Here is a 91567-nt window from a genome sequence, read left to right on the forward strand (position 1 = left end):
CGTAAAGCACGGCGGCCGGCAGGCTGACGTCTTCCGCGAGCAGGTTCCACTCGAGGCGGCCCGCGTCGCCGAGCGGCACGCTCGCGCTCGGCAGATTGCCGAGGCCCTTGCCGAACGGATCGATCGTCGCTTCCTGATAGTTTGTAACTTTCATGTCATCCCGCTCCATCATCACTATGCATTGCACTGAAGTTGACACGCAGATGGTACAGAAAGTAGCATCTGCGCGGTGATGTTATTTAGTAACATCGAGCTTCGCACCCTTTTCCGCAGATGAATACGCCCGCCAATCCGTCCGCTCCGCACGCGGCCGAGCCCTATCCGGCATCGGCCGCCCCGCCGGTCCTCGACATCGTCGCGCGGATCGCCGAATGCGCGCCCGAGCTGCGCGAAGCCGAGCGCAAGGTCGCCGCGTTCATCCTCGCCGATCTGGCGCGCGCCGCACATGCGAGCATCGGCGCGCTCGCGCGCGACGCGGAGGTCAGCGTCGCGACGGTCACGCGTTTCGCGAAGGCCGTCGGCTGCCGCGACGTGCGCGAACTGAAGGTGCTGGTCGCGCAGGCGGCGGCCGTCGGCCAGCGCTTTCTCGTGCCGTCCGACGACGCGCCGGCCGACGATACGAGCCCCGCGTCGATGGTCTACGACGAGATCCGCGTGGCGCTCGCGCACAACCACCAGTTGCTGCGCAATACGTCGTTCGAGGAAGCGGCCGACCTGCTCGCCGGCGCGAAGATGACCTATGTGTACGGGCAGGGCGGCGGCTCGACCGCGCTCGCCGACGAGCTGCGTTTCCGGCTCGTGCGCTTCGGCCGGCCGGTCGCGAGCTACCAGGACAGCCTGCTGCAGCGGATGGTGGCCGCGACGCTGTCGCGCGACACCGTCGTCGTCGCGCTGTCGGTGAGCGGGCGCGTGCCCGAGCTGCTCGAGAGCTGCCGGCTCGCGAAGCGCTACGGCGCGAAGCTGATCGCGATCACCGCGCCGGCCTCGCCGCTCGCGAAGCTGGCCGACCACCTGATCCCGGTCGTAGCGTTCGAAACCGATTTCATTTACAAGCCGTCGACATCGCGCTACGCGATGATGATGGCGATCGACGTGCTCGTCACCGGAGTCGCGTTGCGGCTCGGCGATGCGGGCCGGGAATCGCTGCGTCGCATCAAGCACGCGCTCGATGCGCACCGCGGCGGCGGAGACCGTCAACCGGTAGGAGACTGACCATGCATTCGCATCCCGAAGCCGCCGATACGCTGATCGTCGGCGCGCAGCTTTACGACGGTACCGGCGCGCCGCCCGTCACGCGCGACGTCGCGATCCGCAACGGCGTGATCGCGGCGATCGGCAACCTGTCGAACTGGCTCGCCGAGACCGTCGTCGATGCGAACGGCCGTGCGCTCGCGCCGGGCTTCGTCGACGTGCACACGCACGACGACACGCACGTGATCCGCGCGCCGCAGATGGTGCCGAAGATCTCGCAGGGCGTGACGACCGTGATCGTCGGCAACTGCGGGATCAGCGCGTCGCCGGTGACGCTCGCGGGCGATCCGCCCGATCCGATGAACCTGCTCGGCGAGCGCGGCGCGTTCCAGTACCCGACCTTCGCCGACTACGTCGCGGCCGTGAACGACGCGCGTCCGGCCGTGAACGTCGCGGCGCTCGTCGGCCATACGGCGCTGCGCAACAACCAGATGGACCGCCTCGACCGCGCGGCGACCGACGGCGAGATCGCCGGGATGCGCGCGCAGCTCGAGGAGGCGCTCGCGAACGGCGCGCTCGGCCTGTCGTCGGGCCTCGCGTACGGCTCCGCGTTCGCGGCGCCGACCGAAGAGGTGATGGCGCTCGCCGAGCCGCTCGCGAACGCCGGCGCGTTGTACACGACGCACATGCGCACTGAATTCGACGCGATTCTCGACGCGATGGAAGAGGCGTACCAGGTCGGCCGCCATGCGCGCGTGCCGGTCGTGATCTCGCACCTGAAGTGCGCGGGCCCGTCGAACTGGGGGCGCAGCACCGAAGTGCTCGCGTCGCTCGAAGGCGCGCGCCGCTACCAGCCGGTCGGCTGCGACTGCTATCCGTACAGCCGCAGCTCGTCGACGCTCGACCTGAAGCAGGTGACGGGCGACATCGACATCACGATCACCTGGTCGGAGCCGCACCCGGAAGTGGCGGGCAAGCTGCTGAAGGCGATCGCGGCCGACTGGGGCGTGACCGAGCAGGAAGCCGCGCAGCGCATCCGCCCGGCGGGCGCCGTGTACCACAACATGTCCGAGGAGGACGTGCGCCGGATCCTGTCGCACCCGGCGACGATGGTGGGCTCCGACGGCCTGCCGAACGATCCGCTGCCGCACCCGCGGCTGTGGGGCGCGTTTCCGCGCGTACTCGGCCACTACGTGCGCGACACGAACCTGCTGCCGCTCGAGGAGGCGATCCGCAAGATGACGTCGCTGTCCGCGCGCCGCTACGGCATCGCGCGGCGCGGCGAGGTGCATGTGGGCTACCACGCCGACCTCGTGCTGTTCGATCCGGCGCGCGTGATCGACGCCGCGACGTTCGAGAAGCCGCAGCAGCCCGCGCACGGAATCGACGCCGTGTGGGTGAACGGCGTGCTGACCTGCGAAAACGGCCAGCCGACCGGCGAGCGCGCCGGCGGCTTCGTCGCACGCGGCGAGCGTGTGCCGGCGAGTGCCGACGCCGCGTTCTGAACGCGGTTGTCGTTCCGATCTGCCGCGCGCGCCGTCGTCGGTGCGCGCATCCGCAACCGTGCGTTGCATGGGACCGGCGCCGGCGCTGAAGCGTCGAGGCGGTCGACAAACAAGGAGTGAAACGATGAAGCGATATGGCGTAGGCGAAGCGAAGGGGACGGGCGGCCAGGTGATGCCGTTCGCACGCGCGGTCGAGGCCGACGGCTGGCTGTACGTGTCGGGCCAGACGCCGATGGTGAACGGCGAGGTCGTCGAAGGCGGGATCGTCACGCAGTCGAAGCAGACGATCGAGAACGTGATCGCGATCCTGAAGGAAGCCGGCTACGGCCTCGAGCACGTCGTGCGCTGCGGCGTGTGGCTCGACGACGCACGCGATTTCGCGTCGTTCAACAAGGTGTTCGTGTCGTACTTCGGCGAGCATCCGCCGGCACGCGCGTGCGTGCAGTCGAGCATGGTCATCGACTGCAAGGTCGAGGTCGACTGCATCGCGTACAAGGCACCGGCGAAGTAACGCCGCAACGGCGAGCCGCTCCAGAACGGGCCCGGCGCATTCACGTGCTTCCCGCGCAATGAAAAACAGCCCGGCCGGTTGATTCCGGTCGGGCTGTTGTATTTGGGGTGGCGGCCGCGCGTCGCCGGCGGCAAAAGGCAAGCTGCGGCGGCCACCCGCCGCCGTCACTGCCGCGCGTTGCGCGCGTTGTCCGGCATCGGCTGGTTGTAGTTCGTGCGGAACGGGTTGATGTCGAGCCCGCCGCGGCGCGTATAGCGCGCATACACCGCGAGCTTCACCGGTTTGCACGCGTGCAGGATGTCGAGGAAGATCCGCTCGACGCACTGCTCGTGAAAGCCCGTATGGTTGCGGAACGAGATGATGTAGCGCAGCAGGCCCGCGTGGTCGATCTGCGGCCCGACGTAGTGAATCTGCACGCTGCCCCAGTCGGGCTGGCCGGTGACCGGGCAGTTCGAGCGCAGCAGGTCGGACACGAGCGTCTCCTCGACCGGCGCTTCGTCGACGGCCGCCGACAGCAGCGACGGATCGGGTTCGTACACGTCGGTGTCGAGGTCGAGCCGGTCGAGCGACAGCCCGTCGAGTTCGTCCATTTCGAGCTTGCCGAAATCGTGCGGCGACACGAGCTGCACGGCGACGCTCGCCCCGCACGCGGCCGACACGTCGCGCTTCAGCGTGTCGCGCACCGCGTCGATCGAGTCGAATTTCGTCTGCGCGAACGAGCCGAGATACAGCTTGAACGACTTCGATTCGACGATGTTCGGCGATTCGGCCGGCACGTAGAAGGTCGCAACCGCAATCTGCGGCTTGCCGCGCGCGTTGAGCCAGGACAGCTCGTATGCGTTCCAGATGTCGGTGCCGAAGAACGGCAGCGCCGACGCGATGCCGAGCTGCTCGCGCGCGCCGGCGCGCGGGATCGGGAACAGCAGCGACGCGTCGTACTGGGCCGCGTAGACGGTGGCCTTGCCGAGCGGGGAATGTTCGGGATTCATGCGTGACGCCTTTACGACAGGAAGAGGCGGTAAGCCGGATTGGCGCTCTCCTCGACATACGGATAGCCGAGTGCCGCGAGGAAGCGTTCGAATTCGGCGCGATCGGCCTGCGGCACCTGCAGCCCGACGAGGATCGAGCTGTAGTCCGCGCCCTGGTTGCGGTAATGGAACAGGCTGATGTTCCAGTCCGGCGCCATCGACGACAGGAACTTCATCAGCGCGCCCGGCCGTTCCGGGAACTCGAAGCGGAACAGGCGCTCGTCGAGCGCGAGCGGCGAACGGCCGCCGACCATGTAGCGGATGTGTTCCTTCGACAGCTCGTCGTGCGTCAGGTCGACGGACTTGAAGCCGTGCGATTCGAAGTTCGCGGCGATCTCGGCCGATTCGCCGCGGCGCTTGATCTGCACGCCGACGAAGATGTGCGCGGCCTGCGCATCGGCGATCCGGTAGTTGAACTCGGTGACGTTGCGATCGCCGACGAGCGAGCAGAACCGCTTGAAGCTGCCGCGTTCCTCGGGGATCGTGACCGCGAACACGGCTTCGCGCGCCTCACCCACTTCCGCGCGCTCGGCGACGAAGCGCATCCGGTCGAAGTTCATGTTCGCGCCGGACGTGACCGCGACGAGCGTCTGGTTCTCGATGCCTTCGCGTTCCGCGTAGAGCTTCGCGCCCGCGACCGCGAGCGCGCCGGACGGCTCGAGCACGCTGCGCGTGTCCTGGAAGACGTCCTTGATCGCCGCGCACAGCGCGTCGGTGTTCACCGTCAGGACGCCGTCGAGGTATTCGCTGCAGAGCCGGAAGGTTTCCTCGCCGACCAGCTTCACGGCGGTACCGTCCGCGAACAGGCCGACCTCGCTCAGCTCGACGCGCTTGCCCGCGTCGAGCGACTGCGCCATCGCGCACGAATCCTCGGCCTGCACGCCGATCACCTTGATCTCCGGTCGCACCGCCTTCACGTAGGCCGCGACGCCGGACGCGAGCCCGCCGCCGCCGATCGGCACGAAGATCGCGTGGATCGGGCCCTGGTGCTGGCGCAGGATCTCCATCGCGATCGTGCCCTGGCCGGCGATCACGTACGGATCGTCGAACGGATGGACGAACGTGAGGCCGCGCTCCTCTTGCACCTTGACCGCGTATGCGTATGCGTCGCTGTACGACTCCCCGGCCTGGATCACCTCGACGCTCGGGCCGCCGTGCGCGCGCACCGCATCGACCTTCACCTGCGGCGTCGTGACGGGCACGACGATCACGGCCTTGACGCCCATCCGGGCCGCCGAGAACGCGACACCCTGCGCGTGGTTGCCGGCCGATGCCGTAATCACGCCGCGCGCGAGCGCGTCCGCCGGAATGTGCGCCATCTTGTTGTACGCGCCGCGCAGCTTGAACGAGAACACCGGCTGGTTGTCCTCGCGCTTGAGGTAGACGGCGTTGCGCAGCCGGGCGGACAGGTTGCGGGCGGATTCGAGTTCCGTCTCGATCGCGACGTCGTAGACGCGCGCGGTGAGGATTTTCTTCAGGTAATCGTGGGATGCCATGGGCGCTCGCGTGCAGTGCGGTAGCAGACGGTAAAGGATCAATGATAGCGCCAAGGGTCCGCCTGTACGCAAGCGGCATGCCGGGCGCACGCTCGCGGGGCCGTGCGGACGGTGCATCGGCGACGTTGCGCGGCCTCTTTTACCGGCTTAACCGCATGGTTACCGACCGGACGGACGGCGAATGGTCGCGTGAAATCGCGCCGAGCCAGGCCTGGCGCGGCTCGCGGCGATAGCCCCACGACCTGTCCGACGTGTCACGCGTGGCCCGATCATGGGTTAGAATTCCGTTTTGAATCAAGGATTCGGAAGATGCAGAGGCACCCTCGGATCGCACCGTTGAAGCCGACGCCGCGCGCAGCCAGCCCCGCGGCGGAACGGCATGCGCGCCGCGCGCGATCGTGCTGATGATCGAGTGCCGCCAGGCCCTGTCGCCGGCCAGGAGGGGCGAATCTCCGCCCGCTCCGGCCCCATGAAGGACAGCCGCGCGCCTGGTAACAGAACAGATTTCCCCAAGATTGCGCCCACGCGCTTGCCGACGCCCGTGCACGGTGTATCGGCCCTCCGAGTCGTCCGAACATGAACGCACCACAAGTTTTCGATCCGCATGGCGCGGCAGCCGCCGTCGCCGCCGACCCCGCGCCCCGGTTGCGCGAGATTCCCTACAACTACACGTCCTTCTCGGATCGCGAGATCGTGATCCGCCTGCTCGGCGAAGAGGCGTGGTCGGTGCTCGACGAGCTGCGCGCCGAGCGCCGTACGGGCCGCTCGGCACGGATGCTGTATGAAGTGCTCGGCGACATCTGGGTCGTGCGCCGCAACCCGTACCTGCAGGACGACCTGCTCGACAACCCGAAGCGCCGCGCGCTGCTGATCGAGGCGCTGAACCACCGGCTGACCGAAATCGGCAAGCGCCGCAGCGCGGATCTCACCGAGCACCGCGACGACGCGGGCCGCGAACGCGCATCGCGCGTCGAGATGCTCGAAACCGCCGCGCAGCGCGCGGTCAACGAGTTCGCCGACGAATTCGAGAAGATGGCCGACCTGCGCCGCCGCGCGACCAAGGCGCTCGGCCGCTGCACGCAGAAGGACAACATCCGTTTCGACGGACTGTCGCGCGTGTCGCACGTGACCGACGCGACCGACTGGCGGGTCGAATACCCGTTCGTCGTGCTCACCCCCGATACCGAAGCCGAGATCGCCGGCCTCATCAAGGCCTGCTTCGAGCTCGGCCTGACCGTGATCCCGCGCGGCGGCGGCACCGGCTACACGGGCGGCGCGGTGCCGCTCACGCCGTTCTCCGCGGTGATCAACACCGAGAAGCTCGAGCAGCTCGGCGCGGTCGAGCTGACCGAGCTGCCGGGCGTCGCGCACAAGGTGCCGACGATCTTCTCCGGCGCGGGCGTCGTCACGCGCCGCGTGACGGAAGCCGCGGAAGCGGCCGGCTACGTGTTCGCGGTCGATCCGACCTCGCTCGACGCATCGTGCATCGGCGGCAACGTCGCGATGAACGCGGGCGGCAAGAAGGCCGTGCTGTGGGGCACCGCGCTCGACAACCTGGCCTGGTGGCGGATGGTCGACCCGGACGGCAACTGGCTCGAAGTCACGCGCCACGAGCACAACCAGGGCAAGATCCACGACATCGCGGTCGCGCGTTTCGAGCTGAAGTGGTTCGACGGCGCATATGCGCCGGGCGAGAAGCTGCTGAAGAGCGAGATGCTCGAGATCGAGGGCCGCCGGTTCCGCAAGGAAGGCCTCGGCAAGGACGTGACCGACAAGTTCCTGGCCGGCCTGCCGGGCGTGCAGAAGGAAGGCTGCGACGGGCTCATCACGTCCGCGCGCTGGGTGCTGCACAAGATGCCCGCGCACACCCGCACCGTCTGCCTGGAATTCTTCGGCCAGGCGCGCGAGGCGATCCCGAGCATCGTCGAGATCAAGGACTACCTGTTCGAGACGTCGAAGCAGGGCGGCGCGATCCTCGCGGGCCTCGAGCACCTCGACGAGCGCTACCTGCGCGCGGTCGGCTACGCGACCAAGAGCAAGCGCAACGCATTTCCCAAGATGGTGCTGATCGGCGACATCGTCGGCGATGACGCCGACGCGGTCGCGCACGCGACGTCCGAAGTGATCCGGATGGCGAACGGCAAGAGCGGCGAAGGCTTCGTCGCGATCAGTGCGGAGGCGCGCAAGCGCTTCTGGCTCGACCGCAGCCGCACGGCCGCGATCGCGAAGCACACGAACGCGTTCAAGATCAACGAAGACGTCGTCATCCCGTTGAACCGGATGGGCGAGTACACCGACGGCATCGAGCGGATCAACATCGAGCTGTCGCTGAAGAACAAGCTGCAACTGGTCGACGCGCTGGAAGCGTTTTTCCGCGGCGGCAACCTGCCGCTCGGCAAGACCGACGACGCGAACGAGATCCCGAGCGCCGAACTGCTCGAGGATCGCGTCCAGCAGGCACTGGAGCTGCTCAAGCGCGTGCGCGCGCGCTGGGAGTTCGTGCGCGACCGCCTCGACCAGCCGCTGCGCGAGGCGCAGCACTACCTCGTGCAACTCGGTTACGAGGCGCTGGCCGAGAAGTTCGCGGACCGCGCGGACGAGCAGCCGGGCGCGACCGTGTTCCACGTCACGCAGGACCGCACGGTGCGCATCTCGTGGAAGCAGGAGATCCGCGCGGAGCTGCGCGCGATCTTCAACGGCGGCGCGTTCAAGCAGATCCTCGACGAAGCGCAGGCGATCCACAAGCAGGTGCTGCGCGGCCGCGTGTTCGTCGCGCTGCACATGCACGCGGGCGACGGCAACGTCCACACCAACCTGCCGGTCAACTCCGACAACTACGAGATGCTGCAGGACGCCCACGCGGCGGTCGCGCGCATCATGACGCTCGCGCGTTCGCTCGACGGCGTGATTTCCGGCGAGCACGGCATCGGCATCACGAAGCTCGAGTTCCTGACCGACGACGAGATCGCCGAATTCCGCGCGTACAAGCAGCGCGTCGACCCGAACGGCCGTTTCAACAAGGGCAAGCTGCTCGAAGGCGCCGATCTGCGCAACGCCTATACACCGAGCTTCGGGCTGATGGGGTACGAGTCGCTGATCATGAAGCAGTCCGACATCGGCGCGATCGCCGATTCGGTGAAGGACTGCCTGCGCTGCGGCAAGTGCAAGCCGGTGTGCGCGACGCACGTGCCGCGCGCAAACCTGCTGTACAGCCCGCGTAACAAGATCCTCGCGACGTCGCTGCTGGTCGAGGCGTTCCTGTATGAGGAACAGACGCGCCGCGGCGTGTCGATCAAGCACTGGGACGAGTTCAACGACGTGGCCGACCACTGCACGGTATGCCACAAGTGCGCGACGCCGTGCCCGGTGAAGATCGATTTCGGCGACGTCACGATGAACATGCGCAACCTGTTGCGCAAGATGGGCAAGAAGAAATTCAACGCCGGCAATGCGGCGGGCATGTTCTTCCTGAACGCGACCAACCCGCAGACGATCAACGCCGCGCGCAGCGTGATGATGGGCGTCGGCTACAAGGTGCAGCGCTTCGCGAACGACATGCTGAAGAACGTCGTGAAGAAGCAGACGCAGCACCCGCCGGCGACGGTGGGCAAGCCGCCCGTCGTCGAGCAGGTGATCCACTTCGTCAACAAGAAGATGCCGGGCAACCTGCCGAAGAAGACGGCACGCGCGCTGCTCGACATCGAGGACAACAAGATCGTGCCGATCATCCGCAACCCGAAGTCGACGACCGTCGATTCGGAAGCGGTGTTCTACTTCCCGGGCTGCGGCTCCGAGCGTTTGTTCTCGCAAGTCGGCCTCGCGACGCAGGCGATGCTGTGGGAGGCGGGCGTGCAGACCGTGCTGCCGCCGGGCTACCTGTGCTGCGGCTATCCGCAGCGCGGCTCGGGCCAGTACGACAAGGCCGAGAAGATCGTCACCGACAACCGCGTGCTGTTCCACCGGGTCGCGAACACGCTGAACTACCTCGATATCAAGACGGTGGTCGTGTCGTGCGGCACCTGCTACGACCAGCTCGCCGGCTATGAATTCGACAAGATCTTCCCGGGCTGCCGGATCATCGACATCCACGAGTTCCTGCTCGAGAAGGGGATGAAGCTCGACGGCGTGACGGGCACGCGCTACATGTATCACGACCCGTGCCATACGCCGATCAAGACGATGGATCCGGTGAAGCTCGTCAACGAGCTGATGGGCGCGGAGAAGGACGGCTACAAGATCGAGAAGAACGACCGCTGCTGCGGTGAGTCGGGCACGCTGGCGGTCACGCGGCCGGATATCTCCACGCAGGTGCGTTTCCGCAAGGAAGAGGAGATCCGCAAGGGCGCCGCGAAGCTGCGTGCGATTCCCGTGGTGGCCGGCGCTGCGTCGGCGCCGGCCGCCGCGGCCGCGAACGGCCCGGACGTGAAGATCCTGACGAGCTGCCCGTCGTGCCTGCAGGGCCTGTCGCGCTACGGCGAGGATGCGAACCTCGAAGCCGACTACATCGTGGTCGAAATCGCGCGCCAGGTGCTCGGCGAGAACTGGATGGCTGATTATGTCGCACGCGCGAACAATGGCGGGATCGAGCGCGTGCTGGTCTAATGCGGGCATGACGACCGCCCGACCGGGCTGGGGATGAGCGGGCGCCGGCGCGGCAATGCCGGCGCCCGTCCACATGGGAGCGACGATGGAATGCGTGTTTTGCCGTGAAGACGGCGGCGAGGTGCTCTGGCAGGACGATGCGCTGCGCGTCGTCCTCGCGACGGGCGAGCACGAGTATCCGGGCTTCTGCCGGGTGATCTGGGGCACGCACGTAGCGGAATTCTCCGATCTCGGCGAGCCCGAGCGGGCCCACCTGATGCGCGTGGTCTACGCGGTCGAGCGGGCCGTGCGCCGCGTGATGCAGCCGAACAAGGTGAATCTCGCGAGCCTCGGCAACATGGTGCCGCACGTGCACTGGCACGTGATCCCGCGCTTTTCCAACGACGCCCACTTCCCGCAGCCCGTCTGGGCGCCGCGCCAGCGCAGCGTGTCCGAGGCGCTGCTGCGCACGCGCGCGGCGCAGGCCTCGCTGCTGCACAATGCGGTGCGCGAGGAAATTCAACGCATGACCGATTCGAGGCAGCCATGAGCGGTTTGACTTCCACGACGCCGATTCCGTCCGGCGTCGTCGTGCACGCGGTATCGCGCGTGCTCGAATTGCAGTACCCGAACGGTGAAAGCTACCGGATTCCGTTCGAGCTGATGCGCGTGTATTCGCCGTCGGCCGAGGTGCGCGGCCACGGGCCCGGCCAGGAGACGCTGCAGACCGGCAAGCGCGAGGTGACGATCACCGCGCTCGAGGGCGTTGGCAACTACGCGCTGCAGCCGACGTTTTCCGACGGCCATTCGACCGGCATCTACTCGTGGGACCTGCTGTACGAGCTGGCCACGCAGCAGGACGCGCTGTGGCGCGACTATTTCGACAAACTGAAGGCGGCGGGCGTCGAGCGCGACGCCCCGATGCAGGCGGCCTCCGCGTCGCACGGCCACTGCCACTGAAATTCGACGGCGCCCGCTCGGCGCCGTCTTGCCATTTACTGAGGATCAACGCGATGAGCAAAACCCACTTCGGCTTCGAAAGCGTCGAGGAAAACGAAAAAGCGAAGAAAGTGGCGGGTGTGTTCCATTCGGTCGCGAGCAACTACGATCTGATGAACGACCTGATGTCGGCGGGCATGCACCGCGCGTGGAAGGCGTTCACGATCGCGCAGGCGAACGTGCGTCCCGGCTTCAAGGTGCTCGACATCGCGGCCGGCACCGGCGACCTGACCAAGGCGTTCGCGAAGGCAGCCGGGCCGACGGGCGAGGTCTGGCACACGGACATCAACGAATCGATGCTGCGCGTCGGTCGCGACCGGCTGCTCGACAAGGGCATCGTGACGCCGTCGCTGCTGTGCGACGCGGAGAAAATCCCCTTTCCGGACAACTACTTCGATCTGGTCACGGTCGCGTTCGGGCTGCGCAACATGACGCACAAGGATGCCGCGCTGGCGGAGATGCGTCGCGTGACGAAGCCGGGCGGCCGCGTGATGGTGCTGGAATTCTCGAAAGTCTGGGATCCGCTGAAAAAGGCGTACGATCTGTATTCTTTCAAAGTATTACCGTGGCTTGGCGACAAGTTCGCGAAAGATGCTGAAAGTTACCGGTATCTTGCTGAATCTATCCGGATGCACCCCGATCAGGACACGCTGAAGACGATGATGGAACAAGCGGGCCTCGATGCCGTCAAATATTACAATTTGTCAGGTGGCGTGGTAGCTTTACACATGGGAGCCAAGTACTAAGGGGCTCTTCCCATACATTTGTCTTACATCTGGAGAAGCTGATGTCCGAAACGCGTTCGTTGTTCAACCGTAGCAAGCCGTCGAAGCCGTGGGCTCGACGAGTCGGCACACTGCTGATGGTCGGCCTGCTCACGGCCGGCACGTTCGCATCGCTCGACGCTGAAGCCAAGCGCATGGGCGGCGGGCGCAGCATCGGCCGCCAGAATTCCACCGTCACGCAGCGTCAGGCCACGCCGCCTGCGCAGCAGCCGATGCAGCAGGCCGCGCCGTCGCAGGCGCAGCGTGCGAACCCGGCCGCGCCCGCGCCGGCCGCGCAGCCCAACCGCTCGCGCTGGCTCGGGCCGATCGCCGGCCTCGCGGCCGGTCTCGGCATCGCGGCGCTGCTGTCGCACTTCGGCCTGGGCGGCGCATTCGCGAGCATGATGGCGAACGTCATCGTGATCGCGCTGCTCGCGATGGTCGGCATCTGGCTGATCCGCAAGTTCATGAACCGCCGTCGTCCGCAGGAGCCGGCATACTCGGTCGGCGGCTCGGCGTCGTCGTCGGGCGGCTACTCGCAGAGCCCGTCGTTCCAGCAGGGCGGCACCGGCAGCAACTATGCGGGTAGCGGCAGCAGCTACGCGAACGAAGCGCAAGGCGTGTTCGGCGGCGGTGCCGCGGGCGCAGGTGCGGCAGCGGCGGCGGCAGCACCGCTCCAGGTGCCGGCCGGCTTCGACACCGAAGCGTTCCTGCGCAGCTCGAAGGTTTATTTCGTGCGCCTGCAGGCTGCGTGGGACCAGGGCAACCTGGCCGACATCCGCGAGTTCACGACGCCCGAAATGTTCGCCGAGATCAAGATCGACCTCGATTCGCGCGGCAACGAGTCGAACCAGACCGACGTCGTGCAGCTCGACGCGGAACTGGTCGCGATCGAGGATCGCGGCATCGAGCAGTCGGCGAGCGTGCGTTTCCACGGGCTGATCCGCGAATCGGCGAATGCGTCGGCCGCGCCGTTCGACGAGGTGTGGAACCTGTCGAAGTCGGGCAGTCAGGGCTGGCTGCTCGCGGGCATCCAGCAGATCAACACGCACTGAGCGTGTCCGGCGGCCACGCCGCCGGACACCCGGGCAACGGCCGCCGCACTGCGACCGCTTGCCGCCCGGGTGTGCGGTCAGGCACGGCCTGCCGACGATCCGACGTTACAATAGAAACCCGCGTGGGCGCCCGGCCTGCGCGGGTTTTTTCTTTCCCAGCCCGATGACCTTTGCCGCCAAGCCTTTTGCTGCTGCTGTCAATCACCTGCTCGCCCGCGAATCGTGGGCGCGCGACCGCCTGATTCCGTATGCGGGCAAGACTGCCCGGATCGACGTGCCTCCCGTTACGCTCACGCTGCTGGTGCAGCCCGACGGCTATCTGTCGGCCGTCGACGCGCACGATGCGCAACAGGTCGACGTGTCGATCGCGCTCGCGGGCGACACGGTCGCCGCGTTCCTGCAGGGCGGCCAGGCGGCCGTGATGAAGCACGTGAAGATCGAGGGCGATGCGGAGTTCGCGACACAGATCGCGAAGCTGGCCGAGCACCTGCGCTGGGAACCTGAAGAAGATCTCGCGAAGCTGGTCGGCGACGCGGCGGCATACCGGATCGCGACGGTCGTGCGCGACGCCGGTGCGCGCGCGCGACGTACCGGCCGCAACGTGCTCGATTCCGTTGCCGAATACTGGCTCGACGAGAACCCGCAAGTCGTCCGGCGCGCGTCGCTCGGCGGCTTCGACGCCGAACTGGCGCGCGCACGCGATGCGCTCGCGCGGGTCGAAAAGCGGGTCGAGCGACTCGAACAAAAAATCGGCGCGCGCACGGGTTCCGGCCCGCGCGGCGCGCACTGAGGGCCGCAGGGCATGCGCATTTTCCGTTTCATCAAGATTGTCTACACCGTCATCCGCTTTGGTCTCGACGAAGTGATGCTGTCCCGGATCGACGACCGGCGCGTGAAGCTGCTGCTGCGGATCACGACGATCGGTCGCCGTTATTCCGATCCGCCGGCGGTGCGGCTGCGCCATGCGCTCGAAAGCCTCGGCCCGATCTTCGTCAAGTTCGGCCAGGTGCTGTCGACGCGCCGCGACCTGCTGTCGGTCGATTTCGCGAACGAACTCGCGAAGCTGCAGGATCAGGTGCCGCCGTTCGATTCGGCGGTCGCGATCGGGATCATCGAGAAGTCGCTCGGTGCGCCGGTCGACGAGCTGTTCGACGAATTCGAGCGCGAACCGGTCGCGAGCGCGTCGATCGCGCAGGTGCATTTCGCGAAGCTCAAGCAGGGCCAGCACGCGGGCAAGGCCGTCGCCGTCAAGGTGCTGCGCCCGAACATGCTGTCCGTGATCGATTCCGACCTCGCGCTGATGCGCGACATCGCGATCTGGACCGAGCGCATGTGGGCCGACGGCCGGCGCCTGAAGCCGCGCGAGGTCGTTGCCGAGTTCGACAAGTACCTGCACGACGAACTCGACCTGATGCGCGAGGCCGCCAACGGCAGCCAGCTGCGCCGCAACTTCGCGGGCCTCGACCTGCTGCTCGTGCCCGAGATGTTCTGGGATTTCTCGACGTCGCAGGTGCTCGTGATGGAGCGCATGACCGGCGTGCCGATCAGCCAGGTCGAGACGCTGCGTTCGGCCGGTGTCGACATCAAGAAGCTTGCGCGCGAAGGCGTCGAGATCTTCTTCACGCAGGTGTTCCGCGACGGCTTCTTCCATGCGGACATGCACCCGGGCAACATCCAGGTGAGCCTCGATCCGAACACCTTCGGCCGCTACGTCGCGCTCGATTTCGGGATCGTCGGCGCGCTGTCCGATTTCGACAAGAACTACCTCGCGCAGAACTTCCTGGCGTTCTTCAAGCGCGACTACCACCGCGTCGCGACGCTCCATCTCGAATCGGGCTGGGTGCCGCCCGAGACGCGCGTCGAGGAGCTCGAAAGCGCGATCCGAGCGGTGTGCGAGCCGTATTTCGATCGCGCGCTGAAGGACATCTCGCTCGGTCAGGTGCTGATGCGCCTGTTCTCGACGTCGCGCCGCTTCAACGTCGAGATCCAGCCGCAGCTCGTGCTGCTGCAGAAGACGATGCTGAACGTCGAGGGGCTCGGCCGCTCGCTCGACCCCGAGCTCGACCTGTGGAAGACCGCGAAGCCGTACCTCGAGCGCTGGATGACCGAGCAGATCGGCCTGCGCGGCTGGTACGAGCGTTTCAAGGTCGAAGCGCCGCAATGGAGCAAGACGCTGCCGCAACTGCCGCGCCTGATCCATCATGCGATGGCGGCGCGCCACGACGCGCCGCGCGCGGCGAGCGAGGACCTGATGCGCCAGATTCTCGTCGAGCAGAAGCGGACGAACCGGCTGCTGCAGGCGTTGCTGATCTTCGGTCTCGCCGTCGGCGTCGGGGCGCTCGTCGCGCGCGTGCTGCTCGCGCTCGCGTACGGCACATGACCGAAAGGAGCAGGGCGATGTCCGATCCGAAGCAACCGGCCACACCGGCAGCCGCCGATTTCACGACGCGCGATCCCGGCAACGCATCGTTCTGGGACGAACGTTTCGCGCGTGGCGTGACGCCGTGGGAATTCGGTGGCGTGCCCGACGGGTTTCGCGTGTTCGCGCACCGGCTCGATCCGTGCGCGGTTCTGATTCCAGGCTGCGGCAGTGCGCAGGAGGCCGGGTGGCTCGCGCAGGCCGGCTGGCCCGTGCGTGCGATCGATTTCTCCGCGCAGGCAGTGGCAGTTGCGAAAGCGCAGCTCGGTGCGCACGCGGAAGTCGTCGAGCAGGCCGATTTCTTTTCGTACCGGCCGCCGTTCGACGTGCAGTGGGTGTACGAGCGCGCGTTCCTGTGCGCGCTGCCGCCGGCCATGCGCGCCGGCTACGCGGCACGCATGGCCGAGCTGCTGCCCGTGGACGGATTGCTGGCGGGTTATTTCTTCCTGATGGCGAAACCGAAGGGGCCGCCGTTCGGAATCGAGCGTGCCGAACTCGATGCGCTGCTCACGCCGCACTTCGAACTGATCGAGGATTTGCCCGTGACCGATTCGCTGCCCGTGTTCGAAGGTCACGAGCGCTGGCTGACGTGGCGCCGCCGCTGATGCGCGGGTGTCGCGGCCATTGCCGGAGCGCGGCGGGGTTTCAGCTATAATTCAAGGTTTTGCAAGCCGTTTCCAGTTTCCGCGGGAAAAATATCATGCCGATCTACGCCTATCGATGCGAAGCGTGTGGCTTCGCGAAGGACGTGCTCCAGAAGATGAGCGATGCGCCGCTGTCGCAGTGTCCGGAATGCGGGAAGGATGCATTTCGCAAGCAGGTCACTGCGGCGGGCTTCCAGCTGAAGGGTTCGGGTTGGTATGTCACCGATTTCCGCGGCGGTTCGGGCGGCACCAGCGCGCCGGCGACGGCGTCGGGCGACGCAGCGCCGGCCGCACCGGCGGAAGCCGCGCCCGCCGCGGCCGCGCCGGCGGCATCGAGCAGTTCCGAAAGCACGACGACGAGCGCTGCGCCTGCCCCGGCAGCCGCGCCCGCCGCCAGCAGTTGACCGTCGCGGCCCGGCCGGGCTGCGACCAACCCGCGCCGCCGGCGCGGTTCATTGACGGCAGATGATGAAAAAGACGACCCTGAAATCGGTGTTTCTGACCGGCCTGCTGGTTCTCGTCCCGCTCGCGATCACGCTGTGGGTGCTCGGTCTCATCATCGGCACGATGGACCAGACACTGCTGCTGCTGCCCGAATCGTGGCAGCCCGAGCGGATGCTCGGCTTCCACTTGCCGGGGATCGGCGCGGTGCTGACGCTCGCGTTCATCTTCGTCGTCGGGCTGGCTACGCAGAACTTCATCGGCCAGAAGCTCGTCACGGGGTGGAACGCCGTGGTGCGTCACATCCCGGTCGTCGGGCCGATCTACACGAGCGTCAAGCAGGTGTCGGACACGCTGCTGTCGAGCAGCGGCAATGCGTTCCGCAAGGCGCTGCTGATCGAATACCCGCGCCGCGGCTCGTATACGATCGCGTTTCTGACCGGCACGCCGGGCGGCGACGTGCTCAATCATCTGACGGAAGAATACGTGAGCGTCTATATTCCGACGACGCCGAACCCGACGTCGGGCTTCTTCCTGATGCTGCCGAAGAGCGAAGTCATCGAACTCGACATGTCGGTCGATGCCGCGCTCAAGTACATCGTCTCGATGGGCGTGGTGGCGCCCCCGGCGCCGGTTCCGGCGCCTGCGCGCCGCCCCGTCGAGCCGCCGCTGTAAGTAAAGAATCATCGCCCGGGCCGCGCGTTGCGGCACCCGTTGATCAAACCGAACGAAAGCAAACATCATGTCGATGCGTACTGAATACTGCGGTCTCGTGACCGAACACCTGCTGGGCCAAACCGTGTCGCTGTGCGGCTGGGTGCAGCGCCGCCGCGATCACGGCGGTGTGATCTTCATCGACCTGCGCGATCGTGAAGGCCTCGTGCAGGTGGTGTGCGACCCGGATCGCGCGGAAATGTTCGCGACCGCCGAAGGCGTGCGCAACGAGTTCTGCGTGCAGATCAAGGGCCTCGTGCGCAACCGTCCGGACGGTACGGTCAACGCCGGCCTGAAGAGCGGCAAGATCGAAGTGCTGTGTCACGAACTGAACGTGCTGAACGCGTCGGTCACGCCGCCGTTCCAGCTCGACGACGACAACCTGTCGGAAACGACGCGCCTCACGCACCGCGTGCTCGACCTGCGCCGCCCGCAGATGCAGCACAACCTGCGCCTGCGCTACCGCGTCGCGATCGAAGCGCGCAAGTACCTCGACGAGCAGGGCTTCATCGACATCGAAACGCCGATGCTGACGAAGAGCACGCCGGAAGGCGCACGCGACTACCTCGTGCCGTCGCGCGTGAACGCGGGCCAGTTCTTCGCGCTGCCGCAGTCGCCGCAGCTGTTCAAGCAGCTGCTGATGGTCGCGAACTTCGACCGTTACTACCAGATCACCAAGTGCTTCCGCGACGAAGACCTCCGTGCTGACCGTCAGCCGGAATTCACGCAGATCGACTGCGAAACGTCGTTCCTCGGCGAGCAGGAAATCCGTGACCTGTTCGAAGACATGATCCGTCACATCTTCAAGACGACGATCGACGTCGAACTCGACGCGAAATTCCCGGTGATGCCGTACTCGGAAGCGATGGCGCGTTTCGGTTCGGACAAGCCGGACCTGCGCGTGCAGCTCGAATTCACCGAGCTGACCGACGCGATGAAGGACGTCGACTTCAAGGTGTTCAGCACGCCGGCCAACGCGAAGGACGGCCGTGTCGCGGCGCTGCGCGTGCCGAAGGGCGGCGAGCTGTCGCGCGGCGACATCGACGGCTACACCGAATTCGTGCGCATCTACGGCGCGAAGGGCCTCGCATGGATCAAGGTCAACGAGAAGGCGAAGGGCCGTGACGGCCTGCAGAGCCCGATCGTCAAGAACCTGCACGACGCGTCGATCGCGGCGATCCTCGAGCGCACCGGCGCTGAAGACGGCGACATCATCTTCTTCGCGGCCGACCGCGCGAAGGTCGTCAACGACAGCCTCGGCGCGCTGCGCCTGAAGATCGGCCATTCGGAATTCGGCAAGGCGAACGGTCTGGTCCAGGCCGGCTGGAAGCCGCTGTGGGTCGTCGACTTCCCGATGTTCGAATACGACGACGAAGATGCGCGCTACGTCGCTGCGCATCACCCGTTCACGAGCCCGAAGGACGAGCACCTCGAGTACCTCGAGACCGACCCGGGCCGCTGCCTCGCGAAGGCCTACGACATGGTGCTGAACGGCTGGGAAATCGGTGGCGGCTCGGTGCGTATCTATCAGGAGGAAGTGCAGAGCAAGGTGTTCCGCGCGCTGAAGATCGGCGCGGAAGAGGCTCAACTCAAGTTCGGCTTCCTGCTGGATGCACTGCAGTACGGCGCGCCGCCGCACGGCGGTATCGCGTTCGGTCTCGACCGCATCGTCACGATGATGGCCGGCGCCGATTCGATCCGCGACGTGATCGCGTTCCCGAAGACGCAACGTGCGCAGGATCTGCTCACGCAGGCACCGAGCCCGGTCGACGAGCGTCAGCTGCGCGAACTGCACATCCGCCTGCGTCAGCCGGAACAGCCGAAGGCGTAACGCGCTTCGCATCCCATCGTGTGTGCGTTCGCGCGCACACGACGCTCATGAAAAAGGCGCAGCGATGCGCCTTTTTCGTTTTTTGCGGTACAGTCGCAGCACTTGCCGCCCGTTCCGAGCCTGTGCCCGGCGCGCGGCCCCGTGCTGCATGAAACAAAGATGACGAAGCCGCCGAAAATCCCCGAATCCGTTCTTGTTGTGATCTACACGCCCGACCTCGATGTGCTCGTGATCAAGCGTGCCGACCAGCCCGATTTCTGGCAATCGGTGACCGGCTCGAAGGACGCGCTCGACGAGCCGCTCGCGGTCACCGCCGCGCGCGAAGTGGCCGAGGAAACCGGCATCGCGATCGGCACCGCGGATGTGCCGGCCAGCGCGCTCGTCGACTGGCGCCACCGGATCGAGTACACGATCTATCCGCAATACCTGCACCGCTATGCACCGGGCGTCACGCGCAACACCGAACACTGGTTCGGCCTGTGCGTGCCGCATCGCGTCGACGTGACGCTGTCGCCGCGCGAGCACGTCGACCATGCGTGGCTGCCGTTCCGCGAGGCGGCCGCGCGCTGCTTCTCGCCGTCGAATGCCGAGGCGATCCTGCAATTGCCCGCGCGCGTGGCACTCTCGCGCGCGCCGCACGGCTCGTCCGCATGACGGCGGAAGCCCGCAAGCGCTTCGCGCAATTGCGGCAGATGTTCCTGCAGGAACGCGGTTCCGCGTCGCGGCTCGCCTTTACGTCGGGCAACACCGTGCGGCTGTGCGAGGGCGGCGGCGCATTCTTCCGGGCGCTGATCGAGCGGATCGATGCCGCCCGCGAGCAGGTGATGCTCGAAACCTACATCTTCTGCGACGACGCGGCCGGCCGGCCGGTGTCGGACGCGCTGATCCGCGCGGCGCAGCGCGGCGTGCGCGTGCGCGTGATCACCGACGGCATCGGCACCGCGCGCCTGCCGCTGTTCGACACGTGGGTGGTGGCCGGCGTCGAGCACTGCATCTACAACCGTTTCCTGTTCGGCCGCTTCGGCTTCTCGCGCACGCATCGCAAGCTCGCGGTGATCGATCACGCGGTTGCATTCTGCGGCGGCATCAATATCGTCGACGACTACGCGCAGGGCGGCACGACGCTGCCGTTTCCGCGCTGGGATTTCGCGGTCGAGATGGCGGGGCCCGCAGTGTCGGACGTGCGCGCCGCGTTCGAATTGCAGTGGCACCGGATCATGTTCGGCCACAAGCCGTATGCGCAATATGCAGCCGGGCTGCATGGCGGGGAAGCGTTCCCCGACATGTTCCGGCGCTGGATGCGCAGCCATCGCTGGATCAAGGCCGGCGCGCTGCGGGTCGTGACGGAGCCGAGCGTCGCGTTCGTCGCGCGCGACAACGTCGTGAACCGTCGCGCGATCGAGAAGGCGTATCTCGCGGCGATCGGCCAGGCACGCCAGCGGATCCTGCTGGCCAATCCTTACTTCATGCCGGGGCGCAAGCTGCGCCGTGCGCTGGCGGGCGCCGCGCGGCGCGGCGTCGACGTGCGGATCCTGATCGGCCGCAAGGAATTCGCGGCACTCGATACGGCCGTGCCGTTCCTGTATCACGCGCTGCTGCGCGCGGGCGTGCGCGTGGCCGAGTACGACAAGACGATGCTGCACGGCAAGGTGGCCGTGATCGACGACAACTGGGCGACGGTCGGTTCGTCGAATCTGGACGCGCTGAGCCTGATGTTGAACAATGAGGCGAATGTCGTGCTGGTGCGCTACGATGCTGTCACGAACGAACTGCGCGACGCGATCGCGGCCGCGTTTGCCGACGGCCGGGAAATCGACCCCGCCCGATTCGCCGCGCGCCCGCGCATCGAGCGCATGCTGAACTGGCTCGCCTATACGGCGTATCGTGTCGTGATGAAGGCGCTGACGGTCGGTGGTTACGACTGACGCAGACTAAGCGTTCGCTTCAAAAATCTGTCCGCACGTTCGTGCGGAAAAGCCGCTCCGGTCCCGCCGGAATCGCGCAAAATAGCGGCTCGGTTAGACACCGGTTTCTAATAATTTCCTTGTTTCGCGAGCGGCCGCACTCAATAATAGTACGGCCGTTCGATTTTATTCGAACCCCCGAACGGTTACAGAAATAGCTATGCGAAAAGGCGAACAGACGCGTGCCGCGATACTTGAAGCTGCTTTGGACCTCGCCAGCCGTGACGGGCTGGAGGGGCTGACGATCGGCCTGCTGGCCGAGCGCATGCAGATGAGCAAGAGCGGCGTGTTCGCGCACTTCGGATCGCGCGAGGACCTGCAGGTCGAGGTCGTCCGCGAGTATCACCATCGTTTCGAAAACGAGGTGTTCTTTCCGAGCCTGCGCGAACCGCGAGGCTTGCCGCGCCTTCGGGCGATGCTGGCCCGCTGGACGGAGAAGCGCATCCAGGAGGTGACGACCGGATGCATCTACATCAGCGGGGCCGTCGAGTACGACGACCGGCCTGACAGCCCCGTGCGCGAGCAGTTGATCGCGAGCGTGACGGCCTGGCGTGCCGCGATGCTGCGGGCCATTTCGCAGGCGAAGGAAGAAGGCCATCTGCGTGCGGATACCGATCCGGACCTGATGCTCTTCGAGTTGTACAGCTTCACGCTCGGCCTGCATCACGACGCACGTTTCCTGCATTCGCCGGATGCCGTGCGCCTCACGTGGGCCGCGCTGGAAAAGACGATTGTTTCGTATCAGAGCGAGAGCCGTTAGCGGCGCGTGATCCGCCCGCCAGGAGCTCGAGCCGTTTTGCCCACCTTTGGAGAGAGTCATGGGACAGTACGCCGCGCCGCTGCGCGACATGCAATTCGTGTTGCACGAGCTTCTGAACGTCGAAGCCGAAGTCAAGCAAATGCCCAAGCATGCGGACCTCGACGCCGACACGATCAACCAGGTCCTCGAGGAAGCGGGCAAGTTCTGCTCCGAGGTACTGTTCCCGCTGAACCAGGTCGGCGACCGCGAAGGCTGCACGTATGAAGGCGACGGCGTCGTGAAGACCCCGACCGGCTTCAAGGAGGCCTACCAGCAATACGTCGAGGCCGGCTGGCCGGCGCTCGGCTGCGATCCGGACTACGGCGGCCAGGGCCTGCCCGCGTTCGTGAACAACGCGCTCTACGAAATGCTGAACTCGGCGAACCAGGCATGGACGATGTATCCGGGCCTGTCGCACGGCGCGTACGAATGCCTGCACGCGCACGGCGCGCCGGAACTCCAGAAGCAATACCTGCCGAAGCTCGTGTCGGGCGAATGGACGGGCACGATGTGCCTGACCGAGCCGCACTGCGGCACCGACCTCGGCATCCTGCGCACCAAGGCCGAACCGAACGGCGACGGCTCGTACTCGATCAGCGGCACGAAGATCTTCATCTCGAGCGGCGAGCACGACATGTCGAAGAACATCATCCACCTCGTGCTCGCGCGCCTGCCGGACGCGCCGCAGGGCACGAAGGGGATCTCGCTGTTCATCGTGCCGAAGTTCATTCCGGACGCGTCGGGCGAGCCGGGCGAGCGCAACGGCATCAAGTGCGGCTCGATCGAGCACAAGATGGGCATCCACGGCAACTCGACGTGCGTGATGAACCTCGACGGCGCGAAGGGCTGGATGGTCGGCGAGCCGAACAAGGGCTTGAACGCGATGTTCGTGATGATGAATGCCGCGCGTCTCGGCGTCGGCATGCAGGGCCTCGGCCTCACGGAAGTCGCGTACCAGAACTCGCTCACGTACGCGAAGGAACGCCTGCAGATGCGTTCGCTGACGGGCCCGAAGGCACCGGACAAGCCGGCCGACCCGATCATCGTGCATCCGGACGTGCGTCGCATGCTGCTCACGCAGAAGGCCTATGCTGAAGGCGCGCGCGCGTTCACGTACTGGTCCGCGCTGCAGATCGACAAGGAACTGTCGCACGCCGACGAAGCGGTGCGCAAGGAAGCGGCCGATCTCGTCGCGCTGCTCACGCCGATCATCAAGGCGTTCCTGACCGACAACGCGTTCGAGTCGACCAACCACGCGATGCAGATCTACGGCGGCCACGGCTTCATCTCCGAGTGGGGCATGGAGCAGTACGTGCGCGACGCGCGGATCAACATGATCTACGAAGGCACGAACTCGATCCAGTCGCTCGACCTGCTGGGCCGCAAGGTGCTCGGCGACATGGGCGCGAAGCTGAAGAAGTTCGGCAAGCTCGTGACGGAATTCGCGGAAGCCGAAGGCGTGAAACCGGAAATGGCCGAGTTCATCAACCCGCTCGCCGACATCGGCGACAAGGTGCAGAAGCTGACGATGGAAATCGGCATGAAGGCGATGCAGAACCCCGACGAAGTCGGTGCCGCCGCCGTGCCGTACCTGCGCACCGTCGGCCACCTGGTGTTCTCGTACTTCTGGGCGCGCATGGCACGCCTCGCCCTCGACAAGGAAGCGTCGGGCGATCCGTTCTACAAGTCGAAGCTCGCGACGGCACGCTTCTACTTCGCGCGCCTGCTGCCCGAGACGGCGTCGACGATCCGCGCCGCACGCGCCGGTTCGAAGACGCTGATGGAAGTCGACGAATCGCTGTTCTGATGCGAGTCCGGGCAGGGCGCGAGGCGCGCCGCCCGGATGCATCGGTTCCTGGTACTCACTTCTCCGTGCAGCCCCAACCTCCGCGCTGCACGACACTATCCGGAGACATCCCGTGAGCAATTTCCTGATTCGCAAGGTCGCCGTGCTGGGCGCCGGCGTGATGGGCGCGCAGATCGCCGCGCACCTCATCAACGCGCGCGTGCCGGTGCTGCTGTTCGACCTGCCGGCCAAGGAAGGCCCGAAAAACGCGATCGCGCTGAAGGCGATCGAGAACCTGAAGAAGCTGTCGCCCGCGCCGTTCGGCGTGAAGGACGACGCGAAATACCTCGAAGCCGCGAACTACGAAGACGACATCGCGAAGCTCGCCGAGTGCGACGTCGTGATCGAAGCGATCGCCGAGCGGATGGACTGGAAGCACGACCTGTACAAGAAGGTCGCGCCGCACATCGCGCCGAACGCGATCTTCGCGACCAACACGTCGGGCCTGTCGATCACGAAGCTGTCCGAAGGTTTCTCGGACGAGCTGAAGTCGCGCTTCTGCGGCGTGCACTTCTTCAACCCGCCGCGCTACATGCACCTCGTCGAGCTGATCCCGACCGCGCATACGCGTCCGGAGATCCTCGACCAGCTCGAAACCTTCCTGACGAGCATCGTCGGCAAGGGCGTCGTGCGCGCGAAGGACACGCCGAACTTCATCGCGAACCGCGTCGGCATCTTTTCGATCCTCGCGGTGATCACCGAGGCCGCGAAGTTCGGCCTGCGCTTCGACGAAGTCGACGACCTGACGGGCAGCCGCCTCGGCCGCGCGAAATCGGCGACGTTCCGCACTGCGGACGTGGTCGGCCTCGACACGATGGCGCACGTGATCAAGACGATGCAGGACAACCTCGCCGACGATCCGTTCTTCCCGGTCTACCAGACGCCCGCCGTGCTCGCCGAACTGGTGAAGCAGGGCGCGCTCGGCCAGAAGACGGGCGGCGGTTTCTACAAGAAGGAAGGCAAGGCGATCAAGGTGCTCGACGCGAAGACGGGCACCTATGTCGACTCGGGCGCGAAGGCTGACGAAACCGTCGGCCGCATCTTGAAGCGCCCGCCGGCGGAACGCCTGAAGTTGCTGCGCGAGACGGACCATCCGCACGCGCAGTTCCTGTGGTCGATCTTCCGCGACGTGTTCCACTACATCGGCGTGCATCTCGAATCGATCGCCGACAACGCGCGCGACGTCGACCTCGCGATCCGCTGGGGCTTCGGCTGGAACGAAGGCCCGTTCGAAGGCTGGCAGGCCGCCGGCTGGAAGCAGGTCGCCGAGTGGGTGCAGGAAGACATCGCGGCCGGCAAGGCGCTCGCGAACGTGCCGCTGCCGTCGTGGGTGCTCGAAGGCGCGGTTGCCGAGAAGGGCGGCGTGCACACGGCCGAAGGCTCGTGGGCTCCGGCTGCGAAGCGCTTCGTGCCGCGTTCGGACCTCGCGGTCTACGCCAAGCAGGTATTCCGCGCGCCGCTGCTCGGCGAAGCGGGCGCCGATCCGAAGACGTACGGCAAGACGCTGTTCGAGACCGACGCGGTGCGCGCATGGGTCGACGATCGTGCGGGTGAAGACGACGTCGTGATCGTGTCGTTCAAGTCGAAGATGAACACGATCGGACCGAGCGTGATCGACGGCCTCGTGCAGGCGATCGAACTCGCGGAGAAAGACTACAAGGGCGTGGTGATCTGGCAGCCGACGTCGCTGAAGCTCGGCACGCCGGGCGGCCCGTTCTCGGCCGGCGCGAACCTCGAAGAGGCGATGCCCGCGTTCATGATGGGCGGCGCGAAGGGTATCGAGCCGTTCGTGAAGAAGTTCCAGGAAGGCATGCTGCGCGTGAAGTACGCGAACGTGCCGGTCGTCACGGCCGTGTCGGGCATCGCGCTCGGCGGCGGGTGCGAGCTGATGCTGCACAGTGCGAAGCGCGTCGTCCACGTCGAGAGCTACATCGGCCTCGTCGAAGTGGGTGTCGGCCTCGTGCCGGCGGGCGGTGGCCTGAAGGAAGCGGCGCTGCGCGCAGCGGACGCTGCGACGGCCGCGAACGCGACCACCGACATCCTGAAGTTCGTCACGAAGTCGTTCGAGAACGCGGCGATGGCGAAGGTCTCGGCCTCCGCGCACGATGCACGTGCGATGGGCTACGTGAAGCCGTCCGACACGATCGTCTTCAACGTGTTCGAACTGCTCGACACCGCGAAGAAGGAAGCGCGTGCGCTGGCCGCCACCGGCTACCGCGCACCGCTGCGTGCGAAGGACGTGCCGGTCGCTGGCCGCTCGGCGATCGCGACGATCAAGGCATCGCTCGTCAACATGCGTGACGGCCGCTTCATCAGCGACCACGACTACCTGATCGCGAGCCGCATCGCCGAAGCCGTGTGCGGCGGCGACGTCGAAGCCGGCAGCCTCGTCGACGAGCAGTGGCTGCTCGCGCTGGAGCGCCGCGCGTTCGTCGAACTGCTCGGCACGCAGAAGACGCAGGAACGGATCATGGGCATGTTGCAGACCGGCAAGCCGGTGCGTAACTGAGCGAGCGATAAGGCAAGGAGTCTCAAATGAGCAAACAATTGCAAGACGCATACATCGTCGCCGCCAGCCGCACGCCGATCGGCAAGGCTCCGCGCGGTGTCTTCAAGAACACGCGCCCGGACGAGCTGCTGGTCCACGCGATCAAGTCGGCGGTTGCGCAGGTGCCGGGCTTCGACACGAAGCTGATCGAGGACGCGATCATCGGCTGCGCGATTCCGGAAGCCGAACAGGGCCTGAACGTCGCGCGGATGGGCGCGCTGCTCGCGGGCCTGCCGCAGACGGTCGGCGGCGTGACGGTCAACCGCTTCTGCGCGTCGGGCATCACGGCGCTCGCGATGGCGGCCGACCGCATCCGCGTCGGCGAATCGGACGCGATCTTCGCGGGCGGCTGTGAATCGATGAGCATGGTGCCGATGATGGGCAACAAGCCGTCGATGTCGCCGCACATCTTCGATCGCAATGAAGACTTCGGCATCGCATACGGGATGGGCCTGACGGCCGAGCGCGTCGCCGAGCAGTGGAAGGTGAGCCGCGAAGACCAGGACGCGTTCTCGGTCGAATCGCACCGCAAGGCGCTTGCCGCGCAGCAGGCCGGCGAGTTCAACGACGAGATCGCCGCGTACACGATCACCGAGCGTTTCCCGAACCTCGCAACCGGCGAAGTCGACGTGAAGACGCGCGAGATCAAGCTCGACGAAGGTCCGCGCGCGGATACGTCGCTCGAAGGCCTCGCGAAGCTGCGCACGGTATTCGCGAACAAGGGCTCGGTCACGGCCGGCAACAGCTCGCAGACGTCGGACGGCGCGGGTGCGCTGCTCGTCGTGTCGGAGAAGGTGCTGAAGGAGTTCAACCTGACGCCGCTCGCGCGCTTCGTGAGCTTCGCGGTGCGTGGCGTGCCGCCGGAAATCATGGGTATCGGCCCGAAGGAAGCGATTCCGGCCGCGCTGAAGGCGGCCGGCCTGAAGCAGGACGATCTCGACTGGATCGAGCTGAACGAAGCGTTCGCCGCGCAATCGCTGGCGGTGATGCGCGATCTCGGCCTCGACCCGTCGAAGGTCAACCCGATGGGCGGCGCGATCGCACTCGGCCACCCGCTCGGCGCGACCGGCGCGATCCGCGCGGCGACCGTCGTGCACGGCCTGCGCCGCCGTAACCTGAAGTACGGGATGGTCACGATGTGCGTCGGCACCGGCATGGGTGCCGCGGGCATCATCGAACGCCTGTAAGCAGGACACGACGCAAAGCGACGACGGTGCGCGGGCCACAAGCTTGCGCACCGTTTTTTCGTTCCGGTAGAGGAAAGTCAAAGGAGACGGTTGTGGCTGAAATTCAAGTGGAACGCGCCGAAGGCGTGATGACGATCACGATCTCGCGCCCGGCGAAGAAGAACGCGCTGACGGCGGCGATGTACCAGACGATGGCCGATGCGCTCGCCGACGCGCAGGAAGACAAGGCGATCCGCGTGATCCTGCTGCGCGGCAGCGACGGCAATTTCACCGCGGGGAACGATCTCGAGGATTTCATGAAGGCGCCGCCGAAGGACGACACCGCTCCGGTGTTCCAGTTCCTTGCGCGGATCAGCACCGCGAGCAAGCCGATCGTGGCCGCCGTGCCGGGCCTCGCGATCGGCGTCGGCGTGACGATGCTGCTGCACTGCGATCTGGTGTACGCAGCCGACACCGCGACGTTCTCGCTGCCGTTCGCGCAGCTCGGCCTGTGCCCGGAAGCTGCGTCGAGCGTGCTGCTGCCGCGCCTGGCCGGCCATCAGGTCGCCGCCGAGAAGCTGCTGCTCGGCGAGGCGTTCGACGCGCTGGAAGCGCACCGGATCGGCATCGTCAACCGCGTGCTGCCGGCGGCCGAGCTCGACGCGTTCGCGGCGAAGCAGGCGGCGAAGCTCGCGGCGCTGCCTGCGGCGTCGCTGCGCGTGACGAAGGCGCTGCTGAAGGATACGGGCGGTGTGGCGACGTCCGCGCGGATGGCCGAGGAGGCGGGCCACTTCGCCGCGATGCTGCGCGCGCCCGAAGCGCGCGAGGCGATGACGGCGTTCTTCGAGAAGCGCAAGCCGGATTTCCGTCAGTTCGACTGACGGAGCAGGCCGTGCCGGCGATGGCTCGCCGGCGCGCCGCCGCGAACGCGATCAGGCCGTGCCGTAGTCGACGTGGCCGGTTTCGCGGCAGAAGCTGACGAGCCGCAAGCCGGCCGCTTTTGCGATTTCGATCGCGAGCGACGACGGCGCGGAGATCGTCGCCACCATCGGGATGCCGACCCGTGCGGCCTTGCGCACGAGCTCGTAGCTCGCGCGGCTCGACAGGAACACAAAGCCGTCGGTCGCGTCGGCGCGCGACAGCACGAGCGAGCCGATCAGCTTGTCGAGCGCGTTGTGGCGGCCGACGTCCTCGAACGCCATCCGGATCGCGCCTGTTGCGTCGCACCACGCGGCCGCGTGCAGGCCGCCCGTGAGCCGCGTGAGCGCCTGATGCGCCGGCAGCGCCTGCGCCGCGCGCGTCAGCGCGTCGGGGGCGAGGCGCGCGAGAAAGCCTGTATCGGGCACGCGTTCGGGCGCGAGGTCGAGCAGGTCGATGCTTTCGATCCCGCATACGCCGCAGCCGGTGCGCCCCGCGAGCGCGCGGCGCCGGTCCTTCAGCGCGGCGAACGCCTGCTGGACGACCTCCAGGTGGACTTCCGCATGCGGCAGCGGGGAGTCGGCGTGCAGGATCACCTCGATGTCCTTGATGTCGCTGCCGCGCGCGACGATCCCTTCCGAGATCGCGAAACCGACCGCGAATGCTTCGAGGTCGCACGGCGTACACATCATCACCGCGTGCGAGATGCCGTTGAAGACGAGGGCGACGGGCCATTCCTGGCCCACGTAGTCGTGCGCGGTCTCGACGGCGCCGCCGCGCGTGCGGCGCACGGACAGTTCGATCGCGCCGCGCGGTTCGTCGCGCATTTCACCGGATTCGGTCGGATTCACGAGCACTCCCGTTGATTCGGCGCGCGGGCGGCGGCATTCGTATCCGCCGCCCGCGCGCAGAGGTTCTAAAATACCCCAGGCAAGCCGGCCGCGCCGGCATCCGCCACATCAGGTAACGATCATGGGACTCAGCGACGCTCCACTGCTATTCGCCTTCGAACACGAATCGTCGGAAAACTTCACGTACATCCCGATGATCGTGCGTTTCAATCTCGACCGTTTCGGTCTGCGGATTTCGCTCGAGCAGTGGCAACTGCTGCCGCTCGAGGACCGCAAGCTGCTCGCACGCTTTCCGGCCGACGACGACACCGCGATCGAGCCCAACTTCGATCACGCGCTGTTCGAAATGCTGCGTACGCACGCGGATCTGGAGCCCTCGTGGTTCCAGCCGGACGAGCAGCCGGCCTGGCGTGCCACCGACATCGTGCCGGAGTCGCTCGTGCAGCAGAGCGCGCTGGCCGGGCTGACGGCGCCCGGGCTCGCGCAGTGGCAGCGGCTTGCGCCGTTCCAGCGCTACGTGCTGGTGAAGCTGTCGCGCAAGCCGAAGCTGAACCACGATTTCCTGCCCGCGATGCGGGAGTTCGGGCTGACGGCCACGCACTGAGGTGGCCGCAGCCGGGTGGAGGGCGAGCGCCGCTCGGCGCTCGTCCGTCAGAGCGGCGGCAGTTGCCGCGGCTTGCGGTCGGGGCCGGTCGCGACGTAGGTGAGCGTCGCTTCGGTGACCTTCACGATTTCACCCATCAGGCGCATGCGCTGCGCGTACACCTCGACGTCGACCGTGATCGACGTGTTGCCGGTGCGCATGATGGTCGCGTAGAAGCTCAGCAGATCGCCGACGAACACCGGCTGCTTGAACACGAACGAGTTGACCGCGACCGTCGCGACGCGACCGTTCGCGCGCTGGCTCGCGGGGATCGAGCCGGCGATGTCGACCTGCGACATGATCCAGCCGCCGAACACGTCGCCGTGGACGTTCGCGTCGTGCGGTTGCGGGACGACGCGCAGCGCGGGCTGTTTTTGCGGGAGTTCGAGGGTCGAATCGGTCATGGCGGGGGCTTTCATCCTGTAAGAAACATACCGCCGCGCGCAGGCCGGCCGGCGAGGGCGCCGGCAGCGGCGCGAAGCGGCTTCTGCGACAATACAACGTTCGCAAATTGTACGAGAAAGTGAGCGAGCCGGCCGCCGATCACGCGCCCGGCACCGCCGCCGATCCTTCCCCTCATGCGCCGATTTCCTGCTTCCGGCGAGCCCGCGCCGGCTTCGACCGGGCCCCGCAACGACTGGCAGACCATCCGGTCGCTGCTGCCGTACCTGACCACCTACAAATGGCGCGTCGCGCTCGCGCTCGGCTGCCTGATCGGCGCGAAGGTCGCGAACCTCGGCGTGCCGGTCGTGATGAAGCGCATCGTCGACCACCTGTCCTACGTCCAGCAGATCACCGCGCTCGGCCGCGCCGAACAGTCGGCCGGCATCGTGCTCGCGGGCGGCGTCGGGTTGCTGGTCGTCGCCTATGCGCTCGTGCGGCTGTCGACGTCGCTGTTCACCGAGCTGCGCGAGATCCTGTTCTCGAAGGTCACCGAGAGCGCGGTGCGCCAGCTCGCGCTGCAGGTGTTCCGGCACCTGCACGGGCTGTCGCTGCGGTTCCATCTCGAACGCCAGACGGGCGGCATGTCGCGCGACATCGAGCGCGGCACGCGCGGCATCCAGCAACTGATCTCGTATTCGCTGTACAGCATCCTGCCGACGCTCGTCGAGGTCGGGCTCGTGCTCGGCTTCTTCGTGGTCAAGTACGAGGCCTATTACGCGTACGTGACGTTCGCGGCGCTGGTCACGTACATCGTGTTCACGGTGAAGGTCACCAACTGGCGTACGCATTTCCGCCGCACGATGAACGAACTCGATTCGCGCGCGAACTCACGGGCGATCGATTCGTTGATCAACTACGAGACGGTCAAGTATTTCGGCAACGAGGAGTGGGAGGCGCAGCGCTACGACGAGAATCTCAAGCGCTACCGGAAGGCCGCGATCCGCTCGCAGAATTCGCTGTCGGTGCTGAACTTCGGCCAGCAGGCGATCATCGGCACGGGGCTCGTGTTCATCCTGTGGCGCGCGACGCAGGGCGTGCTCGCGGGCAAGCTGACGCTCGGCGATCTCGTGCTGATCAACACGTTCATGCTGCAGCTGTACATTCCGCTGAACTTTCTCGGCGTCGTCTATCGCGAGCTGAAGCAGAGCCTCACCGACATGGACCGGATGTTCGGGCTGCTGTCGGCCGCGAAGGAAGTGGCCGACCTGCCCGATGCGCGGCCGCTCGCGGTCGCCGGCGCGCAGGTGCGCTTCGAGCACGTGAATTTCGCGTACGAGGCGTCGCGGCCGATCCTGCACGACGTGTCCTTCACGATCGACGCGGGCACGACGACCGCGGTGGTCGGCCACAGCGGCTCCGGGAAGTCGACGCTGTCGCGGCTGCTGTTTCGTTTCTACGATCTCGACCGGCAGGTGGGCGGCGCGATCCGGATCGACGGCCAGGATATCCGCGACGTCACGCAGGATTCGTTGCGTGCGTCGATCGGGATCGTGCCGCAGGACACCGTGCTGTTCAACGACTCGATCTACTACAACATCGCGTACGGCCGACCGAGCGCGACCCGCGACGAGGTGATCGCGGCCGCGCGCGCCGCGCACATCCACGATTTCATCGAAAGCTTGCCGAAGGGTTATGACACGCCGGTCGGCGAGCGCGGGCTGAAGTTGTCTGGCGGCGAGAAGCAGCGCGTCGCGATCGCGCGCACGCTGTTGAAGGATCCGCCGGTGCTGCTGTTCGACGAGGCGACTTCGGCGCTCGATTCGCGCTCGGAGCGGGCGATCCAGCACGAGCTCGACCAGATCGCGCGGCATCGCACGACGCTCGTGATCGCGCACCGGCTGTCGACGGTCGTGCACGCGCAGCAGATCCTCGTGATGGATCACGGGCGGATCGTCGAGCGCGGCACGCACGACGAACTCGTGCGCGCCGACGGGTTGTATGCGCAGATGTGGGCGCTGCAGCAGCAGCGCGCGGCGGCGGGCGGGGAAGAGGCCGAGGCCGCGTAGGCTCGGGTATTGCGCGGTGCGCGGCAGGAACGGGCGGTGTGGTGCCGTCAGGGCCGGGTGACTCGGCGGAGCGTCGGCGACATCGGATCCTGGAGCTTGGTCCGGCGCCGGTCGGTCGCGCGGTCGTTGACGAGTCGGGGTATCGACCGCCGAACCGCCGAACCGCCGAACCGCCGAACCGCCGAACCGCCGAACCGCCGCTCAGCCGCTCAGCCGCTCAGCCGCTCAGCCGCTCAGCGGCTCAGCCACCCAGCCACCCAGCCACCCAGCCACGAAACGATCAGCCCGCGGCGCGCAGCCGCGCGTCGAGCTCGCCGAGCTGCGCGGGCGTGCCGACGTTCTCCCAAATACCTTCGTACAGTTCGCCGCTCGCGCGGCCGGCTTCGATCGCCGCGCGATAGTACGGCGTCAGCGCGCGCCGCGTGCCGGGCGCGAGATCGCGGAACATCCGCGTGTCGTACAGGCCGATGTTGCCGAACGTGAAGCGCGCGGCGCCGTCGAGCGCCAGGCGGCCGTCGTCGCCGAGCGCGAAGTCGCCGGCCGGGTGGAACGGCGGGTTCGGCACCATCACGAGGTGCATCGCCGGCGCGTCGAGCGCGGCCATCCGGGCGGCGCGCGGCGCGAGCGTCCGGTAGTCGAAGGCGCAGTACACGTCGCCGCTGACCGCCGCGAACACGGCCGGTTGTCCGTCGCGCTCGAGCAGCGGCAACGCCTGCGCGATGCCGCCCGCGGTTTCCAGTGCCTCGCCTTCGGCCGAGTACGCGAGCCGTACGCCCCAGCGCGACCCGTCGCCGAGCGCAGCCTCGATCTGTTCGCCGAGCCACGCGTGGTTGATCACGATCGTCTCGATACCCGCGCGTGCGAGCGCTTCGATCTGCCACGCGATCAGCGGCTTGCCGCCCGCTTCGAGGAGCGGCTTCGGGCGGGTGTCGGTGAGCGGGCGCATCCGTTCGCCGCGCCCGGCGGCGAAGATCATCGCCGTCGTCAGGGTGTTGCTCATGTTCGGCCGGGTGTCAGGAGAGTCGGAACGATCAGAACGTATAGCCCACGTCGGCCGGCGCGTTGCCCTCGAGCTCGTCGAGCAGCTTCGCGAACGGCACGAGCGGGCGGTAGCGCAGCGCGACCTTGCGCGCATACGCGATGAAGCGCGGCAGGTCGTTCAGGTAATGGGGCTTGCCGTCGCGGTAATTGATGCGCGCGAACAGGCCGAGCACCTTGATGTGGCGCTGCAGCCCCATCCATTCGAGCTGGCGGTAGAACTCGCCGAAATCGGGATCGACCGGCAGCCCGGCCTTTTTCGCCTTTTCCCAGTAGTACGCGAAGCAGTCGAGCTCGAACTCCTCGTCCCAGCTGATGAAGGCGTCGCGCAGCAGCGACACGACGTCGTACGTCAGCGGCCCGTAGACGGCGTCCTGGAAGTCGAGGATGCCCGGGTTCGGCTCGCACACCATCAGGTTGCGCGGCATGAAGTCGCGCAGCATGAAACCCTGCGGCTGCGCGTGGGCGCTCGCGACCAGCAGCGCGAAGGTGCGGTCGAGCGTGCCACGCATCGCGTCGGTGACGGGCTTGCCGAGGTGGCGGCCGACGAACCATTCGGGCATCAGCTCCATCTCGCGGCGCAGGAACGCCTCGTCGAACGGCGGCAGCACGTCGGGTTTCGACGTGAGCTGGAAGCGGATCAGCGCGTCGAGTGCTTCGCGCATCAGCGGTTTCGCGGCGGCCGGGTCGGCCGGATCGAGCACCGAGATGTACGGCGTGCGGCCGAGATCGGTCACGAGCATGAAACCCGCGTCGAAATCGTGGGCCAGCACGTCCGGCACGTGGTCGCCGGCCGCGGCGAGCAGCTGCGCGACCTGGACGAACTCGCGGCACTTCTCGGGCGGCGGCGCGTCGACGGCGATCAGCGTGCCGCCGGCGCTCGTGGCCGACGCAATCCGGAAATAGCGGCGGAAACTGGCGTCCGACGATGCGGGCGCGAGGGTCGACAGGTCGAGCGCGTAGCGCTCGGCGAGCGGGTGCAGCCACGCGGTGAGCGCTTCGAGGCGGGCGTCGGGCTGGGATGCGGCGGATGGGGGCGTCATGAAACTCGGAGGAGGGGGGAACGTCTTGCCATATAATACCCCACGACTTTTTTGACGCACCCCGCGTCAGCTTTCCGCCGTGCAGGCCCGCCGCCTGTCGCGCCGCCACCCGATCGCCTCCCCGGTTTGCGCTCAGCCGCAGTCGCGGTGCGACGGCGCGGCCCGCCGTGCGCGAATGTGCCGCGACGGCGCGGCTGACAAGGGGCGATTCGCCAAACGATAGATGCCGCCCAAACCGCTATTCCCGAATGTTTTCCCCGGTGACGGGGTGCCGCGCAAACGGCGGCTCGCGCTCGCGCTCCTGGCCGTGCCCGGCCTCGTGCCGGCCGTGTCGTACGCGCAGCTGTCGGGCGCGGCCGCGCAGCCGCAGCCGCTCGACTCGCCGTGGGATCTGCGTCTCGCGCCCCAGCTCGAGGATCGTCCGCTGAAGGAGGGCGCGAAGCCGGCCGCCTTCGTGATCGCCGACCACACGAGCGGCACCGCCGAGCAGGATCTCGCCGCGAAGGGTTCGGCCGAGCTGCGGCGCGGTGACGCCGTCGTGAAGGCCGACGCGATCCACTACGATCAGGATACCGACATGGCCGATGCGTACGGCCAGGTCAGGGTGATCAATTCCGGCACGTCGTTCGCGGGCCCCGAGGCGCACCTGAAGATCGAGGCGAACCAGGGCTTCATGACGGCGCCGAAGTATCACTTCAACGTGACGGGCGGCTCGGGCAGCGCGGAGCGTGTCGACATGGTCGACAACGAGCGCTCGGTGTTCGTCAACGGGACCTATACCGCGTGCCAGTGCTCGACGAACCCCGCGTGGTACATCAAGGGCAGCCGCTTCGACTTCGATACGGGCGCCGACGAAGGCACCGCGCGCAACGGCGTGCTGTTCTTCCAGGGCGTGCCGATCTTCGCGAGCCCGTGGATGACGTTCCCGCTGTCGGGCGAGCGGCGCAGCGGCCTGCTGCCGCCGACGTTCTCGGTGAACTCGAGCAACGGCTTCGAGCTGACGCTGCCGTACTACTTCAACATCGCGCCGAACCGCGACCTGACGCTCACGCCGCGCATCATCTCGCGGCGCGGCGTGATGACCGAGGCGACGTTCCGCTACCTGTCGCCGTCGTATTCGGGCACGTTCACGGCCAATTACCTGCCGGATGACCGGCTCGAGCACCGCAACCGCTACGCGATCTACTGGCAGCACCAGCAGAACTTCGGCGGCGGTTTCGGCGGCTACGTCTACTACAACAAGGTCTCGGACAATCTGTATCCCGAGCAACTGGGTTCGTCGAACCAGTTCATCAACGGGACGCAGACGCTGTACCAGCAGGAAGCGGGCCTCACGTACAACAACGGCCCGTGGTCGGTGCTCGCGCGCTACCAGCACTGGCAGACGCTGCCGCCGTCGATCGCGCCGTACAGCCGCGAGCCGCAGTTGAACGTGAAGTACACGAAGTACAACGTCGGCGGCTTCGACTTCGGCGCGGAAGCCGACTATTCGCGGTTCCGCATCACGACGGCCGACGCGACCGAAGGCGACCGGGTCGTCTTCAACCCGTACATCGCGTACGGCGTGTACGGCCCCGGCTACTTCGTCGTGCCGAAGGTCCAGTACCACTTCGCGTCGTACGACCTGAACTACCTGTCGTCGAAAACGCCGAACAGCCCGAAGCGCTTCACCGAGTCGATCCCGACCGTGAGCTTCGATTCGGGCCTGATCTTCGACCGCTCGGTGCGCCTGTTCGGCCAGGATTTCATCCAGACCCTCGAGCCGCGCCTGTACTACGTGTACACGCCGTATCGCGACCAGTCGAACGCGCCGCTGTTCGACACCGCGGAATCGGACTTCGGCCTCGCGGAGATCTACCAGCCGAACACGTTCGTCGGCAACGACCGGATCGCCGATGCGAACCGCATCACGGCCGGCCTGACGTCGCGCTTCATCGATCCGCGCACCGGCGACGAGCGTGCGCGTTTCGTGATCGCGCAGCAGTACTACTTCGCCGATCAGCGCGTCACGCTGAATGCCGGGCAGAGTGCGGTGCTGGCGCGCCACTCGGACCTGATCGTCGGGGCCGCGCTGAAGCTCGGTTCGGGTTTCATGTCCGAGACGGCGTTCCAGTACAACCAGAACAACAACCAGCTCGTGAAGTCGAGCGTCGGTTTCGGCTACAGCCCGGGCGAGCGCCGCGTGATCAACGTCGGCTACCGCTATACGCGTGCGAACACCACGCTCGACAACCAGCCGATCAACCAGTTCCTGGTGTCCGCGCAATGGCCGCTCACGCGCCGCCTGTATGCGATCGGCCGCTTCAACTACGATCTCGCCGGCGATCGCGTGGTCGACGGTCTGGTCGGCTTACAATACGACGCGGATTGCTGGGCGCTCGGGGTCGGGGTGCAGCGGGCGGCGAACGGCATCAATTCGTCCGGACAGCAGAATTCGTCGACGCGCTTCATGATGCAGCTCACGCTCAAGGGCCTGTCGACCGTCGACAACGGCCTCGTGTCCGCGTTCCGCGCCGGGGTGCCGGGCTACACGCCGCTGCCGCCGCCGCCGCCGCCGATGTCCCGCTTCAGCAACTACGAGTAACGCCGGCTTGTCTGCACCGGTCAGCACGATTTCAATGGAGTTCCAGTGGCAATGAAGAAAACCCTTCGTTTCGCGGCAGTCGTGTCCAGCCTCGCTGCGGCGGCCGCGCTGCTCGCCTCTGCGCCGGCCGCGGCGCAGGCGCTCGGTTCGCAAGGTGCGCAGCTCGCCGACGAAGTCGTCGCGGTCGTCAACAACGACGTGATCACCGGCCGCGAACTCGACCAGCGTGCCGGCCTGATCGCGCGCCGGCTGCAGCAGCAGAACGCCCCCGTGCCGCCGACCGACCAGTTGCGCGCGCAGGTGCTGAACCAGATGGTGCTCGAGCGTATCCAGGTGCAGAAGGCCAAGGACGACGGGATCCGCATCGACGACGCGACGGTACAGTCCACGCTGCAGCGCCTCGCGCAGGCGAACGGCATGACGCTCGACCAGTACCGCGCGCGTCTCGAGGCGCAAGGCGTGCCCTGGAGCATCTTCACGAGCGATGCGCGCACCGAACTGATGCTGTCGAAGCTGCGCGAGCGCGAGGTCGACGGCAAGATCACCGTGTCGGACGCCGAGGTCGCGAACTACATCGCGAGCCAGCGCGGGCCGAACGCGTCGCAGCAGCAGGACCTGCGCTTCCAGCACATCTTCATCAAGGCACCGACCAACGCGCCGCAGGCCGACATCGAAGCCGCGCAGAAGAAGGCTGACGCGCTGCTGCAGCAGGCGAAGTCGGGTGCCGATTTCGAGAAGCTCGCGAAGAACAATTCGGAAGCGAACGACGCGAAGAAGGGCGGTGACCTCGGCTTCAAGTCGCCGAGCGCGCTGCCGGCCGACGTCGTCGACGCCGCATCGAAGCTGCGCCCGGGCCAGGTCAACCCGACGCTGATCCGCGTGCCGGACGGCTTCGAGATCGTGCGTCTCGTCGATCGTCGCCAGAGCCAGGGCGCGTCGGCCGCGGCACCGAAGATCGTCCAGACGCACGTGCGCCACATCCTGTTGCGCGTGGGCGAAGGCAAGTCCGAAGGCCAGGCGCGCCAGCAACTGGCCGACATCCGCAACCAGGTCGAGGCCGGCGGCGATTTCGCGAAGTTCGCGCGCACGTATTCGCAGGACGGTTCGGCGTCGCAGGGCGGCGATCTCGGCTGGATCAGTCCGGGCGAGACCGTGCCGGAATTCGAGCGCGCGATGAACAACCTGCAGGACGGCCAGATCAGCCAGCCGATCCGTACCGAGTACGGCTATCACCTGATCCAGGTGCTGGGCCGCCGCGAAGCGGAAGGTTCGGTGCAGCAGCAGATGGATATCGCGCGTCAGGCGATCGGCCAGCGCAAGGCCGAGCAGGCGTATGCCGACTGGCTGCGCGAGCTGCGCGATTCGTCGTACGTACAGTACAAGATCGGCGGCGTCGGCCCGGCGAACTGAGCGAGCTTCCGATGACCACGCCCGCGCTGCAGATCGCGATCACGACCGGCGAACCCGCGGGGGTCGGCCCGGAACTGACCGTGCAGGCGCTGCGTGATGCCGCGCAGCGCTGGCCCGACGCGCATTTCACCGTGCTCGGCGATGCGGCGCTGCTCGACGCGCGTGCGGCGGCCGTCGGCGCCGACCGGGCCACGCTGGCCGGCAGCGGGCCGGTGTCGGTCGCGCATCACGCGCTCGCCGTGCCCGCGCAGGCGGGCAGGCTGGACGCGGCGAACGGCCCTTACGTGCTCGGGCTGCTCGACGCGGCAATCGACGGCGCGCTGGCGGGCCGGTACGACGCGATCGTCACCGCGCCGTTGCAGAAGAGCACGATCAACGATGCGGGCGTGCCGTTCACCGGCCATACCGAGTACCTAGCGGAGCGCACGCATACGCCGCGTGTCGTGATGATGCTGGCCGGTACCGGCCACCGGCCGCTGCGCGTGGCGCTCGCGACCACGCACCTGCCGCTGAAGGACGTGTCGGCCGCACTGACGGTCGACGGGCTCGTCGAGACGCTCGCGATCATCGATCGCGACCTGCGGCGCGACTTCGGTCTCGCCGCGCCGCGCATTCTCGTGACGGGCCTGAACCCGCACGCGGGCGAGAACGGTTATCTCGGCCGCGAGGAGATCGACGTGATCTCGCCGGCACTGGCCCGCGCGAACGCGCAGGGCATCGACGCGCGCGGCCCGTATCCGGCCGACACGCTGTTCCAGCCGCGTCACCTCGCCGATGCCGATTGCGTGCTCGCGATGTTCCATGACCAGGGCCTGCCCGTGCTGAAGTACGCGACGTTCGGCGAGGGCATCAACGTGACGCTCGGGCTGCCGATCATCCGTACGTCGGTCGATCACGGCACGGCACTCGATCTGGCCGGCACGGGCCGCGCGGATCCGGGCAGCATGATCGCCGCGCTCGACACGGCCGTCACGATGGCGCGCCATCGCCGCACCGCCTGAGGCGGCCCGGCTTTTACCTCATTCGTCGTATTTTTCGTTTTACTCAGTCGATGTCGAACAGCAGACAGCACCAAGGCCATTTCGCGCGCAAGCGCTTCGGGCAGAACTTCCTCGTCGATCACGGCGTGATCGACTCGATCGTCGCGACGATCGGCCCCGCGCGCGGCCAGCGCATGGTCGAGATCGGCCCCGGGCTCGGCGCGCTGACCGAGCCGCTGATCGCGCGCCTCGCGACGCCCGAGTCGCCGCTGCATGCGGTCGAGCTCGACCGCGACCTGATCGGGCGCCTGCAGCAACGCTTCGGCGCGCTGCTCGAACTGCATGCGGGCGACGCGCTCGCGTTCGACTTCCGCTCGCTCGCGGCACCCGGCGACAAGCCGTCGTTGCGGATCGTCGGCAACCTGCCGTACAACATTTCCAGCCCGCTGCTGTTTCACCTGATGACGTTCGCCGACGCGGTCATCGACCAGCACTTCATGCTGCAGAACGAAGTCGTCGAACGGATGGTCGCGGAGCCGGGCACGAAGGCGTTTTCGCGTCTGTCGGTGATGCTGCAGTACCGCTACGTGATGGAAAAGATGCTCGACGTGCCGCCGGAATCGTTCCAGCCGCCGCCGAAGGTCGATTCGGCGATCGTCCGGATGATTCCGTACGAGCCGCACGAACTGCCGGATGTCGATCCCGGGCTGCTCGGCGAAATCGTCACCGCGGCGTTCTCGCAGCGCCGCAAGATGCTGCGCAATACGCTCGGCGACTATCGCGAGACGATCGATTTCGATGCGCTCGGCTTCGATCTCGCGCGCCGTGCGGAGGATGTGAGCGTGGCCGAGTACGTCGGCGTGGCGCAGGCGCTGGCGAAGGTGCGCAAGGCCGCGGAGTAACGGCAGCGCGTGCGTCATGCGCGCGTCGCACGCCGGCTCGAGGTTCACGAGGCTGCCCTGGCGGGCAGCCTTTTTCATTTTCCCCGCGTCGTTTTCGTCGATGCCGGGCCGCGACCGGGTGTCGTTACGCGCGCCGACGCGGCGGCGCGTTGACGAGCGCGATGCCCGTCAGCACGAGCGCGGCCGCCGACATGAAGCGCCAGCCGACCGATTCGCCGAGCAGCAGCACGCCGAACGCAACGCCGAACAGCGGCGACAGGAACGTGAAGACGGACAGTCGTGACGCGCTGTAGCGCGTCAGCAGCCAGAACCACGACAGGTAGCTGACGAACGCGACGATCACCGACTGGTACGCGAGGCTCGCGACCGCGACCGGCGTGACGTGCGCGAACGACACCTGGCCGAACAGTGCGGCCAGCGCGACCAGCACGACTGCCGATACCGCGAGCTGGTAGAACAGCGTCTTGCTCGCGCTCGCCCGTGCGAGCGCCGTCGAGCGTACGACGACGGTCGTCGCGGCCCACATCGCGCCGCCGAGGATCCCGAGCGCGTCGCCGGCGAGCCCGGCCAGCACGGATGCGCCGGGGGCGCGCGGCTTCAGGAAGCCGTCCGCGAACGCGAGCGCGATGCCGGCGAATGCCAGGCCGACGCCGGCCCACTGCGTGCGTTGCAGCCGTTCGCCGGGTGCGAACAGGTGCAGGCCCAGCGCGGTGAAGCACGGCGCCGTGTACAGGAAGATCGCCATGTGCGACGCGCTCGTCAGCGTCAGCCCGAAGAACACGCAGATGAATTCGCCGGCGAACAGCGCGCCGGCCGCGAGGCCCGCGCCGAACGTGCCGTCCGCCTGAAACAGCGGCGTACCGCGCGAACGGGCCCAGCCCCACAGCAGCGCCGCCGCGATCACCGAGCGCAGCCCGGCCTGGAACATCGGCGCGATCGCGGCGTTCGTGCTCTTGATCGCGACCTGCTGGAAGCCCCAGATCGCGCACAGCAGCAGCATCAGGCCGACGGCGCGCATGTCGAGCGCGCGGCGCACGGGGGCAGCGAGTGCACTCATCGGCGAACCTCGCCGGTTCGGTGCGGCGGCTGCGAGATCGGGAGGGGGGCGCATCCGGCGCGCTCGAATCGGCGGTGTCGCACGGCAGTGTGGCGGTAGGGGGAGTGGGTGGTCGCGTTCGGGCGGTGGGTCGCATGCCCGCTTTTGGTGCGAGGTGGAAGGATGTTACCCGATCCGCTCGGTAGCCGGCGAGCAGGGGCGTGCTGTTTTCCGCGTTGCCCTTGCGCCGGCAGGCGTTACCCGCCGGGCGTCCCCGGCCAGGCGCCCCGAGCTGGGCGCCCCCGGCGAAGTTCACCCGACTCTGGTAGAGTTCCCGGTTCTGGAAAGTCCCCACAGGAGTACAACACATGCGATTGCTGCATACGATGCTGCGAGTCGGCGATCTCGACCGCTCGATCAAGTTCTACACCGAATTGCTCGGCATGAAGGTGCTGCGCCGCGACGACTATCCGGAAGGCAAGTTCACGCTCGCATTCGTCGGCTACGGCGATGAAAGCAACAACACGGTGATCGAACTGACCCATAACTGGGATACCCCGTCCTACGACCTCGGCACGGGTTTCGGCCATCTGGCGCTGGAAGTCGACGACGCGTACGCGGCCTGCGACAGGATCAAGGCGCAAGGCGGCAAGGTCACGCGCGAAGCGGGCCCGATGAAGCACGGCACGACCGTGATCGCGTTCGTCGAGGATCCGGACGGTTACAAGATCGAGTTCATTCAGAAAAAGGCGCACTGAGCGCCGGATGAACCGGGCCGTGGCGTGCGATGTGCGCGGCGGCAAAAAAGGGCGATGCGGAATGACCCGCATCGCCCTTTTTCGTGGGCGGCGAAGCCGTGCGCGTCAAAGCGACGGCAGCAGCTCGGGCGGGTGATGCTTGAGCGTGTGGCGCGCTTCGCGGAACTCGGGGAAGATCGACTCGACGGTCTGCCAGAAGGCCGGGCTGTGGTTCATTTCGCGCAGGTGCGACAGCTCGTGCGCGACGACGTAGTCGATGATCGACATCGGGAAATGGATCAGCCGCCAGTTCAGGCGGATCTTGCCGTCGCTCGAGCAACTGCCCCAGCGCGTCGCGGCCGACGACAGCGCATACATCGAATACGTGACGCCGAGCTTCTCCGCGTACACCGCGAGGCGTTCACCGAAGATCCGCCGGGCTTCGCCCTGCAGCCAGCCCTGCACGCGATCCTTGATCTGCTGCATGTCGGCCTGCACGGGCAGCGGCAGCGAGAGCCGCAACGCATCGGCGTCGAATGCGACGGCGCCCGCGCCGAGCGCGATCGTCACCGTCTTGCCGAGATAGGGCAGCTGCGCGCCGTCGCGCCAGTCGATCTGCGGCAGCGCGCGCTGCTCGGTGCGCGTCTTCCACTCGGCGAGCTTCGCGAAGATCCAGCGTTGTTTCTCGGCGATCGCGGCTTCGATGTCGGCGAGCGTGACCCAGCGCGGCGCGGTGATCGACAGCCCGCTGCCGTCGATCGTGAAGCCGATCGTCCGGCGCGCCGAGCGCTTCAGGCGGTATTCGAGCACGCGGCTGTCGAGTGCGAACGTCCGCACGCGCGAGCGGTCGGGCGCGGGGCCCGGATCGAGGGGCGCAGCGGGGGCCGCTTCGGTCGGCGCGGGCGGGGCAGCGGGCGCCGACGGCGCGGCGGCCGGCCCGTCGAAGAGCGGCAGATCCATCTGGCGATGATCGAGGGCCACGACGGCAGGCCGTGGCCGCGGACGCTGTTTCATCAGTTCGCTTCTTTTTGTCGTACGCAACGGCTGCCACCCGGGGGCGTCAGACACGCGCGGCATCGCGCGTGCCGGCGTTGCCCGCCTGGCGATACGAATCCGGATCGATCCGGCGCATTTCCGCTTCGATCCATGCTTCGACCTGCGAGTTCAATGCATCGGGCGTCAGCCCCTCGCTGGGAATCGGCTTGCCGATCGACACGGTGACGACGCCCGGGAATTTCGTGAACGAGTTGCGCGGCCACACCCGGCCTGCATTGTGCGCGATCGGTACGACGGGTGCGCCGGTTTCGATCGCGAAGCGCGCGCCACCCGTCTTGTACTTGCCCTGCTTGCCGACCGGCGTGCGCGTGCCTTCCGGGAACATGATCATCCATGCGCCTTCCGACAGGCGCTTCTTGCCCTGGCGGATCACCGACGTGAACGCGTTCTTGCCTTCCTTGCGGTTGATGTTGACCATGTGCAGCAGCCCGAGCGCCCAGCCGAAGAACGGCACGTACAGCAGCTCGCGCTTGAACACGTAGCAGAGCGGTTTCGGCATCAGCGCGGGAAACGCGAGCGTTTCCCATGCGGACTGGTGCTTCGACAGCAGCACGGCCGGGCCGTCGGGCAGGTTCTCGTAGCCTTCGATCCGGTAGCGGATGCCGTTCAGCCAGCGCACGACCCACAGCGTGGACTTGCACCAGCCGGCCGCCATCCAGTAGCGCGCGTCGGCGCGCATGAACGGAAAGGCGATGAAGCACGCGGTGGCGTACGGCACCGTGTACACGACGAAGTAGATCAGCAGCAGCAGGGAGCGGACGAAGCGCATCGGCGTAAGTCTGGCGTTAGGGAGGATGCGCGCGGCGGCCGCATCACTCGTGTTCGTGTGAAAGGAAATCGAGCGCGAACGCGCGCAGGTCGTCGTGGACCTTCGTGCCGGGCGGCAGGTTGCCGGCGGCGAGCGTCTTCTTGCCCTTGCCGGTGAGCACGAGGTACGGCTGGAAGCCGACCGCGACGCCGGCCTGCAGGTCGCGCAGCGAATCGCCGACCACCGGCGTGTGATCGGGATCGATCTCGAAGCGCTCGGCGATCATCTGCATCATCCCGGGTTTCGGCTTGCGGCAGTCGCAGTGATCCTCGGCCGTGTGCGGGCAGAAGAACACCGCGTCGATCCGCGCGCCGACCGCGGCCGCCGCGCGATGCATCTTCAGGTGCATCTCGTTGAGCGCGGCCATGTCGAACAGCCCGCGACCGATGCCGGACTGGTTGGTCGCGACGACCACGCGATACCCCGCGTGGTTGAGCCGGGCAATCGCCTCGAGGGCGCCGGGCAGCGCGATCCATTCGTCGGGCGTCTTGATGAACGCATCCGAATCGACGTTGATCACGCCGTCCCGGTCGAGGACGACGAGCTTTCGGTTGGGGCTGGTCGGCATCGTGCGGCCCTTATGCGGCGAGCTTCGAGATGTCGGCGACGCAGTTCATCTGCTGGTGCAGCGCGGACAGCAGCGCGAGACGGTTCGCGCGCAGTGCCGGATCTTCCGCGTTGACCATCACGTCGTTGAAGAACGTGTCGACCGGTGCGCGCAGCGCGGCGAGCGCCGACAGCGCGCCCGTGTACGCACGCGCCTCGAGCTGCGACTGCACGTGCGGCGTCACGGCCGCGAGCTGTTCGTGCAGCGCCTTCTCGGCGGCCTCGACGAGCAGCGTCGGCTGCACCGCACCGTTCGCGCCGCCGTCCGACTTCTTCAGGATGTTCGAGATCCGCTTGTTCGCGGCCGCGAGTGCTTCGGCTTCCGCGAGGTGCGTGAATTCGCGCACCGCGTCGAGGCGCGCGACGAGATCGTCGACGCGCGTCGGGTTCAGGCTCAGCACCGCATCGATTTCGCCGGCCGAATAGCCGCGCTCGCGCAGCAGGCCGCGCAGGCGATCCATGAAGAACGCGAGGATCGCGTCGGTCGATTCGGCGACGCCCGGCACGCCTTCGAAGCGTGCATGGGCCGTGCGCAGCAGCGACACGAGATCGAGCGGCAGCTGCTTCTCGAGCAGCAGGCGCAGCACGCCGAGTGCGTGGCGGCGCAGCGCGAACGGATCCTTCTCGCCGGTCGGCGCGAGGCCGATCCCCCAGATGCCGACGATCGTCTCGAGCTTGTCGGCGAGCGCGACGGCAGTCGACACGGGCGTGGTCGGCAGTGCGTCGCCGGAGAAACGCGGCTGGTAGTGCTCGGCGCAGGCGAGCGCGACGTCGTCGGCTTCGCCGTCGTGGCGCGCGTAGTACGTGCCCATCGTGCCCTGCAGTTCCGGGAACTCGCCGACCATGTCGGTCAGCAGGTCGGCCTTCGCGAGGCGCGCGGCGCGCTTCGCGTGCGCGGCGTCGGCGCCGATCGCGGGGGCGATCTCGCCGGCCAGCGCCTCGAGGCGCTCGACGCGCGCGAGCGCCGAACCGAGCTTGTTGTGATACACGACGTTCGCGAGCTGCGGCACGCGGTCGGCGAGCGGCTTCTTCTTGTCCTGCTCGAAGAAGAACTTCGCATCGGCGAGGCGCGGGCGCACGACGCGCTCGTTGCCTTCGATGATCTCGCCCGGCGTCTTCGTCTCGATGTTCGACACGATCAGGAAGCGCGAGCGCAGCTTGCCGCCGACGTCGGTCAGCGCGAAATACTTCTGGTTCGTCTGCATCGTGAGGATCAGGCATTCCTGCGGAACCTGCAGGAATTCGTCCTCGAAGCGGCACGGGTAGACGACCGGCCATTCGACCAGCGACGTCACTTCGTCGAGCAGTGCTTCGGGCATCACGACGGTATCGCCGTTCGCGTGTTCGTTCAGCTGCGTGCGGATCGTTTCGCGGCGATCGGCGAAGTGCGCGATCACGCGGCCCTTGTCGCGCAGCGTGTCGGCGTACGCGCGCGCATGCTGGATCGCGACGAGGCCGTCGGACAGGAAGCGGTGGCCGAGCGTCGTGTCGCCGGCGTCGACGCCGAATGCGGTGACGGGCACGATGCGGTCGTCGTGCAGCACCGTCAGGCGATGCACCGGGCGCACGAACTTCACGTCGGAGCCGTCCGGGCGCTGGTAGGTCATCACCTTCGGGATCGGCAGCTTCTCGAGCGTTTCGTCGAGCGCGGCCTGCAGGCCGTCGGCGAGCGTCGCGCCGGCTGCCGAATAGTTGATGAAGAACGCTTCGGCCTTGCCGTCCTGCGCGCGCTCGAGATCGGCGATCGACAGGTTCGGGTGGCCGAGCGCCGCGAGCTTCTTCGCGAGCGGGGCGGTCGGCTTGCCTTCGGCGTCGAGCGCGACCGACACGGGCAGGACCTTTTCGCGGACCTGCTTTTCAGGCGCGACGGCGCGCACGTTCTGCACGACGACAGCGAGGCGGCGCGGCGTGGCGTAGCGTTCGAACACGAGTTCGCCGTCGACGAGGTCGCGTGCCGCGAGGCGTTGCGCGAGGCCTTCGGCGAATGCGTCGCCGAGGCGCGCGAGGGCCTTCGGCGGCAGCTCTTCGGTCAGCAGTTCGACGAGCAGGGGGGCGGGATGATTGTGCGTCATGTCTGGATTGAATCTCGTCTCGTCAGTCCTGATCGATCTTGCGTTCGACCTTGAGCGGCGGCGCCCATGCCGGCTGGGCGGCGTCCTGGGCGTCGGTGGTGAGGCCCGGCACGCCCGGCGGGTTGCCGAGCATCGGGAAGCCGAGCTTCTCGCGCGAGTCGTAGTAGGCCTGTGCGACGAGACGCGACAGCGCGCGGATGCGGCCGATGTATGCCGCGCGTTCGGTGACCGAGATCGCGCCGCGCGCGTCCAGCAGGTTGAACGTGTGGCCGGCCTTGAGCACGAGCTCGTACGCGGGCAGCGCGAGCTGCGCGTCGATCATCTTCTTCGCTTCCGCTTCGTAGCTGTTGAAGAACGTGAACAGCAGGTCGACGTTCGCGTGCTCGAAGTTGTAGGTCGACTGCTCGACCTCGTTCTGGTGGTAGACGTCGCCGTACGACAGGCGGCGCAGCTCGGGGCCGTTCGGGCCTTGCTCTTCCCACTCGGTCCACACGAGGTCGTACACGTTCTCGACCTTCTGCAGGTACATCGCGAGGCGCTCGAGGCCGTACGTGATCTCGCCGAGCACCGGCTTGCAGTCGAGGCCGCCGACCTGCTGGAAATACGTGAACTGCGTGACTTCCATCCCGTTCAGCCACACTTCCCAGCCGAGGCCCCACGCGCCGAGCGTCGGGTTTTCCCAGTCGTCCTCGACGAAGCGCACGTCGTTCTGCTGCAGGTCGAAGCCGAGTGCCTCGAGCGAGCCGAGGTACAGGTCGAGGATGTTTTCCGGTGCCGGCTTGAGCACGACCTGGTACTGGTAGTAGTGCTGCAGGCGGTTCGGGTTCTCGCCGTAGCGGCCGTCCTTCGGGCGGCGCGACGGCTGCACGTACGCGGCGCGCCACGGCTCGGGGCCGACCGCGCGCAGGAACGTGTGCACGTGCGACGTGCCTGCACCGACTTCCATGTCGATGGGCTGGAGCAGGGCGCAACCCTGCTTGTCCCAGTAGGACTGCAGCGTCAGGATGATTTGCTGAAACGTAAGCATGAAGAGCCTTCGTGGCGCTGGCGCTCCGTTGCGGCCGACTCTCCGGGCGGGGCCCGGAGAGTCGGCTCGCGCGGCGGCGCGGCTTGTTAGTGTGCTGAAACGCGTAATTTTACCGGATCGGCGAGCGGATGCGGCCGGAACGCGGGCGGGCGTGCCGTCGGCCCCGTCCGGGCGGCCTGCGCGGGCGCGGCCGGCGCGCATCGGGCGGCCGCGCGCGGCAGGTCGCGACGCGCGTGCCGCACGGCTTCGCACGGGCGTTAAGATGCGCGTATTGCGGTGCGCGCGGCGCGTGCCGCGCCACCGCTTGCCGATCCCGACTGCATGGACGATCCGACCGACATCCTCATTCCGCTGCTTCCGCCCTTCCTCGCGCTGCTCGGGCAGGCCGCCGACGCGCAGGCGCGCGGCGAGGCCGCCGCGCACGATCTGTGGCTGGCCGCCGCCGCGCACCTGCATGCGGTCGACGCCGATGCGCTCGCGCAGCTCACCGGCGCGCTCCTCACGCGGCAGCGCACGGCCGATGCGGTCGCGCTCGCCGAATGCGCGGCGCGCGTGCAGCCGGGCGCGACCGCGTACTTCAATCTCGGCTACGCGCTGCAGATGGCGGGTCGTCACGCGGACGCCGTGGCGCCGTATCGCGCGGCGCTGGCGCTCGACGCCGAGCGGCCGTCGCTGCGCAACAACCTCGCGATCGCGTTGCGGCTGTCGGGCAGCGACCGCGCGGAGGAGATCGCGCTGCTCGACGCGGCCGTGCGCGCCGATCCGCGCGACGCGCAGGCATGGATCAATCTCGTCGTCGCGCGGATCGCGACGCACGACCTGGACGGCGCGCTCGCGTGCGCCGCGCGGCTCGTGGAGCTCGCGCCCGACAACGCGCTCGCGATGAACAACGTCGCGATGGCGATGAAGGAGGCGCAGCGCTGGGACGATGCCGAGCGCTTCGCGGCGCGCGCGTGCGAGCTGGCGCCCGACGACGCGTCCTACCGTTTCAACCTGGCGATCATCCAGCTCGTGCGCGGCAACCACGCGGCCGGCTGGCGCGGCCACGAGGCGCGCTGGGACGGCGCGGGCGAGTTGCGCGGCCGCCGGCCGGTGCTGCCGGGCCCGCGCTGGCAGGGCGAGCCGCTTGCCGGCAAGACGCTGCTCGTGTGGGGCGAGCAGGGGCTCGGCGACGTGCTGCAGTTCTGCCGCTTCGTCGCGCCGCTCGCCGAGCGCGTGCATCGCGAGGGCGGCCGGCTCATATGGAATACGTTCCCGCAGGTGGGCACGCTGATGCAGCGCAGCCTCGGCGCGCATGCGGATGCGTTCAGCGCGGGCGGCGGCGTCGACGTGCTGCCCGCCTTCGATTACGAAATACCGCTGATCGGCCTGCCGCTGATGCTCGGCATGGAAGCGTCGACGCTCGCGTCGTCGGTGCCGTACCTGCATGCCGATCCGCTCGCGCGCGACGCGTGGCGCGCGCGGCTCGCGGGCGACAGCCGGCTGAAGGTCGGGCTCGTGTGGACGGGCAGCGCGGGGCACCAGCGCAATCCGTTCCGGCGCGTCGGGCTCGAGCGTTATGCCGACGCGTTCCGCGGGATCGACGGCGTCGCGTTTCATTCGCTGCAGCCGGGTGCGCAGGCGGATGTCGCGGCGGCGCGCGCGGCCGGTTTCGCGATCGAGGACTTCACGGCGGAACTGACGAGCTTCGACGATACGGCCGCGTTCATCGGCGCGCTGGATCTGGTGATCACCGTGTGCACGTCGGTCGCGCACCTGGCGGGCGCGCTCGGCGCGCGCACGTGGGTGCTGCTCGACGTGAATCCGCACTGGCCTTGGCTGCTCGAACGCACGGACAGTCCGTGGTACCCGACCGCGACACTGTACCGGCAGCCGGCGTTCGGCGCGTGGGAGCCGGTGATGGAGAAGGTGAGCCGCGACCTGCGGCGCCTTTCTGCGCAGCCGGTTCAGGCGGCAGTGTCGGCGGAGTCGGCCCGGCAGGGCTGAGCGGCCGGCCGGTTCGCGCTCGAGGGCCGCTGCATGCGGCGGCCGCCACTACGCGCTGCGCAGCGGCGGCGTGCCGCATCATTGCTGCGGGGCGTCGCCGTTGTTCCGGCCGTTGCGCCGGCGCAGCCCGGGGCCGAACGTGAAGCCGAACGCGAGCAGCACGAACGACACCGCGAGCACGATGTTGTTGCCGCTCGTCACGTAAGGCGTGAAGCCGCTCGTGCCTTCGATCCGCACGTCGAGCGAGCCGATCGTGAACGGCTTCAGCTGGCCGAGCACGCGGCCGCGCGCATCGATCGCGGCCGTCATCCCCGTGTTGGTCGAGCGCAGCATCGGCCGGCCCGTCTCGAGCGAGCGCATCCGCGCGATCTGCAGGTGCTGGTCGAGCGCGATCGTGTCGCCGAACCACGCGAGGTTCGTCACGTTGACGAGCACGCCCGGCGGCTGCGGGTTGTCGCGGATCGTCGCGGCGATTTCCTCGCCGAACAAGTCCTCATAGCAGATGTCGGCCATCACCGGCTGGTTGTGCACGAGGAACGGCTTCTGCACCGGCGCGCCGCGCGCGAAGTCGCCGAGCGGCATCTTCATCAGGTCGACGAACCACCGGAAGCCCCACGGGATGAATTCGCCGAAGGGCACGAGGTGGTGCTTGTCGTAGTGATAGATATCGCGCGAATTCGGCGTCACGCCGTACAGGCTGTTCGTATAGTCGACGTAGTGGCCGTCCTCGGTCACCGATGCGCCGACCGCGCCGAACAGCACGGCCGAGCCCGTCGTGTCGCTGAACTTGCGGATCGCGACGGCGAACGGCTCGGGCAACTCCTGGATCATCACCGCGATCGCGGTTTCGGGCGTGACGATCAGGTCGGCCGGCTTCTCGACGATCATCTGCGTGTACATCTTGATCGCCGCGTCGATGCCCGCTTCCTCGAACTTGATGTCCTGCTTCACGTTGCCCTGCAGCAGCCGCACGGTGAGCGGCGCGTTCGCGGGCACGGTCCACGTGACCTGCGACAGCCCGAGACCGGCCGCGATCAGCGCGACCGCGATGCCGGCCGGCGCGGCGATGCGCACGCGCGCATTGCCGGCACGGGGTTCGGCGAGCGGCGACGGCCGGGCGGCGGCGAGCGCCTGCACGACGAGCGCGGCGAACAACGCGAGCACCCACGCGATCCCGTACACCCCGGCGACCGGCGCGAAGCCCGCGAACGGGCCGTCGACCTGCGGATAACCGCTTGCGAGCCACGGGAAGCCGGTGAAGACGGTGCCGCGCAGCCATTCGCCGAGTGCCCATGCGCTCGCGAATGCGAATGCGCCGTGCCAGGTCGGCGAAAACGGCCGCGGGTCGGGCGTGCGGCGATGCCACGCATGGCCTGCGCAGAACGACCACAGCCCGGCGGAGAACGCCGGGTACAGCGACAGGTACAGCGAGAACAGCACGAGCGCGCCGCCCGCGAGCGGCGCGGCCATCTCGCCGTAGACGTGCATGCTGATGTAGAGCCACCAGATGCCGCTGATGAAGTTGCCGAAGCCGAACGCGCCGCCGGTGAGCGCGGCGCTGCGCCAGCTCGCGGTGCGCGTGAGCTGCGCGAAAAACCAGACGAATACGACGAGTTGCAGCCAGCCGCCATGCGGCGTCGGCGCGAAGCTGAGCGTATTGGCGGCGCCGGCGAGCAGCGCGGCCGGGTAGTGCCAGCGCGGCAGCGCGCGCCCGGGAGGCGGCGCGAGAAGGCCGCCAGCCGGGCGGGACAGGATCGGATCGTCCATGTGAAGCGAAAGTGGGCGAGCGGTTGTGGAACGCGCGGCTGGCGCGCGACGGTCAGTCCTCGTGCGAGGTTTCGGCGCGACGGCTGGCGAGCGGGTTGCGGCGCACCAGCAGCACGTGGACCTGGCGCGCATCGCCGCGCTGGATCTCGAACACGAGGTTGCCGAGCTGCAGCTTCTCGCCGCGATGCGGGACGCGGCCGAAATGATGCGTGATCAGCCCGCCGATCGTATCGACTTCGTCATCCGGGAAATCGGTGCCGAACGTCTCGTTGAACTGTTCGATCTCGGTGAGCGCACGCACGCGGTAGCGGCCGTCGGGCCCCGAGATGATGTTGCCGGCTTCCTCGTCGAAATCGTATTCGTCCTCGATGTCGCCGACGATCTGCTCGAGCACGTCCTCGATCGTGATCAGGCCCGCGACGCCGCCGTATTCGTCGACGACGATCGCGAGGTGGTTGCGGTTCACGCGGAAGTCGTGCAGCAGCACGTTCAGGCGCTTCGATTCGGGAATGAACACGGCCGGGCGCAGCATCCCGCGCACGTCGAATTCCTCTTCGGCGTAGAAACGCAGCAGATCCTTCGCGAGCAGCACGCCAATGACGTTGTCGCGGTTCTCCTCGTACACGGGGTAGCGCGAGTGCGCCTTTTCGAGGACGAACGGGATGAAATCCTCGGGCTTGTCGGCGATGTTGATCGCGTCCATCTGTGCGCGCGGCACCATGATGTCGCGCGCGCACAGGTCGGACACCTGGAACACGCCTTCGATCATCGACAGCGAATCGGCGTCGATCAGGTTGCGTTCGTGGGCGTCCTGGAGGATTTCCAGCAGCTCGCCGCGGGATTCGGGCTCGGGCGAGATGAAGTCGGTCAGGCGCTCGAGCAGCGAGCGCTTTTCTTGCGGTTTGTCGGTTGGCTTACGACTGGGATACGAATCGTTCATGGTGGTGCGCCCGGGTCATGCCGGAGCGCGCTGTCACGGAGTAGGCAAGGATACACCAAGGGCACGACGCGACCGTGTCACACCGGCCGCACGGCCAGGGTGGGCAGCGCGTACGAGCCCCCTCTCGGACGGCCGCGCCGGGCGCGACATCGTCCTCGCGTCCATCCTATCCCAGAAAAGGGCGGCGGGGCAGCGGCGAAAAAAACGGGTGCGGAGGGGAAGCGGAGCCGTGACGCGGAAAAGCGTTCGGCCGAGGCAGTGAGCGGCGGCATTCTGCCGCACGCGGGCTTCGCCCGGCCGCGGTTCAGAACCGCATGCCGGCCGAGCAGCCGCCGGCGGCCGCGCCGTTGGTCGCGGCGCCGCCGCAGCCGAGTATTCCGCAGCCGGACAGCGCGACGCTCGCGGCGACGATCAGCGCGGCAACCCTGCAACGCGACCAGCGAGACGGTTTCATCGGTCTTGTCCTCGCAAGAATGCGGCCACGGCGCGGCAGCGCGTGGCGGCGAGCCGGGCGCCGTGCCGCGTCACCGGCATCGCGCGAGCAGCCCTTCCAGCGCGCGATCGGGGATGCCGCTCGCGCGCAGCGCGTCGACCGTGCGGCTGACGTAGTCGAGCGTCGTGCCGTAGCGGCCGGCCGCGCAACTGAACACTTCCTTGACGACGGGGTCGGACAGCTTGCCCGTATAGGTCGGCGCTTCGCGGCGCATCACGAACGCGAGTGCGTTCACGCGCTCGCCGTTCTCAAGCGAGCACGGCAGCCATGCGGGCCGGTACGAACCCATCGGCATCTCGCGTTTCCACAACGTTTCGAGGTGCGGTTGCGCGGTCGGGCCGGCGAGCCGGAACGCGATGCCCGAGCACGAGCCGCCGCGATCGAGCGCGAGCACGAGGCCGGGGCGTTCGGGTGTGCCGCGGTTCACGCGCGACCACAGGTAGAGCCCGCGATGATAGCCGTGCACCTTGCCGCGTATGGCTGCGACGGTCGGCAACCCCGGGTTCCAGATCAGCGAGCCATAGCCGAACAGCCATAGATCCTGGCGGCCGTCCCAGTCGCGCATCGTGTGCGCGAGCGACGCCGCGAGTTCGTCTTCCGTCAGCAGGCGCCCGTCGCCGATCGACGGCGGGTAGGCGGGCGAGAGCGTCGCGGCGTTGCGCATCGTGCGGACGGCTTACTGGTACGGGTTCGGGAAGCCCAGCTTCGCGAGGATGTCGACTTCGAGCGCTTCCATTTCGGCTGCGTCCTCGTCGCTCGTCTCGTGGTCGTAGCCCTGCGCGTGCAGCGCGCCGTGCACCAGCAGGTGCGCGTAATGGGCGGTGAGCGGCTTGTCCTGGTCGTGCGCTTCCTTCTCGACGACCGGGCAGCACAGCACGAGGTCGCCGATCACGGTGCCGTCGGGCGCCGCGTCGTACGCGAAGGTCAACACGTTGGTCGGATAGTCCTTGTGGCGGTAGCCGGCGTTCAGCGTGCGGCCTTCTTCTTCGCCGACGAAGCGCACGGTGAGCTGCGCGCTGGCGAACAGCGCCGGTTCGAGCCATTCGGCGATCAGCTTGCGCTTGGGCAGCGTCTTGCGCACGTCGCTCGTGATCTCGTCGCCGTACTGCACGGACAGGTCGAGCTCCGGCTCGCGCAGTGCGTCTTCGGTGTCGTCCTCGCGCGGTGCGGGCTCGGCACCCACGTGCAGCGTCACGCTGTCGTAGTGCTCGGGCTGCAGCGCGATCTTCGCGCGCATGGCCGGATCGTTGTGCTGCGCGACGATCGCGACGGCGGCTTCCCCGGAACTGCCAGACAGGTCGAACATCAGGCTGCGGCCGTCGGGGAAGTCGATGCGCAGCCCTTGCGCGTTGACGGTCCGGGCCTTGCCTTTCGCATCGAACAGCGAAAGGCGGGGGGAGGCGGGCGCGGCGGACTGGGCGCGCCCGGACTTGCGGGAACGGGAGTATTTCATGACGCGTGCGGCGATTGGGACGCGTTGAGGATACACCAAACGGCCGATCGCACCCGAATTCACGCAGGCGAAAAAAAGCCCGGCGCGCCGTCTGGCGGGCCGGGCCGGGCTGTCAGGCCGGGCGGCGTGCCGGTGCCGCCGGCCGGTCAGCCGTCCTGGTGCTGCGCGTGGAATTCGTCGTACGCCTCGACGATGCGCGCGACGAGCGGATGGCGCACGACGTCCGCGCTCGTGAAGCGCGTGAGCGCGATGCCGCGCACGCCGCCGAGCACCTGCTGCGCCTCGACGAGGCCGCTCTTGTGGCCGCGCGGCAGGTCGACCTGGCTCGTGTCGCCGGTCACGACCGCCTTCGAGCCGAAGCCGATCCGCGTGAGGAACATCTTCATCTGCTCGGGCGTCGTGTTCTGCGCCTCGTCGAGGATGATGAACGCGTGGTTCAGCGTGCGGCCGCGCATGTACGCGAGCGGCGCGATCTCGATCATCTGGCGTTCGAACATCTTCGCCGTCTTGTCGAAACCGAGCAGGTCGTACAGCGCGTCGTACAGCGGACGCAGGTACGGGTCGACCTTCTGCGCGAGATCGCCCGGCAGGAAGCCGAGCCGCTCGCCGGCCTCGACGGCCGGGCGCGTCAGCACGATCCGCTTGACCTGGTCGCGCTCGAGCGCGTCGACCGCGCAGGCGACCGCGAGGTAGGTCTTGCCGGTGCCGGCCGGCCCGATGCCGAACGTCACGTCGTGCGACAGGATCTGCTTCAGGTATTCGCGCTGCGCCGGCGTGCGGCCGCGCAGGTCGGCACGCCGCGTGTAGAGCTTCGGCGCGGGCTCCTCGTCCGGCTCGCTGGCGTCGAGCTGGACGACGGGGTCGTCGAACGGATGGTCGGGGTCGCCGCGGAAGCGCACGTCGATCGTGTCCTGGCGGCCGTTGCCGCCCGTGTGGCGCACTTCGACCAGCGCGAGCTGGATGTCGTCGACCGACAGCGCATCGCGCGCGCGGTTGTAGAAGTTCTCGAGCGCGGCGAGCGCGAGCTTGGCGCCGCGCCCGCGGATCGCGATCCGGTGGCCGCGTCGCGACAGCGTGACGTCGAGCGCCTGTTCGATCTGCCGCAGGTTCTCGTCGAGCGGGCCGCAGAGGTTGGCGAGGCGCGCGTTGTCGTCGCGCGGCGCGACGAATTCCAGTGCTTGGGTCGGCTTCAAAGTGGCGTCGGGCTCCGGTGGAACGTCAGTGCGTGGCCGCGCTCGCGTCGTCGCTCACGAGCACGAGCTCGCCGCGCAGCGAATGCGGGTACGCGTGGTTGATCTTCACGTCGATCATCTGGCCGATCAGGCGCGGGTGCGACGCGAGCGGCGCCGGGAAATTCACGACCCGGTTGTTCTCGGTGCGGCCCGCGAGTTCGTTCGGGTCCTTGCGCGACGGGCCCTCGACGAGGATCCGCTCGACCTTCCCGACCATCGACTGGCTGATGCGCGCGACGTTTTCCTCGATGGTCGCCTGCAGATGTTGCAGGCGTTTGAGCTTCACCTCGCGCGGCGTGTCGTCGTGCAGGTTCGCGGCCGGCGTGCCGGGGCGCGGGCTGTAGATGAACGAGAAGCTGGTGTCGTAGCTCATCTCGTGCACGAGCGCCATCATCTTGTCGAAATCCTCCTCGGTCTCGCCGGGGAAGCCGACGATCATGTCGGTCGACAGCGACAGGTCCGGGCGGATCGCGCGCAGCTTGCGGATCACCGACTTGTATTCGAGCACCGTGTAGCCGCGCTTCATCGCCATCAGGATGCGGTCGGAGCCGTGCTGCACGGGCAGGTGCAGGTGGCTCACGAGCTTCGGCACCTTCGCGTAGGTGTCGATCAGGCGCTGCGTGAATTCCTTCGGGTGCGACGTCGTGTAGCGGATCCGCTCGATGCCGGGGATGTCGGCGACGTATTCGATCAGCGTCGCGAAATCGGCGATCTCGGACGAGCCGGCCGCCAGCGCGCCCCGATAGGCATTCACGTTCTGGCCGAGCAGCGTGACTTCGCGCACGCCCTGGTCGGCGAGGCCGGCCACTTCGGTCAGCACGTCGTCGAGCGGACGCGACACTTCATCGCCGCGCGTGTACGGCACCACGCAGTAGCTGCAGTACTTCGAGCAGCCTTCCATGATCGACACGAACGCGCTCGGCCCCTCGACGCGCGCCGGCGGCAGGTGGTCGAACTTCTCGATCTCGGGGAAGGTGATGTCGACCTGCGCGCGGCCGCTCTCGCGGCGCGCGTCGATCATCTGCGGCAGGCGGTGCAGGGTTTGCGGGCCGAACACGAGGTCGACGTACGGCGCACGCGACACGATCGATGCGCCTTCCTGGCTCGCGACGCAGCCGCCGACGCCGATCAGCAGGCCGGGCTTCGCTTCCTTCAGCTCGCGCACGCGGCCGAGATCGGAGAACACCTTCTCCTGCGCCTTCTCGCGCACCGAGCACGTGTTGAACAGGATGATGTCCGCGTCTTCCGGCGTGTCGGTCTTTTCGAGGCCTTCGGCCGCATTCAGCACGTCCACCATCTTGTCCGAGTCGTACTCGTTCATCTGGCAGCCGAAGGTCTTTACGTAAACTTTCTTGGTCATGGGGATTCGCCGTTCGCAGTGGTTGACCTGGGGGCGTCGTCAAGAGTGAATCGGGACGGCCGCGCGCGCTGCACGCGGATGGCGCGCAGCCAGCATGTGAAAAGCCGTCGGGAAAGCTTTCCATTATAGCTTTTCACGCTGCCCGGGACGGGCGGCGGGTTGCGGCCGCGCGACGCCGGCCGGCGCGTTCCGACCCTCGAGCCGCGATGCGCCGGCCGTCAGCGGCACGCGTTCAGCAGGTCGTCGTGCGCGGCTTCCTCGCGCGCGAAGCGTTCGGCGAGAAAGTCGAGCAGCACGCGCACGCGCGGCGCCATGTAGCGCTTGCCGGGATAGATCGCGTGCAGCGGCGCGCTCTGGTGCCGCCAGTCGGGCAGCAGGACCTTGAGCCGCCCGGCGCGGATGTCGTCGGCGACATCCCAGATCGAGTTCAGCACGATGCCGCGGCCGCGCAGCGCCCATTCGCGGGCGAGGCCGCCGTCGTTGGTTTCGAACGCGGTGGCGAGCGGCACCGTGCAGGTCTGGGTGTCGTCGCCGCGCGTGAAGCGCCACGTGTTCATCGGCCCGGACGCGACCGTGATCACGTTGCATGGAAAGCGGGCCAGATCGTGCGGATCGCGCGGCACGCCGTGGCGTTCGATGAACGACGGCGCCGCGCACGGCACGCGCCGGTCCGCGGCGAGCCGGCGGGCGATCAGCGCGCCGTCGGGCGGCGCGGCGAAGCGGATCGCGAGGTCGATCTCGTCCTGCCACAGGTTCACCGTCGAGTCGGACGCCGTCAGCGAGAACGTCACGTCCGGGTGAAGCGCGTTGAATTCGTCGAGCCAGTCGAGCAGCCGGCGACGGCCGAAATCGGACGTCGCCGACAGCCGCACCCGGCCGGCGACCACGTTGCGGCCGGCCTGGAGCAGCGCGTTTGCGTCGTCGAGCGCCTGCAACGCCTGCCGGCAGCCGTTCAGGTACAGGCGGCCCTCGTCGGTGAGCCGCAACTGCCGGGTCGAACGGTCGAACAACCGGGTGGCGACCGCCGCCTCGAGCTTCGCGAGGCGCGCGCTCGCGGCGGCCGGCGTGAGGTTCAGCTTGCGCCCGGCGGCGGACAGGCTGCCCAGTTCGGCCGCCTCGACGAACAGCCGGATATCGCCCAGTCGGTCCATGCGATTTTCCAGAAATATTTGAAAATGGTTCAAACGTTACGCCAATTATCAAATATCGATGTCTTCGGGACAATGCGCACATCCTGCCTTTTGTGCGGTGCGGCACCGACCGGACGCCGCGTCCGCCGTCTTTTCGGAGAACGTCATGCCCATTCCGTTACTGGCGCTTGCGATCAGCGCCTTCGCCATCGGTACCACCGAGTTCATCATCATGGGCCTGCTGCCCGAAGTGGCGCACGACCTGGCCGTGTCGCTGCCGTCGGCCGGCCTGCTGGTCACCGGCTACGCGCTCGGTGTCGCGGCCGGCGCGCCGCTGCTCGCGGTGCTGACGAGCCGCATGCCGCGCAAGGCCGCGCTGCAGCTGCTGATGGCGATCTTCATCGTCGGCAACGTGCTGTGCGCGACCGCGTCCGGCTACGCGATGCTGATGGTCGCGCGCGTCGTCACGTCGTTCGCGCACGGGTCGTTCTTCGGGATCGGCGCGGTGGTCGCCGCGTCGCTCGTGCCGGCCGACAAGCGCGCGAGCGCGATCGCGCTGATGTTCACGGGGCTCACGCTGTCGAATGTGCTCGGCGTGCCGTTCGGCACGTTCGTCGGGCAACTGCTCGGCTGGCGCGCGTCGTTCTGGATCGTCGCCGTGCTCGGCGTGCTGGCGCTCGGCGGCGTCGCCGCGCTCGTGCCGAACCGTCACGACAGCGGGCCGGCCGGCCTCGGCCACGAAGTGCGCGTGCTGAAGGAGCCGCAGGTGTGGCTCGCGCTGTTGATGACCGTGCTCGGCTTCGGCGGCGTGTTCGTCGTGTTCACGTACATCGCGCCGATTCTCGAGACCGTGTCGGGTTTCTCGCCGCGCTCGGTCGCGCTGATCCTCGTGCTGTTCGGCGCGGGGCTGACGATCGGCAACACGCTCGGCGGCAAGTTCGCCGACCGCGCGCTGATGCCGTCGCTGATCGCGATCCTCGTCGCGCTGATGGCCGTGATGGCCGTCTTCGCGAAGACGAGCCACCTGCCGGTCGCGGCCGCCGTCACCGTGTTCGTGTGGGGGATCGCCGCGTTCGCGACGGTGCCGCCGCTGCAGGCGCGCATGGTCGAGAAGGCCGCGAGCGCGCCGCATCTCGCATCGACGCTCAACATCGGCGCGTTCAACGTCGGCAATGCGGGCGGCGCGTGGCTCGGCGGCCTTGCGCTGGAACACGGCCTCGCGCTCGATGCGCTGCCGTGGGTCGCCGTCGCGGTGACGTTCGCGGCGCTCGTCGTCACATGGTTCGCGATGCGGCTCGACACGCGCGGGTCGGCACGCGGTGCGGCACCGGCGGCGCAATGAGCGAGCCCCGCGGCGCGACGCGATAGCGGCAGGGAACGGGGCGCGAGAAACGCATTCCTCCGCGATGCTGATAACGGTGTGAAGATAACTTCGTTTGCCGGTGCAAGGCCGGGTGATAGCGTTTCGATACGCGCCGTTGCTGGCGCAACCCGATTCCCCATCCCGGCTTACCCCATACGCAGGGCCGCACAGCGGCCCGGAGGCAATGCTATGTCTTCATCCCTGGCGCTCGTGCGCGACGTGTCTTCCTTCGAGTCCGGCGACGCCGCCGATGCGCGGGCGTCCGCGTCGCTCGATGTTCTCGAGCAGGTCGTCGGCGTGAACCTCGCGCGGTTGCGTGCCGAGCGGCAGTTGTCGCTCGATGCGCTCGCGCGGCTGTCCGGCGTGTCGCGCGCGATGCTCGCGCAGATCGAGTCGGCGCGCAGCGTGCCGTCGATCAAGGTCCTCTGCAAGATCGCCGCGGCGCTGAAGGTTTCGGTCGCCGCCTTCCTGCGCCGCCATGCGGTGAACGGCTTCGAGCACCTGGCGGCCGAGCGCGCGTCGCGCGTCGTCAGCTCGAACGGCCGCTTCTCGGCGCGCGCGCTTTATCCGGAAGGCGAGCCGGCCGCGGCCGAATTCCACGAGCTGCGGATCGCGCCGCTGCACACGGAGCCCGGCGCACGCCGCGCGCCCGGCACGACGGTCAACCTCGTCGTCAGCGAGGGCACGCTCGAAGTCAGCGTGCACGACCGCCGCCAGTTGCTCGCGACCGGCGATGCGATCGTGTTCGATGCCGACCAGCCGTACAGCCTGCGCAACCCGGGCGACAGCGAGGCGCGCGCGTTTCGCGTGACGGTGAGCCCCGAGGTGCCGCCGCGCTGGCTCGTGCCCGATGCGGCACATGCCGCGCACGCGGCCGGCTGATCGCGCAGGCCGCCCGGCGCGGACCGCGTTCCCGTCGTTCGCGCGGGATCGCGGGTCGTCCGTCGGCCGTTCGGACGATGCCGTTAGACGGGGTCGTCGGTAAGGTTTTAGCTGGAGTTCACTGCGCCGCGCGCGCAGCTGTTGTATGCTTGGCCCGCCGCTGACGGGGTTGTCCCGTCCGGCAATCAGTGCGTCTTCAGGGCGGGGCGAAATTCCCCACCGGCGGTAGGCTGGCGTAAGCCGGCGAGCCCGCGAGCGCCCGCGCATCCGCGCGGGGTCAGCAGATCTGGTCGAATGCCAGAGCCGACGGTCACAGTCCGGATGAGAGAAGATGTGCAGATAGTCATGTCCGCCAGGGCCGCTTCGTCACATGCGCGAAGCGGGTTGTCGTTCTGTCTGTTTGCAATGCCCTGAAACGTTTTTCGCCCAAACCGTATTTGCGAGGAGCGTTTCACATGTCCTTGATGTCCGTTTCGTCGGCACCTGCCGACGCCTTTGCCGATCTCCCGTTGCTGGATTCCGAACCGGTGCCGCCGCGCATCGCCGCCGCGCTCGATGCGATGCGCGCAGGCCGTGCGGTCGTGCTGCAGGACGACCACGACCGCGAGAACGAAGCCGACCTGATCGTTGCCGCCGAGCGCATCACGCCCGAGACGATGGCGCTGCTGATCCGCGAGTGCAGCGGCATCGTGTGCCTGTGCCTGACCGACGACACGGTGCGCGCGCTCGAGCTGCCGCCGATGGTGCAGACCAACGAGAGCCGCAACGGCACCGCGTTCACCGTCTCGATCGAGGCACGCGAAGGCGTGCATACGGGCGTATCGGCGGCCGATCGCGTGACGACGATCCGCGCGGCGATCGCCGAAGGGGCGAAGCCGCACGACATCGTGCGCCCCGGCCACGTGTTTCCGTTGCGTGCGCAGCCGGGCGGCGTGCTGGCACGCCGCGGTCACACCGAAGGCACGGTCGACCTGTCGATCCTCGCGGGCCTGAAGCCGGCCGGCGTGCTGTGCGAGCTGATGAATCCCGACGGCACGATGACGCGCGGCGACGATGTCGAGCGTTTCGCGCAGCGGCACGGGCTGCCGATGCTGACGATCGCGGAACTCGTCGAGTTCCGCGAGGCGCTGGCCTCCGCGCGCGAGCGCTGCTGCGAACCGGCCTGAGTGAAGGGAAGGGGAAAGCGGGCGCGTTCATGCGCCCGTGGCACGGCGTGCGTGAAGCGGCGCACGCCGGACAGGCCCGGTCAACCTGACCGGGCCGGAACGACCGTCAGGACTGTACGTCCCCGAATTCGCCGCGCATGCCGGCTTCGACGAACGCCGGCAGCTCGTCCATCCTGCGCATGATCCGCGTGATGCCCATCGCGCGCAGCGCGTCCGCGTAGTTGTCGGGGATGTGGCTCGCGCCGACGAACGCGATCGTCTTCATGCCCGCCGCACGCGCGGCATTCAGCCCGGACACGCTGTCTTCGACGACGATGCAGCGCGCCGGCGCGACGCCGAGCGTTTGCGCCGCATGCAGGTAGACGTCGGGGTAGGGCTTCGGCCGCGCCACCTGCTCGGAGCTGAACACGCGATCGCCGAAGATCTCGGTGAGCGATGCGCGCTTCAGCGAACTGCGCACGCGCGCGAGCCGGCTGTTCGACACGACGGCCGCCGGCAGGCTCACCTGCAGCAGCGCGTCGCGCACGCCGGTGATCGGCGCGAGCGATTGCGCCAGCGCGCTCTCGATGTTGTGCTCGATCGTTTCAATGAAGTTGGCGGGCATCTCGATCCCGAAGCGGGATTCGATCCCGGTCAGGAAGCGCGACGTCTGCTGGCCGAACGCCGACTTCGCGGCGGCTTCGAAATCGATGTTCGGGAACGTGGAGGACAGCGTTTCGAGCAGCACGCGGTCGGCGATGACTTCGCTGTCGACGAGCACGCCGTCGCAGTCGCAGATGAGGTGATCGAGCATGGTGGTGAAGAAGCGGAATGTCGGCGACGCAGATCAATTCGCCATCATACGTGCTTTCACGCGCGTGCCGCGTGACGCTTCGGCAAGTTTTCCCGATGCCGTGCGCGGATTCGGCCGCGCGGTGGTGTTCGTCGAGGAAATGCGCGTGGCGAGCATGCTGGTCGAACGCGGGATCGACGTGAACCCGGGGGGGCGCGGCGGATGCGGGCGTGAGGCGGAGGTCGCCGGTGTCGGCCGGGGGCGACCGCCAGCGCGAACGTGGCGGAGGCGGCGCGAAGAAAGGAGCATGAAGCGCGCGGCGGTAGCGGCCGCGCGCTTCGGTCAGGCCGCGATCAGGCCATCGCGTGCAGGTGCAGGTACAGGCCGGCCGCCGCGGCGCCGCCCAGCAGCGGGCCGACGACGGGCACCCATGCATAGCGCCAGTCGCTGTCGCGCTTGCCGGGGATCGGCAGCAGCGCGTGCATGATGCGCGGCGACAGGTCGCGCGCGGGGCTCATCGCATAGCCGGTCGGGCCGCCGAGCGAAATGCCGATGCCGAGCACGAGCAGGCCGACGGGCAGCGCGTCGAGCGCGCCGAGGCCGACCTGCGGCGACGCGAGGTACAGCACGCCGAGGATCAGCACGAACGTGCAGATCGCTTCGGTCAGCACGTTGTGCGTGACGCTGCGGATCGCGGGCGCCGTGCAGAACACCGCGAGTTTCAGGTCCGCATCGGCTTCCTTCGCGAAGTGCTGGCGATACGCGAGCCACACGAGCAGGGCGCCCGCCATCCCGCCGAGCATCTGCGCGAGGATGTAGCCGCCGACTTTCGACCACGCGAACTTGCCCGCGAGCGCGAGACTGATGGTGACGATCGGGTTCAGGTGCGCGCCGCTGAACGACGCGGTCACGTAGACGGCGACGAATACGGCCATCGCCCAGCCCATCACGATCACGATCAGGTCCGCGCCTTTGCCCTTGGTCTTTGCAAGCAGCACGTTTGCGACCGCGCCGTTGCCGAGCAGCACGAGGATCGCTGTGCCGATGAACTCTGCAATATAAGGTGACATGGTTGTCTCTCGTATGTCATCGCGGACTCGCGCGCGAGCGCGGTCCGCCGGTGTTGTTGTATTTCGTCCGGATGGCTGACGATTACTGGGTATCGTCGGCCCACGCCTTCGCGGCGCGTACCGCGCGCTGCCAGCCGGCCATGCAGCTTTCGACCTGCTCCTTCGGCATCGACGGCGAGAAGCGGCGATCGAGCTGCCACTGGCTGCGCACTTCGTCGAGGTTCTTCCAGTAGCCGATCGCGAGGCCCGCGAGGTAGGCCGCGCCGAGCGCGGTCGTCTCGGTGATCTGCGGACGCACCGCGTCGACGCCGAGCAGGTCGGCCTGGAACTGCATCAGCAGGTCGTTCGCGCTCGCGCCGCCGTCGACGCGCAGCTCGCCGATGCTGATGCCCGAATCGGCTTCCATCGCGGCCAGCACGTCGAGCGACTGGTACGCGATCGAATCGAGCGCCGCCCGTGCGAGGTGCGCGGAGGTCGTGCCGCGCGTGACGCCGAACACCGAGCCGCGTGCCCGTGCGTTCCAGTGCGGCGCGCCGAGGCCGGCGAACGCGGGCACAAGGTAGACGCCGTCGGTGTGCGGCACGCTCGCGGCGAGCGCCTCGATTTCGGCGGCCGACTTGATGATGCCGACGCCGTCGCGCAGCCACTGCACCACCGCGCCCGCGATGAAGATGCTGCCTTCCAGCGCGTACTGCACGTTGTCGCCGATCTGCCAGGCGATCGTCGTGACGAGGTTGTTCTTCGATTCGATCGGCTTGTCGCCGGTGTTCATCATCAGGAAGCAGCCGGTGCCGTAGGTGTTCTTCACCATGCCGGACTGCGTGCACATCTGGCCGAACAGCGCCGCCTGCTGGTCGCCCGCGATGCCCGCGAGCGGGATCTTCGACGCGAACACGGTGGTCTTCGTGTGACCGTAGATTTCCGACGATGCTTTCACGTCCGGCAGCATGCTGCGCGGGATGTCGAGCAGCTCGAGCAGTTCGCTGTCCCACTCGCGCGTGTGGATGTTGAACAGCATCGTGCGCGACGCGTTCGTCACGTCGGTCACGTGCAGTTCATGCTTCGTGAAGTTCCATACGAGCCAGCTGTCGACGGTACCGAATGCGAGCTTGCCCTGCCTGGCCTTCTCGCGTGCGCCCGGCACGTTGTCGAGGATCCAGCGGATCTTGGTCCCGGAGAAGTACGAGTCGATCGGCAGGCCGGTCTTCGCGCGCACCTTCGCCTCGAGGCCCTGTGCTTTCAGCGAATCGCAGAAGTCGGCCGTGCGGCGATCCTGCCAGACGATCGCGTTGTAGACGGGCTGGCCGGTCTCGCGATCCCAGACGATCGTGGTTTCGCGCTGGTTGGTGATGCCGATCGCGGCGATCGACGTGCCGTTCAGGCCCGTGCGCGTGACGGCTTCGGCGGCGACGCCGGCTTGCGTCGACCAGATTTCCTGCGGGTCGTGCTCGACCCAGCCGGGTTGCGGGTAGATCTGCTCGAATTCCTTCTGGGCGATCGATACGATATTGCCCTGGCGATCGAACAGCATCGCGCGGGAACTCGTGGTGCCCTGGTCAAGCGCGAGGATGTACTGATCCTGCATGTCTCTCATCTCCATCCGTGGATTTGGCTTAGTTGTGATGCGCGCCGCATGTGGGGCGGCGCGTCGGTGAGTCAACGTCGGTACGGCAACTGCTACTGCATTCGGGTCAGGCCTGCGGCGCGTGCGCGGCGGCGAACCACGCGTCGATCGCGGCCGTCACCGCGTCGAGCGTGCCCGGCGCGACGTGCAGGCCGAGCTTCGAGCGGCGCCACAGCACGTCCTGCGCGCAGGTCGCCCATTCGACGTCGCGCAGGTAGCGCAGCTCGGCGTCGTGGATGCCCGGGGCGATTTCGGTGCCGAGATCGGCGAGCGACTTCGCGCCGTCGATCACGCGCTCCGCGCGCGTGCCGTACGCACGCGCATAGCGGCGGGCGAGCGCGGCGGGCAGCCACGGGTGGCGTTTCGCGAACGCGGCGGCGAACACGTCGAACTTCGCGTTCGCGATGTCGCCGCCCGGCAGCGCGACGCCGGCCGTCCAGGTCTTCGCGTCGCGGCCGAGCGCGCGGCTCAGCATGTCGCCGGCTTCTTCCGCAAGCTTGCGGAACGTCGTGATCTTGCCGCCGAACACCGACAGCAGCGGCGCACCCGCGCCTTCGTCCATTTCGAGGCGGTAGTCGCGCGTGACGGCCGATGCGTTCGCGGCGTTCTCGTCTTCCAGCAGCGGGCGCACGCCCGAGTAGGTCCAGTGCACGTCGGCCGGCGAGATCTTGCGCTTGAAGTAGCGGTTGATCGAATCGCACAGGTACTGCGTCTCGTCGCGATCGATCGCGACCTTCGCGGGATCGCTCGTGTATTCGACGTCGGTCGTGCCGATCAGCGTGAAATCGTGTTCGTACGGAATCGCGAAGATGATCCGCTTGTCCGGGTTCTGGAAGATGTACGCGTGATCGTGATCGAACAGGCGGCGCGTGACGATGTGGCTGCCCTTCACGAGCCGCACGCTGTGATGTGCGCCGCGGCCGAGCGCGCCGTGCAGCAGTTCGCCGACCCACGGGCCGGCCGCGTTCGCGATCGCGCGCGCATGCACGACGCGGATCGAACCGTCGGCGTTCTGCAGCCGCGCTTCCCATTCGTCGCCGCGACGTTCGGCGGATACCAGCTTCGTGCGCGTCAGGATCTCGGCGCCGCGCTCCTTCGCGTCCAGCGCGTTCAGCACGACGAGGCGCGCGTCGTCGACCCAGCCGTCCGAATAGACGAAACCGCGCTTGATCGAATCGATCAGCGGCGCGCCGGCCGCATGGCGGCGCATGTCGATGCCGCGCGAGCCGGGCAGCAGTTCGCGTTTCGCGAGGTGATCGTAGAGGAACAGGCCGAGACGGATCAGCCAGGCCGGACGCAGGTTCGGCATGTGCGGCATCACGAAACGCAGCGGCCCCATGATGTGCGGCGCCGCGCGCAGCAGCGTCTCGCGCTCCTGCAGCGCCTTGCGCACGAGCCCGAACTCGTTGTACTCGAGGTAGCGCAGGCCGCCGTGAATCAGCTTCGTGCTGCACGACGACGTGTGCGACGCGAGATCGTCCTGCTCGCAGAGCAGGACCGACAGGCCGCGGCCGGCCGCATCGCGCGCGATGCCCGCGCCGTTGATGCCGCCGCCGACGACGAGCAGATCGTAGCGATTCGGTTGGGTCACCTGCTGTCCTTATCATCTGAGGGAAATGGTTGAACAGAAAATGTTCGAATTCGAAATTTAACGAACGAAATCGAAAAAGTAAAGTTCGATAAAGCGGGGCCAGTAGCGCGCCGTGCGATCCCGGACGATACTGGCGGAATCGACCGTTTCGCGAGGTGAATCATGCGTATTGGGATGTGGGCCGGCGTGTGCGCCGTCCTTCTGGCGGGGTGCAGTGCCGGTATGCCGCCGCTCGTCGGCAACTGGCGCACGCCGTCGTTCGTCGACCTGCAGACGTCGTGCGGCGGCGCGGCGCGCGACTGGGGCGCGGACGCGCAGCCGGTCTATTCGACGCTGTACGACGCATACGTGGCGAAACGGTATCGCGGGCTGACCGAAGCGAACTATTGTGCGTTCGTAAACGAACTTTCGACGCACTACGCGGCGCCCGACGCGGCGGCGCGTGCCGGCTGGATCGCGTATTTCAACGGCGCGCGCGCGCAGGCCATCAGCTGGCGGGCGGCGGTCGATCCGACGCTGCGCGGCGGCTGACGCAGCTGAGGACGACGAGGCGGGGAAGCAGGAACGGCCGCGCGGCCCGGAATCCGGGCCGCGCGGTCAGGTCGGCAACGGTGTGGTTTTACGAATAGCGGTATTTGATGGATCGCAGCGCGGCGTCGCCGGTTTCGGTCACGCAGTATTTGCGCCCCGATCCGAGCCCTTCCAGGCGGACGAGCTGCTGTTCGAGCAGTGCGTCGATTTCGTCCCGATCCATCGAGGTTTGATCGGGAGCGTCCTTCACAAGCAATAGCGTGGCGAATTCATGCGGACTCAGCATCGTTCTCTCCATGGCGACCAGTCAGCCCGCGCGGCCGGCGCACCTGCCGACGCGCGATACCCAGCGGGGTATGGTTTGGGGGGAAAAGCTGCATTCGCCGGCCATGCCATTCGTCCGCGCCCTGGCACAGGCGGAACGGTCGGACGGGCCGGGGAACTGGAGTCTAGTCGAGCATGCGGGCAACCACAAATCGTGCCCCGTTAATTTTCCGTTTGACAGCCGGGCCCCGCGCAAGCGGTTTGCTCGCAGCGCCAACTTCTTGATTTCACTTGAAGTTTCAGGTGCGGTGCAGCATCCCGGCCGTCACTCCGCGACGTACACCTGCGTGCCGGCGGTCGCCACCGCGTCGGCCATCTCCGGCGGCAGCGGCTTGTCGGTGAAGAGTGCGTGCACCTGGCTCAGGTGGCCCTGGCGCACCAGCGCCGGGCGGCCGACCTTCGAATGGTCGGCGACGAGGTAGACCGTGCGCGCATGCTGCATGATCGCCTCGGCCACACGCACCTCGCGCGTGTCGAAGTCGCGCAGCGTGCCGTCGGCCTCGATCGCCGACGTGCCGATGATCGCGTAGTCGACCTTGAACTGGCGGATGAAGTCGATCGCGAGCTCGCCGACGATCCCCTTGTCCCACGGCCGCACGATGCCGCCCGTGATCAGCACCTCGCAGTCGGGGTAGCCGCTCATCATCGACGCGACGTTCAGGTTGTTCGTGATCACGTGCAGCCCGTGGTGGCGGTTCAGCGCGCGTGCGACTTCCTCGGTGGTCGTGCCGAGGTTGATGAACAGCGACGCCTGGTCGGGAATGTGCGACGCCGCGAGCGCCGCGATGCGCCGCTTCTCGTCATGGAACATCCGCTGGCGCGCCGTGTACGACACGTTCTCCGAGCTGGTCGGCAGGCTCGCGCCGCCGTGATAGCGGCGCAGCAGGTTCAGGTCGGCGAGCCAGTTCACGTCGCGGCGGATCGTCTGCGGCGTCACCGCGAAGTGCGCGGCGAGATCGTCGACGGTCACGAAGCCGTCGCGCTGCACCCATTCGAGCAGTTCCTGCTGGCGCGCGTTGAGGGTGAGGCGGGGATCTCGGGTCATGGCTCGGTGGTCGTGTCGTGAGACGGAGCGGGTATTGTAAGGGCGGCAACGCCGTTAGGCCGGTATGGCCGGCAGGGTCGCCCGCAATTCATGCGGAAATTGCATTGATTCATGTGACAAATGAATTTGTGCGATTGCGCTGATCGCGCTGCAATGGCGGACTGCCCGCGCGCGAGGGTGCGCGCCCGGCGCTTCATTCAGCTTTCGACGAGGTGGAACCGATGACTGGCTTCAACTGGCACAACCCGTATCCGACGACACGCATTCCGGTGTTCGCGCGCAACGTCGTGTCGACGTCGCACCCGCTCGCCGCGCAGGCCGGGCTCCGGATGCTGTGGAAGGGCGGCAACGCGGTCGACGCGGCGCTGGCCGCCGCGGCTGCGATCACGGTCGTCGAGCCCGTGTCGTGCGGGCTCGGCGGCGACGCGTTCGCGCTCGTGTGGGACGGCGAGCGGCTGTCCGGGCTGAACGCGTCGGGCGTCGCGCCGGCTGCGTGGAACGTCGACTATTTCCGCCAGCGCCACGGCGAGGCGGCGAACGGCATCGCGAACAAGCCGACGCGCGGCTGGGACACCGTCACCGTACCGGGCGTGATCGCGGGCTGGGAAGCGCTGCATGCGAAGTTCGGTTCGCTGCCGTTCGCGGACCTGCTCGAGCCGGCGATCGAGATCGCGGAGCGCGGTTATGCGGTGCCTCCGATCGTCGCGCACAAGTGGGCGGCCGCCGTGCCCGAGCTGCAGGGGTTGCCGGGCTTCGCGGAGACCTTCATGCCGCGCGGCCGCGCGCCGCTCGTCGGCGAGCGCGTGTGCCTGCCCGGTCATGCGCAGACGCTGCGCACGCTCGCGAAGGAGGGGGCCCGCGCGTTCTACGAGGGCGCGCTCGCCGAGCGCATCGCCGCGTTCTCGCGCGAAGGCGGTGGCGCGCTGACCGCGGCCGACCTGCAAGCGTACCGGCCGGAATGGGTCGAGCCGATCGGCAAGCGCTTCGGCCGTCACACGATCCACGAGATCCCGCCGAACGGGCAGGGCATCGCCGCGCTGATCGCGCTCGGGATCGCCGAGCACGCGGGCGTGACGGAATGGCCGGTCGATTCGGTCGACTCGCAGCATCTGCAGATCGAGGCGATGAAGCTCGCGTTCGCGGATGTCTATCGCTACGTCGCCGATCCGCGCGCGATGGAGGTCACGCCCGAACAGATGCTCGACGACGCGTATCTCGCCGAACGCGCGAAGCTGATCGATCCCGCGCGCGCGACGCACTTCGGCGCCGGCCGGCCGCATTCGGGCGGCACGATCTACCTGTCGGCGGCCGACGAACGCGGGATGATGGTGAGCTTCATCCAGTCGAACTACATGGGCTTCGGTTCGGGGCTCGTCGTGCCCGGCACCGGCATCGCGCTGCAGAATCGCGGGCACGGCTTCTCGATGGACCCGGCGTCGCCGAACGTCGTCGCGGGCGGCAAGCGGCCGTTCCACACGATCATCCCGGCGTTCGTCACCGAGGAGGCCGACGGCCGCACGCAAGCCGTGATGAGCTTCGGCGTGATGGGCGGCGACATGCAGCCGCAGGGGCACCTGCAGACCGTCGTGCGGATGCTCGGCTACGGGCAGCAACCGCAGGCCGCCTGCGATGCGCCGCGCTGGAAGGTCAACCGCGACTTCACGCTCGACGTCGAGGCCACGATGAATCGCGCGACCGTCGATGCGCTGGCCGCGCGCGGCCATACGATCAAGTCGATCGACGATCCTTACATGGATTTCGGTTCCGGGCAGTTCATCTGGCGTCTCGACCGAGACGATCGCGAGCGCGGCTACGTGGCCGCGAGCGACAGCCGGCGCGACGGCCTGGCGGCAGGTTTCTGACGGATTGCGGCCGGCTTTCACCGGCATTTCCAGCGCTTCACGGGCGGCCGGACGGCCGCCCGTTTCGTTTGTCGCGGCCCGTATCGTCGAGCGGGCGCAAGCGGTTTGAAGGACTCGTCTAACGAACGGCAACAGACGTCGTGGAACTGCGCGTGTCAGGTATGGTCAGTGCTCTGGAGCACGAACGTCAAAGTCCGGCTAAGATGCCAGCATGGTTCGGCCGGACCAATCCACTATAAACGCAAGTAAAACGCCGCCTGCGGGTCGGTCGGCGCCTGTGCCGAAGGCATGGGCCGGCGCCCGTGCGACGACTGGGAGCGCACCACCATGGACACCAAAACGACGCATGTGATGCCGTGGCGCATCGAGGACATCGACCTGAACCGGATCGATCGTCAGCGTGCCGCCGCGAACGAGGATCTGTTGCTGCTGCTGTGCGCGTCGTCGTTCATCGAAAGCGGTTCGGATCTCTACACGAGCAATCTGAGCCAGTTCTTCAACGACGATCCGGAAGTCTCCGCATGGCTCAACAATGCATGGGAGCACGAAGAATTGCAGCACGGGCGCGCGCTGAAGGCGTACATCGCGCACGTGTGGCCCGAGTTCGACTGGGATACCGCGTTCGCGAATTTCTTCGCCGAGTATTCGTTGACCTGCAAGGTCGAGGCATTCGAGAAGACCCGCGCGCTCGAGATGGTCGCGCGCTGCGTCGTCGAGACGGGCACGGCCACGCTCTATCGCGCGATCAACGAATGCTCGGACGAGCCCGTGCTGAAGGAAATCACCGACAACATCCGCACGGACGAAGTGCGTCACTACAAGCACTTCTTCAAGTTCTTCAAGAAGTACAACCAGCTCGAAGGCAACGGCCGGCTCGCGGTGCTCGGCGCGCTCGCGCGCCGCGTGATGGAAATCAAGAACGAGGATTCCGAGATCGCGCTGCGCCATGTGTTCGCGGTCCGCTATCCGGATCGCGTCGGCGACAGCCAGTACAACCGCGAGCGCGCCGCGCGCATCAGCAAGCTGGTGCGGCGCAACCTGTCGGCCGACATGTGCGTGAAGATGCTGCTCAAGCCGCTCGACCTGCCCGCGAAGATCCAGCCGGGCGTCCACTATCCGCTCACGAAGATCACGCGGCACGTGTTCCTGCGCTGATCGCCGCGGCGCGGCCCGTCGCGCGTATGCTGCGGCTTGTACATCCGCTTTCCACCGGGGCCACGCCATCATGACCGATACCCATCGCCACGCGCTCGAACAATGGACGTTCGATGCGTGGCCGCCGGCCGTCGTCTCGCTGTTCGACGGCACGGCGCTCGAGCGTCATGCCGACTTCGCCGCATCGCTGATCGTCGCGACCGACGACGGCCAGTTGCGCACGACGCTGCTCGGCGTCGGCGAGATCTATGCACACGATGCGCGCACGCTGCTGCTTGCGCTCTGGCCGCAATCGCGTGCGGCGCGCGCGATCGCGCAACGGCGCACGGCGGCGCTGACGCTCGTCGCAGACGGCGCGTTCTTTCAGGCGCAATTGACGATGGAGCCGCTCGAAGGGGACTTCGGCGGGCTGGCCGGATTCGCTGCGACGATCGCGCATGGCGATGCGCAGCGGGTCGGCTATGCGCGTCTCGCGACAGGCGTCACGTTCACGCTGGAAGGGGAGCGCGCCGCGGTGCTCGAGCGCTGGCAACGCCAGGTCGAGCACCTGCGGCGCGCGGCCGCGCGGCTTCAGTGACCGCGCTGGCCGCTGCGCGACGAACGGTTGCGGTTCGGGTGCGCGGCGTTGCCGTTCGCGGGGCGTGCGCCATTGCCGCCGCCCGCCGGGCGTCCGCCGCTGCCGCCGGCGCCGCCTTGCGTGCGCGGCTTCGCGGCCTTCTGCTGCGATGCTTTCGGCTGTGCGTTGCCGTCGCGTTTCGCGGCCGCCGGCTGGCCTGAGCCGCCCGCACGCGGCTGGCGATTGCCGCCACCGCCGCCACCGCCGCGCGGCTGCTGTTGCCCGCGGCGCTGCTGGATCGGCTCCGGCTTCGCGTTCGGATCGGGTTCGAAGCCCGCGATCACTTCCTGCGGAATCTCGCGCTTGATCAGCCGCTCGATGTCGCGCAGCAGCTGCTTCTCGTCGACGCACACGAGCGACACGGCTTCGCCGGTCGCGCCCGCGCGGCCCGTGCGGCCGATCCGGTGCACGTAGTCTTCCGGCACGTTCGGCAGGTCGAAGTTGACGACGTGCGGCAACTGGTCGATGTCGATCCCGCGCGCGGCGATATCGGTCGCGACGAGCACCTGCAGCGTGCTGTTCTTGAACTCCGCCAGCGCGCGCGTGCGGGCCGACTGGCTCTTGTTGCCGTGGATCGCCATCGCGCTGATGCCGTCCTTCGTCAGCTGCTCGGCAAGCCGGTTCGCGCCGTGCTTCGTGCGCGTGAACACGAGCACCTGGAACCAGTTGTGTTCGCGGATCAGGTGCGTGAGCAGTTCGCGCTTGCGGTCGCGGTCGACCGGGTGGATCTTCTGCGCGACGCTCTCGGCGGTCGTGTTGCGGCGTGCGACCTCGATCAGCGCGGGCGAATCGAGCAGGCTGTCGGCGAGCGCCTTGATCTCGTCGGAGAACGTGGCCGAGAACAGCAGGTTCTGGCGCTGCGGCGGCAGCTTCGCGAGCACGCGCTTGATGTCGTGGATGAAGCCCATGTCGAGCATCCGGTCGGCTTCGTCGAGCACGAGGATGTCGAGGTCCGACAGGTCGATCGTCTTCTGCTGCATGTGATCGAGCAGGCGGCCCGGCGTCGCGACGACGATGTCGACACCGCGCTTGAGCGCGTCGATCTGCGGATTGATGCTGACGCCGCCGAACATCACGGTCGAGCGCAGCTTCAGGTACTTGCTGTAGGCACGGACGCTTTCCTCGACCTGGGCGGCGAGTTCGCGCGTCGGCGTGAGGATCAGCGCGCGCACCGCGCGCTTCGCGCCGCGATGCTCGGCGTAGAACGTGTGCAGGCGCTGCAGGATCGGCAGCGTGAAGCCTGCCGTCTTGCCGGTGCCCGTCTGCGCACCGGCGAGCAGGTCGCCGCCGCCGAGGACGGCAGGGATCGCCTGCTGCTGGATGGGAGTCGGCGACGTATAGCCGAGCTCGTTGACCGCCTTGACGAGCGGTTCGGCCAGGCCGAGAGATTCGAAAGACATAGATACCACTCTTCAGTTTTATGATCGGCGACGTCTCGCGCGGCCCGCGCGGGAGGTGACATCGCAAATTGCAAAATGCAAAAGGGCGCGGCCGCGGTTTCCCGCAGCCGCGCCCCGTGTTTGTCAGCCGCTTCTTAGTCGAGCGGCGCGGAACGCAGGTCGCTCACCTGTTGCGGTGAGATCGGCGTACCGTTGTTGCCCCACGACATCCGGATATACGTGACGACCGCCGCAACCTCCTGGTTCGACAGCGACTGTGCGAACGGCGGCATCCCGTACGGACGCGGATTCTTGAACGTGCTCGGCGGATAGCCACCGTTGAGCACCATGCGGATCGGGTTGACCGCCGATTCCATCACGATCGAGTGGTTGCCCGCGAGCGGCGGATAGGCCGGCGGCTTGCCCGCGCCGGTTTCGGCGTGGCAGGTCGCGCAGTTGTCCGCGTAGATCTTCTTGCCCTGGTCGAACAGCGCGTTGCCGAACTGCTTCGACGGCTCGTACTGCATGTTCTTCGGCGCTTCAGCCTTCTGCGGGATCGACTTCAGGTACGTCGACATCGCGCGCGTATCTTCGTCGCTCATGTACTGCAGGCTGTTGTGCACGACGTCGGCCATCGGGCCGAACACCGCGCCCTTGTTCGACACGCCGGCTTGCAGCAGGTCGGACAGCTCCTGCACGTGCCAGTCGCCGAGGCCGAGTTCCTTGTCGTTCGTCAGCGACGGCGCATACCAGTTCTGCAGCGGGATCAGGCCGCCCGCGAAGGCCGCCGAGCTCACCGGGCCGCCCATCATGTTGATCGACGTGTGGCACATCGAGCAGTGGCCGAGGCCCTCGACGAGGTACGCACCGCGGTTCCATTCGACCGACTTGGTCGGATCCGGCTTGTACTCGCCTTCCTTGAAGAACAGCGTGCGCCAGCCGATCAGCAGGTTGCGGTTGTTGAACGGGAACTTCAGTTCGTGCGGACGGCTCGGCACCGACACCGGCGCGACCGAGCGCAGGTACGCGTAGATCGCGTCGGAATCCGCGCGCGTGACCTTCGTGTAGCTCGCGAACGGGAAGCCCGGGTAGAGCAGGCTGCCGTCCTTCGAACGGCCGGTGTGCATCGCGCGGTAGAAGTCGTCCGACGTCCACTTGCCGATACCGTCCTTGTCGTCCGGCGTGATGTTCGGCGTGTACATCGTGCCGAACGGCGTCGCCATCGGCAGGCCGCCCGCGAACGACTTGCCGCCGCGCACGGTGTGGCACGCGATACAGTCGCCGACGCGCGCGAGGTACTCGCCCTTCTTGATCAGCGCGGCCTGGTCGGCCGGCGTGGCCGCGACGGCGGCAGCGCCGTGCAGCGTGTCGTTGCCCGGCCACAGGACCGGCACGAGGGCGGCGGCCGCGACGATCGCGACAGCCGAGAGTGCAAACAGGGACTTGCGTTTCATTGTGTCTGTCTCCCTTGCCTTATTGCGGTTCGCTGCCGCAGGCGAGCGGAGTCTTCATCGAACGCGCCGGAGCCGGCACGGGGTTGGCGGGCGCCGGTTGCGCGGCGAGCCATGCGGTCACGGCCGTCACGTCTTCGTCGGAAAGCTTCGAAGCGACTTCATGCATGCAATCGGGCGCCTTCGCGTGGCGGTTGCCCGAGCGCCATGCACCGATCTGCGCGCTCAGGTAGTCGGCGTGCAGGCCGACCAGGCCAGGGATCGCCGGCTGCATGCCGGTGAGCGTCGCGCCGTGGCAGGCCACGCAGGCCGGCAGCTTGCGGGACGGGTCGCCTTGCGTGACGAGCTGCTTGCCGCGCGCGAGCGTCGCGGCCGGCAGCGTCGGCTTCGCCGGCGTCGGGTACGGCGGGCGTTCGGCCGAGAAGTGCTCGGCCATCTCGCGCAGGTAGTCGTCGTTCAGGTACGTCAGCAGGTAGTTCATCGGCGGGTACTTGCGCCGGCCGTCACGGAAGTTGACGAGCTGGTTGTACAGGTACTCGGCCGGCTTGCCGGCAAGACGCGGGAAGTAGTCGTTGTCCGTACCCTGGCCATGGACGCCATGGCAGGCCGTACAGCCGCGCACGCGCTCGGCCATGGTATCGGGTGCCTTGAGCGGCGCCTGCTGGGCGTGCGCTTGCTCCGTGGGCTTGGTCTGCGCTTGGGCAGCGCTCATAAGGCCCGCGCCGCCGAACATCAGAACGGCGAGCAGCGGACGGAAGAGGCGTCTTGAAGACACACGAGACTCCATGTTTATTCGACGGGGACCTGTCCGGGCTACGATCGGCTCGGCGCATGACGGCAAGGCAGCCGGGCTGCTGCGACGCGGCATTCTATCATCGATGGGTAATGACGGCTATTTGGCAAAAGGACATCGGTTCCTGTCCGTTTGCGACTTGCGACAATTTGACGCGCATTGCGCCGCACCTGTGTGAACCGGCGTGCGTTTTCACCATCGAAGACCGTACACTCGCGGGTCGCGCGGCGCCGCCTCCGCCGCAGGTCCAGTCATTTCTCCCGTTTCCGGATTCATCGATGACGTTTTCTACCGTGCCGTTGCCTTCCTCACGCTGTCCGTCCCGTTGCCGCTTCGTCGGCCTGCCGCTTTCGGGAGGGTGTGCGCGATGAAGTTCGACAGCTTGTGGATCGGTCAGGTCGCGCTCGCGGCGCTGATGGACGCCGCGTTCGCGATGGCGGTCGGCTCGGCGCTGCTCAAGGCATGGCTCGGCAAGGACGGTGCACGTCCGGTCGTCGCGCCGTCGCACCCCGCATGGCTGCGCGCGCAACATTCGCTGGCCGCGGCGGCGCTGGCGCTGGTGCTCGCGGATCTCGGCTGGCTCGTCTACGAGGCCGCGGCGATGAGCGGCGCGGGGCTCGGCGGCGCGTTCGGCGCGATTCCCGTGATGCTGACGCAGACCCATACGGGCTTCGCATGGAGCGTCGCGTTCGCCGGCGCCGTGGTGCTCGCGATCGTCGCGCTGGCGAAGCCGGAAGGTCCGGCCGCGCACGCGGTGCTGTGGCTCGCGGTGATCGTGGTCGCGGCCGGCAAGGCCTCGCTCGGCCATGCGGCCGATACGGGCGCGCTGTCCGCGGCGGTCGGCGTGCAGACGCTGCACCTGCTCGCGACCGCCGTGTGGGGCGGCCTCGTGCTCGCGGGCGGGCTCGCGGTGCTGCCGGCGCTCGGGTCGTCGGTCGCGCGCGGCGCGCTGATCCGCATCGGCCAGCACTTGTCGCGTACGTCGATCGTCGCGGTCGTGTTCGTGCTCGGCACCGGCGCGCTCAATGCGATCCGCGGGCTCGGCGGGTCGCTCGCGCCGCTCGACGGCAGCACGTGGGGGCGCGTGTTGCTGCTGAAGCTGCTGCTCGTCGCGCTCGCGCTCGTGCTCGGCGGCCTGAACCGTTTCTCGGCGCTGCCGCGCCTGCGCCGCACCGCGTCGACCGAGGATGCGCACACGTTCCGCAACATCCTGCATCTCGAGGCGCTGACGATGATCGGCGTGTTCGTCGCGGCCGCGGTGCTGTCGTTCAGCGTGCCGGGGTTCGCGGCGCTCGGCTGACGGCCGGTTGCGCGCGGCGCGACGCAAGGCCGCCGACGCGCATCCGCCACGTGCCGGGTGCCGCGCCGGGCATGCAAAAACGGCTGCCTGTCGGGCAGCCGTTCTCGTATCGATACTTGCCGCGACTCAGCGCGACTCGCCGCGCATCGCGCTCACCACTCGGCGACGCTGCCGTCCGCGTGTCGCCATACCGGGTTGCGCCAGCGGTGGCCCGTCTTCGCCATCTCGCGCACCTTCTCCTCGTTCACGTCGATGCCGAGCCCCGGGCCCTGCGGGATCGCGACGAAGCCGTCCTCGTAGCGGAACACCTCGGGATTGCGCAGGTAGTCGAGCAGGTCGTTGCCCTGGTTGTAGTGGATGCCGAGGCTCTGCTCCTGGATGAACGCGTTGTAGCTGACCGCGTCGAGCTGCAGGCACGCGGCGAGCGCGATCGGGCCGAGCGGGCAGTGCAGCGCGAGCGCGACGTCGTAGCTCTCCGCGAGCGTCGCGATCTTGCGGCACTCGGTGATGCCGCCCGCATGCGACGCGTCGGGCTGGATGATGTCGACGTAGCCGCCCGCGAGGATGTGCTTGAAGTCCCAGCGCGAGTAGAGCCGCTCGCCGAGCGCGATCGGCGTGTTGGTCTGGTTGACGATGTCGCGCAGCGCCTCGGCGTTCTCCGACAGCACCGGCTCCTCGATGAACATCAGCTTGTACGGGTCGAGCTCCTTCGCGAGCACCTTGGCCATCGGCTTGTGCACGCGGCCATGGAAGTCGACGCCGATTCCGACGTGCGGGCCGACCGCGTCGCGCACGGCCGCGACGTTCGCAATCACCTGCTCGACCTTGTCGTAGGTGTCGACGATCTGCAGCTCCTCGGAGCCGTTCATCTTCACGGCCTTGAAGCCGCGCTCGACCACCGCGCGCGCATTGTTCGCGACGTCGCTCGGCCGGTCGCCGCCGATCCACGAATACACCTTGATGCGATCGCGCACCTGGCCGCCGAGCAGCGCATGCACCGGCACGCCGTGATGCTTGCCCTTGATGTCCCACAGCGCCTGGTCGACGCCCGCGATCGCGCTCATCATGATCGGGCCGCCGCGGTAGAAGCCCGCGCGGTACATCACCTGCCAGTGATCCTCGATCAGCAGCGGGTCGCGGCCGACGAGGTAGTCGGCCAGCTCCTGCACGGCGGCCTCGACCGTGTGCGCGCGGCCTTCGACGACAGGTTCGCCCCAGCCGACGATGCCCTCGTCGGTTTCGATCTTGAGGAACAGCCAGCGCGGCGGGACGACGAAGGTTTCGAGGCGGGTGATTTTCACGATGCGTGTCTCCAGGATTGACCGGCGCGGGCAGTCGGGCGCCGCGCGCGGTCGCGTGCTTTCGCGGTTATCCTAGCGCAAGCTGATAAAAAAATAGTATTAATAGCACTATTGTGCAGATAGTGGGCAGCCGGTACACCCGGGTACCGGCATAACGGAGAACGATCATTCGACGCGACCTGCATGGACAGACGGCCTTCCGGCTCGCCACGGCGATCCTGCGCGGCGACTACCCGCCCGAGTCGCTGCTGCCGAGGGAACCCGACCTGATGGAGATGTACGGCGTGAGCCGCACGGTGATGCGCGAGGCGCTGCGCACGCTCACGTCGAAGGGGCTCGTCGAGTCGCGGCCGAAGATCGGCACGCGCGTGCGGCCGCGCGGCGTATGGAACCTGCTCGACGCCGACCTGCTCGACTGGTATGCGCGCGTCGCGCCGCCGCTCGCATTTGCGCTGAAGCTGCAGGAGATGCGCGAGATGGTCGAGCCATACGCGGCCGCGCTCGCCGCGCGCATGCATACACCGGAAACGTTCGATGCGATCGACGGCGCGGCGTGCGCGATGGCCGCCGCGCGCAACGTCGACGAATGGGTGCGCGCCGACCTGCGCTTTCACCTGAGCGTGCTCGAGGCCGGCGGCAACGAGCTGCTGGTGCCGCTCGGCACGCTGATCGATCGCACGCTCGAGGCGCAGCTGCACCTGAATGCGCGCCGCGCGGACGTGTACAACGCGTCGCTCGCCGAGCACACGGCGGTCAGCGACGCAATCCGCGTGCGCGACGAGGACGGTGCGCGCCGCGCGATGGCGGCGCTGCTCGCGGTGACGCGCGCGCGGATCGAGATGTCGTGACGCGAAACGGCGGGCGGCGCGGTCAGGCTTTCGCGCAGCCGCCCGGCTTGTGGATGCGCGCGATGGTCGCGATCAACGTGCGCTGTCTCGAAGGTGTCGATCTCGACGCGCTGCCGGTCACGCACTACGACGGCCGCTCGCACTGAGCGGCGCGTCGGCGCATGACAGGGCGCGCGGCCGTCAGGACGGTTGCGCGGCCGCGGCACCTGTCGCGGGCGCTGCCGCGTGCGGTGCGGCGCCCGCGGTGCGCGTGCCGGTGCCGGCCGGGCGTTCGATCAGCGGCGCGAGCGCCGGCGCCATCGACTTCAGCAACTGCACGGCCATCGCGCTCGTGAAGTCGTAGCGTGCCGCGTACGGTTCGTGCGCAGTCGCCGTCAGGACCCCGAAGAACCGGTCGCCGAGCACGAACACGAACGTGCCGCTGCGGTTCACCTTGCGCGACTCGATCAGCCGCGCGCCGCGCGCGTAGACGTTGAAGCGCTGGTCGCCCGTCCCGGTCTTGCCGTACACGTCGAGCGTCTTGCCGTCGGGCAGCGTGAAGCCGCCCGCGAGGCGGCGCGCGGTGCCGTTGAGCACGACGTCGCGCAGCAGCGTGTGCGCGACGTTGACGATCTCGGGCGACAGCACCGGTTGCGGCTGCGCGGCCGCGCGCACGAAGCGCGTTTCGTACGGCGTGCCCTTCGCGAAGTCGAGCCGCGTGATCGTCTCGGTCGGCGCTTTCTGGCCGCCGTTCGCGATCAGGCCGATCAGTTTCGCGAGCGCGTCGGGCTGGTCGCCCGATGCGCCGATCGCGGCCGCGTACGACGGCGTGACTTCCGCGAACGGGTAGCCGAGTGCCCGCCACGACTTCGTGATCTCCGCGTACGCGCGCAGTTCGACCATGCGACGGATGCGGCGGTCCTGGGTCGCGTGGTAGCGCGTCTTGTACAGCCACGAGTACGTGTAGAAACGCGCGTCGCGGCTGTCGCGCTGGACATCGGCAAGCGGCGCCGCCGGGTGGGCGCGCAGGTAGTTGAGCGTCCACAGCGCGAGCGGATGCACGCTCGCGATATAACCGCGATCGTTGAGGTTGAAGCGGTCGATCGCGTACTTCGCGTAAAGCCTGGCGAGATCGTCGTCGGACAGCGTCGCGGCCGGCGTGCCCTTCAGTTGCGCACGCATCTGCGCGTCGAACCACGCGAGCGATTCGTTCGGCGCGACGCTGCGCAGCACCGTCGCAATCTTCGGCGGCGACTTGCGCACGTCCTTCAGCATCAGCGCGAGCGCGTCGTCGGGCGCCTTGCCCGCATAGCGCGTGTAGTAGCGCTTCACATAGACCTGGCTTTCGCCGTCGACGAACTGCTGCAGGTAATGCCGGCGCTGTTCGGGGTCGCCGAGCCACGACGACGACGGGCCGGCCGCCTGCAGCGTCTCGTAGTGGACGATGTCGCGCATCAGCCGCACGAACACGAGGTTGACCGAGTGCTCGAAGGCCGCGTGCAGCGTCAGGATGCGGCCGTTGTCCGACTTTTCGAAGTTCGAGAACACCTGTGCGCCGCCGCCCGTGTAGAACACGTCCGGGCTCGCCGAATACTTGCGTTCGACGGACGCGTCGAGCATCGCCTGCAGCGAGCGGTCGCGCGTATGCGACAGGTAGTCGAGCGCCCAGTGCGACAGCCCGTCGATCGGGTCGGGCTTCACGCGGGCCAGCTCCGCGTTCGACAGGTTCGCGTAGCGCGCATGCAGGTCGGACACGATCTGCAGGTAGGTGATCAGCGTGCGCAGCTTCGCGGTCGAGCCGAGGTTGATGCGGCCGCCGCGATTGACGTCGAACGGCTCGTTCACGCTGTCGGTCTGCACGCGCAGCAGGTTCGCGCCGTTGCGGTGTTCGTACAGCGTGAAGCTGTACGTGAGGTGCGACGGGTCGTCCTTCGGTGCGAGCATCTCGAAACCGTACAGGCCGGCCGCCTGCGCGCCGTCGCGCGTCGACGCCCGTGCGAGCCGTTCGGCGACGGCCTGCTGCACGCCGTTGTCGAGCGTGCTGGTCGCCTGCAGGTCGAACTGGTCGAGCTGGTACAGGTCGCTGATGCCGAGCGCCGACAGCAGCGACGCGCGCGCGGACGTCACGGCCTTGCGCGACACGAACGACTGCACGTGCACGGCGGCCGGCGGCGCGCTGCGTTCGATCTGCGCGGCAAGCGCGGCGTCGCGCAGCGCCGGCGAGATCACGCCGCCGTTCGACAGCAGCCTCAGGTAGCTGTCGGTCAGCCGTTCCAGTGCCGGATAGCCGCGATTGAGGAAGTACGACGGCGCGCGCTGCGCGATGATCAGCGACAGCACCTCGCGGAACGCCTTGCCTTGTTCGTCGACGTTGTCGCCCGTCGTCGGCGCGGACAGGATGCGGTTCACGTCGTTGAAGTCGCGGCCGTACCACGCGGCGAGGCCGTCGCCGATGCCGGTGATCTCGCCGATGTGCGGCCGCGCGGCGAGCGGGACGGAATTCAGGTAGCGCACGACGATGGTGCGGCGCGCGAGCATCGTCTGCGGGCCGTTCAGGTAGGCACGCACCGACGCCGACGCGATCTGCCGCAGCTTCTCCGGCGGCGTCGCGGTGCGGCCCTCGGGCGAATGGCGGAACTTCTCGATCTGCGTCGCGAGCGTGCTGCCGCCCGGGCGCGCCTGGTGGCGGTTGACGACGTGCAGCGCCTGGTCGGCGAGCGCGCGGCTGAAGCGCCCCCAGTCGATCGCCGGGTTGCGGTTCGGCTCGTTCGCGTCGAGCAGGTAGCGATCCTCGATGAACAGCAGCGAATCGACGATCACGCGCGGCACCCTGTCGAAGTCGGCATAGACGCGCTGCGGGAACACGGTCGCGAACAGCGGCGCGCCGGTCGAGTCGAACAGCGTCAGGCCCGCCTGGTCCTTCTCCTCGAACGGGAGGAACAGCCCGCGATCGCCGATCGACAGCATCCGCTGCGAATCGCGCGCCTGCTTGCCGACGACGAAACCGCGCGCGAGCAGCCGTTCCTGGAACGCCGGAATCATCGCGTAGCCGAGGCGCTGGTCGTACGGGCCGTTCGCGGGGAAGCGGATGCGATCGCTCGGGCCCGCCTCGAGCGTGTAGCCGACGTCGCGGGTGAGATCGGACAGGTAGTGCGCCTGCAGCCGGGACGTTTCGATCTCGCTCTGCACGAGCCGCGCGACGATCGCCACCGCGATCAGCAGCGCGGCGAGCAGGGACCACTTGACCCACGTCCAGACCGATGCGGGACCGGTCACGCGCGGCAGGATACGATTCAGCGGCCGATTCATGGCGGCGTCTCCCTGAAGGCGCGGGCTCCGGCCGCACCCCATTAAGGATTAGTGTAGTCCTCCGCAGCGGGCTGCCAAGGGCGTCGACTACCGAGATGCGTCGACGCAACGTGCATGCCTGTGATGCGCGGCAACGGGCGCCGCGCCGAGATGGTGCGCGCCGCTGCGGCTTGAACGTTTGCGCGTTGCGCGCGGCGACGTCGGCGCGGCAGGGGCGGCGGTGGGCAGGCCCGCGTGGCCGGGCCGACGGACGATGCACGGATTTCGTGCGCTGCGGCATCGTTTCAATTCGGGCCGGAACCCGTTCGTGAAAGGGGGGCGTCGCACGGCGACGCTACGGGTTTCCGCGATAGCCGCGCGCGCCGGCGGCGGGTACGATCGCCGGATGTGCGGCGCATGTCCGCTTCCGCCCGGAGTCCCATGGCGATCCATCCCGTCGCACTCGTGTGCACGGCCATCCTCGGGCTGCTGCTGTTCGGGCTCGGGTTCGTCGTGTCCGTCACGCGCTTTCGATGCACCATCGGGTCCGGGTGTGCGTCCGACCCGACGAACGGGTTGCACAAGATCGTGCGCGCGCACGGCAACACGGCCGAATACGCGCCGTTCCTCGCGGTGCTGTTTCTCTATTTCGGCGCCCACGATCCGTCTCGCGCGATCCTCGCGCTGATCGTCGCGGCAACCGCGTTCCGCTGCCTGCTGGTCATCGGATTGCTCGCCTGGCCGACGATGGCCAACCCGAATCCCGTGCGTTTCATCGGCGCGCTCGGCACGTATCTGTGCGGGGCCGCGCTGTGCGTCGCGCTGTTCGTCTGAACGGCGGCGCTACCGCCACAGCAGCGTCGCGCGATCGTGCCGGCGCACGGCTTCGACGAAGCAGTGGATCAGGTAGTCGCAGGCAATCGTGTTCAGCGCATCGCGGCGCGTGAGCACGCCGACCGACACGGCCGGAATCGTCTCCTCCACGTCGATCGCGACCATCCGCTCGCGAATCCAGTCGATTTCCATGAAGCGCTTCGGCACGCACGACACGGTGTCGGTGTGCACCGACAGCGAAAAACGCCGCGCTGAACGACGTGCATTCGACGATCGGCTGCGGCGCATCGGGCGCCGATTCGACGGGGCACGCGGCGGTTGCCGCGATCAACGGCCCCGGCGCGTCCGCGAACGACCGCCAGTGCGAGGCGCGGATCGGCGTCCGGCACAAGTTCTGACGAATGCGGCGATCGGCTAGCGGCGGCCGCGAGCGGTGATATGCTCGCGGCACGCCCGCGATCGACGGGCGGATTCCGATTGCCCGCGTGCGGCCGTGATGCCGCGCTGCACGGCATTTCCGAGGGAAGAACCGACACATGAGCCGCAAATTCATTCTGAAGGGCGACACGACCGACCACGGCGGTGTCGTGCTCGACGGGATCGCCAATTCGTCGTTCGACGGACGCGAACTCGCCTATCTCGGCGCGTCGGTGTTCTGCGCCGCCTGCAAGTCTCCCGGCGTGATCGTGTCCGACGGCGGCGAGCGGACGATGACCGTGATGGGCAAGGTCGTCGCGCTCGAACACGACCTGTGCCAGTGCCTGTGCACGCCGCAGCCGAAGCTGGTCGCGTCGCAGGCCACCGGGACGATCACCGGATGAAACCCGCCGCGCGGATGCGCTCGGCATCCGCGCGGCCTCGGCGCACGGCCAACGTCCGTCAGACGCTGCCTTCGGTTTCGATCACGAGGATGCGTGCTTCGCCGAGCGGATGCGCGACGTGCTCGGTGCCGGCCGTCGCGTGGAACACGTCACCCGTTTCGAGCACCGTCGCGTGCTCGACGCCTGCTTCCCGATAACGCATCTCGACGCGACCGTCGAGCACCGCGAACACTTCCTCGCCGTCGTTCACGTGCCATCGATACGGCTGGTCGGTCCAGTGCAGGCGAACCGTGATGCCGCCCAGGTTCGCGATGTCGAGCGCGCCCCACGCACGATCCGCGGTGAACGCGGCGCTGCGGACGATGTTCATCGATATGTTCTCCGGCGCGAGTGCGCGTCGTCTTTCAGTCGTCGAGGCAATTTCTACGTATCCGCATTCAGCGCGACATCGCGCGCAGCGCCTGTTCGATCGTCGCCTTGCGCTTCGCGAAACCGGCCGCCGAACGTTCGGTGACGCGCTTCACGACGGCTGCCGGCGCGGTGTCCGGCGAACCGGCGTCGAACGGCGGCGCGGGCGCGTACTCGAGTTGCAGCTGGATCGCCTGCGCTTCCTCGTCGCCGGCCAGTTCCGCGGCGATCGTCAACGCGAAGTCGATGCCGGCCGTGACGCCGCCGCCCGTGATCAGGTTGCCGTCGCGCACCACGCGCTCGCGCACCGGCACCGCGCCGAGCGGTTCGAGCAGCGTGTGGAACGCCCAGTGCGTCGTCGCGCGCCGCCCGCGCAGCAGGCCGGCCACGCCGAGCAGCAGCGCGCCCGTGCAGACCGACGTCACGTAGCGCGCGGTGGCCGCGCGCTGCTGCACGAAGGCGATCGTTTCGGCATCGAGCAACAGTTCGTTGATCCCGATGCCGCCCGGAATGCAGATCACGTCGAGCGGCGGGCAATCGTCGAACGTGCAGGTCGGCGCGAGCGCGAGCCCGCTGCTCGACGCGACGGTGTCGCGCGACTTCCAGACCAGGTGGACGGCCGCGTCGGGCAGCGACGCGAGCACGTCGTGCGGGCCGGTGAGATCGAGTTGCTGGACGCCCGGGAACACGAGAAAGCCGATATGCAGGGTCATGCGAAGACTCCGGTTGGAAGGGGGGCGCACCGTTGCCGGCGCGGGATGGACAGATCGATTCTAGGCGCGTAGTGTTTGGCGAAATTGCCATATCACCCACGTTTTCAGCCAATCGCCATGCCTGCCGCCCCGCGTTCGATCCTGGTTCTCGCGTTCCCTCGTGCCCAGCTGCTCGACGTGTCGGGGCCGCTGCAGGTGTTTGCGTCCGTCAACGAGCTCGCGCAGGAGCGCGGCCAGCCGGCACCCTACGCGCCGCGTGTCGTCGCGGCCGAGGCGGGGCCCGTCGAGACGTCGTCGGGTCTCGTCGTGATGGCCGAGTCGCTGCGCTCGGCCGCACGCCATCCCGATACGCTGATCGTCGCCGGCGGTAAGGGCGTGCATGCGGCATCCCGGGACGCGCGGCTGGTGCGCTGGGTGCGGCAGCAGGCGGCGCGCACGCGGCGCGTGGCGTCCGTCTGCACCGGCGCATTCCTGCTCGCCGAGGCCGGCCTGCTCGACGGGCGCCGTGCGGTCACGCACTGGGCGCGCTGCGACGAGTTCGCGGCGCGCTATCCGAACGTGCGCGTCGAATCCGATCCGATCTTCATCCGCGAAGGCGCGCTGTGGACCTCGGCCGGCGTGACGGCCGGCATCGATCTCGCGCTCGCGCTGGTCGAGGAGGACCTGGGGCGGGCGACCGCGCTCGACGTCGCGCGCGAACTCGTCGTGTTCCTGAAGCGCCCGGGCGGACAGGCGCAGTTCAGCACGATGCTGTCGATGCAGCGCACCGACGACCGGTTCGGCGAACTGCATGCGTGGATGGCCGAGCACCTGACGGCCGACCTGTCGGTGCCCGCGCTGGCCGAGCGCGCAAGCATGAGCGAGCGCAGCTTCGTGCGCCACTACCGCGCGGGCACCGGCCGCACCCCCGCGCGCGCGGTCGAGCAGCTCCGCGTCGAGGCTGCGCAGCGCCTGCTCGGCGAAACGACGTGGCCGGTCAAGCGGATCGCCGCGCGTTGCGGCTTCGGCTCCGAGGAGACGCTGCGACGCTGTTTCGTGCGGGTGCTGGGCGTGTCGCCGCAAGGCTATCGCGAGCGCTTCGTGCGATAACGCACGGCGTGCGGCTGCGCTCGGGGCCGGAACGATCGCCGAGTGAAACTGAACGGAAATCGATCGCTTTCCAGTCCGAAACGCAGAAACTATTCAGGATCGGAGAACAATGGACGGGGGCTTGTGCCGTGCCCGTCGCGCGCTCTATTCTGTTCCGTTGGCGATTCGAAGGGGGAGCAGCATGGACCGAATCCAGGCAATGGAAGTTTTTACCCGTGTGGTCGACGCGAACAGCTTCACACGCGCGGCCGACACGCTCGCGATGCCGCGCGCGTCGGTGACGACCATCATTCAGAACCTCGAGGCGCTGCTGGGCGTGCGCCTGATGCACCGGACGACACGCAGGCTGTCGCTCACGCCGGAAGGCGCGGCGTACTACGAGCATTGCACGAAGATCATCTCGGAGATCGCGGAGGCCGACGCGAGTTTCCAGACGGGCAACCGCAAGCCGAGCGGCGTGCTGCGTGTCCACATGCCGAGTTCGCTCGGGCGGCGCATCGTGCTGCCGTCGCTGTCGATTTTCCGGCAGCGCTATCCCGACATCACGCTCGAACTGGGGCTCTCCGACCGCTATGTGGATCCGGTCGAGGAGGGCATCGACTGCATGATCCGGGTCGGGCCGCTCGAGGATTCGTCGATGGTCGCGCGGCGGATCGGGATGCTGAAGCGCGTGACCTGCGCGTCGCCCGATTACCTCTCGCGTCACGGCGAGCCGCACGAGATTGCCGATCTCGCCGACCATCACGCGGTGAATTTCCGTGCGAGCCACGGCGCGCGTGCGATTCCGTGGGTGTTCATGATCGACGGCAAGCCGTTCGAGGTGCGGATGAACGGCAGCGTCACGGTCAACGATTCGGATGCCTACGTGACGTGCGGGCTCGAAGGGTTCGGGATGATCCAGCCGACGCTGTTCATGGTGCTGCCGAACCTGCTCGACGGCTCGCTGGTCGAGGTGCTGCCTGACTGCAATCCGAAGCCGAAGCCGATTTCGATCGTGTATCCGCACAACCGGCACCTGTCGCAGAAGGTGCGTGTGTTCGCCGACTGGGTCGCGGAGGTGTTCGAGGCGACGCCGTCGCTGGAAGGCGGGGAGAACTGGCGCGGGCGGGTGGGGGCGCAGGCGGCGAAGCTGCAGCGAGGGGCGGTGGCGGCGTGAGGCGCCGGGGCGCGGCCGGGGTGGCCGTGCCGCCGGTCACCGCGGTGTTGGCGTCCCGGAAAAGCCGCGTGTCGATGCCGCGGTTTCAGTTGCGGGATTGATCCGGAACAGCGCCTTGCGTCGCGCGATCGCGCAGCGCGGCGGGCAATTTCCACAGCATCAGTTCGCGCGTGCCGATTGCCCACAGCGCAGAACCGTCCCACGAAAAGGCCAGCGCCTGGATCTCGCTGTTTTTGGGTAGCGACGATGCGTCAAGCTGCACGGGCGTGCGGCCCTGTGCGACATCCCAGAGTGCCACGCGATGTTGCCAGCCGCCCGCTTTGCAGGTCGTACCCATCGCAAGGAAGCGACCGTTTGCCGAACGGGCGGCGGCCTTGAAGGTGTCGGCAGCGCCCAGCAGGGCCGACAGTACGTGCCCGTTCTTGAGATCCACCACATGCATGCCGACGAAGCGCGCCCGTTTCGGACCCGGGGCCTTCACGGGAGGTGGCATGCTGCCGTCGTCGTCGAGCAACAGCTCGAAGCCTGTCGCGATCCAGTGACCCTGCGGCGAGCCGAGCGGCTTGGGCACCCATTGCGCGGCGCCGGCGGCGCTGAAGGAATCCGGTGTGCCGATGCGCCGGGGCAACGCGATCGTACGCAGCGTGCGGCCGGTGCGGGCGTCCAGCTCGGCGAGCCCTTGCGAATCCTCCGTCCAGTAGCTCCCGGAAGGCCGCCAGCGTACCGGCCAGATCAGCGCATTGCTGCCGTTGCTGATCTCGTCCATCAGCGACTGACGTACCGACGACAGCGTCGTGACGAACGGCCATGGATCGTCGTTGCCCGGCGGCGGTGACGCCGGGCGCTGCACGGTCAGGAACGCGGAGCCGACCGGATTCGCGTCCTTCTCGCCATGCCGGAGGTCATGCCAGAAATTGGCCGGCAGATCGTCATCGAGAATCCAGGACATATCGCTCATCTGATGGTCTCGCCAATCGGTCTCGCTCGGCCAGACGACTTCATGACGATCGACCTTGCTGCTCGCGATGTCGTATCGGTACAGGCTTGGCTTGCTCTTGGCGTCGGGCTGGCCGTCGAACCAGACGGCGCTGCCGTCGCCGTTGATCATCATCTGTCGCGGCCCCTCCTTGCCGTGCCAGATTTCGTCCGCTTGCAACGCGCCGTTGGCCGCGCGCAGCCGCCACACGTACTCGTTCCAGCCGCGGTTGTCGGCCACCTGGGCGCTGAACAGCAGGCTGCCATCCGGCAGGCCGAGGATGTCGTGCGGGTACAGCAACGTGCGTTGCGACGGGTCGGTCACGAACTTGTCCCAGCGGATGATCGACGGCTTGATTACCGGGGCGCTCGGGTCCGGCGCCACCAGCTTGATGGCGGGGGGCGGCATCGACGGTGCCGAGGGCAACTGCCATGCAGCGGGCGACGTGGCGATTTCCAGCGTGGCCGGCAGTGCGGACAACGCGTCGGTCAATGCCGTGAATGCGTCGGCCGGGACGACGGAGATGCCGGTCCTGCTGGATTGCGTCCGGTTGCCGCTGAACACGTCCAGGTCCTGGAGTGTCAATGCTTTCCACAGGCTGTAGTCGGGGTTGGGCCGGGAGTCGATGCGACCGAACTGAACGACCGTCGCCGGATGCCCGAATAGGGCGCTTGTGTCCTGCACCCTGACGAACAGCGCGCTCCGGTACTGGCCGGTGATGCCGTCGCTATGATCCTGGCGGGCCTCCCAGAACGCGTAGGTGGGTTGCAGCGCGGGCAGGCCGGAGCCGCGGAACAGCCGGTCGACGCGGGCCCGAGCCTGATCCATGCGCCAGTCCAGTTCTTGCCGGGTGATTGCGCCTTGTTGCAGCGCCTGCTGCAGTTTCGGCAGGGTCGCATGGTCGGCGATGGCTGCGCGCAGGTCCGGCCGGCGCGACAACAGGACATGGCTCCAGGGGTCCGGCAAATTCTGCAACTGCCAGCTATCGGCACTGGCCTTGACCGGGCTCGTCCGTTGCAGCACGCGCTCCACGAGCGGCTGCACCTGGTCATAGGGAGCGGAGACCAGCAGGAACACGGCTTCCGCATAAGCTTGCCGGTTCTTGCCGTTGTCCCAGATCAGCACCTGTTCGCCTCGACGGGCGGCTACTTCGTAATCGTCGTCGTGCCCGGTGTCGTGCAGTTGCTCGAATCTCCAATGCAGGCCGTCGACGGTGGTGTCTGGCAGCGGGTCGGCCTGGCAGGCGAGCGGGATTGCGATGCCGATCAGAATCGACAGGAAGCATGCGAGGCGTTTTCTCATTGACGTTATGCCTGGATGCAGCGGGAATTTGGACGTACCGATTCTAAGTGCGGCATCGTGTGCGTACTGCGGTGTGCCGGGTGGCATTGCGCGGGGTATCGATTTTTGCGCCGTTCGGTATCACCGCGTACAGGCGTTGATGATGCGTTCGTTGAGATTGATGTTGTTCAGGTCGCCGGGGGCTGAGCGCAGCTTGAAGGGACTGAGGGCGACCCGGAGATACCAGGTGCCGTGGCGATCGCGTCGCGGGCGGGGAATTTCGATCATCCGTGCCACTTGCCGTGGCATCGGAAAAATGAAAAAGCCGCTGTCTCTTTCGAAACAGCGGCTCTCGCATTTGGTGGCGAATCAGGGACTCCGACCGCATCGGCCGCAAACCCTTGTCCTACCGTGATTCCGCCAGGCTGTAGCAGCAGTATCGGGGCAGGGCACTGTAGCAGTCAAGCGAGGCGAGATAGTCGACGAAGCGGCAAAGAATTTGCCCGACCACTCGTCAAGATTCGAAAGCTGCTATCTACGGGCGCGCAGGAGCAGTCTCGATTCGGACTGCGCCGGGCGAACCGTGTCACGCCCGTATCGATTCAGTCGCTCTTGTTACCAAGGCGTTGTCACTTTGACGGAAGCATAAGTCATTGATTTTTAAAGATTGGCCGTTTGATGCGAGTTTTCTACTTTCAAACGGCCAATGTTCAAATGCCGGAATGGGCAGGGGCTGGGTCCCCGGTAGCGAGGCGTGGGGAGAGGCATCAACGCCTAGACAAGGGGCAGGGTCATCAGCCCTGCCCCTGAATCACGGCGGTAGTCTCAACCTCCCGCCTATTTACTCAACTCCCGGATGGCTAGGAGGCGCAGATGCCGTGGACCGGCCAGAGTTTCATAGACACTCACGAGCCGTTTAACGCGTAGCGCCGCTCGAACTCAATCGGTGAAAGATCGCCGGCGGAACCATGCCGACGAACCGGGTTATAAAACATTTCGATGTAATCGAACAAGTCCGAGGTCGCGGTCGCCCGACTCGAATAGATGCGCCGCTTGATTCGCTCCTTCTTTAGGGCACTGAAGAAGCTCTCGGCCACGGCATTGTCGTGGCAATTACCGCGCCGACTCATGCTTGGCACCATATGGTGTGCCTTCAGGAATGACTGCCAGTCATCGCTCGTGAATTGACTGCCTTGGTCGGAATGCACCATGACACCGGGTCCCGGTTTGCGTTTCCAAACCGCAGCCAACAGCGCCTGTAAAACCAGATCGCTGGTCATCGTCGAGCGCGTAGCCCAACCGACGATCTGGCGCGAGTACAGGCCCATAACAGCCGCCAGATACAGCCAGCCCTCGTAGGTCCGGATGTACGTGATGTCCGTTACCCAGACCCGGTTCGGTGCGGTTGGCGCGAACTCACGGTTCAACACGTTGGCGATTACGCCGACCGGACCACCCCGATAGCGGGGCTTGCTGCCATAGCCCACTTCTGCCCGCAGACCTTCGCCTCTCATGAGGCGGTGGACGCGGTGACGGCTGCACGTTTCGCCCGATTCACGCAAATCCATCGTGACCTTGCGGTAGCCATAGACGCCGCCGCTGGCCAGCCACGCATGCTTGATCAGACCGAGCAATCGCTCATCCTCACGCTTGCGGGCCCCGACTGTCTGCCGCTGCCAGACGTAATAGCCGCTACGATGCACGCCAAGGACCCGGCACATCGAGTGCAGGCGGAACTCGCCCAGATGGGCTCGCATGAACGCGTACCTTGCCGCTATCCCTTTGCAAAGTACGCGGCGACGGGTTCAACCGGTGAATGCAACACCGATGCTGGCGTTTAGTTTATCTGCAGGCGTCATGTAACCCAATATCTTTCTCGGGCGTTGATTCAATTGCAAGGCGATCTTGTTCAAATCGCCTTGAGA

The 91567-nt window shown here is 67.5% G+C and carries 80 protein-coding genes, 2 pseudogenes and 1 riboswitch (1 of these 83 only partly in view); of the genes and pseudogenes, 44 read left to right on the top strand and 38 right to left on the bottom strand.

Going from position 1 to position 91567, the window contains the following annotated elements; all coding sequences use genetic code 11:
- Window positions 1-154 carry the beginning of an amino acid deaminase gene (locus tag E9536_RS26700; RefSeq protein ID WP_048023194.1) on the bottom strand. The gene continues 1127 nt to the left of window position 1, outside the view, so the window shows 154 of its 1281 coding nt (coding positions 1-154); its start codon is at window positions 152-154; its stop codon lies beyond the left edge, outside the window.
- A 119-nt stretch (window positions 155-273) separates the two neighbouring features.
- Here E9536_RS26700 and E9536_RS26705 point away from each other — a divergent pair, with 119 nt between their 5' ends.
- The 3 genes from E9536_RS26705 (at window position 274) to E9536_RS26715 (ending at window position 3207) form a co-directional block, all read left to right on the top strand.
- Complete coding sequence (locus E9536_RS26705; protein ID WP_027789143.1) at window positions 274-1212, top strand: MurR/RpiR family transcriptional regulator; 939 nt, start codon at window positions 274-276, stop codon at window positions 1210-1212.
- 2 nt (window positions 1213-1214) lie between these two features.
- Window positions 1215-2696 (top strand): D-aminoacylase, encoded by a 1482-nt coding sequence (locus tag E9536_RS26710; RefSeq protein ID WP_136471216.1) that lies wholly within the window; start codon window positions 1215-1217, stop codon window positions 2694-2696.
- 124 nt (window positions 2697-2820) lie between these two features.
- On the top strand, window positions 2821-3207 hold the full coding sequence (locus E9536_RS26715) for a Rid family hydrolase (protein ID WP_006751946.1): 387 nt from the start codon (window positions 2821-2823) through the stop codon (window positions 3205-3207).
- Window positions 3208-3371: 164 nt separating this feature from the next.
- Here the strand turns inward: E9536_RS26715 and queF are convergent, their stop codons facing one another.
- Both queF and ilvA read right to left on the bottom strand, forming a co-directional pair.
- Entirely contained in the window at window positions 3372-4196 is an 825-nt protein-coding gene (gene queF / locus E9536_RS26720) for an NADPH-dependent 7-cyano-7-deazaguanine reductase QueF (RefSeq protein ID WP_027789146.1), read from the bottom strand.
- Between the two features lie 11 nt (window positions 4197-4207).
- Window positions 4208-5731: a threonine ammonia-lyase, biosynthetic gene (ilvA, locus tag E9536_RS26725; RefSeq protein WP_027789147.1), complete on the bottom strand. Its 1524-nt coding sequence runs from the start codon at window positions 5729-5731 to the stop codon at window positions 4208-4210.
- Window positions 5732-6307: 576 nt separating this feature from the next.
- Here ilvA and E9536_RS26735 point away from each other — a divergent pair.
- The 18 genes from E9536_RS26735 (at window position 6308) to E9536_RS26820 (ending at window position 28383) form a co-directional block, all read left to right on the top strand.
- Entirely contained in the window at window positions 6308-10333 is a 4026-nt protein-coding gene (locus E9536_RS26735; RefSeq protein WP_136471218.1) for a DUF3683 domain-containing protein, read from the top strand.
- 85 nt (window positions 10334-10418) lie between these two features.
- A complete protein-coding gene (locus E9536_RS26740) occupies window positions 10419-10862 on the top strand; it encodes an HIT family protein (protein WP_021161324.1) in 444 nt (147 codons plus the stop codon).
- The gene (locus E9536_RS26745; protein ID WP_021161323.1) at window positions 10859-11272 is read left to right on the top strand and encodes a DUF971 domain-containing protein; all 414 of its coding nucleotides are present in this window, start codon (window positions 10859-10861) and stop codon (window positions 11270-11272) included. Before E9536_RS26740 ends, E9536_RS26745 begins: the two co-directional genes overlap by 4 nt.
- 53 nt (window positions 11273-11325) lie before the next feature.
- Window positions 11326-12057 carry a bifunctional demethylmenaquinone methyltransferase/2-methoxy-6-polyprenyl-1,4-benzoquinol methylase UbiE gene (ubiE, locus tag E9536_RS26750; RefSeq protein WP_027789150.1) on the top strand — a complete coding sequence of 244 codons (732 nt, stop codon included), beginning with the start codon at window positions 11326-11328 and terminating at the stop codon, window positions 12055-12057.
- A gap of 41 nt (window positions 12058-12098) precedes the next feature.
- Complete coding sequence (locus E9536_RS26755) at window positions 12099-13130, top strand: TIM44-like domain-containing protein (RefSeq protein WP_027789151.1); 1032 nt, start codon at window positions 12099-12101, stop codon at window positions 13128-13130.
- Window positions 13131-13293: 163 nt separating this feature from the next.
- A complete protein-coding gene (locus E9536_RS26760; RefSeq protein WP_006487883.1) occupies window positions 13294-13920 on the top strand; it encodes an SCP2 sterol-binding domain-containing protein in 627 nt (208 codons plus the stop codon).
- Window positions 13921-13932: 12 nt separating this feature from the next.
- Window positions 13933-15510, top strand: coding sequence for a ubiquinone biosynthesis regulatory protein kinase UbiB (gene ubiB / locus E9536_RS26765; RefSeq protein WP_027789152.1), 1578 nt, complete (start codon window positions 13933-13935; stop codon window positions 15508-15510).
- Between the two features lie 17 nt (window positions 15511-15527).
- Window positions 15528-16154: a methyltransferase domain-containing protein gene (locus tag E9536_RS26770; protein WP_136471220.1), complete on the top strand. Its 627-nt coding sequence runs from the start codon at window positions 15528-15530 to the stop codon at window positions 16152-16154.
- 95 nt (window positions 16155-16249) lie between these two features.
- On the top strand, window positions 16250-16597 hold the full coding sequence (locus E9536_RS26775) for an FmdB family zinc ribbon protein (protein ID WP_027789154.1): 348 nt from the start codon (window positions 16250-16252) through the stop codon (window positions 16595-16597).
- Window positions 16598-16658: 61 nt separating this feature from the next.
- Complete coding sequence (locus tag E9536_RS26780) at window positions 16659-17309, top strand: DUF502 domain-containing protein (RefSeq protein ID WP_060194457.1); 651 nt, start codon at window positions 16659-16661, stop codon at window positions 17307-17309.
- Window positions 17310-17376: 67 nt separating this feature from the next.
- Entirely contained in the window at window positions 17377-19179 is a 1803-nt protein-coding gene (aspS, locus tag E9536_RS26785; protein WP_021158416.1) for an aspartate--tRNA ligase, read from the top strand.
- Window positions 19180-19338: 159 nt separating this feature from the next.
- Complete coding sequence (nudB, locus tag E9536_RS26790) at window positions 19339-19833, top strand: dihydroneopterin triphosphate diphosphatase (protein WP_021158417.1); 495 nt, start codon at window positions 19339-19341, stop codon at window positions 19831-19833.
- The gene (gene clsB, locus E9536_RS26795) at window positions 19830-21104 is read left to right on the top strand and encodes a cardiolipin synthase ClsB (protein ID WP_124839944.1); all 1275 of its coding nucleotides are present in this window, start codon (window positions 19830-19832) and stop codon (window positions 21102-21104) included. The genes nudB and clsB overlap by 4 nt, the downstream gene beginning before the upstream one ends.
- Window positions 21105-21303: 199 nt before the next feature.
- The gene (locus E9536_RS26800; RefSeq protein WP_006751498.1) at window positions 21304-21903 is read left to right on the top strand and encodes a TetR/AcrR family transcriptional regulator; all 600 of its coding nucleotides are present in this window, start codon (window positions 21304-21306) and stop codon (window positions 21901-21903) included.
- A 58-nt stretch (window positions 21904-21961) separates the two neighbouring features.
- On the top strand, window positions 21962-23749 hold the full coding sequence (locus E9536_RS26805) for an acyl-CoA dehydrogenase C-terminal domain-containing protein (RefSeq protein ID WP_060174887.1): 1788 nt from the start codon (window positions 21962-21964) through the stop codon (window positions 23747-23749).
- A gap of 112 nt (window positions 23750-23861) precedes the next feature.
- On the top strand, window positions 23862-26297 hold the full coding sequence (locus tag E9536_RS26810) for a 3-hydroxyacyl-CoA dehydrogenase/enoyl-CoA hydratase family protein (protein ID WP_136471224.1): 2436 nt from the start codon (window positions 23862-23864) through the stop codon (window positions 26295-26297).
- A gap of 26 nt (window positions 26298-26323) precedes the next feature.
- On the top strand, window positions 26324-27523 hold the full coding sequence (locus tag E9536_RS26815; RefSeq protein ID WP_027789158.1) for an acetyl-CoA C-acyltransferase: 1200 nt from the start codon (window positions 26324-26326) through the stop codon (window positions 27521-27523).
- A gap of 92 nt (window positions 27524-27615) precedes the next feature.
- Entirely contained in the window at window positions 27616-28383 is a 768-nt protein-coding gene (locus E9536_RS26820; RefSeq protein WP_027789159.1) for an enoyl-CoA hydratase, read from the top strand.
- A gap of 51 nt (window positions 28384-28434) precedes the next feature.
- Here E9536_RS26820 and fdhD read toward each other — a convergent pair whose 3' ends face one another.
- Window positions 28435-29271, bottom strand: coding sequence for a formate dehydrogenase accessory sulfurtransferase FdhD (gene fdhD / locus E9536_RS26825; protein ID WP_136471226.1), 837 nt, complete (start codon window positions 29269-29271; stop codon window positions 28435-28437).
- Between the two features lie 121 nt (window positions 29272-29392).
- On the opposite strand from fdhD, the gene E9536_RS26830 reads away from it, so the two are divergent.
- Window positions 29393-29875 carry a nitrate reductase associated protein gene (locus E9536_RS26830; RefSeq protein WP_027789161.1) on the top strand — a complete coding sequence of 161 codons (483 nt, stop codon included), beginning with the start codon at window positions 29393-29395 and terminating at the stop codon, window positions 29873-29875.
- A 47-nt stretch (window positions 29876-29922) separates the two neighbouring features.
- Here E9536_RS26830 and E9536_RS26835 read toward each other — a convergent pair whose 3' ends face one another.
- Window positions 29923-30318 carry an acyl-CoA thioesterase gene (locus E9536_RS26835; RefSeq protein ID WP_027789162.1) on the bottom strand — a complete coding sequence of 132 codons (396 nt, stop codon included), beginning with the start codon at window positions 30316-30318 and terminating at the stop codon, window positions 29923-29925.
- A 174-nt stretch (window positions 30319-30492) separates the two neighbouring features.
- Here E9536_RS26835 and E9536_RS26845 point away from each other — a divergent pair, with 174 nt between their 5' ends.
- Window positions 30493-32364, top strand: coding sequence for an ABC transporter ATP-binding protein/permease (locus E9536_RS26845; RefSeq protein ID WP_136471228.1), 1872 nt, complete (start codon window positions 30493-30495; stop codon window positions 32362-32364).
- 280 nt (window positions 32365-32644) lie between these two features.
- Here E9536_RS26845 and murU read toward each other — a convergent pair whose 3' ends face one another.
- On the bottom strand, window positions 32645-33364 hold the full coding sequence (gene murU, locus E9536_RS26850; RefSeq protein ID WP_059699913.1) for an N-acetylmuramate alpha-1-phosphate uridylyltransferase MurU: 720 nt from the start codon (window positions 33362-33364) through the stop codon (window positions 32645-32647).
- 31 nt (window positions 33365-33395) lie between these two features.
- Window positions 33396-34445, bottom strand: coding sequence for a phosphotransferase (locus E9536_RS26855; RefSeq protein WP_027789165.1), 1050 nt, complete (start codon window positions 34443-34445; stop codon window positions 33396-33398).
- Window positions 34446-34668: 223 nt separating this feature from the next.
- Here E9536_RS26855 and E9536_RS26860 point away from each other — a divergent pair, with 223 nt between their 5' ends.
- The 4 genes from E9536_RS26860 to rsmA are packed head-to-tail and all read left to right on the top strand — an operon-like array spanning window position 34669 to window position 40321.
- Window positions 34669-37029, top strand: a complete 2361-nt coding sequence (locus tag E9536_RS26860) for an LPS-assembly protein LptD (protein WP_059699917.1) — start codon at window positions 34669-34671, stop codon at window positions 37027-37029.
- 51 nt (window positions 37030-37080) lie between these two features.
- Window positions 37081-38439 (top strand): peptidylprolyl isomerase, encoded by a 1359-nt coding sequence (locus tag E9536_RS26865; RefSeq protein WP_027789167.1) that lies wholly within the window; start codon window positions 37081-37083, stop codon window positions 38437-38439.
- 11 nt (window positions 38440-38450) lie between these two features.
- Complete coding sequence (gene pdxA / locus E9536_RS26870) at window positions 38451-39440, top strand: 4-hydroxythreonine-4-phosphate dehydrogenase PdxA (RefSeq protein WP_021161203.1); 990 nt, start codon at window positions 38451-38453, stop codon at window positions 39438-39440.
- Window positions 39441-39490: 50 nt separating this feature from the next.
- On the top strand, window positions 39491-40321 hold the full coding sequence (rsmA, locus tag E9536_RS26875; RefSeq protein WP_027789169.1) for a 16S rRNA (adenine(1518)-N(6)/adenine(1519)-N(6))-dimethyltransferase RsmA: 831 nt from the start codon (window positions 39491-39493) through the stop codon (window positions 40319-40321).
- A 124-nt stretch (window positions 40322-40445) separates the two neighbouring features.
- Here rsmA and E9536_RS26880 read toward each other — a convergent pair whose 3' ends face one another.
- Window positions 40446-41378, bottom strand: coding sequence for a DMT family transporter (locus E9536_RS26880; protein ID WP_060357049.1), 933 nt, complete (start codon window positions 41376-41378; stop codon window positions 40446-40448).
- A 347-nt stretch (window positions 41379-41725) separates the two neighbouring features.
- On the opposite strand from E9536_RS26880, the gene gloA reads away from it, so the two are divergent.
- A complete protein-coding gene (gene gloA / locus E9536_RS26885; protein ID WP_059525951.1) occupies window positions 41726-42115 on the top strand; it encodes a lactoylglutathione lyase in 390 nt (129 codons plus the stop codon).
- A gap of 105 nt (window positions 42116-42220) precedes the next feature.
- On the opposite strand, the gene E9536_RS26890 is transcribed toward gloA, so the two are convergent.
- The 5 genes from E9536_RS26890 to glyQ are packed head-to-tail and all read right to left on the bottom strand — an operon-like array spanning window position 42221 to window position 47663.
- Window positions 42221-43108, bottom strand: a complete 888-nt coding sequence (locus tag E9536_RS26890; RefSeq protein ID WP_027789172.1) for a SprT family zinc-dependent metalloprotease — start codon at window positions 43106-43108, stop codon at window positions 42221-42223.
- A gap of 46 nt (window positions 43109-43154) precedes the next feature.
- Complete coding sequence (locus tag E9536_RS26895) at window positions 43155-43919, bottom strand: lysophospholipid acyltransferase family protein (protein WP_021161198.1); 765 nt, start codon at window positions 43917-43919, stop codon at window positions 43155-43157.
- Between the two features lie 43 nt (window positions 43920-43962).
- Window positions 43963-44526, bottom strand: coding sequence for a D-glycero-beta-D-manno-heptose 1,7-bisphosphate 7-phosphatase (gmhB, locus tag E9536_RS26900; RefSeq protein ID WP_027789173.1), 564 nt, complete (start codon window positions 44524-44526; stop codon window positions 43963-43965).
- A gap of 10 nt (window positions 44527-44536) precedes the next feature.
- Window positions 44537-46636 carry a glycine--tRNA ligase subunit beta gene (gene glyS, locus E9536_RS26905; RefSeq protein WP_060350316.1) on the bottom strand — a complete coding sequence of 700 codons (2100 nt, stop codon included), beginning with the start codon at window positions 46634-46636 and terminating at the stop codon, window positions 44537-44539.
- Window positions 46637-46658: 22 nt separating this feature from the next.
- Window positions 46659-47663 carry a glycine--tRNA ligase subunit alpha gene (glyQ, locus tag E9536_RS26910; RefSeq protein ID WP_011885965.1) on the bottom strand — a complete coding sequence of 335 codons (1005 nt, stop codon included), beginning with the start codon at window positions 47661-47663 and terminating at the stop codon, window positions 46659-46661.
- A 321-nt stretch (window positions 47664-47984) separates the two neighbouring features.
- Between glyQ and E9536_RS26915 the strand changes: the two genes are divergently transcribed.
- Entirely contained in the window at window positions 47985-49649 is a 1665-nt protein-coding gene (locus E9536_RS26915; protein WP_136471230.1) for a tetratricopeptide repeat protein, read from the top strand.
- Window positions 49650-49727: 78 nt separating this feature from the next.
- Here E9536_RS26915 and lnt read toward each other — a convergent pair whose 3' ends face one another.
- The 8 genes from lnt to E9536_RS26950 all read right to left on the bottom strand — a co-directional run bounded on the left by lnt (window position 49728) and on the right by E9536_RS26950 (window position 58045).
- Window positions 49728-51416: an apolipoprotein N-acyltransferase gene (gene lnt, locus E9536_RS26920; RefSeq protein WP_060083097.1), complete on the bottom strand. Its 1689-nt coding sequence runs from the start codon at window positions 51414-51416 to the stop codon at window positions 49728-49730.
- Window positions 51417-51468: 52 nt separating this feature from the next.
- Window positions 51469-52356 carry a transporter associated domain-containing protein gene (locus E9536_RS26925; protein WP_021160150.1) on the bottom strand — a complete coding sequence of 296 codons (888 nt, stop codon included), beginning with the start codon at window positions 52354-52356 and terminating at the stop codon, window positions 51469-51471.
- A gap of 304 nt (window positions 52357-52660) precedes the next feature.
- A complete protein-coding gene (locus tag E9536_RS41585; RefSeq protein WP_021160151.1) occupies window positions 52661-52810 on the bottom strand; it encodes a hypothetical protein in 150 nt (49 codons plus the stop codon).
- Between the two features lie 70 nt (window positions 52811-52880).
- Window positions 52881-53513: a gamma-glutamylcyclotransferase gene (locus E9536_RS26930; RefSeq protein ID WP_027789177.1), complete on the bottom strand. Its 633-nt coding sequence runs from the start codon at window positions 53511-53513 to the stop codon at window positions 52881-52883.
- A 12-nt stretch (window positions 53514-53525) separates the two neighbouring features.
- Window positions 53526-54302, bottom strand: coding sequence for an rRNA maturation RNase YbeY (gene ybeY, locus E9536_RS26935; RefSeq protein WP_136471232.1), 777 nt, complete (start codon window positions 54300-54302; stop codon window positions 53526-53528).
- 146 nt (window positions 54303-54448) lie between these two features.
- Window positions 54449-55495 carry a PhoH family protein gene (locus E9536_RS26940; RefSeq protein WP_059699926.1) on the bottom strand — a complete coding sequence of 349 codons (1047 nt, stop codon included), beginning with the start codon at window positions 55493-55495 and terminating at the stop codon, window positions 54449-54451.
- A 25-nt stretch (window positions 55496-55520) separates the two neighbouring features.
- Window positions 55521-56894, bottom strand: a complete 1374-nt coding sequence (gene miaB, locus E9536_RS26945; RefSeq protein ID WP_027789180.1) for a tRNA (N6-isopentenyl adenosine(37)-C2)-methylthiotransferase MiaB — start codon at window positions 56892-56894, stop codon at window positions 55521-55523.
- A 218-nt stretch (window positions 56895-57112) separates the two neighbouring features.
- Window positions 57113-58045: a LysR family transcriptional regulator gene (locus E9536_RS26950; protein ID WP_136471234.1), complete on the bottom strand. Its 933-nt coding sequence runs from the start codon at window positions 58043-58045 to the stop codon at window positions 57113-57115.
- A 145-nt stretch (window positions 58046-58190) separates the two neighbouring features.
- Between E9536_RS26950 and E9536_RS26955 the strand changes: the two genes are divergently transcribed.
- The 3 genes from E9536_RS26955 to ribB all read left to right on the top strand — a co-directional run bounded on the left by E9536_RS26955 (window position 58191) and on the right by ribB (window position 61435).
- Entirely contained in the window at window positions 58191-59366 is a 1176-nt protein-coding gene (locus E9536_RS26955) for an MFS transporter (RefSeq protein ID WP_060313468.1), read from the top strand.
- A 210-nt stretch (window positions 59367-59576) separates the two neighbouring features.
- Entirely contained in the window at window positions 59577-60269 is a 693-nt protein-coding gene (locus tag E9536_RS26960; protein WP_021160158.1) for an XRE family transcriptional regulator, read from the top strand.
- Between the two features lie 188 nt (window positions 60270-60457).
- A riboswitch (FMN riboswitch) is annotated at window positions 60458-60606 on the top strand.
- Window positions 60607-60724: 118 nt separating this feature from the next.
- Entirely contained in the window at window positions 60725-61435 is a 711-nt protein-coding gene (ribB, locus tag E9536_RS26965) for a 3,4-dihydroxy-2-butanone-4-phosphate synthase (RefSeq protein ID WP_136471236.1), read from the top strand.
- A gap of 106 nt (window positions 61436-61541) precedes the next feature.
- On the opposite strand, the gene E9536_RS26970 is transcribed toward ribB, so the two are convergent.
- The 4 genes from E9536_RS26970 to glpD form a co-directional block, all read right to left on the bottom strand.
- Entirely contained in the window at window positions 61542-62228 is a 687-nt protein-coding gene (locus E9536_RS26970; RefSeq protein WP_059699936.1) for an HAD family hydrolase, read from the bottom strand.
- Between the two features lie 332 nt (window positions 62229-62560).
- The gene (locus E9536_RS26975) at window positions 62561-63277 is read right to left on the bottom strand and encodes an MIP/aquaporin family protein (RefSeq protein ID WP_021160162.1); all 717 of its coding nucleotides are present in this window, start codon (window positions 63275-63277) and stop codon (window positions 62561-62563) included.
- Window positions 63278-63359: 82 nt separating this feature from the next.
- On the bottom strand, window positions 63360-64862 hold the full coding sequence (gene glpK / locus E9536_RS26980; RefSeq protein ID WP_027789186.1) for a glycerol kinase GlpK: 1503 nt from the start codon (window positions 64860-64862) through the stop codon (window positions 63360-63362).
- 106 nt (window positions 64863-64968) lie between these two features.
- Window positions 64969-66492, bottom strand: a complete 1524-nt coding sequence (glpD, locus tag E9536_RS26985) for a glycerol-3-phosphate dehydrogenase (RefSeq protein WP_124532914.1) — start codon at window positions 66490-66492, stop codon at window positions 64969-64971.
- Between the two features lie 162 nt (window positions 66493-66654).
- On the opposite strand from glpD, the gene E9536_RS26990 reads away from it, so the two are divergent.
- Window positions 66655-67023 carry a hypothetical protein gene (locus tag E9536_RS26990; protein ID WP_027789188.1) on the top strand — a complete coding sequence of 123 codons (369 nt, stop codon included), beginning with the start codon at window positions 66655-66657 and terminating at the stop codon, window positions 67021-67023.
- Between the two features lie 88 nt (window positions 67024-67111).
- Here E9536_RS26990 and E9536_RS26995 read toward each other — a convergent pair whose 3' ends face one another.
- Both E9536_RS26995 and E9536_RS27005 read right to left on the bottom strand, forming a co-directional pair.
- Window positions 67112-67309, bottom strand: a complete 198-nt coding sequence (locus E9536_RS26995) for a hypothetical protein (protein WP_021160166.1) — start codon at window positions 67307-67309, stop codon at window positions 67112-67114.
- A 303-nt stretch (window positions 67310-67612) separates the two neighbouring features.
- Window positions 67613-68392 (bottom strand): DeoR/GlpR family DNA-binding transcription regulator, encoded by a 780-nt coding sequence (locus tag E9536_RS27005; protein ID WP_027789189.1) that lies wholly within the window; start codon window positions 68390-68392, stop codon window positions 67613-67615.
- 221 nt (window positions 68393-68613) lie between these two features.
- Here E9536_RS27005 and E9536_RS27010 point away from each other — a divergent pair, with 221 nt between their 5' ends.
- The 3 genes from E9536_RS27010 to E9536_RS27020 all read left to right on the top strand — a co-directional run bounded on the left by E9536_RS27010 (window position 68614) and on the right by E9536_RS27020 (window position 71986).
- Entirely contained in the window at window positions 68614-70254 is a 1641-nt protein-coding gene (locus E9536_RS27010) for a gamma-glutamyltransferase family protein (RefSeq protein ID WP_027789190.1), read from the top strand.
- Window positions 70255-70581: 327 nt separating this feature from the next.
- Window positions 70582-71409, top strand: coding sequence for a ferritin-like domain-containing protein (locus E9536_RS27015; RefSeq protein WP_027789191.1), 828 nt, complete (start codon window positions 70582-70584; stop codon window positions 71407-71409).
- A 70-nt stretch (window positions 71410-71479) separates the two neighbouring features.
- Complete coding sequence (locus tag E9536_RS27020; protein ID WP_060083088.1) at window positions 71480-71986, top strand: hypothetical protein; 507 nt, start codon at window positions 71480-71482, stop codon at window positions 71984-71986.
- Here the strand turns inward: E9536_RS27020 and E9536_RS27025 are convergent.
- From E9536_RS27025 to E9536_RS27035, 3 genes are all read right to left on the bottom strand, one after another.
- Entirely contained in the window at window positions 71980-73425 is a 1446-nt protein-coding gene (locus tag E9536_RS27025) for a DEAD/DEAH box helicase (RefSeq protein ID WP_060083087.1), read from the bottom strand. The two genes, E9536_RS27020 and E9536_RS27025, sit on opposite strands and share 7 nt — an antisense overlap.
- A 134-nt stretch (window positions 73426-73559) precedes the next feature.
- On the bottom strand, window positions 73560-74858 hold the full coding sequence (locus E9536_RS27030) for a cytochrome c (RefSeq protein WP_021160171.1): 1299 nt from the start codon (window positions 74856-74858) through the stop codon (window positions 73560-73562).
- A gap of 19 nt (window positions 74859-74877) precedes the next feature.
- A complete protein-coding gene (locus tag E9536_RS27035; RefSeq protein WP_027789194.1) occupies window positions 74878-75642 on the bottom strand; it encodes a c-type cytochrome in 765 nt (254 codons plus the stop codon).
- Window positions 75643-76015: 373 nt separating this feature from the next.
- Here E9536_RS27035 and E9536_RS27040 point away from each other — a divergent pair, with 373 nt between their 5' ends.
- A complete protein-coding gene (locus E9536_RS27040; protein WP_136471238.1) occupies window positions 76016-76948 on the top strand; it encodes a CopD family protein in 933 nt (310 codons plus the stop codon).
- Between the two features lie 152 nt (window positions 76949-77100).
- On the opposite strand, the gene dgoD is transcribed toward E9536_RS27040, so the two are convergent.
- The gene (gene dgoD, locus E9536_RS27045; protein ID WP_021160175.1) at window positions 77101-78249 is read right to left on the bottom strand and encodes a galactonate dehydratase; all 1149 of its coding nucleotides are present in this window, start codon (window positions 78247-78249) and stop codon (window positions 77101-77103) included.
- 164 nt (window positions 78250-78413) lie between these two features.
- Here dgoD and E9536_RS27050 point away from each other — a divergent pair, with 164 nt between their 5' ends.
- Window positions 78414-79097 (top strand): FCD domain-containing protein, encoded by a 684-nt coding sequence (locus tag E9536_RS27050; protein WP_060357056.1) that lies wholly within the window; start codon window positions 78414-78416, stop codon window positions 79095-79097.
- 62 nt (window positions 79098-79159) lie between these two features.
- Window positions 79160-79243 (top strand): annotated as a pseudogene (locus E9536_RS27055) (GFA family protein); the annotation flags it as partial.
- A gap of 34 nt (window positions 79244-79277) precedes the next feature.
- On the opposite strand, the gene E9536_RS27060 reads toward E9536_RS27055, so the two are convergent.
- Window positions 79278-82385 carry a transglycosylase domain-containing protein gene (locus tag E9536_RS27060; protein ID WP_136471240.1) on the bottom strand — a complete coding sequence of 1036 codons (3108 nt, stop codon included), beginning with the start codon at window positions 82383-82385 and terminating at the stop codon, window positions 79278-79280.
- A gap of 420 nt (window positions 82386-82805) precedes the next feature.
- Here E9536_RS27060 and E9536_RS27065 point away from each other — a divergent pair, with 420 nt between their 5' ends.
- Window positions 82806-83198: an MAPEG family protein gene (locus E9536_RS27065; RefSeq protein ID WP_034195853.1), complete on the top strand. Its 393-nt coding sequence runs from the start codon at window positions 82806-82808 to the stop codon at window positions 83196-83198.
- A gap of 9 nt (window positions 83199-83207) precedes the next feature.
- Here E9536_RS27065 and E9536_RS27070 read toward each other — a convergent pair whose 3' ends face one another.
- Entirely contained in the window at window positions 83208-83429 is a 222-nt protein-coding gene (locus tag E9536_RS27070; RefSeq protein WP_247873510.1) for a hypothetical protein, read from the bottom strand.
- A 29-nt stretch (window positions 83430-83458) separates the two neighbouring features.
- Between E9536_RS27070 and E9536_RS41590 the strand changes: the two genes are divergently transcribed.
- Both E9536_RS41590 and E9536_RS27075 read left to right on the top strand, forming a co-directional pair.
- Complete coding sequence (locus tag E9536_RS41590; RefSeq protein WP_168799570.1) at window positions 83459-83596, top strand: hypothetical protein; 138 nt, start codon at window positions 83459-83461, stop codon at window positions 83594-83596.
- A gap of 138 nt (window positions 83597-83734) precedes the next feature.
- Window positions 83735-84019, top strand: coding sequence for a PAAR domain-containing protein (locus E9536_RS27075; RefSeq protein ID WP_136471242.1), 285 nt, complete (start codon window positions 83735-83737; stop codon window positions 84017-84019).
- Between the two features lie 58 nt (window positions 84020-84077).
- Here the strand turns inward: E9536_RS27075 and E9536_RS27080 are convergent, their stop codons facing one another.
- Window positions 84078-84389: a cupin domain-containing protein gene (locus tag E9536_RS27080; RefSeq protein WP_059523457.1), complete on the bottom strand. Its 312-nt coding sequence runs from the start codon at window positions 84387-84389 to the stop codon at window positions 84078-84080.
- A gap of 67 nt (window positions 84390-84456) precedes the next feature.
- Window positions 84457-85140 (bottom strand): DJ-1/PfpI family protein, encoded by a 684-nt coding sequence (locus E9536_RS27085; RefSeq protein WP_021160187.1) that lies wholly within the window; start codon window positions 85138-85140, stop codon window positions 84457-84459.
- A gap of 117 nt (window positions 85141-85257) precedes the next feature.
- Here E9536_RS27085 and E9536_RS27090 point away from each other — a divergent pair, with 117 nt between their 5' ends.
- A complete protein-coding gene (locus E9536_RS27090; RefSeq protein ID WP_059699954.1) occupies window positions 85258-86229 on the top strand; it encodes a GlxA family transcriptional regulator in 972 nt (323 codons plus the stop codon).
- 181 nt (window positions 86230-86410) lie between these two features.
- Complete coding sequence (locus tag E9536_RS27095; protein WP_136471244.1) at window positions 86411-87385, top strand: LysR family transcriptional regulator; 975 nt, start codon at window positions 86411-86413, stop codon at window positions 87383-87385.
- Window positions 87386-87470: 85 nt separating this feature from the next.
- Here E9536_RS27095 and E9536_RS27100 read toward each other — a convergent pair whose 3' ends face one another.
- From E9536_RS27100 to E9536_RS27105, 3 genes and pseudogenes are all read right to left on the bottom strand, one after another.
- On the bottom strand, window positions 87471-89663 hold the full coding sequence (locus tag E9536_RS27100) for a hypothetical protein (protein ID WP_136471246.1): 2193 nt from the start codon (window positions 89661-89663) through the stop codon (window positions 87471-87473).
- A gap of 120 nt (window positions 89664-89783) precedes the next feature.
- A complete protein-coding gene (locus E9536_RS41595; protein WP_155638904.1) occupies window positions 89784-89930 on the bottom strand; it encodes a hypothetical protein in 147 nt (48 codons plus the stop codon).
- Window positions 89931-90547: 617 nt separating this feature from the next.
- A pseudogene (locus E9536_RS27105) lies at window positions 90548-91441 on the bottom strand (IS3 family transposase); the annotation flags it as partial.
- Window positions 91442-91567: the final 126 nt, after the last annotated feature.

The sequence above is a fragment of the Burkholderia sp. LS-044 genome, from assembly GCF_004803625.1.
Classification (GTDB): Bacteria; Pseudomonadota; Gammaproteobacteria; order Burkholderiales; family Burkholderiaceae; genus Burkholderia; species Burkholderia cepacia.

Coding starts and splice junctions, on each gene's coding strand:
- E9536_RS26705 (WP_027789143.1), top strand. CDS start 274: ATGAATACGCCCGCCAATCCGTCCGCTCCGCACGCGGCCGAGCCCTAT.
- E9536_RS26710 (WP_136471216.1), top strand. CDS start 1,215: ATGCATTCGCATCCCGAAGCCGCCGATACGCTGATCGTCGGCGCGCAG.
- E9536_RS26715 (WP_006751946.1), top strand. CDS start 2,821: ATGAAGCGATATGGCGTAGGCGAAGCGAAGGGGACGGGCGGCCAGGTG.
- queF (WP_027789146.1), bottom strand. CDS start 4,196: ATGAATCCCGAACATTCCCCGCTCGGCAAGGCCACCGTCTACGCGGCC.
- ilvA (WP_027789147.1), bottom strand. CDS start 5,731: ATGGCATCCCACGATTACCTGAAGAAAATCCTCACCGCGCGCGTCTAC.
- E9536_RS26735 (WP_136471218.1), top strand. CDS start 6,308: ATGAACGCACCACAAGTTTTCGATCCGCATGGCGCGGCAGCCGCCGTC.
- E9536_RS26740 (WP_021161324.1), top strand. CDS start 10,419: ATGGAATGCGTGTTTTGCCGTGAAGACGGCGGCGAGGTGCTCTGGCAG.
- E9536_RS26745 (WP_021161323.1), top strand. CDS start 10,859: ATGAGCGGTTTGACTTCCACGACGCCGATTCCGTCCGGCGTCGTCGTG.
- ubiE (WP_027789150.1), top strand. CDS start 11,326: ATGAGCAAAACCCACTTCGGCTTCGAAAGCGTCGAGGAAAACGAAAAA.
- E9536_RS26755 (WP_027789151.1), top strand. CDS start 12,099: ATGTCCGAAACGCGTTCGTTGTTCAACCGTAGCAAGCCGTCGAAGCCG.
- E9536_RS26760 (WP_006487883.1), top strand. CDS start 13,294: ATGACCTTTGCCGCCAAGCCTTTTGCTGCTGCTGTCAATCACCTGCTC.
- ubiB (WP_027789152.1), top strand. CDS start 13,933: ATGCGCATTTTCCGTTTCATCAAGATTGTCTACACCGTCATCCGCTTT.
- E9536_RS26770 (WP_136471220.1), top strand. CDS start 15,528: ATGTCCGATCCGAAGCAACCGGCCACACCGGCAGCCGCCGATTTCACG.
- E9536_RS26775 (WP_027789154.1), top strand. CDS start 16,250: ATGCCGATCTACGCCTATCGATGCGAAGCGTGTGGCTTCGCGAAGGAC.
- E9536_RS26780 (WP_060194457.1), top strand. CDS start 16,659: ATGATGAAAAAGACGACCCTGAAATCGGTGTTTCTGACCGGCCTGCTG.
- aspS (WP_021158416.1), top strand. CDS start 17,377: ATGTCGATGCGTACTGAATACTGCGGTCTCGTGACCGAACACCTGCTG.
- nudB (WP_021158417.1), top strand. CDS start 19,339: ATGACGAAGCCGCCGAAAATCCCCGAATCCGTTCTTGTTGTGATCTAC.
- clsB (WP_124839944.1), top strand. CDS start 19,830: ATGACGGCGGAAGCCCGCAAGCGCTTCGCGCAATTGCGGCAGATGTTC.
- E9536_RS26800 (WP_006751498.1), top strand. CDS start 21,304: ATGCGAAAAGGCGAACAGACGCGTGCCGCGATACTTGAAGCTGCTTTG.
- E9536_RS26805 (WP_060174887.1), top strand. CDS start 21,962: ATGGGACAGTACGCCGCGCCGCTGCGCGACATGCAATTCGTGTTGCAC.
- E9536_RS26815 (WP_027789158.1), top strand. CDS start 26,324: ATGAGCAAACAATTGCAAGACGCATACATCGTCGCCGCCAGCCGCACG.
- E9536_RS26830 (WP_027789161.1), top strand. CDS start 29,393: ATGGGACTCAGCGACGCTCCACTGCTATTCGCCTTCGAACACGAATCG.
- E9536_RS26835 (WP_027789162.1), bottom strand. CDS start 30,318: ATGACCGATTCGACCCTCGAACTCCCGCAAAAACAGCCCGCGCTGCGC.
- E9536_RS26845 (WP_136471228.1), top strand. CDS start 30,493: ATGCGCCGATTTCCTGCTTCCGGCGAGCCCGCGCCGGCTTCGACCGGG.
- murU (WP_059699913.1), bottom strand. CDS start 33,364: ATGAGCAACACCCTGACGACGGCGATGATCTTCGCCGCCGGGCGCGGC.
- E9536_RS26855 (WP_027789165.1), bottom strand. CDS start 34,445: ATGACGCCCCCATCCGCCGCATCCCAGCCCGACGCCCGCCTCGAAGCG.
- E9536_RS26860 (WP_059699917.1), top strand. CDS start 34,669: ATGCCGCCCAAACCGCTATTCCCGAATGTTTTCCCCGGTGACGGGGTG.
- E9536_RS26865 (WP_027789167.1), top strand. CDS start 37,081: ATGAAGAAAACCCTTCGTTTCGCGGCAGTCGTGTCCAGCCTCGCTGCG.
- pdxA (WP_021161203.1), top strand. CDS start 38,451: ATGACCACGCCCGCGCTGCAGATCGCGATCACGACCGGCGAACCCGCG.
- rsmA (WP_027789169.1), top strand. CDS start 39,491: ATGTCGAACAGCAGACAGCACCAAGGCCATTTCGCGCGCAAGCGCTTC.
- E9536_RS26880 (WP_060357049.1), bottom strand. CDS start 41,378: ATGAGTGCACTCGCTGCCCCCGTGCGCCGCGCGCTCGACATGCGCGCC.
- gloA (WP_059525951.1), top strand. CDS start 41,726: ATGCGATTGCTGCATACGATGCTGCGAGTCGGCGATCTCGACCGCTCG.
- E9536_RS26890 (WP_027789172.1), bottom strand. CDS start 43,108: ATGAAACAGCGTCCGCGGCCACGGCCTGCCGTCGTGGCCCTCGATCAT.
- E9536_RS26895 (WP_021161198.1), bottom strand. CDS start 43,919: ATGCGCTTCGTCCGCTCCCTGCTGCTGCTGATCTACTTCGTCGTGTAC.
- gmhB (WP_027789173.1), bottom strand. CDS start 44,526: ATGCCGACCAGCCCCAACCGAAAGCTCGTCGTCCTCGACCGGGACGGC.
- glyS (WP_060350316.1), bottom strand. CDS start 46,636: ATGACGCACAATCATCCCGCCCCCCTGCTCGTCGAACTGCTGACCGAA.
- glyQ (WP_011885965.1), bottom strand. CDS start 47,663: ATGCTTACGTTTCAGCAAATCATCCTGACGCTGCAGTCCTACTGGGAC.
- E9536_RS26915 (WP_136471230.1), top strand. CDS start 47,985: ATGGACGATCCGACCGACATCCTCATTCCGCTGCTTCCGCCCTTCCTC.
- lnt (WP_060083097.1), bottom strand. CDS start 51,416: ATGGACGATCCGATCCTGTCCCGCCCGGCTGGCGGCCTTCTCGCGCCG.
- E9536_RS26925 (WP_021160150.1), bottom strand. CDS start 52,356: ATGAACGATTCGTATCCCAGTCGTAAGCCAACCGACAAACCGCAAGAA.
- E9536_RS41585 (WP_021160151.1), bottom strand. CDS start 52,810: ATGAAACCGTCTCGCTGGTCGCGTTGCAGGGTTGCCGCGCTGATCGTC.
- E9536_RS26930 (WP_027789177.1), bottom strand. CDS start 53,513: ATGCGCAACGCCGCGACGCTCTCGCCCGCCTACCCGCCGTCGATCGGC.
- ybeY (WP_136471232.1), bottom strand. CDS start 54,302: ATGAAATACTCCCGTTCCCGCAAGTCCGGGCGCGCCCAGTCCGCCGCG.
- miaB (WP_027789180.1), bottom strand. CDS start 56,894: ATGACCAAGAAAGTTTACGTAAAGACCTTCGGCTGCCAGATGAACGAG.
- E9536_RS26950 (WP_136471234.1), bottom strand. CDS start 58,045: ATGGACCGACTGGGCGATATCCGGCTGTTCGTCGAGGCGGCCGAACTG.
- E9536_RS26955 (WP_060313468.1), top strand. CDS start 58,191: ATGCCCATTCCGTTACTGGCGCTTGCGATCAGCGCCTTCGCCATCGGT.
- E9536_RS26960 (WP_021160158.1), top strand. CDS start 59,577: ATGTCTTCATCCCTGGCGCTCGTGCGCGACGTGTCTTCCTTCGAGTCC.
- ribB (WP_136471236.1), top strand. CDS start 60,725: ATGTCCTTGATGTCCGTTTCGTCGGCACCTGCCGACGCCTTTGCCGAT.
- E9536_RS26970 (WP_059699936.1), bottom strand. CDS start 62,228: ATGCTCGATCACCTCATCTGCGACTGCGACGGCGTGCTCGTCGACAGC.
- E9536_RS26975 (WP_021160162.1), bottom strand. CDS start 63,277: ATGTCACCTTATATTGCAGAGTTCATCGGCACAGCGATCCTCGTGCTG.
- glpK (WP_027789186.1), bottom strand. CDS start 64,862: ATGCAGGATCAGTACATCCTCGCGCTTGACCAGGGCACCACGAGTTCC.
- E9536_RS26990 (WP_027789188.1), top strand. CDS start 66,655: ATGCGTATTGGGATGTGGGCCGGCGTGTGCGCCGTCCTTCTGGCGGGG.
- E9536_RS26995 (WP_021160166.1), bottom strand. CDS start 67,309: ATGCTGAGTCCGCATGAATTCGCCACGCTATTGCTTGTGAAGGACGCT.
- E9536_RS27005 (WP_027789189.1), bottom strand. CDS start 68,392: ATGACCCGAGATCCCCGCCTCACCCTCAACGCGCGCCAGCAGGAACTG.
- E9536_RS27010 (WP_027789190.1), top strand. CDS start 68,614: ATGACTGGCTTCAACTGGCACAACCCGTATCCGACGACACGCATTCCG.
- E9536_RS27015 (WP_027789191.1), top strand. CDS start 70,582: ATGGACACCAAAACGACGCATGTGATGCCGTGGCGCATCGAGGACATC.
- E9536_RS27020 (WP_060083088.1), top strand. CDS start 71,480: ATGACCGATACCCATCGCCACGCGCTCGAACAATGGACGTTCGATGCG.
- E9536_RS27025 (WP_060083087.1), bottom strand. CDS start 73,425: ATGTCTTTCGAATCTCTCGGCCTGGCCGAACCGCTCGTCAAGGCGGTC.
- E9536_RS27030 (WP_021160171.1), bottom strand. CDS start 74,858: ATGAAACGCAAGTCCCTGTTTGCACTCTCGGCTGTCGCGATCGTCGCG.
- E9536_RS27035 (WP_027789194.1), bottom strand. CDS start 75,642: ATGGAGTCTCGTGTGTCTTCAAGACGCCTCTTCCGTCCGCTGCTCGCC.
- E9536_RS27040 (WP_136471238.1), top strand. CDS start 76,016: ATGAAGTTCGACAGCTTGTGGATCGGTCAGGTCGCGCTCGCGGCGCTG.
- E9536_RS27060 (WP_136471240.1), bottom strand. CDS start 82,385: ATGAATCGGCCGCTGAATCGTATCCTGCCGCGCGTGACCGGTCCCGCA.
- E9536_RS27065 (WP_034195853.1), top strand. CDS start 82,806: ATGGCGATCCATCCCGTCGCACTCGTGTGCACGGCCATCCTCGGGCTG.
- E9536_RS27075 (WP_136471242.1), top strand. CDS start 83,735: ATGAGCCGCAAATTCATTCTGAAGGGCGACACGACCGACCACGGCGGT.
- E9536_RS27080 (WP_059523457.1), bottom strand. CDS start 84,389: ATGAACATCGTCCGCAGCGCCGCGTTCACCGCGGATCGTGCGTGGGGC.
- E9536_RS27085 (WP_021160187.1), bottom strand. CDS start 85,140: ATGACCCTGCATATCGGCTTTCTCGTGTTCCCGGGCGTCCAGCAACTC.
- E9536_RS27090 (WP_059699954.1), top strand. CDS start 85,258: ATGCCTGCCGCCCCGCGTTCGATCCTGGTTCTCGCGTTCCCTCGTGCC.
- E9536_RS27095 (WP_136471244.1), top strand. CDS start 86,411: ATGGACCGAATCCAGGCAATGGAAGTTTTTACCCGTGTGGTCGACGCG.
- E9536_RS27100 (WP_136471246.1), bottom strand. CDS start 89,663: ATGAGAAAACGCCTCGCATGCTTCCTGTCGATTCTGATCGGCATCGCA.
- E9536_RS41595 (WP_155638904.1), bottom strand. CDS start 89,930: ATGATCGAAATTCCCCGCCCGCGACGCGATCGCCACGGCACCTGGTAT.